The 104,091-nt window shown below is 68.7% G+C and carries 92 protein-coding genes, 1 tRNA gene and 1 riboswitch; of the genes, 47 read left to right on the forward strand and 46 right to left on the reverse strand.

Annotated elements, in window-relative coordinates:
• The 3 genes from ABZV34_RS10555 to dnaA form a co-directional block, all read right to left on the reverse strand.
• Window positions 1-107: NAD(P)-binding domain-containing protein (locus ABZV34_RS10555; protein WP_356273673.1), on the reverse strand; the 107-nt coding region annotated here is incomplete at its 3' end.
• 161 nt (window positions 108-268) lie between these two features.
• Window positions 269-1,399, reverse strand: a complete 1,131-nt coding sequence (dnaN, locus tag ABZV34_RS10560) for a DNA polymerase III subunit beta (RefSeq protein WP_356273316.1) — start codon at window positions 1,397-1,399, stop codon at window positions 269-271.
• A 1,168-nt stretch (window positions 1,400-2,567) separates the two neighbouring features.
• Window positions 2,568-4,628: a chromosomal replication initiator protein DnaA gene (dnaA, locus tag ABZV34_RS10565; protein WP_356273318.1), complete on the reverse strand. Its 2,061-nt coding sequence runs from the start codon at window positions 4,626-4,628 to the stop codon at window positions 2,568-2,570.
• Between the two features lie 395 nt (window positions 4,629-5,023).
• Here dnaA and rpmH point away from each other — a divergent pair, with 395 nt between their 5' ends.
• From rpmH to ABZV34_RS10610, 9 genes are all read left to right on the forward strand, one after another.
• Complete coding sequence (gene rpmH / locus ABZV34_RS10570; RefSeq protein WP_006381191.1) at window positions 5,024-5,161, forward strand: 50S ribosomal protein L34; 138 nt, start codon at window positions 5,024-5,026, stop codon at window positions 5,159-5,161.
• An 18-nt stretch (window positions 5,162-5,179) separates the two neighbouring features.
• A complete protein-coding gene (rnpA, locus tag ABZV34_RS10575; protein ID WP_356273320.1) occupies window positions 5,180-5,551 on the forward strand; it encodes a ribonuclease P protein component in 372 nt (123 codons plus the stop codon).
• Window positions 5,548-5,901, forward strand: a complete 354-nt coding sequence (yidD, locus tag ABZV34_RS10580) for a membrane protein insertion efficiency factor YidD (RefSeq protein ID WP_356273322.1) — start codon at window positions 5,548-5,550, stop codon at window positions 5,899-5,901. Before rnpA ends, yidD begins: the two co-directional genes overlap by 4 nt.
• 3 nt (window positions 5,902-5,904) lie before the next feature.
• Window positions 5,905-7,200 (forward strand): membrane protein insertase YidC, encoded by a 1,296-nt coding sequence (gene yidC, locus ABZV34_RS10585; RefSeq protein WP_356273324.1) that lies wholly within the window; start codon window positions 5,905-5,907, stop codon window positions 7,198-7,200.
• A 15-nt stretch (window positions 7,201-7,215) separates the two neighbouring features.
• Window positions 7,216-7,725, forward strand: a complete 510-nt coding sequence (locus ABZV34_RS10590) for a R3H domain-containing nucleic acid-binding protein (protein ID WP_356273326.1) — start codon at window positions 7,216-7,218, stop codon at window positions 7,723-7,725.
• 118 nt (window positions 7,726-7,843) lie between these two features.
• On the forward strand, window positions 7,844-8,560 hold the full coding sequence (gene rsmG / locus ABZV34_RS10595) for a 16S rRNA (guanine(527)-N(7))-methyltransferase RsmG (protein ID WP_356273328.1): 717 nt from the start codon (window positions 7,844-7,846) through the stop codon (window positions 8,558-8,560).
• A 337-nt stretch (window positions 8,561-8,897) separates the two neighbouring features.
• Window positions 8,898-9,971: a ParA family protein gene (locus tag ABZV34_RS10600; protein WP_356273675.1), complete on the forward strand. Its 1,074-nt coding sequence runs from the start codon at window positions 8,898-8,900 to the stop codon at window positions 9,969-9,971.
• A complete protein-coding gene (locus ABZV34_RS10605; protein ID WP_356273330.1) occupies window positions 9,968-11,074 on the forward strand; it encodes a ParB/RepB/Spo0J family partition protein in 1,107 nt (368 codons plus the stop codon). Before ABZV34_RS10600 ends, ABZV34_RS10605 begins: the two co-directional genes overlap by 4 nt.
• A gap of 323 nt (window positions 11,075-11,397) precedes the next feature.
• A complete protein-coding gene (locus tag ABZV34_RS10610) occupies window positions 11,398-12,015 on the forward strand; it encodes a GNAT family N-acetyltransferase (RefSeq protein ID WP_356273332.1) in 618 nt (205 codons plus the stop codon).
• 140 nt (window positions 12,016-12,155) lie between these two features.
• On the opposite strand, the gene trxA is transcribed toward ABZV34_RS10610, so the two are convergent.
• From trxA to ABZV34_RS10645, 7 genes are all read right to left on the reverse strand, one after another.
• A complete protein-coding gene (trxA, locus tag ABZV34_RS10615) occupies window positions 12,156-12,488 on the reverse strand; it encodes a thioredoxin (protein WP_007383275.1) in 333 nt (110 codons plus the stop codon).
• A 42-nt stretch (window positions 12,489-12,530) separates the two neighbouring features.
• Complete coding sequence (gene trxB, locus ABZV34_RS10620) at window positions 12,531-13,493, reverse strand: thioredoxin-disulfide reductase (RefSeq protein ID WP_356273334.1); 963 nt, start codon at window positions 13,491-13,493, stop codon at window positions 12,531-12,533.
• A 184-nt stretch (window positions 13,494-13,677) separates the two neighbouring features.
• Entirely contained in the window at window positions 13,678-14,184 is a 507-nt protein-coding gene (locus tag ABZV34_RS10625) for a hypothetical protein (protein ID WP_356273336.1), read from the reverse strand.
• A 464-nt stretch (window positions 14,185-14,648) separates the two neighbouring features.
• On the reverse strand, window positions 14,649-15,380 hold the full coding sequence (gene sigM, locus ABZV34_RS10630) for an RNA polymerase sigma factor SigM (protein WP_356273338.1): 732 nt from the start codon (window positions 15,378-15,380) through the stop codon (window positions 14,649-14,651).
• 27 nt (window positions 15,381-15,407) lie between these two features.
• Entirely contained in the window at window positions 15,408-17,120 is a 1,713-nt protein-coding gene (locus tag ABZV34_RS10635) for a protein kinase family protein (RefSeq protein WP_356273340.1), read from the reverse strand.
• Between the two features lie 118 nt (window positions 17,121-17,238).
• Window positions 17,239-19,503, reverse strand: coding sequence for a murein biosynthesis integral membrane protein MurJ (gene murJ, locus ABZV34_RS10640; protein WP_356273341.1), 2,265 nt, complete (start codon window positions 19,501-19,503; stop codon window positions 17,239-17,241).
• 46 nt (window positions 19,504-19,549) lie between these two features.
• On the reverse strand, window positions 19,550-22,018 hold the full coding sequence (locus tag ABZV34_RS10645) for a DUF6049 family protein (RefSeq protein ID WP_356273343.1): 2,469 nt from the start codon (window positions 22,016-22,018) through the stop codon (window positions 19,550-19,552).
• 223 nt (window positions 22,019-22,241) lie between these two features.
• On the opposite strand from ABZV34_RS10645, the gene ABZV34_RS10650 reads away from it, so the two are divergent.
• Complete coding sequence (locus tag ABZV34_RS10650; RefSeq protein ID WP_356273345.1) at window positions 22,242-23,708, forward strand: CCA tRNA nucleotidyltransferase; 1,467 nt, start codon at window positions 22,242-22,244, stop codon at window positions 23,706-23,708.
• A 120-nt stretch (window positions 23,709-23,828) separates the two neighbouring features.
• On the opposite strand, the gene ABZV34_RS10655 is transcribed toward ABZV34_RS10650, so the two are convergent.
• The 4 genes from ABZV34_RS10655 to ABZV34_RS10670 form a co-directional block, all read right to left on the reverse strand.
• A complete protein-coding gene (locus tag ABZV34_RS10655) occupies window positions 23,829-24,308 on the reverse strand; it encodes a hypothetical protein (RefSeq protein ID WP_356273347.1) in 480 nt (159 codons plus the stop codon).
• A gap of 100 nt (window positions 24,309-24,408) precedes the next feature.
• On the reverse strand, window positions 24,409-25,686 hold the full coding sequence (locus ABZV34_RS10660; protein ID WP_356273349.1) for an MFS transporter: 1,278 nt from the start codon (window positions 25,684-25,686) through the stop codon (window positions 24,409-24,411).
• A gap of 170 nt (window positions 25,687-25,856) precedes the next feature.
• Complete coding sequence (locus ABZV34_RS10665; protein ID WP_356273351.1) at window positions 25,857-26,939, reverse strand: inositol-3-phosphate synthase; 1,083 nt, start codon at window positions 26,937-26,939, stop codon at window positions 25,857-25,859.
• A gap of 44 nt (window positions 26,940-26,983) precedes the next feature.
• Window positions 26,984-27,691, reverse strand: coding sequence for a helix-turn-helix transcriptional regulator (locus tag ABZV34_RS10670; RefSeq protein WP_356273353.1), 708 nt, complete (start codon window positions 27,689-27,691; stop codon window positions 26,984-26,986).
• A gap of 374 nt (window positions 27,692-28,065) precedes the next feature.
• On the opposite strand from ABZV34_RS10670, the gene ABZV34_RS10675 reads away from it, so the two are divergent.
• Together ABZV34_RS10675 and ABZV34_RS10680 are read left to right on the forward strand one after the other, a co-directional pair.
• Window positions 28,066-30,759 (forward strand): transglycosylase domain-containing protein, encoded by a 2,694-nt coding sequence (locus tag ABZV34_RS10675; RefSeq protein WP_356273355.1) that lies wholly within the window; start codon window positions 28,066-28,068, stop codon window positions 30,757-30,759.
• Window positions 30,760-30,942: 183 nt separating this feature from the next.
• Window positions 30,943-32,448 carry a glycosyltransferase 87 family protein gene (locus ABZV34_RS10680; RefSeq protein WP_356273357.1) on the forward strand — a complete coding sequence of 502 codons (1,506 nt, stop codon included), beginning with the start codon at window positions 30,943-30,945 and terminating at the stop codon, window positions 32,446-32,448.
• Window positions 32,449-32,566: 118 nt separating this feature from the next.
• On the opposite strand, the gene ABZV34_RS10685 is transcribed toward ABZV34_RS10680, so the two are convergent.
• From ABZV34_RS10685 to ABZV34_RS10695, 3 genes are all read right to left on the reverse strand, one after another.
• Complete coding sequence (locus ABZV34_RS10685; RefSeq protein WP_356273359.1) at window positions 32,567-33,598, reverse strand: alanine racemase; 1,032 nt, start codon at window positions 33,596-33,598, stop codon at window positions 32,567-32,569.
• 142 nt (window positions 33,599-33,740) lie between these two features.
• The gene (locus tag ABZV34_RS10690) at window positions 33,741-34,862 is read right to left on the reverse strand and encodes a peptidoglycan bridge formation glycyltransferase FemA/FemB family protein (RefSeq protein WP_356273361.1); all 1,122 of its coding nucleotides are present in this window, start codon (window positions 34,860-34,862) and stop codon (window positions 33,741-33,743) included.
• Window positions 34,863-35,076: 214 nt separating this feature from the next.
• Complete coding sequence (locus ABZV34_RS10695; protein ID WP_356273363.1) at window positions 35,077-35,391, reverse strand: hypothetical protein; 315 nt, start codon at window positions 35,389-35,391, stop codon at window positions 35,077-35,079.
• Window positions 35,392-35,692: 301 nt separating this feature from the next.
• On the opposite strand from ABZV34_RS10695, the gene rpsF reads away from it, so the two are divergent.
• The 4 genes from rpsF to rplI all read left to right on the forward strand — a co-directional run bounded on the left by rpsF (window position 35,693) and on the right by rplI (window position 37,428).
• On the forward strand, window positions 35,693-35,983 hold the full coding sequence (gene rpsF / locus ABZV34_RS10700; protein ID WP_005482942.1) for a 30S ribosomal protein S6: 291 nt from the start codon (window positions 35,693-35,695) through the stop codon (window positions 35,981-35,983).
• Between the two features lie 77 nt (window positions 35,984-36,060).
• Window positions 36,061-36,669 (forward strand): single-stranded DNA-binding protein, encoded by a 609-nt coding sequence (locus ABZV34_RS10705; protein WP_356273365.1) that lies wholly within the window; start codon window positions 36,061-36,063, stop codon window positions 36,667-36,669.
• 57 nt (window positions 36,670-36,726) lie between these two features.
• Window positions 36,727-36,963, forward strand: coding sequence for a 30S ribosomal protein S18 (gene rpsR, locus ABZV34_RS10710; protein ID WP_003949403.1), 237 nt, complete (start codon window positions 36,727-36,729; stop codon window positions 36,961-36,963).
• Between the two features lie 18 nt (window positions 36,964-36,981).
• Window positions 36,982-37,428: a 50S ribosomal protein L9 gene (rplI, locus tag ABZV34_RS10715; RefSeq protein WP_356273367.1), complete on the forward strand. Its 447-nt coding sequence runs from the start codon at window positions 36,982-36,984 to the stop codon at window positions 37,426-37,428.
• 202 nt (window positions 37,429-37,630) lie between these two features.
• Here the strand turns inward: rplI and ABZV34_RS10720 are convergent, their stop codons facing one another.
• Window positions 37,631-38,968: an MATE family efflux transporter gene (locus tag ABZV34_RS10720; RefSeq protein ID WP_356273369.1), complete on the reverse strand. Its 1,338-nt coding sequence runs from the start codon at window positions 38,966-38,968 to the stop codon at window positions 37,631-37,633.
• 459 nt (window positions 38,969-39,427) lie between these two features.
• Between ABZV34_RS10720 and dnaB the strand changes: the two genes are divergently transcribed.
• Together dnaB and ABZV34_RS10730 are read left to right on the forward strand one after the other, a co-directional pair.
• Complete coding sequence (gene dnaB / locus ABZV34_RS10725; RefSeq protein ID WP_356273371.1) at window positions 39,428-40,903, forward strand: replicative DNA helicase; 1,476 nt, start codon at window positions 39,428-39,430, stop codon at window positions 40,901-40,903.
• An 89-nt stretch (window positions 40,904-40,992) separates the two neighbouring features.
• Window positions 40,993-42,378 (forward strand): serine hydrolase domain-containing protein, encoded by a 1,386-nt coding sequence (locus tag ABZV34_RS10730; RefSeq protein ID WP_356273373.1) that lies wholly within the window; start codon window positions 40,993-40,995, stop codon window positions 42,376-42,378.
• A 90-nt stretch (window positions 42,379-42,468) separates the two neighbouring features.
• Here ABZV34_RS10730 and ABZV34_RS10735 read toward each other — a convergent pair whose 3' ends face one another.
• Window positions 42,469-42,921 (reverse strand): GNAT family N-acetyltransferase, encoded by a 453-nt coding sequence (locus tag ABZV34_RS10735; RefSeq protein WP_356273375.1) that lies wholly within the window; start codon window positions 42,919-42,921, stop codon window positions 42,469-42,471.
• Between the two features lie 42 nt (window positions 42,922-42,963).
• Window positions 42,964-43,422 carry a MarR family transcriptional regulator gene (locus ABZV34_RS10740; RefSeq protein ID WP_356273377.1) on the reverse strand — a complete coding sequence of 153 codons (459 nt, stop codon included), beginning with the start codon at window positions 43,420-43,422 and terminating at the stop codon, window positions 42,964-42,966.
• Between the two features lie 145 nt (window positions 43,423-43,567).
• Between ABZV34_RS10740 and ABZV34_RS10745 the strand changes: the two genes are divergently transcribed.
• Window positions 43,568-44,776 carry an MFS transporter gene (locus tag ABZV34_RS10745; protein WP_356273379.1) on the forward strand — a complete coding sequence of 403 codons (1,209 nt, stop codon included), beginning with the start codon at window positions 43,568-43,570 and terminating at the stop codon, window positions 44,774-44,776.
• Window positions 44,777-44,878: 102 nt separating this feature from the next.
• Window positions 44,879-45,304, forward strand: coding sequence for a heme-binding protein (locus ABZV34_RS10750; RefSeq protein WP_356273381.1), 426 nt, complete (start codon window positions 44,879-44,881; stop codon window positions 45,302-45,304).
• An 83-nt stretch (window positions 45,305-45,387) separates the two neighbouring features.
• On the opposite strand, the gene ABZV34_RS10755 is transcribed toward ABZV34_RS10750, so the two are convergent.
• Window positions 45,388-46,254, reverse strand: coding sequence for a GNAT family N-acetyltransferase (locus ABZV34_RS10755; protein WP_356273383.1), 867 nt, complete (start codon window positions 46,252-46,254; stop codon window positions 45,388-45,390).
• Between the two features lie 152 nt (window positions 46,255-46,406).
• On the opposite strand from ABZV34_RS10755, the gene ABZV34_RS10760 reads away from it, so the two are divergent.
• Together ABZV34_RS10760 and ABZV34_RS10765 are read left to right on the forward strand one after the other, a co-directional pair.
• Window positions 46,407-47,039, forward strand: coding sequence for an HAD-IB family phosphatase (locus tag ABZV34_RS10760; RefSeq protein WP_356273385.1), 633 nt, complete (start codon window positions 46,407-46,409; stop codon window positions 47,037-47,039).
• A gap of 394 nt (window positions 47,040-47,433) precedes the next feature.
• On the forward strand, window positions 47,434-49,056 hold the full coding sequence (locus ABZV34_RS10765; RefSeq protein WP_356273387.1) for a globin domain-containing protein: 1,623 nt from the start codon (window positions 47,434-47,436) through the stop codon (window positions 49,054-49,056).
• Window positions 49,057-49,107: 51 nt separating this feature from the next.
• Here ABZV34_RS10765 and ABZV34_RS10770 read toward each other — a convergent pair whose 3' ends face one another.
• From ABZV34_RS10770 to ABZV34_RS10790, 5 genes are all read right to left on the reverse strand, one after another.
• A complete protein-coding gene (locus tag ABZV34_RS10770) occupies window positions 49,108-49,590 on the reverse strand; it encodes an NUDIX hydrolase (protein WP_356273389.1) in 483 nt (160 codons plus the stop codon).
• A gap of 114 nt (window positions 49,591-49,704) precedes the next feature.
• Window positions 49,705-50,610, reverse strand: a complete 906-nt coding sequence (locus ABZV34_RS10775; protein ID WP_356273391.1) for a LysR family transcriptional regulator — start codon at window positions 50,608-50,610, stop codon at window positions 49,705-49,707.
• A gap of 246 nt (window positions 50,611-50,856) precedes the next feature.
• The gene (locus ABZV34_RS10780; protein ID WP_356273393.1) at window positions 50,857-52,002 is read right to left on the reverse strand and encodes a cystathionine gamma-lyase; all 1,146 of its coding nucleotides are present in this window, start codon (window positions 52,000-52,002) and stop codon (window positions 50,857-50,859) included.
• Window positions 51,999-52,490 (reverse strand): low molecular weight protein-tyrosine-phosphatase, encoded by a 492-nt coding sequence (locus tag ABZV34_RS10785; RefSeq protein WP_356273395.1) that lies wholly within the window; start codon window positions 52,488-52,490, stop codon window positions 51,999-52,001. The genes ABZV34_RS10780 and ABZV34_RS10785 overlap by 4 nt, the downstream gene beginning before the upstream one ends.
• A gap of 9 nt (window positions 52,491-52,499) precedes the next feature.
• Window positions 52,500-52,883, reverse strand: a complete 384-nt coding sequence (locus ABZV34_RS10790) for a phage holin family protein (RefSeq protein ID WP_356273397.1) — start codon at window positions 52,881-52,883, stop codon at window positions 52,500-52,502.
• 79 nt (window positions 52,884-52,962) lie between these two features.
• Between ABZV34_RS10790 and ABZV34_RS10795 the strand changes: the two genes are divergently transcribed.
• The 4 genes from ABZV34_RS10795 to ABZV34_RS10810 all read left to right on the forward strand — a co-directional run bounded on the left by ABZV34_RS10795 (window position 52,963) and on the right by ABZV34_RS10810 (window position 55,335).
• On the forward strand, window positions 52,963-53,280 hold the full coding sequence (locus ABZV34_RS10795) for a cupin domain-containing protein (RefSeq protein ID WP_356273399.1): 318 nt from the start codon (window positions 52,963-52,965) through the stop codon (window positions 53,278-53,280).
• 166 nt (window positions 53,281-53,446) lie between these two features.
• The gene (locus ABZV34_RS10800) at window positions 53,447-53,659 is read left to right on the forward strand and encodes a DUF5326 family protein (RefSeq protein WP_148009254.1); all 213 of its coding nucleotides are present in this window, start codon (window positions 53,447-53,449) and stop codon (window positions 53,657-53,659) included.
• A gap of 341 nt (window positions 53,660-54,000) precedes the next feature.
• Window positions 54,001-54,798: an IclR family transcriptional regulator C-terminal domain-containing protein gene (locus ABZV34_RS10805; RefSeq protein ID WP_356273401.1), complete on the forward strand. Its 798-nt coding sequence runs from the start codon at window positions 54,001-54,003 to the stop codon at window positions 54,796-54,798.
• A 99-nt stretch (window positions 54,799-54,897) separates the two neighbouring features.
• Entirely contained in the window at window positions 54,898-55,335 is a 438-nt protein-coding gene (locus ABZV34_RS10810) for an SsgA family sporulation/cell division regulator (protein WP_168529012.1), read from the forward strand.
• A 60-nt stretch (window positions 55,336-55,395) separates the two neighbouring features.
• Here the strand turns inward: ABZV34_RS10810 and ABZV34_RS10815 are convergent, their stop codons facing one another.
• Window positions 55,396-57,000: a YibE/F family protein gene (locus ABZV34_RS10815; protein WP_356273403.1), complete on the reverse strand. Its 1,605-nt coding sequence runs from the start codon at window positions 56,998-57,000 to the stop codon at window positions 55,396-55,398.
• Between the two features lie 71 nt (window positions 57,001-57,071).
• Window positions 57,072-57,228: riboswitch (TPP riboswitch) on the forward strand.
• Here ABZV34_RS10815 and thiC point away from each other — a divergent pair.
• On the forward strand, window positions 57,221-59,050 hold the full coding sequence (gene thiC, locus ABZV34_RS10820) for a phosphomethylpyrimidine synthase ThiC (protein ID WP_356273405.1): 1,830 nt from the start codon (window positions 57,221-57,223) through the stop codon (window positions 59,048-59,050). It overlaps the preceding riboswitch by 8 nt.
• Before the next feature lie 164 nt (window positions 59,051-59,214).
• Window positions 59,215-60,669 carry a VWA domain-containing protein gene (locus tag ABZV34_RS10825; RefSeq protein ID WP_356273407.1) on the forward strand — a complete coding sequence of 485 codons (1,455 nt, stop codon included), beginning with the start codon at window positions 59,215-59,217 and terminating at the stop codon, window positions 60,667-60,669.
• Between the two features lie 111 nt (window positions 60,670-60,780).
• Here ABZV34_RS10825 and ABZV34_RS10830 read toward each other — a convergent pair whose 3' ends face one another.
• The 3 genes from ABZV34_RS10830 to ABZV34_RS10840 all read right to left on the reverse strand — a co-directional run bounded on the left by ABZV34_RS10830 (window position 60,781) and on the right by ABZV34_RS10840 (window position 64,313).
• Window positions 60,781-61,650: a hypothetical protein gene (locus tag ABZV34_RS10830; RefSeq protein WP_356273409.1), complete on the reverse strand. Its 870-nt coding sequence runs from the start codon at window positions 61,648-61,650 to the stop codon at window positions 60,781-60,783.
• A 181-nt stretch (window positions 61,651-61,831) separates the two neighbouring features.
• Window positions 61,832-62,914, reverse strand: a complete 1,083-nt coding sequence (locus tag ABZV34_RS10835; protein WP_356273411.1) for a metallophosphoesterase — start codon at window positions 62,912-62,914, stop codon at window positions 61,832-61,834.
• A 286-nt stretch (window positions 62,915-63,200) separates the two neighbouring features.
• Window positions 63,201-64,313: a LacI family DNA-binding transcriptional regulator gene (locus ABZV34_RS10840; protein ID WP_153289668.1), complete on the reverse strand. Its 1,113-nt coding sequence runs from the start codon at window positions 64,311-64,313 to the stop codon at window positions 63,201-63,203.
• Window positions 64,314-64,840: 527 nt separating this feature from the next.
• Here ABZV34_RS10840 and hisC point away from each other — a divergent pair.
• From hisC to ABZV34_RS10865, 5 genes are all read left to right on the forward strand, one after another.
• Window positions 64,841-65,917 (forward strand): histidinol-phosphate transaminase, encoded by a 1,077-nt coding sequence (hisC, locus tag ABZV34_RS10845; protein ID WP_356273413.1) that lies wholly within the window; start codon window positions 64,841-64,843, stop codon window positions 65,915-65,917.
• Window positions 65,918-66,130: 213 nt separating this feature from the next.
• Complete coding sequence (locus tag ABZV34_RS10850) at window positions 66,131-67,648, forward strand: cytochrome ubiquinol oxidase subunit I (RefSeq protein ID WP_356273415.1); 1,518 nt, start codon at window positions 66,131-66,133, stop codon at window positions 67,646-67,648.
• Window positions 67,649-67,668: 20 nt separating this feature from the next.
• The gene (gene cydB, locus ABZV34_RS10855; RefSeq protein WP_356273417.1) at window positions 67,669-68,676 is read left to right on the forward strand and encodes a cytochrome d ubiquinol oxidase subunit II; all 1,008 of its coding nucleotides are present in this window, start codon (window positions 67,669-67,671) and stop codon (window positions 68,674-68,676) included.
• 60 nt (window positions 68,677-68,736) lie between these two features.
• Window positions 68,737-72,306, forward strand: a complete 3,570-nt coding sequence (gene cydD / locus ABZV34_RS10860; RefSeq protein ID WP_356273419.1) for a thiol reductant ABC exporter subunit CydD — start codon at window positions 68,737-68,739, stop codon at window positions 72,304-72,306.
• Window positions 72,307-72,332: 26 nt separating this feature from the next.
• Window positions 72,333-74,024 carry a GAF domain-containing protein gene (locus ABZV34_RS10865; RefSeq protein ID WP_356273421.1) on the forward strand — a complete coding sequence of 564 codons (1,692 nt, stop codon included), beginning with the start codon at window positions 72,333-72,335 and terminating at the stop codon, window positions 74,022-74,024.
• Between the two features lie 220 nt (window positions 74,025-74,244).
• Here ABZV34_RS10865 and ABZV34_RS10870 read toward each other — a convergent pair whose 3' ends face one another.
• On the reverse strand, window positions 74,245-75,180 hold the full coding sequence (locus ABZV34_RS10870; RefSeq protein WP_356273423.1) for an HAD hydrolase family protein: 936 nt from the start codon (window positions 75,178-75,180) through the stop codon (window positions 74,245-74,247).
• Between the two features lie 84 nt (window positions 75,181-75,264).
• Window positions 75,265-76,158: an LLM class flavin-dependent oxidoreductase gene (locus ABZV34_RS10875; RefSeq protein WP_356273425.1), complete on the reverse strand. Its 894-nt coding sequence runs from the start codon at window positions 76,156-76,158 to the stop codon at window positions 75,265-75,267.
• A gap of 272 nt (window positions 76,159-76,430) precedes the next feature.
• Between ABZV34_RS10875 and ABZV34_RS10880 the strand changes: the two genes are divergently transcribed.
• From ABZV34_RS10880 to ABZV34_RS10915, 8 genes are all read left to right on the forward strand, one after another.
• Window positions 76,431-76,742, forward strand: a complete 312-nt coding sequence (locus ABZV34_RS10880) for a hypothetical protein (protein WP_356273427.1) — start codon at window positions 76,431-76,433, stop codon at window positions 76,740-76,742.
• 118 nt (window positions 76,743-76,860) lie between these two features.
• Window positions 76,861-77,466 (forward strand): restriction endonuclease subunit S, encoded by a 606-nt coding sequence (locus tag ABZV34_RS10885; RefSeq protein ID WP_356273429.1) that lies wholly within the window; start codon window positions 76,861-76,863, stop codon window positions 77,464-77,466.
• Window positions 77,463-79,466, forward strand: coding sequence for an N-6 DNA methylase (locus ABZV34_RS10890; RefSeq protein ID WP_356273431.1), 2,004 nt, complete (start codon window positions 77,463-77,465; stop codon window positions 79,464-79,466). The genes ABZV34_RS10885 and ABZV34_RS10890 overlap by 4 nt, the downstream gene beginning before the upstream one ends.
• Before the next feature lie 223 nt (window positions 79,467-79,689).
• Window positions 79,690-79,911 carry a hypothetical protein gene (locus tag ABZV34_RS10895; protein ID WP_356273433.1) on the forward strand — a complete coding sequence of 74 codons (222 nt, stop codon included), beginning with the start codon at window positions 79,690-79,692 and terminating at the stop codon, window positions 79,909-79,911.
• Between the two features lie 142 nt (window positions 79,912-80,053).
• Window positions 80,054-81,256 carry a hypothetical protein gene (locus ABZV34_RS10900; protein WP_356273435.1) on the forward strand — a complete coding sequence of 401 codons (1,203 nt, stop codon included), beginning with the start codon at window positions 80,054-80,056 and terminating at the stop codon, window positions 81,254-81,256.
• Between the two features lie 91 nt (window positions 81,257-81,347).
• A complete protein-coding gene (locus tag ABZV34_RS10905) occupies window positions 81,348-82,517 on the forward strand; it encodes a DUF262 domain-containing protein (RefSeq protein ID WP_356273437.1) in 1,170 nt (389 codons plus the stop codon).
• Entirely contained in the window at window positions 82,514-83,635 is a 1,122-nt protein-coding gene (locus ABZV34_RS10910) for a DUF3696 domain-containing protein (RefSeq protein WP_356273439.1), read from the forward strand. The genes ABZV34_RS10905 and ABZV34_RS10910 overlap by 4 nt, the downstream gene beginning before the upstream one ends.
• The gene (locus tag ABZV34_RS10915) at window positions 83,616-84,641 is read left to right on the forward strand and encodes a hypothetical protein (protein WP_356273441.1); all 1,026 of its coding nucleotides are present in this window, start codon (window positions 83,616-83,618) and stop codon (window positions 84,639-84,641) included. The genes ABZV34_RS10910 and ABZV34_RS10915 overlap by 20 nt, the downstream gene beginning before the upstream one ends.
• Window positions 84,642-84,697: 56 nt before the next feature.
• On the opposite strand, the gene ABZV34_RS10920 is transcribed toward ABZV34_RS10915, so the two are convergent.
• The 6 genes from ABZV34_RS10920 to ABZV34_RS10945 all read right to left on the reverse strand — a co-directional run bounded on the left by ABZV34_RS10920 (window position 84,698) and on the right by ABZV34_RS10945 (window position 90,186).
• The gene (locus ABZV34_RS10920) at window positions 84,698-84,952 is read right to left on the reverse strand and encodes an LLM class flavin-dependent oxidoreductase (protein WP_356273443.1); all 255 of its coding nucleotides are present in this window, start codon (window positions 84,950-84,952) and stop codon (window positions 84,698-84,700) included.
• Window positions 84,953-85,018: 66 nt separating this feature from the next.
• A complete protein-coding gene (locus ABZV34_RS10925; RefSeq protein WP_356273445.1) occupies window positions 85,019-85,567 on the reverse strand; it encodes an RNA 2'-phosphotransferase in 549 nt (182 codons plus the stop codon).
• A 145-nt stretch (window positions 85,568-85,712) separates the two neighbouring features.
• Window positions 85,713-86,657 (reverse strand): MerR family transcriptional regulator, encoded by a 945-nt coding sequence (locus ABZV34_RS10930; RefSeq protein WP_356273447.1) that lies wholly within the window; start codon window positions 86,655-86,657, stop codon window positions 85,713-85,715.
• A 30-nt stretch (window positions 86,658-86,687) separates the two neighbouring features.
• The gene (locus ABZV34_RS10935; protein WP_356273449.1) at window positions 86,688-87,590 is read right to left on the reverse strand and encodes a metal-dependent hydrolase; all 903 of its coding nucleotides are present in this window, start codon (window positions 87,588-87,590) and stop codon (window positions 86,688-86,690) included.
• On the reverse strand, window positions 87,587-89,347 hold the full coding sequence (locus ABZV34_RS10940) for an SDR family oxidoreductase (RefSeq protein ID WP_356273451.1): 1,761 nt from the start codon (window positions 89,345-89,347) through the stop codon (window positions 87,587-87,589). Before ABZV34_RS10940 ends, ABZV34_RS10935 begins: the two co-directional genes overlap by 4 nt.
• Window positions 89,344-90,186 (reverse strand): M24 family metallopeptidase, encoded by an 843-nt coding sequence (locus tag ABZV34_RS10945; RefSeq protein ID WP_356273453.1) that lies wholly within the window; start codon window positions 90,184-90,186, stop codon window positions 89,344-89,346. The genes ABZV34_RS10940 and ABZV34_RS10945 overlap by 4 nt, the downstream gene beginning before the upstream one ends.
• 257 nt (window positions 90,187-90,443) lie before the next feature.
• Between ABZV34_RS10945 and ABZV34_RS10950 the strand changes: the two genes are divergently transcribed.
• The 6 genes from ABZV34_RS10950 (at window position 90,444) to ABZV34_RS10975 (ending at window position 94,742) form a co-directional block, all read left to right on the forward strand.
• The gene (locus ABZV34_RS10950; RefSeq protein ID WP_356273677.1) at window positions 90,444-91,418 is read left to right on the forward strand and encodes an ABC transporter ATP-binding protein; all 975 of its coding nucleotides are present in this window, start codon (window positions 90,444-90,446) and stop codon (window positions 91,416-91,418) included.
• Entirely contained in the window at window positions 91,408-92,313 is a 906-nt protein-coding gene (locus ABZV34_RS10955) for an ABC transporter permease (RefSeq protein ID WP_356273455.1), read from the forward strand. The genes ABZV34_RS10950 and ABZV34_RS10955 overlap by 11 nt, the downstream gene beginning before the upstream one ends.
• A complete protein-coding gene (locus ABZV34_RS10960) occupies window positions 92,310-93,221 on the forward strand; it encodes an ABC transporter ATP-binding protein (RefSeq protein WP_356273457.1) in 912 nt (303 codons plus the stop codon). The genes ABZV34_RS10955 and ABZV34_RS10960 overlap by 4 nt, the downstream gene beginning before the upstream one ends.
• Before the next feature lie 10 nt (window positions 93,222-93,231).
• The gene (locus tag ABZV34_RS10965) at window positions 93,232-93,951 is read left to right on the forward strand and encodes an ABC transporter permease subunit (protein ID WP_356273459.1); all 720 of its coding nucleotides are present in this window, start codon (window positions 93,232-93,234) and stop codon (window positions 93,949-93,951) included.
• A gap of 104 nt (window positions 93,952-94,055) precedes the next feature.
• Window positions 94,056-94,319 carry a hypothetical protein gene (locus ABZV34_RS10970; protein WP_356273461.1) on the forward strand — a complete coding sequence of 88 codons (264 nt, stop codon included), beginning with the start codon at window positions 94,056-94,058 and terminating at the stop codon, window positions 94,317-94,319.
• A gap of 335 nt (window positions 94,320-94,654) precedes the next feature.
• Window positions 94,655-94,742, forward strand: a tRNA-Ser gene (locus ABZV34_RS10975).
• A gap of 71 nt (window positions 94,743-94,813) precedes the next feature.
• On the opposite strand, the gene ABZV34_RS10980 is transcribed toward ABZV34_RS10975, so the two are convergent.
• The 8 genes from ABZV34_RS10980 to ABZV34_RS11015 form a co-directional block, all read right to left on the reverse strand.
• A complete protein-coding gene (locus ABZV34_RS10980; RefSeq protein ID WP_356273463.1) occupies window positions 94,814-95,647 on the reverse strand; it encodes an HAD family hydrolase in 834 nt (277 codons plus the stop codon).
• Window positions 95,644-96,921: a serine--tRNA ligase gene (serS, locus tag ABZV34_RS10985; RefSeq protein WP_356273465.1), complete on the reverse strand. Its 1,278-nt coding sequence runs from the start codon at window positions 96,919-96,921 to the stop codon at window positions 95,644-95,646. Before serS ends, ABZV34_RS10980 begins: the two co-directional genes overlap by 4 nt.
• Before the next feature lie 573 nt (window positions 96,922-97,494).
• Complete coding sequence (gene pheA / locus ABZV34_RS10990; RefSeq protein ID WP_356273467.1) at window positions 97,495-98,427, reverse strand: prephenate dehydratase; 933 nt, start codon at window positions 98,425-98,427, stop codon at window positions 97,495-97,497.
• Window positions 98,428-98,495: 68 nt separating this feature from the next.
• Window positions 98,496-99,809 (reverse strand): iron uptake transporter deferrochelatase/peroxidase subunit, encoded by a 1,314-nt coding sequence (gene efeB, locus ABZV34_RS10995; RefSeq protein ID WP_356273469.1) that lies wholly within the window; start codon window positions 99,807-99,809, stop codon window positions 98,496-98,498.
• Between the two features lie 8 nt (window positions 99,810-99,817).
• On the reverse strand, window positions 99,818-101,896 hold the full coding sequence (locus ABZV34_RS11000) for a copper resistance protein CopC (protein ID WP_356273679.1): 2,079 nt from the start codon (window positions 101,894-101,896) through the stop codon (window positions 99,818-99,820).
• An 88-nt stretch (window positions 101,897-101,984) separates the two neighbouring features.
• Window positions 101,985-102,455, reverse strand: a complete 471-nt coding sequence (locus ABZV34_RS11005; protein WP_356273471.1) for a copper chaperone PCu(A)C — start codon at window positions 102,453-102,455, stop codon at window positions 101,985-101,987.
• Entirely contained in the window at window positions 102,452-103,105 is a 654-nt protein-coding gene (locus ABZV34_RS11010) for an SCO family protein (protein ID WP_356273473.1), read from the reverse strand. Before ABZV34_RS11010 ends, ABZV34_RS11005 begins: the two co-directional genes overlap by 4 nt.
• A gap of 106 nt (window positions 103,106-103,211) precedes the next feature.
• Window positions 103,212-103,943, reverse strand: coding sequence for a YcnI family protein (locus tag ABZV34_RS11015; protein WP_356273475.1), 732 nt, complete (start codon window positions 103,941-103,943; stop codon window positions 103,212-103,214).
• Window positions 103,944-104,091 lie beyond the last annotated feature (148 nt).

Here is a 104,091-nt window from a genome sequence, read left to right on the forward strand (position 1 = left end):
GCGAGTTCCGGGTTGCGGTCGTATCCGATGACGGTGTGGCCTGCGCGGCGGATCCGCTCGCGCATGTTGCCGCCCATCTTGCCGAGGCCGACGAGACCGAGCTCCATCAGTTGTTCCTTAGGTTTGCGACGTGGCGTGAGGGCACTTTCGTACCTGCGTCCGAGCCTAAACCCGGACGCTCACGCACACCTGTGGGCATAGCCGCTCAGGCGTTACGCCCCACCTGCGGATCCGCCCGCCGACCGGGTCGGCGGGCGGGCTCAGGGCCTCAGCCGGACAGGCGCACCGGCATGATCAGGTACTTGTAGGCCTCGTCCGGCTCGGCGTCCAGGGCGGGCCTGCCGCTCAGCAGCGCGGGCTTCGTGGACGTCGTGAACGACAGCTGCGCGACCGGGGAGTCGATGGCGCTCAGACCGTCGAGCAGGAACGTCGGGTTGAAGGCGATCGAGACGTCGTCGCCCTCCAGTTGGGCGTCGACCCTTTCCACAGCCTGTGCGTCGTCGCTGGAGCCGGCCTCCAGGATCAGCACACCCTGCTCGAAGCTCAGCCGCACCGGGGTGTTGCGCTCGGCGACCAGGGCCACACGCTTGACGGCCTCCACGAAGGGGGCTGTCTCGATGACGGCGATGGAGTTGAACTCCGTGGGGAACAGCGAGCGGTACTTCGGGAGATCGCCTTCGAGCAGCCGGGTGGTCGTACGCCGCCCTGCGCCCTCGAAGCCGATCAGGCCCTCGCCCGCGCCGGAGCCGGACAGCGCCAGGATCACGCTGTCGCCGCTCGTGAGGGCCTTGGCGGTGTCCAGGAGCGTCTTGGCGGGCACCAGGGCGACCGCGGACGCGTCCGGGTCCTCCGGCTTCCACAGGAACTCGCGGACCGCGAAGCGGTAGCGGTCGGTGGAGGCCAGCGTGACCGTGTCGCCCTCGATCTCGATGCGCACACCGGTGAGGACGGGAAGCGTGTCGTCGCGCCCGGCGGCGATGGCCACCTGCGCGGCGGCCGAGGCGAAGACCTCGCCCGGGACGGTGCCGGTCGCCCCCGGCATCTGCGGCAGCGCCGGGTACTCCTCCACAGGCAGGGTGTGGAGGGTGAACCGGGAGGAGCCGCAGACCACGGTCGCCCGTACACCGTCTGTGGAGATCTCCACCGGCCGGTTGGGGAGGGCCCGGCAGATGTCCGCGAGCAGGCGGCCTGAGACCAGGACGGTGCCCTCCTCCTCGACCTCCGCGTCGACGGAGACACGCGCCGAGACCTCGTAGTCGAAGCTGGAGAGGCTCAGGGCGCCCTCCTCGGCCTTCAGAAGGAGGCCGGCGAGCACAGGCGCCGGCGGACGGGCCGGGAGGCTGCGAGCCGCCCAGGCCACTGCCTCCGCGAGTACGTCGCGTTCCACCCGGATCTTCACCGTTGCCGCCTCCGTCTGTTGCCGGCGCTCTCGCCCTGCTGGCCTTCGTCGTCTGACTCGGTGTCTTTCGACCCTGTGAGGGGAAGGACACCGGGGAACAGTCTGACGCACCGCACTGACAGTCGGTGCCCCTCGGGGTCAAGTCGTGCCGAGCGGCAGTCAGGGCTCCGGGAGCGAGTTGTGCACAGCCCCCACTTCGAAACGGTTCTCAGGCTCTCTCTAGTTGGTCTTAGTAGTAGGCCCTGTGGAAACCGTGGATAACCCTGTTTTCGCAGGTCAGCCTGGATTTTTTGTCCACCGACCCTGTGGGTGGAGGCGGTGGAAAACCGGGGGCATCTGTGGATGGCGAAAAGTTCTGCACACACGATGCACAGCCTCGGGCCACTTCTCCCCAGCGCCGTCCCCAGCTTTACCCACGTTCCCCACAGGCCAACCTGGCACCTCGGTGTGACGCCTTTCACTCGACACGGTGAGAGGGCGCGTCTTGTTGCCGAACAGTGGACAGAGGTGTGGAGAAGCTGGGATTCACTGGGGACAACAGGCGCTGACCTGTGGGTTGCCGGTGGACAACTCCACGCACACCCTGTGGATCATTTCTTTGTCCACAGTCTGTGGAGAACGTTCGTCCACGAATCCACAGGGGGCTGACCTGGACCGATGGTCCTACGACCGCACCCCCTGTGGACACGATCGGGACAACTTCGTGGTCCCCAGGGTGTGGACGTCAGAAAGTCACCGAATCTGTGGAGAGTGGCCGTAACCCTGCGCGTATTCGAACAGACGGTGCCGAGGGCATGACGTCTGAACGACGCCGGGCGGCCGCTGAAAGCGGACGAGGAGTGCCTCGGAGGGGGCCGGAACGGCGTCGCGGAGGGTGCCCGGCGGCGCTCCCGGGGGCGTGGGGCGAAGCCGGAACGCGCGTGGGGCGGAGGCGGCGCGGGTGGCGGAAGCTCTCGAAAGCGCTTGGCAGACCGAGGAGAACGGGACGAACGCGCGGGGAGCGGCGGCCTGGAGACGTGGGGAGCCGAGCCGCGGGGACGCCCGCGGTGACCCCCACGGGGACGGCGGGAGCGGTGGCGCCGGGGACGCCCGGGACGGCGGGGAGAAACGGAAGGCGCCCGCGGGAGCGTGTCCCGGGGGCGCCTCGGCCGGCGTGAGGCCGCGTCCGTCAGCCGTTCTTGATGCGGTTGGTGAGCTCGGTGACCTGGTTGTAGATCGAGCGGCGCTCGGCCATCAGCGCGCGGATCTTGCGGTCGGCGTGCATGACGGTCGTGTGGTCGCGGCCGCCGAACTGGGCACCGATCTTCGGCAGTGACAGGTCGGTCAGTTCACGGCACAGGTACATGGCGATCTGGCGTGCGGTCACCAGGACCCGGCTGCGCGAGGACCCGCACAGGTCGTCCACCGTCAGACCGAAGTAGTCGGCGGTGGCCGCCATGATCGCGGGCGCGGTGATCTCCGGAGCCGAGTCCTCGCCGCCCGGGATGAGGTCCTTCAGGACGATCTCCGTCAGGCCGAGGTCCACCGGCTGCCGGTTGAGCGACGCGAACGCCGTCACCCGGATCAGCGCGCCCTCCAGCTCGCGGATGTTGCGCGAGATCCGCGACGCGATGAACTCCAGGACCTCCGGCGGGGCGTTGAGCTGCTCCTGCACCGCCTTCTTGCGGAGGATCGCGATACGCGTCTCCAGCTCGGGCGGCTGGACGTCCGTGATCAGCCCCCACTCGAAACGGTTCCGCAGCCGGTCCTCCAGCGTCACCAGCTGCTTGGGCGGCCGGTCGCTGGAGAGCACGATCTGCTTGTTCGCGTTGTGGAGCGTGTTGAAGGTGTGGAAGAACTCCTCCTGCGTCGACTCCTTGTCCGCCAGGAACTGGATGTCGTCGACCAGCAGGATGTCCATCTCGCGGTAGCGCTTGCGGAAGCTGTCGCCCTTGCCGTCGCGGATGGAGTTGATGAACTCGTTGGTGAACTCCTCGGAGCTCACGTACCGCACGCGGGTGCCCGGATAGAGGCTGCGGGCGTAGTGCCCGATCGCGTGCAGCAGGTGCGTCTTGCCGAGACCCGACTCCCCGTAGATGAAGAGCGGGTTGTACGCCTTCGCCGGCGCCTCGGCGACGGCGACCGCGGCGGCGTGCGCGAAGCGGTTCGAGGCACCGATCACAAAGGTGTCGAAGAGGTACTTCGGATTGAGGCGCGCGGTGGGCTCACCCGGACCGGAGGCCGGCGCGGGCTTGGCGGCCAGCGGACCCGGGGCACCGCCGGAACCCGGCAGCGAGGGGCCGCCGCGGTGCAGGTGGCCGCCGCCCGAGGACGGGTCCTGGAGGTCGCGGCGGTCGGGACGCTGGTCGTAGTCGGAGCGCGGCTGGTCGTAGTCCTGGCGCTGCTGCTCGTAGGGCGGGCGCTCCAGGGACTGCGGTCGGTAGTCCTGCGACGGCGAGGCGTACGGGTCGCGCTCCGGGAAGCCGAGGCGCTGCTGCTGCCAGCCGTAGTCGTCCTGACTGTGCCGGGGCCAGGCGCCGGGTTCCGGACGCTGGTAGTCCGGGTACGCGGGGCGGGCGGTCGGCAGCTGGTCGGAGCGGCCGGGCGGCAGCTGGTCGCCGGGTGCGCCGGGCAGCTGGTCGGCGCGGCCTCCCCGGTGTTCGCCGCGGTGGTCCTCACGCCGTTCGTCGCGGCGGTCGTCGCGTCGGGCGTCGGCGCGGTGGCGCCCGTACCCCTCGTAACCTTCGCGCCGCTGTGTGTCGTAGGTGTTGCGATCGTCACGGCCCGAGTCGTAGCCGTTGCGGTCGTCGCGCCCCTGGGAGTCATAGCCCGGGCGCTCATCGCGGCCCTGGCCGCCGTAGGGGTTGCGGTCCTCGGCGCCCTGGCCGTCGTACGGGTCGCGGCCCTGGCCCGCGGCCGAGGAGGGGTCGGACTCGTCGTACCGGGGCTGGACGGGAGGCGGCGGGGGCTCGCCGGCCGAGTCGTCGACGGTGATCGCGATACGGATCGGGCGCCCGCATTCACGGCTCAGCGTCTCGCTGACGATCGGCGCGAGGCGTCCTTCCAGTACGCCCTTCGCGAACTCGTTCGGAACGGCGAGCAGGGCGGTGTCCGCGACCAGGGCCAGGGGCTGGCAGCGTTTGATCCAGTGCTCGTCCTTGACCTCGACACCCTGCCCGCGGCCCTCACCGAGGAGTTGTTCCAGTACGCGTGGCCACACTGCGGCAAGATCGGCAGGTACGTCAGCCACAGGGCACGCTCTCTCACGGGTCCCACGAACGTGTGGTTCTGGGAACAGGTTGGGAAGTCAGTCGGGTGGGACGGGGAACAGAACCGCTCGGGCGGGGGGAAGGGAACGAATCGGAGTTCAGCCACGGTAGTCAGGGCGACCGCTGTGGTTCAAGTTGTTGTCCCCAGCCTGTGGACAGTGTCTCTCGCCAGGTGCTGGTTTGACCGAATGGCGCAGCCGCGCGTACCGTAACCAGGTCGAGTTGTCGATGGCTGCTGCCGCCTGCCTCCGATGGGCACAGATCGCGAACAGCGATCGGGAAGCGGTGCACTCGGGCGTAATGCGAGCTACTCGTGGGCGCACGGTGACAGCCAGGACGGCACCCCGCCACCACCGATTCTTTCTGGAGCCCCCGAGTGAGCAAGCGCACCTTCCAGCCGAACAACCGTCGTCGCGCCAAGACCCACGGCTTCCGCCTGCGGATGCGCACCCGTGCCGGCCGCGCGATTCTCGCGAACCGCCGTGGCAAGGGTCGCGCGAGCCTGTCCGCCTGATCAGTTACAGGTCATGACGTGCTGCCTTCCGAGCATCGGCTGAGGCGGCGCGAGGACTTCGCGACCGCGGTACGCCGAGGACGCCGGGCCGGACGCCCGCTCCTCGTCGTCCACCTTCGTAGCGGTGCAACGGACCCGCACGCGCCTGGGGAGAGCGCTCCCCCGACGCGTGCGGGTTTCGTCGTGAGCAAAGCCGTGGGTGGAGCCGTCGTACGCAACGTGGTGAAGCGCAGGCTTCGCCATCTGATGCGTGACCGGGTCGGTCTGCTGGCCCCCGGTAGCCTGGTAGTCGTACGAGCGCTGCCCGGTGCGGGCGACGCCGACCATGAACAGCTGGCCCAAGACCTGGATGCCGCTCTTCAGCGGCTGCTGGGAGGGGGCGCGCGATGAAGTACCCGCTGCTGGCTCTCATCAAGCTCTACCAGTGGACGATCAGCCCGCTGCTGGGGCCGGTGTGCAAGTACTACCCGTCGTGCTCCCACTACGGCTACCAGGCCATCGACCGCCACGGTGCGATCAAGGGAACGGCACTCACCGCCTGGCGCATCCTCCGGTGCAATCCCTGGTCGCTGGGCGGTGTGGACCATGTCCCGCCGCGCAAGCGTCCGCGATGGCACGAGTTGGTGCGCGACGCCTGGCGCGCACGCAAGGGCGGAACCTCCGCCGCCGAACCGGCCACCGGGGAGACCACTGCCCCGGGCCCGGCCGCCGAGACTCCGTCCCATGCTCAAGGAGCTTGATTAGTGGACACGATTGCCGGTTTTTTCAGCTTCATCACGACACCCGTTTCCTGGGTCATCGTCCAGTTCCACTCCGTGTACGGGAAGATCTTCGGTCCCGATACGGGCTGGGCCTGGGGCCTGTCGATCGTGTCCTTGGTGATCCTGATCCGTATCTGCCTGATCCCGCTCTTCGTGAAGCAGATCAAGGCCACTCGGGCCATGCAGACCCTGCAGCCCGAGATGAAGAAGATCCAGGAGCGCTACAAGAACGACAAGCAGCGTCAGTCCGAAGAGATGATGAAGCTGTACAAGGAGTCGGGTACCAACCCGCTCTCCTCGTGCCTTCCCATCCTGGCGCAGTCCCCGTTCTTCTTCGCCCTCTACCACGTGCTCAACGGCATCGCGACGGGCAAGACGATCGGCGTCATCGACGATCAGCTGCTCGCCAGCGCCCGTAACGCGCACATCTTCGGTGCCCCGCTCGCCGCGAAGTTCACCGACAGCGCCGACAAGGTCGCCCAGCTCCACGCCCAGATCACGGACGTCCGTGTCGTCACCGCGATCATGATCGTGCTGATGTCGGGCTCGCAGTTCTACACCCAGCGTCAGCTGATGACGAAGAACGTCGACACCACGGTGAAGACGCCCTTCATGCAGCAGCAGAAGATGCTGATGTACGTCTTCCCGGTCATGTTCGCCGTCTTCGGCATCAACTTCCCGGTCGGTGTCCTCGTCTACTGGCTGACCACCAACGTGTGGACCATGGGCCAGCAGATGTACGTCATCCGCAACAACCCGACTCCGGGCTCCAAGGCCCAGGCCGCGTACCTGGAGCGCCTGCAGAAGCACGTCACGCACCACGGCAAGAGCCGCAACCGGCGCGAGAAGACGATCATCAAGACGATCGTCGGCAAGGGCCGCGACCGGAACGAGTTCGAGCGCAAGTTCATCAACGGCCTGACCAAGGCGGGTCTCGTCGCCGAGCCCGACGGCGCCGTGATGAAGGGCGACAGCGCGGCGGTCGTCGAGAACGAGGACGGCACCACGATCACCACTGGCAGCGGTGCTCCCAAGCGCCAGCAGCCGAAGCGCCAGTCCAAGTCCCAGCGCCAGTCGAGCACGACGACCGGTACGGCGAAGACGGCGGACGAGCCCGAGCCGAAGACCTCGCTGATCAAGTCCGACGAGCCACAGGACGCCCAAGCCGCCCCCAAGCCGGCAGGCGGCGGCAGCAAGCCGGGCGCCGGTGCCCGCAGCAAAGCCCAGTCCGGACAGCGCAAGGGCCCGCAACGGCCCAAGTCCCCGTCCAAGAAGTAAGAAGGAGTCCATCCCGTGACGGAAGGCACCACCTCCGCCGCCGCCGAGGGCGACACCCTGACCAGCCTGGAGCAGGAAGGCGAGATCGCGGCGGACTACCTCGAGGGTCTGCTGGACATCGCCGACCTCGACGGCGACATCGACATGGACGTCGAAGCCGACCGCGCCGCTGTCTCGATCATCAGCGACGTAGCCGGCCGCGATCTGCAGAAGCTCGTCGGCCGTGACGGCGAGGTGCTTGAGGCCCTCCAGGAGCTCACACGCCTGGCCGTCCACCGGGAGACCGGGGACCGCAGCCGGCTGATGCTGGACATCGCGGGCTACCGGGCCAAGAAGCGTGAGGAGCTCTCCGAGCTCGGCGCCAAGGCAGCGGCCGAGGTCAAGAGCTCCGGCGAGCCGGTGAAGATGAAGGCGATGACGCCCTTCGAGCGCAAGGTGGTCCACGACGCGGTGAAGGCCGCGGGTCTGCGCAGCGAGTCCGAGGGCGAGGAGCCGGAGCGCTTCGTCGTCGTACTTCCCGCCTGATCGGTACGTATGTTCCTCCGGCCCCGTCTGTTGAGCAGGCGGGGCCGAACTTTGTCAGCCTGATAGTCCTGGTGGTCAGCGCTCAGTGCGCTTAAGCGGTACGGAAGGACGGTCCCCCGTGACGGAGGCAGCGGAGCTTCCTCCCGCGCCCGAGCAGGCGCGCGAGGTATTCGGTGATCGCTTCGCGGACGCGGTCCGGTACGCGGAGCTCCTGGCGGAGGCCGGAGTGGAGCGGGGTCTGATCGGCCCGCGTGAAGTGCCCCGACTGTGGGAGCGGCACCTGCTGAACTGCGCGGTGCTCTCGGAGGTCGTACCCGAGGGCGTGACGGTGTGCGATGTCGGCTCGGGCGCCGGGCTGCCCGGTATTCCGCTGGCACTCGTCCGCGAGGACATCAAGATCACGCTCCTTGAGCCGCTGTTGCGGCGCACGAACTTCCTGACCGAGGTCGTGGAGCTGCTCGGACTCGACCATGTGACGGTTGTCCGTGGCCGTGCAGAGGAGGTCATGGGCAAGCTTCCCCCCGTGCACGTGGTGACGGCCCGCGCTGTGGCGCCTCTGGACCGTCTGGCGGCGTGGGGGATCCCCCTGCTGCGCCCGTACGGCGAGATGCTCGCGCTGAAGGGTGACACCGCGGAGGAGGAGCTGAAGAGCGCCACAACGGCACTCAGTAAGCTCGGTGCGGTGAAGACCTCCGTCCTTCACGTCGGCGAGGGAGTGGTTGATCCCCTCTCCACCGTCGTGCGTGTCGAGGTCGGGGAGAGTCCGGGCGGTGTGCGCTTCGCGGCCAAGCGAGCCAAGGCGGCGCGCACCGGCCGAACGCGGCGCCGCCGCTGACCCCGCGAGACCGGTCGACCTGGACTCCCGGCTCCGGCGTGCGGAGCCGGGAGTTTTTCGTCACTGCGGCTGATCCGTCCTGACGGCGAGCCGTACTCCACACAAGCTGCCCCACCATGTCCCTCGGAGTGTCGCGCCGTCGTGGCCGTGGCGGCCTTGCATCGTGTTTCACGTGAAACGTCGCTCACTGTTGCACGGCATCATCAGTCGCGGCCGCGCCGCGGCCGAACCCCGCGATCGGCAACCTCTTGGTTCACTCCGAGAGGGGGTGGAGGTGTCCACAGAGGTGGATTTCTCCACAGAAGCACGGGCCTCGCTGGTTCACGACCCCGAAGGCATGGGAGGCTCTGTTCATTGCGAGCCTGAAGTCGAGGAGAGTGAATCCTTGCGGTCCGACGCCAACATCGCGGGACCGATGACCGATCCGGTCCCCGGTCCCCGTACCGAGTCGATGGGGGCGGATGTTTCACGTGAAACACCGCCTCCGATGGACGACACTCCCATCGGTCGTGCTGCCCAATTGGCGGTGGAGGCGCTAGGTCGCGCCGGCGAGGGCCTGCCCCGGCCTGAGCAAACCCGCGTCATGGTGGTCGCCAACCAGAAGGGCGGGGTCGGTAAGACCACCACCACGGTCAATCTTGCCGCCTCGCTGGCCCTGCACGGCGGTCGTGTCCTCGTGATCGACCTCGACCCTCAGGGCAACGCTTCCACCGCGCTGGGTATCGATCACCACGCCGAGGTTCCTTCCATCTACGACGTGCTGATCGACAGCAGACCGCTCTCCGAGGTCGTCCAGCCGGTCCCCGATGTGGAGGGACTCTTCTGCGCCCCGGCCACGATCGATCTCGCCGGTGCGGAGATCGAGCTGGTGTCCCTGGTCGCGCGGGAGAGCCGACTGGAACGAGCGATCCAGGCCTATGAGCAGCCGCTGGACTACATCCTCATCGACTGCCCGCCGTCGCTCGGCCTCCTGACGGTCAACGCGCTGGTCGCGGGTGCGGAGGTCCTCATCCCCATCCAGTGCGAGTACTACGCGCTGGAAGGGCTGGGACAGCTCCTGCGCAACGTCGATCTGGTACGGGGGCACCTCAACCCGAACCTTCATGTATCGACGATCCTGCTCACCATGTACGACGGCAGGACCCGCCTGGCGTCCCAGGTCGCGGACGAGGTACGCAGCCACTTCGGCGAGGAGGTGCTGCGGACGAGCATTCCTCGCTCGGTCCGTATCTCCGAGGCCCCCAGTTACGGACAGACGGTGCTGACCTACGATCCAGGGTCGAGTGGTGCCCTCTCGTATCTTGAGGCCGCACGAGAAATCGCTCTCCGAGGAGTGGGTATGGCCTACGACCCACAGAACGCCCATGTGGGCGGACAGAACAGTCAGAACATTGTGGAGGGGATCCAGTGAGCGAGCGACGACGAGGGCTGGGGCGGGGTCTCGGCGCACTGATCCCTGCGGCTCCGACAGGGGAGAGGGCGGCTTCCTCGCCGGTAGGTGGACTCTCCACCTCACCGACGGGCGCGCCCGTGCTCACCGCGGAACGGGGAGTGGCCGTGGCGAAGGTGGCCACACTGCCATCGGTTTCACAAGAAGCCGACGAGTTTGCCGCGAGCGGAGGCCCGGAGACGCTTCCCGCGCCGGTCGGTGCGCACTTCGCGGAGCTACCGCTCGACTTCATCACCCCCAACCCGCGTCAGCCCCGTGAGGTCTTCGACGAGGACGCCCTGTCCGAGCTCGTCACCTCCATCAAGGAGGTCGGGCTCCTCCAGCCCGTCGTCGTGCGCCAGGTGGGGCCGACGCGCTACGAGCTCATCATGGGCGAGCGGCGTTTCCGGGCCTGCCGTGAAGCCGGGTTGGACGCCATTCCGGCGATCGTGCGCGCCACCGAGGACGAGAAGCTCCTCCTGGACGCACTGCTGGAGAACCTGCACCGCGCCCAGCTGAACCCGCTGGAAGAGGCAGCCGCCTACGACCAGCTGCTCCAGGACTTCAACTGCACGCACGATCAGCTGGCAGACCGTATCGGGCGCTCCCGCCCCCAGGTCTCCAACACCCTGCGTCTGCTGAAGCTCTCGCCGGCGGTCCAGCGTCGCGTGGCTGCCGGAGTTCTCTCCGCGGGTCACGCGCGGGCCCTGCTCTCCGTGGCTGACTCGGAGGAGCAGGACCGGCTGGCCCACCGCATCGTGGCCGAAGGGCTGTCGGTGCGGGCCGTCGAGGAGATCGTCACCCTCATGGGGTCCCGGCCGCAGACCGCTCCGCGGTCCAAGGGGCCCCGGGCGGGCGCTCGGCTCTCCCCGGCGCTCAGTGATCTCGCCACGCGTCTCTCAGACCGCTTCGAGACGCGGGTGAAGGTCGACCTGGGACAGAAGAAGGGAAAGATCACCGTCGAGTTCGCCTCGATGGACGATCTCGAGCGGATCCTCGGGTCTCTGGCCCCGGGCGAAGGACCCGTCCTGCAGAGGAGCCTCCTGGACGGCGACCCGGAGGACTCGGAGAACACGGAGGACTGAGCATCCCGGTCGGGAGATCTCGGATCCACCGACCACAAGAGCGGGTCATGTCCGGTGTGTACCGGAACACGGCCCGCTCTTTGCTTTCTGACGGTATCGATGGAATCGCATCGTGGATACGATGCGATCGGGTACGGCGTATCCACCTGAGGCACCTTCATCGGGGAGGCAGGGGCCATGCACAGCGTGAGCCGTACCGGACTGGTGACCGCGGGTCTGAGCCTGGCGGCGGTCGGCGGGTTCGTCGGTAGCCTGCTCAGGGAGCGAAGCGCTCTGACTGCCGCCCGCGGCGCCGCGGGCGAAGGAAGCGAGGAACATCCTTCATGGGGCGTCGGCTCGTACCGCTCACGCTGGACAACCTTCCAGATCTTCCCCAGCGCTGTCGGGCGTGCGTCTTCTGGGAGCTGGACCCAGTCACGGGGGAAGCCGCGGTAAAGGCGGGAACCTCCGAGCTGGAGAAGGAGTCGTGGATCTCCGCGGTCCTGCTGGAATGGGGCTCCTGTGGCCGCGTGGTGTACGTGGACGACGTGCCGGTGGGCTTCGTCTTGTACGCACCCCCGGCGTATGTTCCCCGCGCCACCGCGTTCCCCACGAGTCCGGTCTCACCGGACGCCGTCCAGCTGATGACCGCCTTCATCCTGCCTGGCTACCAGGGCCAGGGACTGGGCCGGGTGATGGTCCAGACGGTCGCCAAGGATCTGCTGCGCCGGGGCTTCAAGGCGATCGAGGCTTTCGGGGACGCACGCTGGAGGGAACCGGCCTGTCTACTGCCGGCAGACCATCTCCTGGCGGTGGGCTTCAAAACCGTGCGGCCCCACCCCGCCTACCCGCGTCTGAGGCTGGAGCTGCGGACGACGCTCTCCTGGAAGGAAGACGTGGAGATGGCGCTGGACCGTCTCCTCGGGGTCGTACAGAAGGAACCGGCGCTCCGCCCGTTGTAGATAGTGGCGCGGCCCGTGGTCGGGGTTCTGTACCTGTGATCGGTGTCTGGGACGACAAAGCGAATGGGCCAGCCCGGAAAGGACTGGCCCATTCGTGTTTCACGTGAAACACGCGCCGCGTGGGTGCGGCTGCTCGTCTGCTACTCGGCGATGAAGTCCTCGAGGTCCCGCACGATCGCGGCCTTCGGCTTGGCACCGACGATGGTCTTGGCGACCTCGCCACCCTGGTAGACGTTCAGGGTCGGGATGGACATGACGCCGTACTTGGCAGCCGTACCCGGGTTCTCGTCGATGTTGAGCTTGACGATCTCGATCTTGTCGCCGTACTCGGCGGCGATCGCTTCGAGGGACGGCGCGATCTGGCGGCACGGACCGCACCAGGCGGCCCAGAAGTCCACCAGGACAGGCTTGTCGCTCTTGAGGACGTCCTGCTCGAAGGAATCGTCGGTCACGTTCTTGAGGGTGCCGGCCACGGCGGGCTCCTTAGCTGGTTGGTGCGGTGGGGCGGACGGGGGTCAGACTGCGGCAGCCGCGGCGGTCTCGCTGTCCGCGAGGGCGGCGAGGTAGCGCTCGGCGTCGAGGGCGGCGGAGCAGCCGGTGCCGGCCGCGGTGATGGCCTGGCGGTACGTGTGGTCGACGACGTCACCGGCGCCGAAGACTCCGGTGAGGTTTGTGCGGGTCGAGGGCGCCTCGACCTTGAGGTAGCCCTCGTCATCCAGGTTGAGCTGGCCCTTGAAGAGCTCGGTGCGCGGGTCGTGGCCGATCGCGATGAAGAGACCGGTCACCGACAGGTCGGAGATCTCACCGGTCTTCAGGTTCCGCAGTTTCAAGCCGGAGAGCTTGGGGTCGCCCTCGATCTCGGCGACTTCGCTGTCCCAGACGAACTTGATCTTCGGGTCGGCGAAGGCCCGCTCCTGCATGGCCTTGGAGGCACGCAGGCTGTCACGACGGTGGACGATCGTCACGGACTTGGCGAAGCGGGAGAGGAAGGTGGCCTCCTCCATCGCGGTGTCACCGCCGCCGATCACGGCGATGTCCTGGTCCTTGAAGAAGAAGCCGTCGCAGGTGGCACACCAGGAGACGCCGCGTCCGGAGAGGGCGTCCTCCCTGGGCAGGCCCAGCTTGCGGTGCTGCGAGCCCGTGGTGATGATGACGGCCTTGGCGCGGTGCACGGTTCCGGCGGTGTCCGTGACCGTCTTGATCTCGCCCGACAGGTCGACGGCGACGATGTCGTCCGGTACCAGCTCAGCGCCGAAGCGCTCGGCCTGGGCGCGCATGTTGTCCATGAGCTCGGGGCCCATGATGCCGTCCTGGAAGCCGGGGAAGTTCTCCACCTCGGTGGTGTTCATCAGCGCGCCACCCGCGGTGACGGCGCCCTCGAAGACCAGCGGCTTCAGCGACGCGCGCGCGGTGTAGAGCGCTGCCGTGTAGCCGGCAGGCCCGGACCCGATGATGATCACGTTACGGACGTCGCTCACGGCTTCATTCCTCGTCTCTGGAGACTGCTACGTACTGCTGGTGGGAGCCTCTCTCAGAACTCTCACCCCACCCAACGGATCCTAAGGGGCGTGCATTCCCGCTGTGTCCGGGCACACGGAGATGGGGTGCCGTACAGAGATCCCATGGGATTCCGGGGGAAGGGGGGACTCTACGGGCACGCGTTCAGGAGCGGGTGTACGAGTGGGTCAGCAGGAGCTTGCCGGGGGAGGTTCCCCCGGGTTCCTCACAGCCCGCGTCGACGAGGTACGCCGTGACCTTCGTGCTGTCGGAGGTATCCGGCAGCACGACGAGATAGACACTCGTTCCCTTGTACGTGCCTTTTTCCGCGGCGAGAACGGTGCCGGTGCTTCCGGTCCCCTGCTGGATGCAGCCGGGGATCTGCACAGCAGGCGTGATCAAGGTGTCCACTCCGCCGGACCCGTTGTCCGCTCCGTTGGACTCGACTCCCCACGGATGCTTCGAGCCGCCCGAGCGGTCCCGGCCGTTCTTGTTCTTCGCGAGAAGGTCGGTGACCCGGGTCTGCAGCGTTCCCTCGGAATAGGTGTCCTTCGACCTCTGCTGCGTTGCCGTCTGAGGGCTCTTGCCGACGCCGTCATCGCCCAACGTCTGAAAGAGGATCGCGCCCAGCCCCAGGGCGGCGGCGGTGAACGCTGTACCGAGGAGGGCCACCTTGTGGCGTCCTGGACGTCCCCGATGAGAACGGCCCGGGCCAGTGGCCGCGTGGGAGTGTCCCGAGGGACGACTCACGGAAGGGGCAGAGCCGGAGCCGGACTGCGTACCGGAGGCACTCGCGGCCGACGTTTCACGTGAATCCGTGGCTGATGTTTCACGTGAAACAGTGAGGCCCTGATCGCCGTCCTCTGACGTGTGATCCGGCGTCGCGGCACTCAGCAGCGCCTCTGCGGCCAGTGCGGCATCGATCCGGCCGGCTACCTCGTCGGGCATGCGCGTCGGCCCAGGCAGGGTGCCGAGCAGCCCACGGATCTCCTCCAGGGAGTCGTACACATCGGCGCAGAGGGCACAGTCGTCCAGATGCCGTCGAACGTCCGCGGTACGGGAGGGCGGGAGCAGACCTTCGGTGAGGTCGGAGATCTCCGCGACATCCGGGTGCCCGGCCGTATCCGTCGTGGATGTCACGCTCGCCCACCTCCGCCCTTCACAGCAGCTGAATCGCTTGGCCCTGCGTCATGGGGACCCGCGTCGTGCGGTCCCGCTGCCGGTGGGACGGATGCCCCCTGCGTCCGGTTCCTTCCACCCTCCGATTTGTTGCTGCTCTTGCTGCTTCTGTTCTCCGACCGGAGGTGGGTGAGGAGTGGGAGCAGTCTGGCTCTGCCCCGGGCACAGCGGCTCTTCACCGTGCCGACGGGTACGTCGAGGAGGGTGGCCGCCTCTGCGACGGGGTAGCCCTGCATGTCCACGAGGACGAGGGCGGCGCGCTGGTCGGCCGGGAGGGTGCTCAGGGCCGTCACCAGTTCGCGGTGCAGGTCGTTGCGCTCTGCCGGAGCGGAGGCGGACTCGTGGGGCTCTAGGAGCTGTTCCAGACGTTCGGTGTCATCGACGGGGGAGGTCTTCCTGGAGGCGGCCTTGCGGGCGCGGTCCAGGCAGGCGTTCACGGTGATGCGGTGCAGCCAGGTCGTGACGGCCGACTGGCCACGGAAGGTGTGGGCGGCCCGATAGGCGGAGACCAGTGCGTCCTGGACGGCGTCAGCGGCCTCCTCACGGTCTCCCAGCGTGCGCAGGGCCACCGCCCAGAGCCGGTCACGGTGACGCCGCACGATCTCGCCGAAGGCCTCCGGATCGCCGTCCACGTGACGGGCGAGGAGGTCCTGATCGCTTGCATCGGTGTATGCGGCCTCATCGGCCATCGGACCCCCTCCCCCTTTGTGCGAGCGTCAGCCGGTGAACTTCACGTCCGTGATGGCCTGCTTGTAGCCGGCGTTGCTGTACTGGTCACCGGACGCGTAGGGCATCGCCGTGATCCAGAGCAGTACGTACTGACTCTTCACCTTCTTGCTGACCGTGATCTTCGCGGTCGTACCGCTCGTAGTGATGGTCCCGATCTTCGTCATCGAATCCACGGGCGTCGAAGAACCTGTCGAGTCGGTGGCGTACAGGCCGATCGTGGTGTGGTCACCGGGGTACCGGAGCCCTATGGAAGCCGCCGTGACGGTTTGCTGCGAGCCGAGGTCGTAGACGACGCCGACGCCGGGCTTGAAGGCCGGATTCATGTTCGGACCGTCCACGAAGCTCTTGCTCCGCCAGTACGTCGAACTGTTCCCGTCGTACGTCTTGTCGACGTCCCCGGCCGCCTGGGGGGAGCCCTTGGCGACGTACTCCTGGGCGCCCTTGATGGTGATCGGCTTGACGGGCTTGGTCTTCCCGCTGTTCTTGTCGTTGCCGTCCGTCGTGCGCGTCGGCTGGGTGTCGTCGGACTTGCTGCGGTCCATCAGCGCGTCCGCGAGCTGCCAGCTGCCGAGACCTAGGGCGGCGATGAGGAGAGCCGACACCGTCCACTTGAGGGCCTTGCCGGTGCGGCTCTGCAGCGGGGGCGGCGGGGTCGGCGCCGGCTGCGTGGCGTGCGGCACAGGGCGGCCGTAGCTGCCCTGCTGGTACGAGGTGCGCTGGTACTCGGGCGGAGCCGTGAACGCGGGCTCCGGCGGCCGGATGCGGGGCATCTCGGCGATCGCCTTGACCAGCTCCTCCGGCGTCGTGCACGGAGACTCGTGGCGAGAGGCCGTCGCGCCGTCGTTGACGAGCGCGCGCATGGCGAGCTCGGACAGGCCACGGTGGACGCCGGCCCGCACCTGGTCCGGTGCGATCAGGCCGACTCCCTTGGGCAGCCCCGACAGGCCGTACGCGTCGTTCTCGTACGGCCACCGCTGGGTGAGCGAGGCGTACAGGAGCGCGCCGATCGCCTCGGTGTCCGTGCGCTGGGGGGTGTTGGAGCTGATGCCGCGCAGCGCGGCGTTCACCGCGAGCCCACGGATGCGCCACTGGCCGCTCGACGTGCGCAGCACGGCGCTCGGGGTCAGCCGGAGATGTGCGAGGCCCTCACGGTGTGCGGCGGCCATGGCCTGGGAGACCTGCGTGACCATCTGGTAGGCCTCGTGCACCTCCAGCGGGCCCGCGGCCAGGAGCGCCGTCAGCTCCGTGGCGTCCGGCAGCCACTCGTGGACCACATAGACGAGATCGTTCTCCTCGACCGCGTCCAGGACCTGGACGAAGCGGGGGTCGCCCAGCAGGGCGGAGGAACGGGCCGCCGCCAGTACCGAGCGGGCCCGCGGATGATCGGCGGGAAGCAGATGCACGCCGACGGCGCGACGCAGCTTCTCGTCCACCGCACGCCAACTGCTGAAGCCGTCCAGACGGGTGACGCACTCCTCGAGGCGGTACCTCCTGGCCAGCTTGTGGCCGCTGTGCAGTTCTGGTGGTGAGACCTTCCCGGGATTCTCGGTCCCGCCGCTCCCCTGTGCCTCTTCGCTGTCCGTCTCCCGCTCCCGGTTCTGGACCACCCCGTCGGACGTGGACTGGCCCGCCTTGGCGGTCAGCGGCTCATCGCCACTGTTGTCTGCCACGTCGACGGCAGCCGTGCTCCGTTCCGCCACCGTCGTTCCCGCCTCCCCATCCAATGCGCGCTGTCCGACGCAGAAACCAATTGTGCCCATAGTCCGGCGCTATGCACGACACACGGCGACGGACGATGGTTGTGCGCGTACCCCCGCCTCAGCGCCCCAGGCGCCCGCGGACCATTCCGACCATTGAGTTGAGTTCTTCGATGCGCATCTTCCGCGCGGCGACGTAGAAGACGCCGAACAGTACGACGCTGCCGCCGAGCAGGGCGGCGAACGAGCCGCCGACCCCCTGTCCCAGCGTCTGCGCGATCCCGTAGCAGGCGGCGCCGCTCAGCAGTGCCGCCGGAACCGAGGCGATACCGAGCCTGGCGTAGGTGCGCAGGACGCGGGCGCCGTCCAGGTCGCCGCCCAGCCTCTTGCGGAGCCTGTTCCAGGCGACCCCGACGCCGATCGCGTAGGCGAGGCCGTAGGAGGCGGCCATGCCGACGACGGCCCAGCGGGCGGGGAGCACGAAGTAGCACACAGCCGAGGCCACGGCGTTGAAGACCGCCACGATGACCGTGTTGTAGAAGGGGGTCCGGGTGTCCTCGTACGCGTAGAAGGCGCGGAGCACGACGTACTGCACGGAGAACGGGATGAGACCGAGGCCGAAGGCCATCAGCATGTAGCCCATGTTGGTGGCCGGCGCGATGCCCGAGGACCCGAAGATCAGGGTGCACATCGGAATGCCGAGGGAGAGGAAGCCGAAGGCGATCGGCACGATCGCGACGGCCGTCGTCCGCAGCCCCTGGGAGATGTCGTCGCGCACCGCGCCGCTGTCCCCCTCGTGCGCCGACCGGGAGATACGCGGCAGCAGGGCGGCCATCAGGGAGACCGTGATGATCGCCTGCGGCAGACCCCAGATCAGTTGGGCGTTGGCGTAGGCGGCGAAGCCGGTTCCCTTGACCGAATGCTGGCCCGCGGCGGTGGACAGCTGGGTGACGACCATCGCCCCCGCCTGGTTGGCGAGGACGAAGAGCACGGTCCACTTGGCGAGCATCGCGGCCCTGCCGAGGCCGTGACCCTTCCAGTCGAAACGCAGCCGCAGCCTGAACCCGGTCTCACGCAGATACGGGATCATCGCCAAGGCCTGGACTACAAGGCCGAGGAGCACGCCGACGCCCAGGAGCCGCTGGCCCTCCGGCGGGATGTTCTCGACGGACATGTCGGAGTGCGCGGCGGTGCCGTACACCCAGATGAACATGCCGAGCGTCACGATGATGACGATGTTGTTCAGGACCGGGGTCCACATCATCGCGCCGAACTTGCCCCGGGCGTTGAGAACCTGCCCCATCACCACGTGGATGCCCATGAAGAAGATCGAGGGCAGGAAGTAGCGGGTGAAGGTGACGGCCACCTCGTTGGCGGCCGGGTTGCTGGCGACCGGGTTCGACAGCATGCGGACCAGGAGGGGCGCGGCCAGCATCGCGAGCGCGGTCAGCAGGCCGAGCGCCACCATGACCAGGGTCAGGAGGCGGTTGGCGAAGGCCTCGCCGCCGTCGTCGTCGTCCTTCATCGCGCGAACCAGCTGCGGCACGAAGACGGAGTTGAGACCACCGCCCACGGTCAGGATGTAGATCATCGTGGGGAGCTGGTAGGCGACCTGGAAGGAGTCGCCCAGGAAGCCGAGCCCCAGCGCGGAGACGATCAGCGCGGAGCGGATGAAGCCGGTGAGCCGGGACACCAGGGTGCCGGCCGCCATGACGGCGCTCGACTTCAGCAGACCCGACGCACGCCCGCCCTTCTTCGGGGCGGCCGTGGCGGTGGGCGGCGCCGTGGGGGTGAGCTGCATCGTCTGCTCGGACAGCGGGCCTGGAGGCTGCGCCGCCGGGCCCTGACGCACGGACGGCGCCTGTGCCTGCGCCGGGGCGGCCGTTGCCTCCATGGACGGTCGGACGCCGCCCTGCCGCTGGTCACGGAAGAGGTGGGCGAACGCGTCGGTCTCGGGCTGCTGCTCGGCGGCCTGCGTGACTAGATCGTCGACGCCGACGAACTGGGTGGTGCGCGCGTCCTCGCCGTACGGCAGGTGGCGGCTGGGACCCGCCGGCTCCGGCGGAGGCGTCTGGGCCCACACACGAGGGTCGGGGGCGTGCTGCGCGGTGGGCGGCTGGGCGTAGAGCGCCTGCTGCGGGTAGTGCGGTCCCCCGGGCGGCGGAGGGTGCGCCGCCCGGTCGTAGAGCGCCTCGGTCACCGGATCCTGGGCGGCGAGATCCTGCGCCCCGTACGGGTCCTGGTCGTAGGCGTCCTGGAAGTACATGTCCGGGTAGTGCCCCTGGGGCACCTGACCGGGCTCGGCCGGAGATCCCTCCGGGTAGCCCTCGGGGTAGCCCGAGCCGCCCGCGCCCTGACCGCGGTCACCGTCGTACGGCGCGTTCATGGTTACCCCACCTCATCGTCCCCGGGCCCACCGGCCACGACATCGCTCAACGGTCCACTCTCTCACCCGTGCCGGACGGGTCGGTGCTTTCCGGTGCGGTGTCCGGTGCGGGGTCACTCGGCTGCTCCGGGGCGTCCGCCCCGGGCTCCGTCGTGGAATCCCCGTCGGGACCGTCCTTGGAGCGCTCGGTGTCCTCGACAGTGTCTACGGTGCCTGCGGCGTCCTTGTTCACGCCGTTCACGCCGTTCACCCCCTGCACGCTGGTGGCCTCGGTCCCGGTTCCGCCCTCGGCGTCCGGGGCGTTCTCCTGCGCCTCCTCGGCCTGCCGGGCCGCCGCGCGCTTGCGTTGCGTGTACATCCGGAATCCGGCGAGCACGAGGAGCAGCACGCCACCACCGATGACCAGCATGACCGTGGGGGTGATCTCGGTGACCTTCACCTCGAACGGCACGTCGGGACCGTATGCCTGTCCGTCCTCGGTGAACAGCTGGGCCGTCACCGTCACCGGACCGTTGGCCTTCGAGGAGGTGGTGAACTTCACCGACTGGCTGTGCTCGCCCGCGACCTGGATCCGCTGCTCGGAGTAGGCGGCGTTGCCGATCTGGAGACGGGTGGGCTGCTTCGACGTGAGGCGCAGTACCAGGTGGTGGACGCCCTGCACGAGGTTGTTCTGCACCGTCACCGGGATCGTGGCACTGCGGCCCGACAGCTTCGCGTCGGACTTGTCGATCAGCTTGACCAGACCGGTGAGGTTGTTGAGGTACGTGTCCACCCCGTCGCGGAAGGTCTCCCCCTGGGCGGCGCGCCCACGCCAGGACGTCGACATCCCCCGGTCTATGGCCCGACCGAACGGAGTCACCACGCGGGACCTGTCGGTGAGGATGACCTTGAACCTGTCGAGGGTGTGCTGCGTGGTCTGGATCTTCTCGAAGTCCGACCGCTTCAGCTCCTGATTTTTCAGGGCGCGCGGGTACGAGGACACCGGGCGGATGCTTGTCGTGGCGTCCGGATCCGGTTTGGCCTTGGCGGCCGCGGACAGGCCTTGGGCGTCGGACCAGTTTCCGCCCTGGAGCGCCTTCACCGCCGTCGCCATCGCCTGCGCCTGGCTCACGGACGGCATGCGCTGCGGGGCGACGACGATGCTGCGCTGGTGGTTCGGCTCCTGGAGGTTGAGCGCGAGAGCCTGCGCCAGGAACTCCTGCACGGCCAGCGTGGAGCTGTCGGCCTTCGCCATGTCGCCCTGGAACTCGGTCGACAGCCGGTAGTCCGAGACCACCGCCGTCGTGCCGCCGCCGATGGGGCGGGCCGCACTGGGGGTGTACGTCAGATCGCCGGTCTCACGGAGGCTGTCGCTGCGGGCGATCACCTTGTGCGCGCCCGCGGACGTGGCGACCTGGACGATCGACGGGTCGACGGCGCCGTTCACGGGCCACGCGAAGTCGGTCTCCGGCTTCACGTGGATGATCGTGTCCACGGTGTCGGAGGCAACGGCGGTGGCGTCCTTGAGGTGATTCAGGGAGTCGGCGACGTTCTTGCCCCGGTGCGCCAGCGACGCGACGTCGGGGTCGGCGAAGGGGAGCGCGACGACTTCTTTGCCGGAGACCGTCTTCTCGAGCTTGTCGAGCCACGCCTTGGCGACGGACTGGTTCTTGCCTGCCGTCGTGGTGTCGCCGTCCTGGATCCGGTAGCTGCCCGTCATCGCGTCGACGGACGCCAGCAGGTCCGGGTCGAGGACCCAGGTGACGTCGAGATCGCCGCCCAGCGTCAGGAGCTGGTCGAGGCGGCCACCAGGGGCGATCTCCTCCGCCAGTTCGTCGTTCTGGAAGACAGGGGTCTGCTGGGCGTCCGAGCCGGTCTCCGCGCTGAGGTGGACCGTCGAGATCAGCGGCCAGAGATACGCCGTCTTCGTCCTGGTGTCCGCTGCCGCGGGCTGCCAGGGCAGGAACGTCCGCTCGATCCCCAGTACGTGCTCCCACGGTTCAGCGGAGGTCTGACCCGAGAGGGAGACACCCAACTGGTACACCCCGTCGGACCCGAGGTCGAGCTCCTTGACAGGCACCGAGATGCTGAATCGTTGCGAGACGCCGGCGGGGAGCGCGGAGAACTTCTGGACGTACTTGCCACCGACCTCCAGAGGGTCGAGCCCCGGCTGGAACCCGGTGCGCTCGGCGGCGTCGTCGATCGCCACCCGACCGCTGAGGGAGGGGCCCACCCGCAGCCCCACGTGGGCGCCAGTGACCGTCTGCTTGCCCTTGTTGGTGATCGAGCCGGAGACGGTGACCGTGTCGCCGTCCGTGGGGGCGCTGGGGCTCAGGGAGTCCAGGGAGACGTCGACGGTCCGGGAGCCGCTCGCGGCGGCCACAGAGGCCGTTTCCGCGGCGTGTGCGGCCGGAGAGGAGGACAGCTGGAGCAGTCCGGCAAGGAGGGGCGCCCCGGCCAGCAGTGCGCCGGTGCGCCGCAACCACCGGTGGGCAGGTGAGGGACTCGTCCCTTGGAAGTCTGCCGCCTCGGCCACGCGCTCGCCCGTCCCTCGTCGTCGTCAGTGGTCGTCGGAATGTGCGTCCACGCATGGTAACGATGCGCGCCGAGGGGAAGTGCCGCGGAGTGCTCCACAAGATCGGGAGACTGGGGCGACTGTCCCGTATGTGCGTGTATTGAGGCCCGTATAAAGGAGAGGACGCCTGTGCACGTTTTATGGAGGCGCCCCGGGGTGCCCCGGCCACGTACCCTTTTCTGTTGTGCCGAACGCCAACGAAGACAACCCCAGTGCCCTGAGCCAGGTGCAGCACCGCGCGGTGAGTGAACTGCTCCGGGTGTCCCCTGTCGCCGACGAGCTCGCCCTCCGATTCCAGGAGGCGGGGTTCTCCCTCGCTCTCGTCGGCGGCTCGGTCCGGGACGCGCTCCTCGGCCGGCTCGGCAACGACCTGGACTTCACCACTGATGCGCGACCCGAGGACGTACTGAAGATCGTGCGTCCCTGGGCGGACGCCGTCTGGGAGGTCGGGATCGCCTTCGGTACCGTCGGCGCGCACAAGGACGCCCTCGTGGACGGCGTACAGCAGTCCTTCCAGATCGAGATCACGACGTACCGCTCCGAGGCGTACGACCGGACGTCCCGTAAACCCGAGGTGTCCTACGGCGACTCGATCGAGGAAGACCTCGTGCGCCGTGACTTCACCGTGAACGCGATGGCTGTCGCGCTGCCGGAGAAGAAGTTCATCGACCCGCACGGCGGCCGGGACGATCTGGCCGCCCGGGTGCTGCGCACCCCGGGAACGCCCGAACAGTCCTTCTCCGACGATCCCCTGCGGATGATGCGGGCCGCTCGGTTCGCGGCCCAGCTCGACTTCGAGGTGGCCCCGGACGTCGTCGCGGCGATGACGGACATGGCAGGACGTATCGAGATCGTCTCGGCGGAACGGGTACGGGACGAGCTCAACAAGCTCCTTCTCTCCGCGCACCCGCGCAAGGGCCTGACGCTGCTCGTCGACACCGGTCTCTCGGCCCCTGTGCTGCCCGAGCTGCCGGCCCTGCGGCTGGAGCGTGACGAACACCACCGGCACAAGGACGTCTACGACCACTCCCTGATCGTCCTGGAGCAGGCCATGGCGCTGGAGGAGAACGGTCCCGACCTGACCCTGAGGCTGGCCGCGCTGCTGCACGACATCGGCAAGCCGAGGACCCGGCGCTTCGAGGACGACGGGCGGGTCTCCTTCCATCACCACGAGATGGTGGGCGCGAAGATGACCAAGAAGCGGATGTCGGAGCTCAAGTACTCGAACGAGCTCGTGAAGGACGTCTCCCGGCTGGTCGAACTTCACTTGCGGTTCCACGGGTACGGCACCGGCGAGTGGACCGATTCCGCGGTACGTCGCTACGTACGGGACGCGGGACCGCTCCTCGATCGACTTCACAAGCTGACCCGCTCCGACTGCACCACCCGTAACAAGCGCAAGGCGACCGCACTCTCGCACGCGTACGACGGCCTGGAGGAGCGCATCGCCCAGCTCCAGGAGCAGGAGGAGCTGGACGCGATCCGACCTGACCTCGACGGCAACCAGATCATGGAGATCCTGAGCATCGGGCCGGGCCCGGCGATCGGGCAGGCGTACAAGTTCCTGCTGGAGCTGCGGCTGGAGAACGGCCCGATGAAACATGACGCGGCAGTGACGGCGCTCCAGGAGTGGTGGACCGAGCAGGGCTGAGGCTCATGCCTGTGGGGTCATGTTTCACGTGAAACATGACCCCACAGGCATGAGCTGGAAAGTGGTGAGGGGTGATGTTTCACGTGAAACATCACCCCTCACCGCAGACGAACGGTGCCGCTACTTGTTTTCCTTCAGGCACAGCACCACGTCGTGACCGCCGCCCGACTGGATGTAGGCGATCGTCGAGTCCGTGACGTCCTTGCACTTGGCGTCGTCGCTGGTGTTGTCGAACTTCTCGACGACCTTGTACTGAGCGTCCCCCGAGGAGCAGTCGACCGTCTTGAGGTCGGCCTTGGAGTCCGTGCCGCTGTTGTGCATGCAGCTGCCGACCGACGTGGTCTCCGCGTCGCTCTGGCCGAGGTACCACTTCACCCCGTACAGGCCCAGGGCGACGACTATCAGGACGACGATGCGCAGGGCCTTCTTGCCACGACGCTTGGCCGGTGCCGGTGCCGGCGGCGGCACCGGGGCGCCCTGGTCGGGGAACGGCGCGTAGGGCTGCTGCGGGGGAACCCCCGGCTGGACGGGCTGCTGTCCCACGGGAGCGGTGGGCTGCTGGGCGTACGGGTTCTGGCCGTGGGGCGGCGGAGTAGTCATGCGGGGTCCCCCCTGGAACCTAGATGCGCGTGGCGCGAAATAAGACGCACGTAAGTTATCCGGAGCCTGTGACAACGCAGTAGTCGGGAGGGGCTCTGTGTCATTGGTGTGACAGTTGCCGCCGCTCAAAACGGGCCATAGAAACAGCAATTGCCGCGTAGAGCAGGGCCACGGTGACCACGAGCGGAGCCGATCGTCCGTCAGGAGGCAGTATCAGGGCGGCCACCGCGGCCGCGCCGACGAACGCGGTGTTGAACAGGACGTCGTAGACGGAGAAGATCCGGCCACGGTAGCCGTCGTCGACCGAGGACTGGACCACGGTATCGGTGGCGATCTTCGCGCCCTGTGTGGTCAGGCCCAGGAGGAAGGCGGCGGCCAGTACGGGGGGCGGGGCGAAGGACAGTCCGAGCGCGGGCTCCAGGACCGCGGCCGTACCGGCGCACATGACGATCCAGCCCCCGGGGCCCAGTCGCCCCACCGCCCAGGGTGTCACCACGGCCGCGGTGAAGAAGCCCGCCCCCGATATGCCCACGGCCAGCCCCAGCAGGGCGAGTCCGTCGTCCGAGCCGGACGACCAGGCGTACCGGCAGAGCATCAGCATCATGACGGTCAGAGCGCCGTAGCAGAAGCGCATCAAGGTCATGGCCAGGAGCGCGCAGGCGGCTTCCCGCCGCGCGGGCTCGGCGAGATGACGCACGCCCGCCACCAGACCGCGTGCGGTGCCGTTCAGGGCCGTCCGCAGACTCGGCCGTACCCACCGCTGGTCCGGGCCGAGCAGTTCCGGGGAGATGCGCAGGGAGGCGAGCGCCGCGCACAGGTAGAGGGCCGCCCCGACGAGCACGACCGCCGCGTCCGAGTCCGAGGCGACCAGCCGCACGACGAAGGCGAGGCCACCGCCCGCTGTCGCGGCGAGTGTCCCGGCGGTGGGCGAGAGGGAGTTGGCGATCACCAGCCGGTCGGAGTCGACGACGCGGGGCAGGGCGGCCGAGAGACCCGCGAGGACGAATCGGTTGACCGCGGTGACGCACAGCGCGGAGGCGTAGAAGAGCCAGGAGGGGACGTGGTTCAGCATCAGGACGGCCGTCACACAGGCCAGCGCGGCCCGCAGCAGATTGCCGTACAGGAAGACCTGGCGGCGCCGCCAGCGGTCCAGCAGGACGCCCGCGAAGGGGCCGATGAGGGAGTACGGGAGGAGCAGGACGGCCATCGCCGAGGCGATCGAGGCAGCCGAGGTCTGTTTCTCCGGGGAGAAGACGACGTAGGTGGCGAGCGCGATCTGGAAGACCCCGTCGGCGCCCTGGGACAGCAGGCGGATCCCGAGCAGACGTCTGAAGTTCTGGAGGCGCAGGAGGACGCGCAGGTCACGCACGACGGCCATGGGGCACAGCCTCACATACGAGGAAGGTCCCCGGGTGAGTGACCCGGGGACCCTCGACGGGCAGGAGCGAAGAGCCCCTCGACGCTGTGCGCGCGGCGTACCGTCGGCCCGCAGCGCCTTGTCCTATGGGCACTGCGATCGGTGTCGGCCGGCGCTCGGCGTCTGTCTTTCTAGCGCTCGACCTCGCCCTTGATGAACTTCTCGACGTTGGCGTACGCCTCGTCGTCGAAGTACTGGACCGGCGGGGACTTCATGAAGTACGACGACGCCGACAGGATCGGGCCGCCGATGCCGCGGTCCTTGGCGATCTTCGCGGCGCGCAGGGCGTCGATGATGACACCCGCCGAGTTCGGGGAGTCCCAGACCTCGAGCTTGTACTCCAGGTTCAGCGGAACGTCACCGAAGGCACGGCCCTCGAGGCGGACGTACGCCCACTTGCGGTCGTCGAGCCAGGCCACGTAGTCCGAGGGACCGATGTGGACGTTCTTCTCGCCCAGGTCGCGGTCGGGGATCTGCGAGGTGACGGCCTGCGTCTTCGAGATCTTCTTGGACTCGAGGCGGTCGCGCTCCAGCATGTTCTTGAAGTCCATGTTGCCGCCGACGTTGAGCTGCATGGTGCGCTCAAGACGGACACCGCGGTCCTCGAACAGCTTCGCCATCACGCGGTGCGTGATGGTCGCGCCGACCTGCGACTTGATGTCGTCGCCGACGATCGGGACACCGGCCTCGGTGAACTTGTCCGCCCACTCCTTGGTGCCGGCGATGAAGACCGGGAGGGCGTTGACGAAGGCGACCTTGGCGTCGATGGCGCACTGGGCGTAGAACTTCGCCGCGGCCTCGGAACCGACGGGCAGGTAGCAGATGAGGACGTCGACCTGCTTGTCCTTGAGGACCTGGACGATGTCGACCGGCGCCTCGGCGGACTCCTCGATGGTCATGCGGTAGTACTTACCGAGACCGTCCAGGGTGTGACCGCGCTGGACCGTGACGCCCTTGTTCGGGACGTCGCAGATCTTGATGGTGTTGTTCTCGCTGGCACCGATGGCGTCGGAGAGGTCGAGGCCGACCTTCTTCGCGTCGACGTCGAACGCGGCGACGAACTCGACGTCACCGACGTGGTAGTCGCCGAACTTGACGTGCATCAGGCCGGGGACCTTGGTCGCCGGGTCGGCGTCCTTGTAGTACTCGACGCCCTGAACCAGCGAGGCGGCGCAGTTGCCCACGCCGACGATGGCTACGCGAACCGAACCCATTCCGGTTGCTCCCTGTGTGTACGAGGTGAAGCCCCGACTGGACCTCACGTGGTGGTGTCGTCGGACGGATCCGGTCGGGAGTCATCCCGGTGCCGGGGCAGGCCGCCCGTCTCTCCAGATGTGCTGTGGTGCGGAGCGGGACCGTCGAAGGCACCTCGGGAGGTGCCTTCGGTGGCGGAACCCTTGATGTCCCGTCCCGCCCGCTCGCTTTCGATGAGCTCGTTCAGCCAGCGCACTTCGCGCTCCACGGACTCCATTCCGTGGCGCTGGAGCTCAAGGGTGTAGTCGTCGAGGCGCTCCCGGGTGCGTGCCAGAGAGGCGCGCATCTTCTCCAGGCGCTCCTCGAGCCGACTGCGGCGGCCCTCCAGTACGCGCATGCGTACGTCGCGTGACGTCTGCCCGAAGAAGGCGAAACGAGCGGCGAAGTGTTCGTCCTCGTACGCGTCGGGACCCGTCTGCGAGAGCAGCTCCTCGAAGTGTTCCTTACCTTCTGCCGTCAACCGGTAGACGATCTTGGCGCGACGCCCTGCGAGTGGTGCGGCGAGGGCGTCCTCCGGGGTGTTCCCCGACTCCTCGATCAACCAGCCGCTGGCGACCAGCGTCTTGAGGCAGGGGTAGAGCGTCCCGTAGCTGAACGCCCGGAACACACCGAGTGACGTATTGAGTCGTTTGCGCAGCTCATAGCCGTGCATCGGGGACTCGCGGAGCAGACCGAGAACGGCGAACTCGAGGATCCCGGAGCGCCGGCTCATGTCGCCTCCTGTCTGTCGCGGCCTCCTCGGCATGTTCTTTATGCCGAGCTGATGTATCGACTCGATACATCAGCACGATAGAACGGTCATGCGCCTGCGACAAGAGGGGCCACGGTGAACGGCGTCACATCACCGATTCATACGAAGCAAGTTGCCTGATTTGAGGTGAACTTCGGCGCTAGGTGGGTTTTGACGGTGCGTAGTCTGTGCGCCATGCAGAACCACCGGGAACCGAGTGACGCCTGAGGACGTCTTCATCCTCGGTGCAGTACGGGTGAATGTGTGATCGACCGCATCCGTACTTCGGGGGGACCGGAAACCAGCCGCCGTTTCCAGGCGCGCAAGGGTGCGCCTGCCCTAGGAGTAGTCGTTCGATGAGCGAGCACCGTCGCAAACCGCCGCAGCAGCAGGGCGGCGGACGTGCCGCGGCCCGGCGCGGCCAGCCCGGCCCGGCCGCCGACCGCCGCGCGACACCGCGAGGCGCCACCGGGTCACCTTCCGACTCCTATGAGTCACCATCCGGCTCCGGTGGGTCAGGGGGTGAGGAGGAGCGCCCGTACAGTGGCCGCGCCGAGGCCCGGCGCGCGGCACAGAAGAGCAGTGGCGGCGGACGCCGCCGAGGCGCGGAGGCCGCCGGATCCGGTGGCCGCCGAGGCGGTCCCGGAGGCCCGAACGGGCCGGGCCGTGGCCGTCCCTCGGGACCCGTCAAGAAACGCTTCATCGACTACCCGCGCGCGGGGCGGTCGGGAGGTGCGCGCTGGGTGCCGTCATGGAAGCTGGTGTCGGGCCTGTTCATCGGCTTCGTCGGGAGCCTGGTGGCCGTGGCGGGCGTCGGATACGCCATGGTGAGCGTCCCGGACGTGGCGAACACCGCCACAGCCCAGAACAACGTCTACTACTGGGCGGACGGCACCCAGATGGTCGCCACCGGTGGTGAGACGAACCGCCAGATCATCAACTACTCGCAGATCCCCGCGGCGATGCGCTACGCCGTCATCTCGCAGGAGAACAAGACCTTCGAGACCGACAGCGGTGTAGACCCGAAGGGCATCGCCCGCGCCTTCCTGAACATGGCCAGGGGTGGCCGGACGCAGGGTGGCTCCACCATCACCCAGCAGTACGTGAAGAACGCGATGCTGGACGACCAGTCGCAGACGATCTCCCGGAAGTTCAAGGAGATCTTCGTCTCGATCAAGGTGGGCGCCACGGTCAAGAAGGAAAAGATCATGGAGGGCTACCTGAACTCCGCGTACTACGGTCGCGGAGCCTACGGACTTCAGGCAGCCTCGCGCGCGTACTTCGACAAGGACGCCATCAAGCTCGACGCGAGCCAGTGCGCCTTCCTGGCGGCGATGCTCAAGGGCGCGACCTACTACGACCCGGCGGGCGCGACGTCGCTCGACACGGCGGCCACCCCCGATGCCAACACGAGGCGGGCCACGGCCCAGTGGAAGGACACGCTGGACAAGGAGGTCACGTACGGCCACCTGAGCGCTGCGGACCGGGCCAAGTTCACGAAGCTTCCCAAGCCCCAGAACCCACGTTCGAACACCCGGCTCAGCGGTCAGATCGGCTATCTCGTCGACCTCGCCAAGGCGTACGTCGTCCACAACACCAAGATCACGGAGAACCAGTTCCAACAGGGCGGCTTCTCGATCCACACGACCTTCGACAAGTCGAAGGTCCGTGCTCTCGAAAACGCCGTGAAGGAAGTCCGCAGCAAGAAGATCAACCCCAAGGCCCGTCCGAACACGGACAAGTACGTCCAGTTCGGTGGTGCCTCCGTCGATCCGACAACGGGCGCGATCAAGGCCATCTACGGCGGTGAGGACGCGACCAAGCACTTCACCAACAACGCGGACCAGACCGGCGCCCAGGTGGGATCGACGTTCAAGCCGTTCGTGCTCGCGGCCGCCATGCAGTGGGGCGTCAAGGATCCCTCGGGGTCGTCTGAGCGCAAGATCGCCTCTCCGAAGAGCCTGTACAGCGGCAAGAACAAGCTCAAGATCAAGCAGTACGACAACACGGTCTGGACCGACAAGGACGGCAAGGAGTGGCTCCAGACCAACGACGGCGAAAAGTCGTACAACCCGCCGAACTACAAGATCGACCTGCGTGAGGCGATGCGGGAGTCCGTCAACTCCGCCTACGTCCAGCTCGGCATGGACGTAGGCCTGGACAAGGTGGAGGAGGCCGCGCTGAACGCGGGCGTCCTCAAGACCAGCCTGGCGAGCTCCGCCTTCCCCTCGTTCTCCATCGGCACCTCGGACCCCAGCGCGATCCGTATGGCCGGTGCGTACGCCACCTTCGCGGACAGCGGACAGCAGCGCGATCCTTACTCGGTCGAGAAGATCAGCAGCAAGGACGGCGTGGTGTTCGAGCACGCGAAGATCGCCAAGGCGAAGGAGGCCTTCAGCCCTGAGGTCGCGGACAACGTCACCGACGTGCTCAAGACCGTCGTGGACAAGGGAACCGGTACCGCCGCGCGGCTGACCGGCCGCCAGGTGGCCGGCAAGACCGGTACCACCGACGGCAACAAGTCGGCCTGGTTCGTCGGCTACACCCCGCAGCTGTCGACGTCGATCAGCATGTACCGCCTGGACGACGACGCGAGCAGCAAGAACCGTACGTTCCTCGAGATGTACGGCACGGGCGGCGAGAAGAAGATCCACGGCGCCTCGTTCCCGGCCCAGATCTGGCACGACTACATGGAGAACGCGCTCAAGGGCCAGAAGGTGGAGAACTTCCCGACGCCGCAGCCCATCGGTGAGATCCTCAACGACACCCCGAGCCCGTCCGCGACGCCGTCGTCCACCCCGACGCCGTCGTCGAGCCCCACGCCCAGCGACACCCCCAGCCCGACGCTCAGCAACTCCCCGTCGCCCACGACGAGCGAGACCTGCGGCAGGTTCGACTGGACCTGCAACAACAACGGCGGGACGGACGTGGGTGGCAGCGGCAACGGCGGGGCGGACGGAGGAGTCACCACCAGTCCCACGCCCACCAATACCCCCGGCAACGGCGGCGGGAACGGCAACGGTGCCCTCGTCCGAGGTCCGAACGGCTGAGTGAGGGACATTCGGGCCGAGCGACAGACGCGAGCCTGACGAAAGGGGGCCGACGGCACACGCCGTCGGCCCCCTTTCAGGTGGGCGGCATCCGCTGTGTCGTTGATCACAAGCGGGCGGGAGGGGAAGCGGCATCCGTCACCGACCACCGCACTCTCAGGTCCGTACGGCAGGATGTGCGCCATGCCCAGTGCAGAGACGACGCGAGCGAGCGTGCGCGAGCCGGAGCCGGTGCGGCCGACCCATGAGGACGAGGTCGCCGCGGCCGGCAGCGAGCTGATCGGCGGCCCCATCGGACGAAGGGCCCTGCTGGGGACGTCCTGGTGGACACCCGTACGGGTCGTCGCACTTGTCGCGATCGCCATGTTCGCCCTCGGCATGGTCCAGAAACTGCCCTGCTACGACGGCGGCTGGTTCTTCGGGGCCAGCACCCAGTACACGCACGCGTGCTACTCGGACATCCCGCACCTCTACCAGGGGCGCGGTTTCGCCGACGGTCTGGTGCCGTACTTCGACAAGCTCCCCGGCGACATGGACTACCTCGAGTACCCCGTGCTCACCGGTGTGTTCATGGAGGTCGCGGCCTGGCTCACGCCGGGCGGCGGCAGCATCCAGGACCAGGAGCAGATCTACTGGATGGTCAACGCCGGGATGCTCATGGTGTGCGCGGCGGTCATCGCCGTGAGTACCGCGCGCACCCACCGCAGGCGCCCCTGGGACGGCCTCCTGGTCGCCCTCGCGCCCGCCTTCGCGCTCACGGCCACCATCAACTGGGATCTCCTCGCCGTGGCCTTGCTGGCCGCCGCGATGCTCATGTGGTCGCGGGGCCGTGCCCTCGCCTTCGGCATCCTGATCGGACTCGCCACCGCCGCCAAGTTCTACCCGTTCCTGGTGATGGGGCCGCTGCTCGTGCTGTGCTGGCGGGCCGGCAAGTGGCGCGAGTTCGGGGTCGCGCTGATGGGCGCGGTGGGTGCGTGGCTGGTGGTGAACCTTCCGGTCATGTACCTCGCCCCGGAGGGCTGGGCGAAGTTCTACAGCTTCAGCCACGACCGGGGGGTCGACTTCGGTTCGGTCTTCCTGTTCCTCTCGACCTGGCTCAAGATCAGCATCACCTCCGACACGGCGAACGCCTGGGCGCTGGTCCTGATGGTGCTCGTCTGCGTGGGCATGACCGCACTCGCCCTCACCGCCCCGCGCCGCCCCCGCTTCGCCCAGCTCGCGTTCCTGATCGTCGCGGCCTTCGTCCTCACCAACAAGGTCTACTCGCCCCAGTACGTACTGTGGCTCGTTCCCCTCGCCGCGCTGGCCCGGCCGCGCTGGCGGGACTTCCTGATCTGGCAGGCCTGCGAGGTCGCGTACTTCCTGGGTATCTGGATGTACCTCGCCTACACGACCAGCGGGGACGCCCACAAGGGCCTCTCCTCGCAGGGTTACCAGATCGCCATCGCCGTTCACCTCCTGGGCACGCTGTACCTGTGCGCCGTGGTGGTCCGGGACATCTTCATGCCGGAGCGGGACATGGTCCGCAAGGCGGGCGACGACGACCCCTCGGGCGGAGTTCTCGACGGGGCGGAGGACGTCTTCGTCCTCGGGGCCGCGGCCCATCCGCCCCGGCACGCGGCGCACTTCGACGGGCCGGCTGTGGAGTGGGGCAACGGAGGCGCTGCCGTGGAGGACCGTTCGCCCTGAGCGAACATCGCGCCCCAGGGCATGCGAAAAGGCCGTACACGATGATCGTGTACGGCCTTTCGGTTGCTCGCTGCTCCGCTGCCCAGCCGGTTCCGGTGAGGGGGGCGGCGGCCCGGCGTCAGCGCTCGACGACGCGGTCGAACTGCGTGGTCGTGTGGCGCAGATGGGCCACCAGCTCGTCGCCCACCCGCGGCTCCGTGGCGTCGGAGGGCACGAAGAGGATCGAGACCTGCATGTGCGGAGGCTCGGCGAACCAGCGCTGTTTGCCCGCCCAGACGAACGGGGAGAGGTTCCGGTTGACCGTCGCCAGACCGGCCCGGGCGACGCCCTTGGCGCGCGGCATGACGCCGTGCAGCGCCTTCGGGGCCTCCAGCCCCACCCCGTGCGACGTACCGCCCGCCACGACGACGAGCCAGCCGTCCGAGGCCGCCTTCTGCTGCCGGTAGCCGAAACGGTCGCCCTTGGCGACGGACGTGACGTCCAGGACGGCCCCGCGGTACTCGGTCGCCTCGTGGTCGCCCAGCCACAGCCGCGTGCCGATACGGGCGCGGAACCGGGTCTGCGGGAACTGCTGCTGCAGCCGCGCGAGTTCCTGGGCCTTCAGATGGCTGACGAACATCGTGTGCAGCGGCAGGCGGGCCGCACGCAGGCGGTCCATCCAGCCGATGACCTCCTCGACGGCGTCCGAGCCGTCGGTACGGTCCAGCGGCAGGTGGATGGCGAAGCCCTCCAGCCGCACGTTCTCGATGGCGGAGTGCAGATGCGGCAGATCCTGCTCGCTGACACCGTGCCGCTTCATCGAGGACATCACCTCGATGACGACACGGGCGCCCACGAGGCCGTACACGCCGTCGATGGACGACACCGAGCGGATGACACGGTCGGGCAGCGGTACGGGCTCCTCGCCCCGCCTGAACGGCGTCAGAACCAGCAGGTCGCCGCCGAACCAGTCCTTGATCCGGGCGGCTTCGTACGTGGTGCCGACGGCGAGGATGTCGGAGCCGAGGCGGGTGGCCTCGTCCGCGAGCCGTTCGTGGCCGAATCCGTAGCCGTTGCCCTTGCAGACGGGGACGAGCCCCGGGAACTGCTCGGACACCTGCTTGTGGTGTGCCCGCCAGCGCGCGGTGTCGACGTAGAGCGTGAGCGCCATGGCCGGTCCCGGAACCTTTCTCGTGGCTGCGGTGTATCAGAGGTATGGAAGGAAATTGTCGCTGATGCGCCGGACCGACGGACCGACACCGGGCCGGATCAGCGGCTCGGCATGCTGTTCGCGCCGGCTCGGCGGCGTGCCCTCAGCGGCGGGACATGTAGATGTCGAGCGCCTTGTGCAGCAGCTTGTTGAGCGGGAAGTCCCACTCTCCGAGGTACTCGGCCGCCTGGCCGCCCGTGCCCACCTTGAACTGGATCAGACCGAAGAGGTGGTCGGTCTCGTCCAGCGAGTCGGAGATGCCGCGCAGGTCGTACACCGTCGCACCCAGGGCGTACGAGTCACGCAGCATCCGCCACTGCATCGCGTTGGAGGGACGGAACTCACGGCCGATGTTGTCCGAGGCGCCGTACGAGTACCAGACGTGTCCGCCGACCACCAGCATCGTCGCCGCCGACAGGTTCACGCCGCCGCGCCGGGCGAAGTAGAGCCGCATCCGGTTGGGGTCCTCGGTGTTGAGGGCCGTCCACATGCGCTGGAAGTACGACAGCGGTCGAGGTCGGAAGTGGTCGCGGAGCGCCGTGATCTCGTACAGCCGCTGCCACTCCTCGAGGTCGTGGTAGCCGCCCTGGACGACCTCGACGCCCTCCTTCTCGGCTTTCTTGATGTTGCGGCGCCACAGCTGGTTGAAGTTCTTGTGGACCTCTTCCAGGGAGCGGTTGGCCAGCGGCACCTGGAAGACGTAGCGGGGCTGTACGTCGCCGAAGCCGGCGCCGCCGTCCTCGCCCTGCTGCCAGCCCATGCGGCGCAGCTTGTCGGCCACCTCGAAAGCGCGCGGCTCGATGAAGTCGGCCTCGATGTCGCGCAGACGCTTCACGTCCGGGTTCTGGATGCCGCCCTTGATGGAGGTGGCCTCCCAGCGCCGGATGATCACCGGCGGACCCATCTTCACGGAGAAGGCGCCCTGCTGCTTCAGATGCGCGAGCATCGGCTGCAGCCACTCGTCGAGGTTCGGCGCGTACCAGTTGATGACCGGGCCCTCGGGCAGATAGGCGAGATAGCGCTTGATCTTGGGCAGCTGGCGGTACAGCACCAGCCCGGCGCCCACCATCTGGCCGCTCCTGCCGTCGAACCAGCCCAGGCTCTCCGAGCGCCATTCGGCCTTCACGTCGGCCCAGGCCGGGACCTGCATGTGGCTGGCCGAGGGCAGGCTCTGGATGTACGCCAGATGCTGCTCTCGGCTGATGGTCCTCAGGGTCAGGGTCATTCGGGGCGCTCCTCGGGCTGGTGTGTCCCCATGGGTACAAGGGCTCCGGCTCTCGCGCCGAAGCCTACTGCGCCCTGCGAGCGCCCCGTCTGGCCGTATGGAACCTGCGTCCCGACCGATGCCCGGTCGGGACGATATGGGGTGTTGTGTCACCAGTCGGGACCGTGCGGCGGCCCGCGGAGTGGGTCCGGGGCCGCCCCGTCGCTCCGCCCCCTCAGCCGATGATGCCGCCGAAGAGGCCGCCGTGGGCCATGCCCAGGAAGAAGCCGACCGCTGAGGCGCCGAGCCCCAGGATCAACCCGAAGCGCTGCCTGGTCGTCTCCGAGACGAACTGTCCGCTCGCGCCGGTGAAGATGCCGATCAGTCCCGTCCAGGAGCTGATCAGGTGCAGGCTGTCGAACTGTGCCGTGATGAACGCCGTCACTCCGAGCACCAGGGTCACGGCGAGCAGGGTGTCCTGGAGCGGGTGGGGCTTGTGGTCGGTGGCGAGCAGGGATCCGGCGGTGTTGGTTCGCACTGTCTGTGCCATAGGGCACCTCCTGCGGAAGGCGGCGCATCGTAGCGCCATACACACCCGATGTGTACAGATTGACGGTGACCCCGGCCGGATTTCAACCCGAAGCAGGTATGCAGGTACTCTGTACCCTCTGCACCGGTGTCTGCCCAGGCCGCGGCCAAGTCACGACAAGGACTCCCTTCGATCCCGCCGATCACTCGGTATATCGAACGGAGCCCGATTGTCAGTGGCGGCCGATACCGTTGCGTACGCATCACAACCCTCCTGCCACGGAACGACCGTGGCCGTTGAGTCCAAAGGAGGTGGGTTCCACATGCGTCACTACGAAGTGATGGTCATCCTCGACCCCGATCTGGAGGAGCGCGCTGTCGCCCCCCTGATCGAGAACTTCCTCTCCGTCGTCCGTGAGGGCAATGGAAAGGTCGAGAAGGTCGACACCTGGGGCCGTCGTCGTCTCTCGTACGAGATCAAGAAGAAGCCCGAGGGCATCTACTCGGTCATCGACCTGCAGGCCGAGCCTGCGGTCGTCAAGGAGCTCGACCGCCAGATGAACCTGAACGAGTCGGTCCTCCGGACCAAGGTCCTCCGTCCCGAGACCCACTGAGCTCTCCAGCTCAGCTGATCTCGGGCATCGAGTAGCAGCACCAGCAGCCAGCAGCAAACCCGCCGAGAGGTTCCCCCATGGCAGGCGAGACCGTCATCACGGTCGTCGGCAATCTTGTAGACGACCCCGAGCTGCGCTTCACCCCTTCCGGTGCGGCGGTCGCGAAGTTCCGTGTCGCGTCCACCCCCCGCACCTTCGACCGTCAGACCAACGAGTGGAAGGACGGCGAGAGCCTGTTCCTGACCTGCTCGGTCTGGCGTCAGGCGGCGGAGAACGTCGCCGAGTCGCTCCAGCGAGGCATGCGCGTCATCGTGCAGGGCCGGCTGAAGCAGCGGTCCTACGAGGACCGTGAGGGCGTCAAGCGCACGGTCTACGAACTGGACGTGGAGGAAGTCGGCGCCAGCCTGAAGAACGCCACGGCCAAGGTCACCAAGACCACCGGCCGAGGCGGTCAGGGTGGCTACGGCGGCCAGCAGGGCGGCGGCGGCCAGCAGGGCGGCGGCTGGGGCGGAAGCTCCGGCGGCGGCCAGCAGGGCGGCGGTGCCCCCGCGGACGATCCCTGGGCGACCGGCACTCCCGCCGGTGGTGGCAGCCAGGGCGGCGGCGGTGGCGGTGGCGGCTGGGGCGGAAACTCCGGCGGTTCCGGCGGTTCCGGCGGCGGCTACTCGGACGAGCCCCCCTTCTAGGCCATCGGGCCGAGGGTGGGCCGTACCCCCACTTCTTGATCACACAGGAGAAACACCATGGCGAAGCCGCCTGTGCGCAAGCCTAAGAAGAAGGTCTGCGCTTTCTGCAAGGACAAGGTCACGTACGTGGACTACAAGGACACGAACATGCTGCGGAAGTTCATTTCCGACCGCGGCAAGATCCGTGCCCGCCGCGTGACCGGCAACTGCACGCAGCACCAGCGTGACGTCGCCACGGCCGTGAAGAACAGCCGTGAGATGGCGCTGCTGCCCTACACCTCCACTGCGCGATAAGGGAAGGGTGACCGAAACATGAAGATCATCCTCACCCACGAGGTCTCCGGCCTCGGTGCCGCGGGCGACGTCGTCGACGTCAAGGACGGCTACGCTCGCAACTACCTGATCCCGCGGAACTTTGCGATCCGCTGGACCAAGGGCGGCGAGAAGGACGTCGAGCAGATCCGTCGTGCTCGCAAGATCCACGAGATCGCGACCATCGAGCAGGCCAACGAGATCAAGGCCCGCCTCGAGGGCGTCAGGGTCCGTCTGGCCGTTCGCTCCGGCGACGCCGGTCGTCTCTTCGGCTCCGTCACCCCGGCCGACGTCGCTTCGGCGATCAAGGCTTCCGGTGGCCCCGAGGTCGACAAGCGCCGCATCGAGCTGGGCTCGCCCATCAAGACCCTGGGCGCCCACGAGACGTCCGTGCGTCTGCACCCCGAAGTTGCCGCAAAGGTCAACATCGAGGTCGTCGCTGCCTGAGTGCAGCGCTCGGCATAGCCGAGAGAAGGGCCGTACCCCCTTGGGGTCCGGCCCTTCTTCGTTTCACGTGAAACGAGAGGCTTCCCCGGAATCAGGTGTTTCACGTGAAACGCAGGCTTCGTGTGCCGCCCGTTTCACGTGAAACGGGCGGCGGGCCGGACGGGTACACGCATGCGTGCCTTCGAAGTGACCGCTCGCTCGATCAGCGTGTGGCGCCCGTGACGATCCAGAGTCCCGAACGGGAACGTGCCCAGAGGGTGAGCATTCTCAGCGCCATCATCAGGGTCATCGCTCCCCACAGTGCCGTGAGCCCACCGCCGAACGCGGGCACCAGCAGTGCGACGGGTGCGAAGACCGCGAGGATCAGCAGCATGGCCCACGCCAGATACGGTCCGTCGCCCGCGCCCATGAGGACCCCGTCCAGGACGAAGACGATTCCGCTGATGGGTTGCGAGACGGCCACCAGAACCAGTGCGGGGAGCGCGGTGTGCTGGACGGCTGGATCGCTGGTGAACAGGGGGAGGAACAGCGGCCGGGCGGCGAAGACCAGCAGGCCGAGGACGATGCCGGAGGCGACGCCCCACTGGACCATGCGGCGGCACGCCTCGCGGGCGCCCTGAGCGTCGTTCGCACCGAGGTAGCGTCCGATGATGGCCTGCCCGGCGATGGCGATCGCGTCGAGCGCGAAGGCGAGCAGGCTCCACAGGCTCATGATGATCTGGTGGGCGGCGATGTCCGCGTCCCCGAGACGGGCCGCTACGGCAGTAGCGATCATGAGGATCGCCCGCAGGGACAACGTCCGAACCAGCAGGGGGGCACCGGCCTGGGCGCAGGCCCGGATGCCGGCGGCGTCCGGTCTTAGTGAGGCCCCGTGCCGCCGGGCTCCCCGGACGACCACGAACAGGTAGGCCGCGCCCATGCCGAACTGGGCGATGACGGTTCCCCAGGCGGAGCCCGCGATACCCAGTCCGGCGCCGTAGACGAGCCCGGCGTTGAGCACGGCGTTGGCCACGAAGCCGGCGACGGCGACATAGAGCGGAGTCCTCGTATCCTGCAATCCTCGCAGGACGCCGGTGGATGCGAGGACGATGAGCATCGCGGGGATGCCGAGTGAGGAGATGCGCAGATAGGTCGTCGCGTACGGGGCCGCGGTCGGTGAGGCGCCGAAGAGTTCCACCAGGGCGGGGGCCGTGGGCAGGACGGTGACGATGACGACGGTGCCGAGCAGCAGCGCGAGCCAGATGCCGTCCATGCCCTGGCGGATCGCGGCTCGCAGATCACCCGCGCCGACCCGCCGGGCAACGGCGGCGGTGGTGGCGTAAGCGAGGAAGACGAAGACGCTGACGGCCGTCACGAGGAGGGCTGAGGCGATACCGAGACCGGCCAGTTGCGCGGTGCCGAGATGGCCGACGATGGCGCTGTCCGCCATCACGAAAAGAGGCTCGGCCACGAGTGCGCCGAAGGCGGGAACGGCGAGCGCGACGATCTCTCGATCGTGCCGGCGTCGGGCGGCTCTGGGCGCCGGGGGAGCCTGTGTCATGGGCACCAATCTAATCTTCCACAGGTAAGAGATGCAAAGGTTCCGTGACCCTTACTGACCTGGCTGCCGGGCGTGTCGGCGCGCACCGTTTGAAGGGATCTTGGTCTGGCCGGGAAAGTTTTTCTTCTACACAGCCAGTGGACGGTTAAAGGCCAGGTCAGAGGGGTTGATGAGTCCGCGCTGAGGGCTTGTTCACAGGCCTGTCCACCGGGTCGTGCACAGGTTTTGCGGGGTTCTCCACAGCATCTGGGCCGTCGTCCACATGGCCTGTGGATAACCAGATTGGCTGACGGTGCCCGCGGGCCTAACGTAGTGCGGCGCCCGCTCTCTCCTCCGCCCTCGGAATCCTCGCAAAACCGACGCGTCGGAACCGGAGTTGGGCCCCTTATTTGTCAGTGCCGTGCCGTAGAAATATTGGGCACGGCTAGGTCCGCTCGGCGGACGGGAGGAGGTGGCTCGGTGAGTATTTCCGAGCCCTTGGACGACCCGTGGGCCGACAGCGGTCCCAGTGATCGTCTGCCCGCTTCCCGTCAGCGCCGTGACACCGGGCGCGCCCGTGACGAGCAGCATGACCGCGACCGGGACAACGGGCCGTGGGAAGGCGGAGGCTCGGCCTTCGAGCGCGTGCCGCCCCAGGATCTGGACGCCGAACAGTCCGTCCTCGGTGGCATGCTCCTGTCCAAGGACGCGATCGCCGATGTCGTCGAGGTCATCAAGGGCCACGACTTCTACCGGCCCGCCCACGAGACGATCTACACGGCGATCCTCGACCTGTACGCCAAGGGCGAGCCGGCCGACCCGATCACGGTCGCGGCCGAGCTCACCAAACGGGGCGAGATCACCAAGGTCGGCGGCGCGTCCTACCTTCACACCCTCGTCCAGACGGTCCCGACCGCGGCCAACGCCGAGTACTACGCGGAGATCGTCCACGAGCGCGCGGTGCTGCGCCGCCTGGTCGAGGCCGGCACGCGCATCACGCAGATGGGATACGCGGCCGACGGCGACGTCGACGAGATCGTCAACAGCGCCCAGGCCGAGATCTACGCGGTCACCGAGCAGCGCACCACCGAGGACTATCTGCCGCTCGGCGACATCATGGAGGGTGCCCTCGACGAGATCGAGGCGATCGGTTCGCGGTCGGGGGAGATGACCGGTGTGCCGACCGGCTTCACCGACCTCGACTCGCTCACCAACGGGCTGCATCCAGGTCAGATGATCATCATCGCGGCCCGTCCCGCCATGGGTAAGTCGACGCTTGCGCTGGACTTCGCACGGACCTGCTCCATCAAGCACAACATGCCCAGCGTGATCTTCTCCCTCGAAATGGGGCGCAACGAGATCGCGATGCGTCTGCTCTCCGCCGAGGCACGCGTGGCACTGCACCACATGCGGTCCGGCACGATGACCGACGAGGACTGGACCCGGCTCGCGCGCCGGATGCCGGACGTCTCGGCAGCGCCGCTCTACATCGACGACTCTCCGAACCTGTCGATGATGGAGATCCGCGCCAAGTGCCGCCGCCTCAAGCAGCGCAGCGACCTGAAGCTCGTCGTGATCGACTATCTGCAGCTGATGCAGTCGGGCGGCAAGCGGTCCGAGAGCCGGCAACAGGAGGTCTCCGACATGTCGCGAAACCTGAAGCTGCTGGCCAAGGAGCTGGAGCTGCCGGTGATCGCGCTGTCGCAGCTCAACCGTGGCCCCGAGCAGCGCACGGACAAGAAGCCCATGGTCTCCGACCTGCGTGAATCCGGCTCGATCGAGCAGGACGCGGACATGGTGATCCTGTTGCACCGCGAGGACGCGTACGAGAAGGAGTCACCGCGGGCGGGCGAGGCGGACATCATCGTCGGCAAGCACCGTAACGGCCCGACGGCCACGATCACGGTGGCCTTCCAGGGCCACTACTCCCGCTTCGTGGACATGGCACAGACCTGATCCGGTGCTCGGGGCAGCGGTGGAGGACACCTGCCGGCGTCCGGAGAAATGGACTCGACGTGTGGCGCCGGTCCGGGTGGACTGGGGGGATGACAACACCTCAGGAAGAGCTGCTTCCCGCCACACGCCGGTCTCTGTCGCACCGCATCGCCGCCGCTCAGGCCGATGGACGGGCACCGTCGCTGGTCGCCGCGGTGGTCCGGGGTGGGCAGACGGTGTGGCACGGATCGCGGACCTCGGTGGACGGGCACGGACCGGACGAGAACGTGCAGTACCGGATCGGCTCGATCACCAAGACCTTCACAGCCGTGCTGGTGCTGCGGCTGCGCGACGAAGGGCTGCTGGATCTGGGCGACCCACTGGAGAAGCATCTGCCGGGAACGGGTGCGGGGGAGGCGACCATCGCCCAACTCCTCGCGCACACCGCCGGTCTGGCGGCCGAGACACCCGGCCCCTGGTGGGAACGTAGCCCCGCCTCCTTGCGGCCCGAGCTGGCCGATGTCCTCGGCGAGCAGCCCTTCCTCCATCCGGTCGGGCGGCTTCATCACTACTCGAACCCGGGCTACACCCTGCTCGGCGCTCTGGTCGAGGAAGTGCGCGGGGCTGCCTGGGAGGAGGTTCTGCGACGCGAGGTTCTCGAGCCCCTGGGCCTGCACCGCACGAGTGGGCTGCCGCAGGCGCCCCACGCGGGGGGCTGGGCCGTGCACCCGTGGGCGGACGTCATGATGCCGGAGCCCGCGGAGGATCTCGGCCGGATGGCCCCCGCCGGGCAACTGTGGTCCACCACGGACGACCTGGCGCGCTTCGCGGTCTTCCTGGTGGAGGGGGACGACCGGGTGCTCAGCGCGGAGTCCCTCCGGGAGATGCGGACGCCCGCGGCTCCTCTGGAGGCCGAGGAACTGGCGGCGGGCGACACCTACGGTCTGGGACTGCAGGTGGTGCACCGGTCGGGCCGGATTCTCGCGGGCCACTCAGGGTCCCTGCCGGGCTTCATGGCGGCCCTCGTCATCGGTGTACGGGACGACGTGTCGGCCGTGGTCCTGACCAACTGCACCTCCGGCCCGCAACCGCTGGCGGTGGCAGCCGATCTCGTACGTATCGTCGCCGAGGCCGAGCCGCGGATCCCCGAACCCTGGCGTCCGGCAACTGAGATCGATCCATCCGTACTGGAGTTGGCGGGACCCTGGTACTGGGGTACTCAGGGGTGTGCGCTGCGTCTCACCGCCGACGGCGTGATCGAGATGGGCCCGCTGGCAGGTGCCGGCCGCCGTTCACGCTTCAGGCCGAACGACGAGGGAACCTGGACGGGACTCGACGGCTACTACACGGGGGAGCTGCTGAGGGCCGTACGGCGCCCCGACGGGTCCCTGAGTCACCTGGACCTCGGGTCGTTCGTCTTCACGCGTCAGCCGTACGACCAGAGCGCTCCTGTGCCCGGTGGGGTGGACCCCGAGGGCTGGCGCGGCATCGCGTAGGCGTCGATGCGCTGAGAGGTGTCCTGTTTCACGTGAAACAGGGCACCTTGGCGTAGATGGGGATCACCGGGCAGTTGCGGTCGGGTGCGCTCAGAGCGCCAGTTTGAAACCCACGTGCGAGGCGGTGAAGCCGAGCCGCTCGTAGAAGCGGTGGGCGTCGGTGCGACTCGCGTCGGAGGTCAGCTCGACCAACCGGCATTCCTGGCGACGGGATTCATCGACCGCCCACTCGATGATCCGGGTGCCAAGGCCGCTGCCGCGCTCGTCGGTACGCACTCGCACTCCTTCGATGAGGGCGCGGGTCGAGCCTCTGCGGGACAGTCCGGGGATGACGGTGAGTTGCAGGGTGCCGACGACCTGTCCGGCGCGAACGGCGACGACCAGGTGCTGGTTCGGATCCCCGTTGAGCCGTTCCAGCGCGGCCAGGTAGGGGGCCAGATCGTCCGGCGACTCCCGCTGGGCCCCGAGCGCATCGTCGGCGAGCATCGCGACGATGGCGGGAACGTCACCCGCGACGGCCGGCCGGATCTCAAGATCTCCCATGACCGCAGCCTATACAGCGGTGGAAACCCATCTCTGCAGGGCCTATGCGGGCACGCTCGCCGACTCCACGGCACGGACGAGCGGTGCCAGCGCCGGGTTCTCGGCCGCTTCGTCGAGCGCCTCGCGAAGGGCGGCGTCATTGGTGGGCCGTGCCTCGTCGAGCAGCTTGAAGCCCGCCTCGCTGACGTTCGTGTAGATGCCGCGGCGGTCGGTCGGGCAGAGGTAGCGGGACAGTAGCCCGCGGTCCTCGAGTCGGGTGACGAGTCGGGTGGTGGCGCTCTGGCTGAGCACGACCGCGTCCGCGACCTGCTTCATCTGCAGATGACCGCCCTCGCCGTCGTGCTGTCGGCTGAGCACATCGAGCAGGGAGTACTCCCGCACGCTCAGGTCGTGCCCGGCCTGCAGGGCGCGTTCGATGTGGGCCTCGATCCTCCCGTGCAGCAGGGAGAGGGCGCACCACCCTTGTGCGAGGGCGGTGAGTGCGGGGTCCGTGGCAGTCATGGCGTGTTGTTCCTCCGTCCCGGAGCGGCTGACACCAGAGTAGGGCACAGGCACAATAGTCCGCGCTTGCATTTAACCCGCGCCTGCAATTATTGTGAACGCACGCAACGTGCTCCTGCAATCGTTTGGGAAGGTGTATTCCCCCATGCCTCTCGCGCTTCTGGCCCTCGCGATCGGGGCCTTCGGAATCGGAACCACCGAGTTCGTGATCATGGGCGTGCTGCCTGAGGTCGCCGGCGATTTCGGTGTCTCCATCCCCACCGCCGGACTCCTGGTGACCGGCTACGCCCTCGGCGTCGTGATCGGCGCCCCGATCATGACCGCACTCGGCACGAAGGTGTCCCGCAAGCGGATGCTGATGCTGCTGATGGGGCTCTTCGTCCTCGGCAACCTGCTCTCCGCCGTGGCGCCGGACTTCGGACTGATGCTGGTGGGCCGGGTCGTGGCATCGCTCGCCCACGGCGCGTTCTTCGGCATCGGATCGGTCGTCGCCGCCGAACTGGTCGCGCCCGAAAGGAAGGCCGGCGCGATCGCCATGATGTTCAGCGGGCTCACCATCGCCAATGTCGTGGGTGTCCCCCTGGGCACGCTGGTCGGTCAGTCGGCGGGCTGGCGGGTCACCTTCGCGGGTGTGGCCGCACTCGGCGTGATCGGTCTGCTGGGCGTCGCCAAGCTGGTCCCCGAGATGCCGAAGCCCGAAGGCGTCCACCTCCGCCATGAACTCGCCGCCTTCAAGAACGTCCAGGTCCTGTTGGCCATGGCGATGACCGTGCTCGGCTTCGGCGGCGTCTTCGCGGCCATCACCTACATCGCGCCGATGATGACCCATGTGACCGGTTTCGCCGACAGTTCCGTCACCTGGCTGCTGGTCCTCTTCGGCCTCGGCATGGTCGGCGGGAACCTCATCGGCGGCAGGTTCGCCGACCGGGCGTTGATGCCGATGCTGTACACCTCCCTGGGCGGACTGGCCGTCGTCCTCGCACTGTTCACCGTGACGGCCCACAACAAGATCCTCGCGGCGGTCACGATCGCCCTGATCGGCGCGCTGGGGTTCGCGACCGTGCCACCGCTCCAGAAGCGCGTCCTCGACCAGGCACACGGCGCCCCCACGCTCGCCTCGGCCGTGAACATCGGCGCCTTCAACCTCGGCAACGCCCTCTCGGCCTGGCTCGGCGGAATCGTCATCGCAGGGGGGCTGGGCTACACGGCTCCCAACTGGGTCGGCGCCGCGCTGGCCGCGGGCGCCCTGGTCCTCGCGGTTCTCTCGGCCGCTCTGGAGCGCCGGGCCGAGGCCCCGGGCACCGTCGTCACCGAAGGTGTGTCCGTCGAGCAGCGGACCGCTGTCCACCACTGAGCCCACCGGCTCGCCCACGCACCTACCCGACCGTCAGACGGCCCCCGCGACGACCGACCCGGTCCCCCGGCCGAGTACAGCCCCACAAGGAGAAGACCCTTCATGAGCACCACTGCCACCGCTGTCGCCCCGCTGAGCATCCAGGACGCCGAGGTTCTCCTCTCCGCGGCCCGTCAGGCAGCCGAGGCCTCCGGAGTCACGGTCAGCGTCACCGTCCTCGACGCGGGCGGTCATCTGCTCGCCTTCCGGCGAGACGACCGGGCCGTCCTGATCTCCGGTGAGACCAGCACCCGCAAGGCGTACACCGCCCTCCAGCTGGACTCCGCCACCGCCGACCTCGTCGACGCGGTCCAGCCCGGCGGCCCGTTCCATACACTCCCCACCGCGCTCGACCGCCCGTTGCTGTTCATCGCGGGCGGTGTGCCCGTGCACCGTGACGGACGCCTGATCGGGGCCATCGGTGTCGGCGGCGGAGCGCCGGAGCAGGACCACGGCTTCGCCGTCGCCGCTTTGGACGCTCTCGTCTGATCTCCTCCAGCGCGGAAGTGCCGTCCCCAACAGATGCCGGGGACGGCACTTCCGTGCTGGGGAGAACCGGGTCGGGCGGTCCTTCAGCCCGCCGCTACCGTCAGCGGGGCGAAGCGCCGCGTCCAGTCGCCGGGCAGCTCCGGGATCCCGTACGTCATCACGGCATTGAAGCCGACGGATTCCAGGCCGGACTCCTTCACCCAGGACAGCAACTCCTGGTGCCGCACGTCGATGTCCGTGCGCAGCTGACGGTCGGTGCGGGCGGCCAGCGAGATGACGAGTGCTTTCGCGGTCTCCGTGTCGCGGGCGATCAGGGGACCCACGACATGGGTGTCCATGTTGGGCCAGGCGGCCGCGTAACCGATGATCCGGCCGTTCTCCTCGGCCACGCGCAGTTGGTCGGAGAAGGCGGGCAGGCGCGTGATCACATGCGTGCGGTCGAGGCCGAAGACCTCCGCGTCGAGTCCGAGGATCCCGGCGAGATCCTCGGCGCCGGCCGACCGTGTGGAGATCTCGGGTTCCGGCCCGCGGGGGACGAAGTGTCCACTGACCATCTCGGCGCGACCCGTGACCTTGAAGCCGAGTTCCTCGTAGAGCGGCTGCCCATAAGGGGTCGCGTGCAAGGTCAGTGGGGTGGGGCCCATCTCCGCCACGACATGCCGCATCAGCCGTCGGCCGATGCCTTGGCGGGCGTAGCGCTTCGCCACCAGCACCATTCCGATCGCCCCGAGTTCGGGCCGGCCAGGCGTTCCGTACTCGGTCACGACGCACGCGGTGACGAGGCCGCCATCCGGGGCGTCGACGCCGTATCCCTTCCCCGCTGTCAGAAGCAGACCCCATTTGTGTTCTTCGCGGGCCCACCCCCGGTCCTCGGACAGGTCGGCGCACGCGGTGAGATCGCGGAGCGTCAGACGACGGATGGGCAGAGCAAGGGGAGAAGGTGTCGGCACGCAGGTCAGGCTGTCCGACACATCCCCCTGACGTCCACCTGTTTGCCCGGGGACGCATGCGCTTTTGGCCATGCTGTGCCCTCAGTGGCGGGCACGTACAGCCGTTTCACGTGAAACAGCGACGACCACTCATGGCACTAGCCTCGGCTCGTATGGCACGCCTTCATCTCTTCGACCTCGACGGAACGCTGTTGTACGGGAGTTCCGCGCCTCTGGAGATCTCGCGGCAGATCGGTCTGGAGGCCGAAACCATCGCGATCGAGCAAGCAATCTCGGCAGGACGCATCGGCCCGCCGGAATACGCCACTCAGGTGTACGCCTTGTGGGCGCAACTCACGGACGCGCATGTGGCTGCGGCCTTCGAACAAGCGCCCTGGTTGTCGGGTATCGAAGACGTCTGGGCCGAGATCAGAGGCAACGGGGACTACTGCGCCGTCGTCTCGCTCTCGCCTTCCTTCTTCGTCGAGCGGCTGACGAGGTGGGGCGCGCACGCGGCATACGGCTCGCGCTTCCCGGCCCTGCCTTTCGCCGAGCCCGTTGATCTCGCGGGCATTCTCAGCGCCGCGGCGAAGGTGCAGATCGCGAACCGGCTCTGTGAAGAGTTCGGGGTGAGACGGGCCGACTGCGTCGCCTACGGCGACTCGCTCTCGGACAAGGACCTGTTCGAGACCGTGCCGGTGTCCGTGGCCATCAACGCGGACCGGCGCCTGGCCGGCATCGCCACGCACTCCTACATGGGTCGGAGCCTGTGGGAGGCCTATGAATTGGTCCGACCGGCCCTGTAATCAAGGCATTTGATGGGCAGTCCCTCGTTCGATCACTTCGAAGGAAGAGTGGACTTGTCAGTGGGGCGACTGCCGGTATGGTCGACTCCGGTTCGCGTCACCTTGATGTGCGGGCATGTCGTGGGGCGTGAACGCAGGCCAATGCAGCGTAACGGGACGGAGAGATCCAGACCCGAATTTTCCGTTATGCGGACAGGCGTTGACGCGGAGTGGGATGCTGCCGTGAGGGCGATGCGGTCAATGTCACATTCTCGCCTTACTTGTCCGCGCTGAGCGGAAGCCTGGATTGAATGTGGCCGTATGGGTCAGGGGACTGAACGGGGCAGGGGAGCAAGCCGTCTACGGGGGAAAGTAGGCATTTCCCGAACGCGGAAGTGCATAGACCGACCGAAAGATGTTCGAGGCGAGGCACAGTATGGACGCTCCGACCACCACGTCGGCCGACAACGGCACGTCCGGAGGAAATGGCGGGAGCGGCTGGTTCACGCCGCGCCAGGAACCGGTACCGATGCCCGCCGACAGAGAGCGGGAGACCGAAGGGGCCAGCCGGCTGGCCGCGTTGCGCCCCGTGGGCCGCTCCACGGAGGCCGGGACGGCGGAAGGAAGCCCCGTGAGGCCTGGGCGTCCGGTGGGCGAGGAGACGGGCGCGCAGACGCGAATATCCGCTCTTGACGACGCGGTGCGCAGGGCCGCGCCCCAGGAAGGGCCCGAGGCCGTCCAGGACGCTGTTCCGCCCTTCCAGGCACCGCCCTTCCGAACACCGACGATCCAGGCACCGACGATGCCGGAACCGCGGACCATGCCTCCTTCGGATTCCTCCGCGCACCGGACCCCCGTCCGCTCGCCATCGGGACCGATCCGTCCGTCGGTGCCCGCGGGAAGGCCCGCCGCGGTCGCGGAACCGTCCCCTGACGCCGTGCTCATCCGTCGGACCATGGCCGAGGTCGGCCCTGTCGCCGACAAGGTCACCTCGTACTTCTACGCGCTGCTTTTCGTACGGCACCCGGATCTTCGGTCGCTGTTCCCCGCCGCGATGGACACCCAGCGGGACCGGCTGCTCAAGGCACTGCTCACCGCCGCCGAGCACATCGACAACACCCCGGTTCTCGTCGACTATCTGCAGAACCTCGGTCGCGGTCACCGTAAGTACGGCACCCGGCCCGAGCACTATCCGGCCGTCGGCGAGTGCCTCATCGGTTCGCTCAGCCGGTTCGCCTCGGCGATCTGGGAGGCCGACACCGAGGCGGCCTGGGTGCGCGCGTACACGACCATCTCCCAGGTCATGATCGACGCGGCGTCCTCGGACGAGCTGCGTGCCCCCGCCTGGTGGTACGCCGAGGTGGTCGCGCACGATCTCAGGACCCCTGACGTCGCCGTCCTCACCGTCCGACCCGACCAGCCGTATCCTTTCCTCGCCGGGCAGTACACGAGCCTGGAGACGCCGTGGTGGCCCCGGATCTGGCGCCACTACTCGTTCGCCTCCGCGCCCCGGTCCGACGGACTGCTGTCCTTCCACGTCAAGGCGGTTGCGGCGGGGTGGGTGTCCAATGCCCTGGTGCACCGCGCCCGTCCCGGCGACATCATCCGTCTTGGGCCGCCGGCCGGATCGATGACCGTCGACCACAGCAGCGACAGCGGGCTGCTCTGTCTGGGCGGCGGCACCGGCATCGCCCCCATCAAGGCACTGGTCGAGGATGTCGCCGAGCACGGAGAGCGGCGCCCGGTCGAGGTCTTCTACGGTGCGCGCACCGATCACGACCTGTACGACATCGACACGATGCTGCGGCTTCAGCAGAGCCATCCATGGCTCGCCGTCCGTCCGGTCGTCGACCACCAGGCCCATCTCCACCTGCCCGACGCCGTGCGGGAGTACGGGCCGTGGAACGAGTACGACGCCTATCTCTCCGGGCCACCGGGCATGATCCGCAGCGGGATGGACGTGCTGAGGGACGCCGGCATCCCGTCGGACCGCATCCGGCACGACTCGGTCGAGGAGCTCGTCGGGGCCGGGGACTGATCAAGGCTCACACTGCCGGGGCGAGCGCGAGAGCCGTGCGACTGCGGGGCGTCAGCCCAGATCGGGCGCGTGCATGGCCCGTACGCCTTCGATGTTCCCGTCGAGATAGTGGCGCAGGGACAGCGGGACGAGGTGGACGGAGGCGATGCCGACCCGGGTGAAGGGCACCCGGACGATCTCGTACTCGCCGCAGGGCTCGTCCATCTCGGGGCCGTGTCGCAGGGCCGGATCCATGGACTCCAGGTGGCAGACGAAGAAGTGCTGCACTTTCACGCCAGTGGCGCCGCCGTCATCGCCGATGTGCTCGACGGTGTCGACGAAGCAGGGCACCACATCGGTGACCTTGGCGCCGAGTTCCTCGTGGACCTCGCGGTGAAGTGCGTCGACGACAGTCGTGTCCTCCGGTTCGACCCCGCCACCCGGTGTGAGCCAGTAGGGATCGACACCAGGCTTGGTGCGTTTGATCAGAATCAGGTCGTCGCCATCGAGCAGGATGGCACGGGCGGTGCGCTTGACCACGGGTCGGACGGGCATGGGAGAAATGTGGCCCGACAGGTTCCACGTGAAACATCGCGGAGCCCCGAGGACCCCAGGAGGGTTCTCGGAGAAGGCCTCCACGAGTACCCGGGAAGTAGCCCGGGACGGTGTTCAGGTCCAGTCCGCCGCGGCGTGCAGCAGCCATTCGTATGCCCGCGCGATGTGCGGCAGCGCCAGCGTGCCGGTGCGGACCACCAGGAAGTACGTACGCAGGGGAGGCACCACCGGGTCGAGGAGCGCCACGACGTCTCCGCGCTCCAGGGCCTCGGCGCACAGATACCGCGGAAGCACCGCCAGTCCCGCGCCCGTGGCGGCGCAGGCGAGCACGGCGCGCAGGTCGGGGACGACCACCGTGCCCGAGGCGGTCGGCCGGGAGTCGAAGACAGAGGCCCAGTAGCGGGCGACGAGCGGCAGTGACTCGTGGACCTCGACCACGGGGAAGTCGTCCAGGACCGGCGATCCCTTGCGGCGGAGCTTTCCGGGACCGATGCGAGCGGCCCAGCGCGGAGCCGCCACCAGGACGTGCTCCTCGTCGCAGAGCGGGGTCGCGGTGAGCAGGGCGCCGCGCGGACGGGCCGTGGTGATGGCTAGATCATGGTGTCCGGCGGCCAGCCCCTCCAACGTCTCCTCGGCGTTGCCGAACGAGGCGCGCAGCGCGAACCCCTGTCCGTCGTCACCCGTCAGCTCGGTCAGGGCGGGCAGCGCCCGCTCGGCGGTGAACTCCGGCGGCCCGGCGAGATGCAGGGTACGCAGCGACGATTCCTCGTCGAGCCCCGCTTCGGCGATCTCCACCAGGGCGTCGAGATGAGGCGCGGCTTTGTGCGCGAGCTCGTCGCCGATCGTCGTGGGCGTCACCCCGCGGGCCTGACGCAGAAAGAGCGGCCTCCCCAACTGCCGCTCCAAGGTACGGATCTGCGAGGTGACGGCAGGCTGGGAGAGACCGAGCAGCGCGGCGGCGCGAGTGAAGGAACCGGCCCGGTGCACGGTCACGAACGTCCGCAGCAGGGCCAAATCCATGGTGCCCCTCCTCTCCCAGCACCCTGACCGGGCCCCAACTATAAATATGTCGATAGGTCTCTGTCGCTACTGTGATTGGACACTGACGCAGAGTCAACTAGCCTTGTTCGCGCGGTTCTTAGCGCAAAGAACCGGGACGGTCCGAGCCACGAGGGGGGAGGCTCGGACCGTCTGTCGTGCGAAGTGAGTGCCGAGAGGACGGTCGGAAGCGGGGTGCAGCCTACTCACCGACCGCTCAGCAAGAGGTCACTCGGCGGACTCGTCGAGTGCGCGGAGTACGTCCGCCACCAGGTCCTCCGGGTCCTCGGCGCCGGCCGAGAGGCGGATGAAGCCCTCCGGCACCGCGTCGCCGCCCCATCGGCCGCGCCGCTCGGCGGTGGACCGCACCCCTCCGAAACTCGTCGCGTCGTCCACCAGACGCAGCGCGTCGAGGAACCGGTCGGCACGCGCGCGCGTGGACAGCGTGAAGGAGACCACACAGCCGAAGCGCCGCATCTGCTGCGAGGCGATCTTGTGCGAGGGGTCGCCGGGCAGACCCGGATACCGCAGTCCCGTCACCTCGGACCTGCCCCGCAGCGCCTCGGCGATGGCCAGGGCGTTGGCGTTCTGCCGGTCGGCACGCAACTGGAGCGTGGCCAGCGAGCGGTGGGCCAGCCAGGCCTCCATGGGGCCGGGGATCGCCCCGACGATCTTCCGCCAGCGCCGCACGGGCGCCATCGGACCGGCGTCGAGCGCGGTGACGTATCCCAGGAGGATGTCGCCGTGACCGGTGAGCATCTTGGTCCCGCTGGCCACCGAGAAGTCGGCTCCCAGTTCCAGCGGGCGCTGCCCGAGCGGGGTGGCCAGGGTGTTGTCGACGGCGACGAGGGTGCCCTGAGCATGGGCCGCCTCGACGAGCCGCCGTACGTCGCACACGTCGAGCCCCGGATTCGAGGGGGTCTCGATCCACAGCAGCTTCGCGCCGTCGAGGACGTCGAGCTGCGCGTCACCGGCGGTCGGCGCGGTGCGCACCTCGATGCCGTAAGCGGTGAGCTGCTCGCGCACCAGCGGCAGTACCTGGTAGCCGTCGTCGGGCAGGACCGCTACGTCCCCGGCCCGCAGCTGCGAGAAGAGCACCGCCGAGATGGCGGCCATCCCGGAGGGGAAGGCGAGCGTGGTCACGCCCTCCCGCCCCGGTGCCTCCAGTTCGCCGATGGCACGCTCCAGAAGCGTCCAGGTCGGGTTCTCGTCACGGCCATAGGTGTACGGGCCGGTCGGATCGCCCGGCAGATGGAAGTGCGCGGCGAAGACCGGCCCCGGCAGGGTCGGCTCGTGTTTGACGGGTTCGGGCAGCCCCGCCCGTACCGCGCGTGTGCCGTCACCGCTTCCGGTGACGAAATCCCCTGACGTCATGCCGCCCGTCCCTCCAGTTCCCGCTGAACAGCGGCGAGCAGTCCATGGCTCGCCGCCTCCACCATCTCAAGACACTCCTCGAAATCGTCCAGACGTCCGTAATACGGATCGGGGACGTCCGGATCGTCGCCCGCCGCGGGATCGTACGACCGCAGCAGGCGGACCTTGTCCGCGTCCTCGGGAGTGGGCGCGAGACGGCGCAGGTCCCGCAGATGGCCGGAGTCGAGGGCGATGACGAGGTCGAGCCGGGAGAACCACGCGGCGCGGAACCGGCGGGCCGTGTGGTCACTCCCGTAGCCGCCCGCCTCCAGCACGGCGACGGCGCGGGAGTCCGCGCCGTCGCCCTCGTGCCAGCCGCCCGTGCCCGCGCTGTCGACCTCGACCACGCCGTCGAGTCCGGCCTCCTCTATGCGAGCACGGAAGACGGACTCGGCCATGGGGGAGCGGCAGATGTTGCCGGTGCAGACGAAGCAGACGCGATAGGACATAGGGCTCTCTCAGTCGTTGTCGCCGTCGGGGAGGACCACATTGAGCGCCCAGGACACCACCGAGATGATCAGGCCGCCCAGGACGGCCGTCCAGAAGCCCTCGACGTGAAAGCTCAGATCCAGCTTGTCGGCCAGCCACGAGGTGAGCAGCAGCATCAGGGCGTTGACCACGAGGGTGATCAGGCCGAGTGTGAGAATGAACAGCGGGAAGGTCAAAATCTTCACCACTGGCTTGACCAGGAAGTTCACCAGTCCGAAGACCAGTGCGACGAGCAACAGCGTGCCGACCTTCTTACCGGTGCTGTCACCTGTCAGGGTGATCTTGTCGAGTACCCATACGGCCACGGCCAGGGCCCCGGCGTTGGCGATCGTCTTGACTACGAAATTCTTCATGTGTCTGATCGTGGCAGAAGAGATCGACTGGCGAGCAGGGCTGTGCACAGCCTGTGGAGCATGGGAGCGGACGAGGGCGATGAAGGCATTCCGGCTGGACGAACTGGAGGCGGAGCGCGCCGCCAACGACGGCGCCTATCTGCAGTTCCTGCGCGAGCGGAACATGTCGGTCGGCCTGTACGCCCTCGACGCGGGTGAGCGCGACTCCCAGCAGCCCCACCAGCAGGACGAGGTGTACTTCGTGGTGAGCGGCCGGGCCGCGATCACGGTCGGACTGGAGACCACGCAGGTGGCGCGCGGCAGCGTCGTCTACGTCCCCGCGGGCGTCGCCCACAAGTTCCACCACATCACCGAGGACCTGCGGGTGCTGGTGATGTTCTCTCCGCCGGAGAGCTGACCCCGGTCTCAGGGTTCCCTAGGGGAACGGTCAGGGGAGGACAAGGGGTGCGAGAAGCCCGCAGCCCCCCTCCTGGGCCCTAGCATCGAACACAGGACAGTCGGAGAACCCGGAATCGGAGTCCCGGACTTGGGACGACGGGCGAAGAGAGGCGAGGACAAGGGCAATGCGAGAGATCTTCAACGGGATGCCGTGGTGGGTGAAGTGGATCGCGGTGCCGGTCATCGCCCTGGTCGTGTTCGGCACGGTGATAGTCAGTGTGCTCACCGTGGTGATCGGCCTGCTCTTCAAGGCGCTGGTCTTCGTCGCGCTCGTCGGCGGCCTGATCTACGTGGTGCGCAAGTTCACGTCGAGTTCGTCCTCCCGCGGCGACTGGTGACGCACTACCGGGTGAGTCGCGGGTAACGGGCAGGTGGGCAAAGGGAACCTCAGGTTCCCTCGGCCGAGGGAAGTTTTCCGGCGGGACCCTCTGCGAGCGGTGGCAGGCGGTTAAAGTCCGGAATTCGACGCGGGGCCGACTCCCCGCGGGCAGCGCACAGCCCCCTCCCGTGTCCCCCCGCACGGGCGGTTCCCCTCGCGCTTCGGGAGTGCCCCTTGGCCACGGTTGACATCGCACCCACAGAATCACTCACTCCACCCCTCCAGCGGTCCAGTGCCTCCGCTGCGTCCTACGTCCCGCCGGCCCAGCCGCGTTCCTCACCCGCGGAGATCTGTGCCCCCGTGCCGGCCGCGCGCACCGACCGGCTGGGGACCGGGCCCCCGGAGCCTCACCCGACCACCCTGATCGGCTCCGTGCAACGGGCGATGCGGCTCTTGGAGGCCGTCGCCGCGCGCGAGCACGGGGCCCCCGCGAAACAGCTTGCCCGGGAGGCGGGGCTCGCGTTGCCCACGGCCTACCACCTGCTGCGCACCCTGGTGCACGAGGGCTATCTGTGCCGGGAGAAGGGCCTGTTCTTCCTCGGTGAGGCCGCCGAGCGGCTGAGCAGCAGCGGAGCCCAGCAGAAACGTCGCAGCACGGTGAGCGACGCGTTGGCCCGGTGGCGCGACTCGATCGGTGCGCCCGTGTACTACGCGGTCTACCGCGACGGTGAGATCGAGGTCATGTGCGTCGCGGACACCCCCGGGAATCCGGCGGTGGAGGAGTGGGCCGACTTCAGGGAGACCGGGCACGCCCACGCGATCGGCAAATGTCTGCTGTCGCAGCTCGACGAGAGGGCCCGCCGGGATCACCTCGACCGCTATCCCGTGCGGTCGCTCACTCCGTACACGGTGCGCGACAACGCCGGCCTGCTGCGGCGTCTGGAGCGGACGGGACGGATGGAACCCGTCACCGAGCGGCAGGAGTACGCGCTGGGAACGGTGTGTGCCGCACTGCCCATCACCGCGGGGGCGACCGCCGCGACAATGGCCATTTCTCTCCCTGTCCACCAGGCCGACCGACTGCTAGCAGCGGCACGACAATTGCAAGGTGAGATCGGCAGACTACTGGGGACACTCGCGATCTCTATCAGCATCTGAAAACTCACTCCTTGTGATCTCTTGTGTACGTTGAGCAAGATTCCAGCAGTGTCAGGGGGACGATTCCTGGCCAGTCGACGGCAAACGACGGGGTAGGCGATGCGCGAGTCGGTACAGGCAGAGGTCATGATGAGCTTCCTCGTGTCGGAGGAGCTGTCCTTCCGCATCCCGGTGGAGCTGCGCTACGAGACCTGTGATCCGTACGCCGTGCGGCTGACCTTCCACTTGCCCGGAGACGCGCCCGTGACCTGGGCCTTCGGGCGGGAGCTGCTGATCGACGGCGTGGGCAGGCCGTGCGGCGACGGCGATGTGCACATCGCGCCCGCCGATCCGGACGCGTTCGGTGAGGTACTGATCCGGCTTCAGGTGGGCGGCGACCACGCTCTGTTCCGGTCCGGCGCGGCACCGCTGGTGGCCTTCCTCGACCGCACCGACAAGCTCGTACCGCTGGGGCAGGAGCGTTCCCTCGCGGATTTCGACACGCATCTCGACGAGGCGCTGGACCGCATCCTGGCGGAGGAGCAGAGCGCGGGCTGAACGTTTCCGCCCCTTCGTGGAGGAACGCTTCTGCGCGCTCGGGGCGGGCGCGCGGTGGCCTCAGTGCTTGCGGCGACGGCCTTTGCCGCCACGGACCGGCCCCCGGGCCCCGACGGGCTCCTGTACGGGCGCCACGGGCCCTGTGGCCGCCGTGGGGGCGCCCGGAGTCCCGGTACGGTCGGCGGAGACCACCAGGGCCGCCAGCGCGGTGGTGACCGGCACCGAGGCGACCAGGCCGATCGAGCCGACCAGGGTGCGCACGATCTCCTCGGCGACCAGCTCACTGTTGGCGACCGCGCCGACGCTGCTCTGCGCGATCGAGAAGAGCAACAGCAGCGGCAGCGCGGCTCCCGCGTACGCCAGGACGAGGGTGTTGACGACCGACGCGATGTGGTCGCGGCCGATCCGGATGCCCGCGCGGTACAGGCCCCGCCAGCCCATGGTGGGATTGGCCTCGTGCAGCTCCCAGACCGCCGAGGTCTGCGTCACCGTCACATCGTCGAGCACACCGAGCGAACCGATGATCACGCCCGCGAGCAGCAGACCACTCATGTCGATGGAGGGGTACAGGCCGTGGATCAGACCGGTGTTGTCGTCGGTGTTGCCGGTCAGGGCCGCCCAGCCGATGAACACCGAGCCGAGCACACCGATCAGGACCAGCGAGAGCAGTGTGCCGAGTACGGCCACCGAGGTACGGGCCGACAGGCCGTGGCACATGTAGAGCGCGATCAGCATGATGGCGCTCGCCCCGACCACCGCCACGACCAGTGGATTCGCCCCCTCCAGGATGGCGGGCAGGATGAAGAACGTCAGGATGAGGAAGCTGACGGCCAACGCGATCAGCGCCATGAGACCACGCATCCGGCCGACCACCACGACGGCCAGTGCGAAGATCCCGGCGAGGAGCGCCATCGGGAACTTCCGGTTCACGTCGGTGACCGAGTACTGCAGATCCTTGGGCGCCGAGGGCTCGTACGCGACCACGACCTTCTCGCCCTGGTGCAACTGCCGTGACTGGTCGGGCTGGACGATCTCCGTGAACGTACGGTCCTTGTCCTTGCCGGTGTCCACCCGGATCGTCGCCTTCTTGCACGCGCCCGTCGCCTGCCGCTGGGCGGAGGACCCCTCCGCGGTGGGGGTGTCGCCGGTCGGGGCGTCCCCCGAGGCGTTCACCGACTTGCAGTCCACCTGGACGACCTGGGTGACCGAGGCCTGCTGGCTCTGCCGGTCGAAGCCGACACCGGTGCGTTCGTGCGACGGGGCGCCGCCGGGCCAGAGCACCACGAGACCCGCAACGACCGCCGCGGCGAAGGGAATCAGCACGGCCGCGATGACCTTGCGCAGATGCTTGGAGACGGGCGCGGCGGGGCCATGACTGTGGCTGTGCGAGTGCCCCGGCCCGGGAAGGGCGTCCGGCCCAGGCGCGTGCCCCTCCCCCGATCCGTTGCCGCCACTCGGTTCGTGCCCGCCGCGGCCCGGTTCGTGCCCGCCGCCCCACGTTCCGTGCCCGCCGTCTCGCCCGTCGCCACCACTCGGCCCGTGCCCATGGCCGTTTACGGAAACCTGTCCAGGGCCCATCCCATGGCCATGGACAGGGCCCTCGCCGGGACCGGAGCCGCGCCGCGACTCGGGCGGCGGGAACGGGGGCTGCTGCATCGTGGTCACCGACCGATCATCGCAAGAACGGCGAGGGCCCTCTGTTCACCGCGCCAGACATGACGCTAGCGTGAAGGCACCTTTGCACACGCGGGAGCTCGGAGCACCGGGCTGAGAGGGCGCTGACCTTCGTCTCAGCGATGTTTCACATGAAACATCGACAGACGGAAGCCGCTGCGTCGACCGCTGAACCTGTTACCGGGTAATGCCGGCGTAGGGAGTAGGTCTCATGACCAACAAGGACGTACGCACGCCTGCCTCCAGCCAGACGGACGAGCCGTCGGCCGTGTCACTGGGCGAAGAGCCCCGGGAGGCCGGGCAGTCCGTCGGGTGGCACAAGGCATACGTTGGGGGTTCGCGCCCCGACCTGCGGGTGCCGGTCCGTCAGGTGCACCTCACCAACGGGCAGTCCGTCACGCTGTACGACACCTCCGGCCCGTACACCGATCCGACCGTCGACACGGACGTACGCAGGGGACTCGCTCCGCTGCGTGAGCACTGGATCGTCGCGAGGGGCGACACCGAGGAGTACGCGGGCCGACCGGTCCGCCCCGAGGACGACGGGATCAAGCACACCTCGCCGCGCGGGGGCCTCCGCAACCTCGACGCGGTCTTCCCGGGCCGGCCGCGTCAGCCGCGTCGGGGCCGCCCCGGAGAGGCGGTCACCCAGCTCGGCTACGCCCGCCGCGGTGAGATCACACCCGAGATGGAGTTCGTGGCGGTCCGCGAGAACGTCGACCCCGAGGTCGTCCGCGAGGAGCTCGCCGCCGGCCGCGCGGTGCTGCCCGCGAACGTCAACCACCCGGAGACCGAGCCGATGATCATCGGTAAACGGTTCCTGGTGAAGGTCAACGCCAACATCGGCAACTCCGCGGTGACCTCCTCGATCGAGGAGGAGGTCGAGAAGATGACCTGGGCGACCCGCTGGGGCGCCGACACGGTCATGGACCTGTCCACCGGCCGCAACATCCACACCACGCGGGAATGGGTCCTGCGCAACTCCCCCGTTCCCATCGGCACGGTCCCCCTCTACCAGGCGCTGGAGAAGGTCGACGGCCGTGCCGAGGAGCTGACCTGGGAGATCTACAAGGACACGGTCATCGAACAGGCCGAGCAGGGCGTGGACTACATGACGGTCCACGCGGGCGTGCGGCTGTCATACGTACCGCTCACCGCGAACCGCAAGACCGGCATCGTCTCGCGCGGCGGTTCGATCATGGCGGCCTGGTGCCTGGCACACCACAGGGAGTCGTTCCTCTACGAGAACTTCGAGGAGCTCTGCGAGATCCTCGCCGCGTACGACGTCACGTACTCGCTCGGCGACGGGCTGCGGCCCGGTTCGATCGCAGACGCCAATGACGCAGCTCAGTTCGCCGAGTTGAGGACGCTCGGGGAACTCAACACGATCGCGAAGCGTTTCCACGTACAGACGATGATCGAGGGCCCGGGACATGTCCCGATGCACAAGATCAAGGAGAACATCGACCTTCAGCAGGAGATCTGCGATGAAGCTCCGTTCTATACGCTCGGCCCGCTGACGACGGACGTCGCGCCGGCGTACGACCACATCACCTCCGGCATCGGTGCCGCGATGATCGCCTGGTGGGGCACGGCGATGCTCTGCTACGTCACGCCCAAGGAGCACCTGGGCCTGCCCAACCGTGACGACGTCAAGACCGGCGTCATCACCTACAAGATCGCCGCCCACGCGGCCGACCTGGCCAAGGGGCACCCAGGCGCGCAGGAATGGGACGACGCGCTGTCCGACGCCCGCTTCGAATTCCGCTGGGAGGACCAGTTCAACCTGGCCCTCGACCCCGACACGGCTCGCGAGTTCCACGACGAGACACTGCCGGCCGAGCCCGCCAAGACAGCGCATTTCTGCTCCATGTGCGGCCCGAAGTTCTGCAGTATGAAGATCAGCCAGAGCATTGCGGAGCAGTTCGGTGGCTCCGCGGCCGAGGGCGCTTCGCCCGAGGAGATCGCCGAGGGGATGCTCCAGAAGTCGAAGGAGTTCGCGGCGAGCGGGAACCGGGTGTATCTGCCGCTGGCGGACTGACGCACCGACGCTCCGGGAACGTGGTGCTCAGGGTCTGGAGCACCCTGAGCACCACGTCCCCGAAGACCCTGAAGACCCCGGAGGACACGGCACCAAGTGTCGGGCCGGCATGTCACGGGAGTTCTCCCCTGCGGACGGCCGGGTTCCGTCGGCAGACTGAGCCCATGACATCGACATCCATGAGCAAGGGCGCCAACCTTCCGGTGGCCGTCGGGGCCGTACGGGCCGTGCTCGGCTGGACGGGAGGACCCGGCGCGCCGGACGCGGACGCCTCGGCCCTGCTGCTCGGTGCGGACGGCCGGGTGCGGGACGACGGGGACTTCGTCTTCTACAACCAGCCGCGGCACGTCTCCGGTGCCGTACGTCACCTGGGAAAACGCCAGGACGCCGGTGTCACGACGGACACGGTCGAAGTGGACCTGCGCTCCCTGGAACCGGAGATCGAGCGGGTCGTGCTGGGCGCCTCGGCCGACGGCGGCACCTTCGGTCAGCTGTCCGGGCTGACACTGCGGCTGCTCGACGCCGGGACGCAGCGGGAGTTCGCGCGCTTCGAGATGGAGGCCACGACGGAGACGGCGTTCATCGGCGGCGAGTTGTACCGGCGCGGCGGACAGTGGAAGTTCCGGGCGATCGGACAGGGGTACGCGTCCGGACTCGCGGGACTCGCCACCGACTTCGGCATCAGCGTGGACGAGGAGCCCGGCCTCCCCGCCTCCGCGCCGGTGCCGCCGCCCCTGGTCCTGCCCGGCGCCGTGCCCGCCCCTCCGGCCCCTCAGGCTCCCCCGGCACCCTGGACTTCCCCAGCGCCTCCGGCATCCCCGGCACCACAGGCGCGCCCGGCCCCCGCGTCGCATGTGAGCAAGGGCGAGGAGCGGCTGCCCGTGGACATGCGCAAGCGGCTCTCGCTGCGCAAGGAGCAGGTGGCGGTCAGCCTGCGGAAGCACGGAGCGGAGGGTGTCACGGCGCGTGTGGTGCTGATCCTGGACGCCTCCGGGTCCATGTCCTTCCTCTACGCGAAGGGCGTCGTGGCCGACGTGGTGGAGCGGATGGCCGCCGTGGCCGCGCAGTTGGACGACGACGGCGTGATGCAGGCGTGGACGTTCGCCTCCCATGCGGCCCGGCTGCCGGACCTGGCCCTCGGCGAGTTGCCCGAGTGGCTCAGGCTCCACGTCCGAGTCGGTGAGCTGAGCCTTTTCCGGCGGAGCAAGAAGCCGCGGAAAGGGCTGCTGGCCGGGCAGGTGGACATGCGGACGGTCGGCATCCAGAACGAGGAGCAGAAGGCGATCGCCGAAGTGCGTACGTATGTCAGGGAGCATCCGGCCGCCGATCCCACCCTGGTGCTGTTCTTCTCCGACGGTGGTGTCTATCGCGACAACGAGATCGAGCGGGAACTGCGGGAAGCGGTGGACGAGCCGATCTTCTGGCAGTTCGTGGGCCTGGGCCGGTCCCATTACGGCGTGCTGGAGCGGTTCGACACCCTGCCGGGCCGACGCGTCGACAATGTCGGTTTCTTCGCCGTGGACGACATCGGCGGCCTTCCGGACCCGGAGCTGTACGACCGGCTGCTCTCCGAGTTTCCCTCCTGGATCACGGCGGCCCGGCGGCAGGGCATCCTCTGATCCCGCCGCCCGCGCCGGCATGCCCGCACGCGGGCATGCCGGACACCGATCGGGGCTCGCGCTTCGGCAGCGCGGGCCCGGCTCCTCCTGCTACCCCGTCGCCCCGCCGGGTTACTCGGGCTGGTGCTCGGGCCCCCCGAAGTCGGGGCTCGTGAAGTCCGGGCTGGAGAAGCTCGGCCGGGGGCCCGCCGCGGGCCCACCGTCGGGGCTGCTGAACCCCGGCCGGTTGTAACCGAGATGCGGCATGCGGCCGGTGGTGGGTGTCGGTGACGGACGGTCCAGTGCCGCCGAGCCGGGATCGGCGAGTGCGTGCCGGAGGAACGGCATGATGCCGCGCTCCAGCAGGGCCTCTCGCCAGGCTTCCCTGGCCCGGTCCAGCTCCTCGTCGAGCTCGCCGCGCGCTCCTGCCTGGAGTGAGGACGAGCCGTTGCGCAGTGCGGTCAGCAGCAGCCCGACCGCGGCGACCAATATCGCGGCCGCCGTGACCGCGCCGAAGACCCAGCCGGTGGTCAGCAGAGTCTGGGCGAACGTCTGTTCGGGATCGAGTACCTTCAGCAGGTAGCCGACGAGCAGGAAGATCACCGCGGCTGTTCCGGCGAGAACGGGAGCGAGCACCGCGATGACGGCGATGGCTCCGGCTCCGGCGGTCTCGGTGACCTCTCCCATGGTGGTGGCGAGCCCCACCGCGGCGGCGCCCGGCTCCGCGGAGCCGATCTCCTCGCTGACGGCTGGGGTGGACGGCGCCGGATGGCGCAGTTCCTCGCGGACCTTCACGTAGTGCGCGTACTCGGTCGTCGCGGCCGCCGTGATGAGCGCGGTGGCGTTGAGCGCCATGGTGCGCAGTTGCTCGGGGTTGAGCCGCTGGCCGACAGCGGCGAGTTCCGGGCGGTACGGGGCGGAGCGCAGCGCCTCATCGAGGATCCGCTCGTATTCCTGGCGGTCCTCACTGAGCAGGTGCTGCGGAACGCTGTTCATCTGCATCCCCCGATGCTCCGTAGGGCTGATGGCTCGCACGCTGACGAGCCGTTGGGCAGAAACGGAGGGGAGCCTGCTACGGATAAGCCGATGGTAGAGCGGTGACGGCACGCCGTGACAGGGGGTTTCAAGAAATTGCCCCCTGGCCGGCGTGGTCCTTTGTGGCGGACGCCTGCCCGGTGAGCGCTCAGCCACCCAGGGGCAGTTGCTGGACCAGCAGCTTTCCGGCCATGGTCACCCCGCCGTCCATCGCGAGGGCCAGTCCGTCGGCGTAAAGATGGGGTTCTTCGACCACGGGGCTCGGGCTGTCCTCGCCCTCCTCCGAGCCGACCTCGCCCAGCAGATACGGAATGGGGCTGTGCCCATGGACGATCCGGGTGCCGCCGTAGGTGTCCAGCAGGGAGAGCACGGCTTCCGCGCCGCCGTCGTCACGGAAGGCGAAGCGCCTGGTCAGCTTCCGGAAGAGGTCCCAGCACTCGTCGGCGTCGTTGCGGGTGAGGGTTTCGCGGATGGTGTCGTTGACCGCTTCGATGGAGTCGCCGTAGTCGAGATAGGCGGTGGTGTCGGAGTGCATCAGGAGGTGGCCGTCGACCTCCTCCATGGCGTCGAGGCGGGCCATCCACTGCAGGTGATGGTCCTGGAGCCGGTCCATATCGGTCTTCTGGCCGCCGTTGAGCAGCCAGGCGGCCTGGAAGGTGGCCGTCCCCGCGCCGGAGTTCACCGGCGTGTCGCCGAACCGCTTGGCGCCGAGCAGCAGCAGCTCGTGGTTGCCCATCAGCGCCTTGCAGTAGCCGCCGACCGCCGCTGCCTCGGCGGACAGCCGCATCACGAGGTCGATCACACCGATGCCGTCCGGGCCGCGGTCGGTGAAGTCGCCGAGGAACCACAGGCGGGCGGTCCCGGCCGACCAGTTGCCCGCCTCGTCGACGAGGCCCTGCTCCTGGAGCGCGGCGATCAGCTGGTCGAGATAGCCGTGTACGTCGCCGACGACGTACAGCGGCCCCGGGCCCTCGGCCGGCTGCGGAGCCGACCCGGCCTCGGGGCCGACGGCGACCTGAACCGTGTCACCCCGGTTGATGATGGGCAGGTCGCGCTGTGTCGGCGTATAGCCGTCGGGTTCCTCGGCGAGTCCGTCGACCGCGCCGAGAGGCTCGCCCGGAGGCGTGCTCGGCACGTACGGACCGGTCTCGTGGACGTACGCGGGCACCCGGAAGTCGCGCAACGTCTCCGTCCGCAGCACCTCGGGTCCCTGACCGGCCCCCTGAGTCATCGACCCCTCCACCACCATCGCGCCGCATCTGCACCGGATCGGACTGCCTGGTCGCAGCGGCCCGCGGTGTCGTGGGCCCATCATAGGAATGCGGATCCCGCCATGTGATGACCCAGGGGTGGTGAATCGGAGCAGGAGCCCTGTTCGCCACGGTTTTCGCCCGAATTGGGCAGGGCTTTCGCAGGTGGACGCGCCGTGGCGCGCCCACCGGGCGTCAACACCGGCGAACGCCGGGTTACCCCCCGCGTGCCGACGCCGCACTCGACTTCTCGCGCCGGCGCCGGGCTCACCCCTGTTCGGGCGACCGGGGTGGGCTGACCGTCGTGCGGGGCGACCGCCGCTCGGAGGACGTCCGCACGATCAGCTCCGTCGGTATCACCTGCTCGACCGGCTGGTCCGAGTCGACCCCTTCGATGGCGTCGATGAGGAGCTGGACCACGGCGGTGCCGATCCGGCGCGGTTTGAGCGAGAGCGTGGTGATGGGCGGTTCGGTGCTGGCGTAGACGGTGGACTCGCTGCAGCAGACCAGCAGCAGGTCCTCCGGTACCCGCAGGCCGTAGCGCCGGGCCGCGGCCAGCAGGTCGGTGCCGTTCGGGTCGAAGAGGCCGTAGACGGCGTCGGGCCGGTCGGGACGGGCCAGTAGGCGGTCCGCCGCGACGGCCCCCGCACACGGGTCATGGGCGGGGTAGGCCTCGTACACGGGATCCTGTCCGACCCGCTCGCACCAGCGCAGATAGGCGGTGGTGGAGAGGTGGGTGTAGGTGTCCGTGGAGGTGCCGGTCAGGAGGCCGATCCGGCGGGCGCCGGCGTCCGCGAGGTGGTCGAGGATGCCGAGGACCGCGGCCTCGTGGTCGTTGTCCACCCAGGCGGTGACCGGGAGTGTGCCCGCCGGGCGGCCGTCGGAGACGACCGGTAAGCCCTGGCGGACGAGCTCACTGACGACCGGGTCCTGGTCGGAGGGGTCGATGACGACGGTTCCGTCCAGGGCGACGTTCGACCACACGTCGTGGCGCGAGGTCGCCGGGAGGATGACCAGGGCGTAGCCCCGGGCGAGCGCGGCCGAGGTGGCGGCTCTGGCCATCTCCGCGAAGTAGGCGAACTCCGTGAAGGTGAAAGGTTCGTCCCCGTATGTCGTCACCGTCAGGCCGATGAGGCCCGACTTTCCGGTACGGAGGGTTCGGGCCGCGGCCGATGGGCGATATCCCAGTCGGTCGGCGACCTCGCGGACGTGGCGTCGGGTGGCGTCCGGGAGCCGGCCCTTGCCGTTGAGGGCATCGGACACGGTCGTGATCGAGACCCCTGCGGCCGCGGCCACGTCTCTGATACCCGCTCGGCCCGGTCGACCGCCTCGGCGGGTGGTCTCCGCCCGGCTCACCTGGTGCTTCCCTGCTGCTGTCATGGCGAGCCGATAGTAGGGCTCATGCGGTGGGGTAGTGCGGACGCATATGCACGCGTTGACAGGCACGTTTCTGCATGATCAAAACAGCCCAAGTGCCTAAGAAACAAAGGAAGTTGAACGATACAATGGCGGTACGTGACTTGTCGGCGCGCATGGGCCTGCCAAGTGGGCCATGTTTCGAAGAGGTCTCAACTCACCTTCATGGGTGATGCGCGCCACGGCGTGAGCCACCAGCGCACGCGGTTCTGAAGAGAGCGCCCCCCAATTCGTACGCCTTCGTACGAAGATGACCGCCGGGTGTGTGTGACGCTCGTCGCACACCACGGGGTGATCACATCGGGGCATCTCGGAGTGGTCATCGGGGCGTACGAGGATGATCGCCGGGGTGTACGTGCGCGGACCTGGACCGTGTGGGGCGTACGAGGTTGTCCACAGCCCATTCGCAGTGGCGCCGAATCCTCATAAGGTGAGAAGTATTGGTAGCCGGTGGTGGTCATGAACCAGCGGTGGTCGCGAGGAGGACTGCGGTGAGCGAGACGAGCCCCAAGCTGCGTGCCGAGCTGGAGGGTATCCCCACCTACAAGCCCGGCAAGCCCGCCGCGGCCGGTGCGGTGGCGTACAAGCTGTCCTCGAACGAGAATCCCTACCCGCCACTCCCCGGCGTCATCGAGAGCGTGACCGCGGCGGCGGCCTCGTTCAACCGCTACCCCGACATGGCGTGCACGGGCCTGATGAACGAGCTGTCGGAACGCTTCGCGGTCCCGCTCGCGCACCTGGCCACCGGCACCGGCTCGGTCGGGGTCGCCCAGCAGTTGCTGCAGGCGACCTGTGGTCCCGGCGACGAGGTCATCTACGCCTGGCGGTCCTTCGAGGCGTATCCGATCATCACGCAGGTCAGCGGAGCCACCTCGGTGCGTGTGCCGCTGACGCCGGACGAGGTCCACGACCTGGACGCCATGGCCGACGCGATCACCGACAGGACCCGGCTGATCTTCGTCTGCAACCCGAACAACCCGACCGGCACCGTGGTGCGCCGGGCCGAACTGGAGCGGTTCCTCGACCGGGTGCCCAGTGACGTGCTGGTGGTCCTGGACGAGGCCTACCGCGAGTTCATCCGTGACGTCGAGGTGCCGGACGGTGTGGCGGTCTACCGTGACCGGCCGAATGTCTGCGTGCTGCGTACTTTCTCCAAGGCGTACGGGCTTGCGGGCCTCCGGGTCGGCTTCGCGATCGCCCATGAGCCGGTGGCGGCGGCGCTGCGCAAGACGGCGGTGCCCTTCGGTGTGAGTCAGCTCGCCCAGGACGCGGCGGTCGCCTCGCTGCGCGCCGAGGACGAGCTGCTCGGCCGGGTCGGCTCGCTGGTGTGCGAGCGGGTCCGGGTGGTCGAGGCGCTCCGGGACCAGGGCTGGACGGTGCCCGAGACCCAGGCCAACTTCGTCTGGCTCCGGCTGGGGGAGCGCACGCTCGACTTCGCGGCCGTCTGTGAGCAGGCCGGAGTCGTCGTGCGGCCCTTCGCCGGCGAAGGGGTGCGCGTGACGATCGGCGAGACCGAGGCGAACGACATCTTCCTGAAGGTGACCGAGGGCTTCCACAAGGAGCTCTAGCCCGTTCCGATCAAGGTTCCGACCGGCTCCCGCACCGAGGGAGCCGGTCGGTCCTCGTTTAGGGACCCCCCACCTGTCCTGTCTCGAACAGCCATGCGTCATACTTGCTTGTGAATGTGAACGCGTTCACAAGCGTGTCCCGGTTGCCCCGTGATGCGTGCGACAAAAGGGGCAGACTGCCGCTGTAGCATGCGGCGTTAGGAGACTGACGACGTGGAGTTGGCTTTGGCGCCGGAGACTCTGGCGCGATGGCAGTTCGGCATCACCACCGTCTACCACTTCCTCTTCGTCCCTCTGACGATCTCGCTCGCCGCTCTCACGGCGATCCTGGAGACCGCCTGGGTGCGGACGGGCAAGGAGCACTATCTCAGGGCGACCAAGTTCTGGGGAAAGCTGTTTCTGATCAATATCGCCATGGGTGTCGTCACCGGCATCGTGCAGGAGTTCCAGTTCGGGATGAACTGGTCGGACTACTCGCGCTTCGTCGGTGACGTCTTCGGTGCCCCGCTCGCCTTCGAGGCCCTGATCGCCTTCTTCTTCGAGTCCACCTTCATCGGGCTGTGGATCTTCGGCTGGGACAAGCTGCCGAAGAGGATCCACCTCGCCTGTATCTGGGTGGTCTCCATAGGCACCGTCCTGTCGGCGTACTTCATCATGGCCGCCAACTCCTTCATGCAGCATCCGGTCGGCTACCGGCTCGTGAAGAAGGCGGACGGTTCGATGCGGGCCGAGCTCACGGACTTCCCCAAGGTGCTCTTCCAGGAGACGGCACTCGTCAACTTCTGGCACGTGATCAGCGCCTCCATCCTGGTCGGCGGCGTCTTCATGACCGGTATCGCGGTCTTCCACCTCCGCAAGAAGCGGCACATCCGCATCATGCGGATGTCGCTGCGGCTCGGTCTGGTCACCGCTCTCGTCGGCACGCTCCTCACCGTCGTCAGCGCCGACACCCTCGGCAAGGTGATGTACGAGCAGCAGCCGATGAAGATGTCGGCCGCCGAGGCACTCTGGGACTCGCAGCAGCCCGCGCCCTTCTCGCTCTTCGCGTACGGCGACGTCGCCAAGGGGCACAACACGGTCGCCATCGAGATACCCGGGGTCCTTTCCTTCCTCGCGAAGAACGACCTCAACGCCAAGATCCCCGGCATCAACGACATCAACAAGGCCGAGCAGGAGAAGTTCGGACCCGGTGACTACCGCCCCAACATCCCCACCGCCTACTGGGCGTACCGCTGGATGATCGGCTTCGGCGGGGTCTCGATGGCCCTGTGCACGGCCGGCCTCTGGCTGACCAGGCGGAAGCTCTGGCTGGTGCCGGAGCACCGCACCGGGGACGAGGAGGTGCCGAAGCTCATGCTCACGAAGAGCACGGAGCTGACTCCGAGGCTGGGCGTCTGGTGGTGGCGGCTGTCCCAGTGGACGCTGATCTTCCCGCTCATCGGTATCTCCTGGGGCTGGATCTTCACCGAGACGGGGCGTCAGCCGTGGGTCGTCTACGGCCTCCTGCGGACCAGGGACGCGGTCTCGCCGGGAGTCTCCCAGGGTGAGGTGCTGACCTCGCTGATCGTGTTCGCCCTCATCTACGCGGTCCTCGCCGTCATCGAGGTGAAGCTGATGCTCAAGTACGTCAGGCAGGGGCCGCCCGAACTCACCGAGGCCGACCTCAACCCGCCCACCAGGATCGGCGGCGACTCCCATGACGCCGACAAGCCGATGGCCTTCTCCTACTAGGCCCAGGGAGCTGCTGAGTCATGGAACTTCACGACGTCTGGTTCGTCCTCATCGCGGTCCTGTGGACCGGCTACTTCTTCCTGGAGGGCTTCGACTTCGGGGTCGGCGTCCTCACCGGACTGCTGGCCCGCGACCGCACCGAGAAGCGCGTCCTCATCAACACCATCGGCCCCGTCTGGGACGGCAACGAGGTGTGGCTGCTCTCCGCGGGCGGCGCGACCTTCGCCGCCTTCCCCGAGTGGTACGCCACGCTCTTCTCCGGCTTCTATCTGCCGCTGCTGCTCATCCTGGTCTGTCTGATCGTGCGCGGTGTCGCCTTCGAGTACCGCGCGAAGCGGCCCGAGGAGAACTGGCAGCGCAACTGGGAGACGGCGATCTTCTGGACCTCGCTGATCCCCGCGTTCGTCTGGGGCGTGGCCTTCGGCAACATCGTCCATGGAGTGAAGATCGACAGGAGCTTCGAGTACGTGGGCACTCTCGGTGACCTGTTCAACCCGTACGCGATCCTCGGTGGTCTCGTCACCCTGTCGCTGTTCACCTTCCACGGGACCGTCTTCGTCGGGCTCAAGACCGTGGGGGACATCCGGGAGCGGGCGCGAGGGCTCTCCCTCCAGGTCGGCCCGGTCACCGCGGTGCTGGCGCTCGCCTTCCTGGGCTGGACCCAGGCGGACAACGGTGACGGCAAGTCCCTGGCCGCGATGATCGTGGCCGTGGTCGCTCTGGTCGGCGCCCTGGTGGCGGCGCGCGCGGGGCGTGAGGGCTGGGCGTTCGCCCTGTCGGGGCTCACCATCGTGGCCGCCGTCGCGATGCTCTTCCTGACGCTCTTCCCGAACGTCATGCCGTCCTCGCTCAATGAGGACTGGAGCCTGACGGTCACGAACGCCTCGTCGAGCCCGTACACCTTGAAGATCATGACCTGGTGTGCCGGGATCGCCACGCCGGTCGTCCTGCTCTATCAGGGCTGGACCTACTGGGTGTTCCGCAAGCGGATCGGTACACATCACATCGCTGCGGATATCACGCACTGAATCCGACGTAAGGGCATGTTTCACGTGAAACATGCCGGATGAGCCAAGGGTGTGTTTCACGTGAAACCAATCGATCCGCGTCTGCTGCGGTACGCCCGCGCCACCCGCGTCTTCCTGTTGACGGTCGTGGGGCTGGGCGCGGTCGGAGCGGCGCTGGTCGTTGGCCAGGCGATGCTCATCGCCGAAGTCGTGGTCGGTGCTTTCCAGCACGGTCACACGGCTTCGGAGCTCCGCACCCCGCTGCTCCTGCTGGTCGCGGTCGCCCTGGGGCGGGCACTCGTCGCATGGCTCACCGAACTCGCCGCGCACCGGGCAAGCGCCGAGGTCAAGTCGGAACTGCGGGGACGGTTGCTGGAGCGGACCGCCGCGCTCGGTCCCGGATGGCTGGGCGGACAGCGCACCGGGTCGCTGGTCTCCCTCGCCACGCGGGGAGTGGACGCGCTCGACGACTACTTCTCGCGCTACCTCCCGCAGCTGGGCCTCGCGGTCGTGGTGCCCGTGGCGGTGCTCGCGCGGATCGTCACCGAGGACTGGGTATCGGCGGCGATCATCGTCGTCACCCTTCCGCTCATCCCTCTCTTCATGGTCCTGATCGGATGGGCCACCAGGTCGCGAATGGACCGTCAGTGGCGGATGCTGTCACGGCTTTCGGGGCATTTCCTGGACGTGGTCGCCGGACTGCCCACCCTCAAGGTCTTCGGCAGGGCCAAGGCCCAGGCCGAGTCGATCCGCCGGATCACCGGCGAGTACCGCCAGGCGACCATGCGGACCCTGCAGATCGCCTTCCTGTCCTCCTTCGCGCTGGAACTGCTCGCCACGATCTCGGTCGCGCTGGTCGCCGTGACCATCGGGATGCGGCTCGTCCACGGCGACATGGATCTGTACGTGGGGATCGTCATCCTCGTCCTCGCGCCCGAGGCCTATCTGCCGCTGCGCCAGGTAGGGGCGCAGTACCACGCCGCCGCCGAGGGGCTCGCCGCGGCCGAGGAGATCTTCTCGGTGCTGGAGACCCCGTTGCCGGCCGGCGGCTCGCTTCCCGTGCCGGAAGGCGGGATCACCTTCGACGGGGTGACGGTCCGCTATCCCGGGCGCTCCGGGGACGCGGTCTCCGATGTCTCCTTCGTGGTCGCGCAGGGCGAGACGGTGGCACTCGTCGGACCGAGCGGCGTGGGCAAGTCGACCCTGCTGGACGTCCTGCTGGGGTTCGTGGAACCCACCGTGGGCCGGGTACGGGTCGGGGGAGCCGATCTCGCGGGATGCGATGTGGCGGAGTGGCGCTCACGGGTGGCCTGGGTACCGCAGCGGCCGCACCTCTTCGCCGGTTCGATCGCGGAGAACGTGCGGCTGGCACGCCCCGGCGCCGACGACGCGGCTGTACGGCGGGCGCTGGCCGACGCGGGGGCGCTGGAGTTCGTGGACGCGCTGCCCGACGGAGCCCGCACGACGCTCGGGGAGGACGGCAGGGGCCTCTCCGCCGGGCAGCGCCAACGCCTCGCCCTGGCCCGGGCGTTCCTCGCGGACCGGCCGGTGCTGCTTCTCGACGAGCCGACGGCCTCGCTCGACGGCACGACGGAGGCGGAGGTCGTGGCGGCGGTGCGCAGGCTTGCCGTCGGGCGGACGGTCCTGCTGATCGTGCACCGGCCCGCGCTGCTGGGAGTGGCGGACCGGGTGGTGCGCCTTGAGCCCGGGGCACCGGTCACGGCGGCTGGTCCCGCACACGCCGACACCCCGGCTCGGCCCCGGCCGGCCGAGCCGGATGGGGTGTCCGCTGTCGCCCCGGAAGAATCCCTCGGGATATCCAGGGGACGCGGCGACGTCCTCGCCCGGATCCGTGCCATGGCCGGTCCCCGTAGCGGCCGCTTCGCGCTGGCGCTCCTCCTCGGCAGCCTCGCGCTCGCCAGCGCCGTCGGCCTGATGGCCACCTCGGGATGGCTCATCTCGCGGGCGTCCCAGCAGCCGCCGGTCATGTATCTGATGCTGGCGGTGACGGCCACGCGGGCGTTCGGGATCGGCCGTGCCGTTTTCCGCTACGCCGAGCGGCTCGTGTCGCACGACGCGGTGCTGCGGATGCTGGCTGACACCCGCGTCGCCGTCTACCGGCGCCTGGAGCGTCTCGCGCCGGCAGGACTGCGCACCACCCGGCGGGGGGATCTGCTCTCGCGGCTCGTCGCCGACGTGGACGCGCTGCAGGACTACTGGCTGCGGTGGCTGCTGCCCGCCGGAGCGGCGGTCCTGGTGTCCAGCGCTTCCGTCGCCTTCACCGCCTGGCTGCTGCCCGAGGCCGGAGCCGCCCTCGCGGCCGGGCTGCTGGCGGCCGGGGTCGGCGTGCCGCTCGTGACCGGAGCCGTCGCGCGCCGCGCGCAGCGGCGGCTGGCCCCCGCCCGCGGCGTCCTGGCGACCCGCGTCACCGATCTGCTCACCGGCACGGCCGAGTTGACAGTCGCGGGAGCGCTGGCAGCCCGCACCGCCGAGGCCCGGCGGGCCGACACCGTGCTGACCCGCATCGCCTCCCGGTCCGCCGCCGCGACCGCGCTCGGCGACGGACTCACCGTACTGGCGACCGGCCTGACCGTCGCCACGACGGCTTTCGTGGGGGCCCAGGCGGTCGCGAGCGGGCGACTGAGCGGCGTGGCCATGGCCGTGGTCGTCCTCACCCCGCTGGCCGCGTTCGAGGCCGTTCTGGGGCTGCCGCTCGCCGTCCAGCACCGGCAGCGGGCGAGGGAGAGCGCGGGACGCGTGTACGAGATCCTGGACGCCCCCGACCCCGTACGCGAACCGGAGCGGCCGCTCCCTGTGCCCGTTTCGCCCTTCCCCCTGCGGGTGCGCGGACTCACGGCCCGTCACCCCGGACAGGACCGGGACGCGCTCACCGGCCTCGACCTGACCCTCGACCAGGGCCGCAGGATCGCCGTCGTGGGCTCCTCCGGCTCCGGCAAGACCACGCTGGCACAGGTACTGCTGCGTTTCCTGGACGCGGACGCGGGGACGTACACGCTGGCCGGCGCCGACGCGTACGGCATGGACGGGGACGACGTACGCCGTCTGGTCGGGCTCTGCGCCCAGGACGCGCATCTCTTCGACAGCAGTGTGCGGGAGAACCTGCTGCTGGCCAGGAAGGACGCCACGGAGACCGAGCTGCGCGACGCGCTCGCCCGAGCCCGGCTCCTGGAGTGGACGGACGAGCTGCCCGAGGGACTCGACACACTGATCGGCGAGCACGGGGCGCGGCTGTCCGGCGGTCAGCGCCAGCGGCTGGCACTCGCACGGGCGCTGCTCGCCGACTTCCCCGTCCTCGTCCTGGACGAGCCGGCGGAACATCTCGATCTGCCGACCGCCGACGCGCTCACCGCGGACCTGCTGGCCGCGACCGAGGGCCGTACTACGTTGCTGATCACCCACCGTCTGGCCGGGCTGGAAGCGGTGGACGAGGTGATCGTGCTGACACGCGGCCGGGTGGCGCAGCGGGGTGCGTACGCCGCGTTGTCGGTGGTGGAGGGTCCGCTGAGGGAGATGGCGGAGCGGGAGGCGGCGGGGGATCTGCTCGCCGGAACGGTGGCGAGCCCGGCCGGGTCCGGCCCCGGGCCCGTGGGTACGCGCGATGCCGTGGGCTCCGTATCCGACTTTCGGTAGTAAAAGCGACTAACTACGCTCAAGGCATGTCAGTGGCTTCCGAGGGTTCCGCCTCACCCGACCCGGACGGTGGTCCGGACGTGCCGCGTCTCCTGGAAGCGATGCGGGCGGTCGGGGCGGAGCTGGAGCTGCACGCGACGCTGGACCGGATCTGCGAGACCGCGGCAGGGCTGACGGACGCGCGCTATGCGGCGATCGGGGTCGTGGAGGAGGGCGGCGAGGGGCTCGCGGACTTCGCCTACCACGGGATCGACGCGGAGACCGCCCAGCGGATCGGGCGGCTGCCCGACGGGCACCGAGGGCTGCTCGGGGCGCTCATCCACGATCCGGGGCCGGTACGGCTCACGCACCTGGGCGAGGACGGGCGCTCGTGCGGGTTCCCCGATCACCACCCGCCGATGCGCGGTTTCCTGGGGGTTCCCGTCCGCGTGCGGGGCGAGATCTTCGGGAACCTCTATCTGGCCGAGAAACGAGACGGCGGCCCGTTCGGCGACAGCGATCTCGACATGGTCCGTGTGCTGGCCGCGGAGGCGGGCATCGCGATCGGCAACGCCCGGTTGTACGAGGCGGCCCAGCAGCGCGAGCGCTGCATCGACGGCTCGGTGGCCGTCACCACGGCGCTGCTGGCGGGCGGCGACGCCGAGGACGCGCTCCAGGTCGTCGCCGAACAGGCGCGTCGGCTCTCCCGCGCGGCGGCCGGGATCGTGCTGCTGCCCGCCGACGAGGGCGGCCTGGAGATCACCGCGGTCGCGAAGGACCGCCCGTCCCAGGCGCTCGGTGTCGTCATCCCCCCGGAGAGCGAGCTGGTCGCCGAACTCCTCGGCGGCAAGGCCGTGTTCCTCGCCGACGCGGCCACCGATCCGCGCGTCCTCACCGATTTCGGCCGCGAGTACGGTCCGATGATGATGCTCCCCCTGCAGAGCGGGAGCCGCCTGCTGGGAGCCCTCGTCACTCCCCGGGAACGAGGCGCCCGCCCGTTCACCGAGGCCGAGCACACCCTGGCCGCGCAATTCGCCTCGCAGGCCGCGCTCGCACTGGTGATGGCCGAGACACAGCGCGACCGGGAGCGGCTCGCGGTCTACGAGGACCGCGATCGGATCGCCCGTGACCTGCACGACCTTGTCATCCAACGGCTTTTCGCGACCGGGATGATGCTGGAGAGCGCCCAGCGGTGCTCGGGCCTGCCCGAGGTACGGAAGGGCGTCGGCAAGGCGGTCGACGAGCTCGACGTCACCATCCAGGAGATCCGTACCGCCATCTTCGCGCTCCAACAGGGCCCCGCCGAGGTTCCGTCCGGACTGCGTACCCGTGTACTGCGCGAGATCAACATGGCCGCTGTGCCCCTCGGCTTCAAGCCCGTGCACCACTTCGCCGGTCCCGTCGACACGGCTGTCGGCGAGCTGACGTCCAAGAACCTCATCGCCGCTCTGCGGGAGGCCCTCTCCAACGCCTTCCGGCATTCCGGGTCCTCCCGCATCGATGTCGTCGTCGACGCGACCGTCACCCTGCGGAACGGGCGGTGCGGGGTGCGTCTGAGTGTCGCGGACGACGGTGTCGGCATCCCCGACAGTGGCCGGCGCAGCGGTCTGACGAATCTCAGGAGGCGGGCCGAGGCGCTGGGCGGCGAGAGCTGGTACGGGCCGGGACTCGGCGAGGAGGGCGGCGGTACGACGGTGGTGTGGCAGGCGCCGTACGATCCGCGGGCCGGCTCGCTGTAGAAGGACGCCGTTCGAGCGCGTCCTCCGGGGGCGGACGACGTGAACGATCTCCGTGGGGTTCGGCAGCGGCGGCGGGCGCTGGGCCCGCCGCCGTACCGGGCAGGACGTCGCGGTACCCGCGACCGGGCTCGGCCGTCGGTCCGGTGCGGTGGCCCGCCTGGTGCGGGATCGCGGTCCGGTAGAGCGTGATGCCTGCTCGAATCGTTTCTGCGTCTCTTGGTTACAGCCGGTCGGCGATGATCCGCTCGATGACGACCGCCACGCCGTCGTCGTTGTTGGCGACCGTACGGCCGGAGGCCGCGGCGATCACGTCGGGGTGGGCGTTGCCCATCGCGTACGACGTGCCCGCCCAGGTGAGCATCTCGACGTCGTTCGGCATGTCCCCGAAGGCGACGACCTCCTCCGGCGCGATACCGCGCTCGGCGCAGCACAGCGCGAGCGTGCTGGCCTTGGAGACGTCCGGGCCACTGATCTCCAGCAGCGCACTGGGGCTGGAGCGGGTGACGGTGGCCCGGTCGCCGACCGCGCGGCGCGCCACGGTGAGGAAGGCGTCGGGTTCGAGCTCGTGATGGAAGGCGAGGATCTTGAGCACCGGCTCACCGGCGCCGGGAGCGTCCGGTGCCAGCAGCTTCTCGGCGGGGCCGAGGGCGTCCGGAAGTTCCAGGTGCATCTTGGGGTACGCGGGCTCCTGGTAGAAGCCGTACGTCTGTTCCACGGCGAACACCGTGCCCGGCGCCGCCTCCCGTACCAGCCGCACGGCGTCGAGCGCGTTCTCCCGTGCGAGTTCCCGCACCTTGACGAACCGGTGGGCACCGGGGCCGCCGTGCAGGTCGACCACGGCGGCGCCGTTGCCGCAGATCGCCAGGCCGTGACCGTGCACGTGGTCGCTGACGACGTCCATCCAGCGCGCCGGGCGCCCGGTGACGAAGAAGACCTCGATGCCGGCCTCCTCGGCGGCGGCGAGGGCGGCGACCGTGCGCTCGGACACCGACTTGTCGTCGCGCAGCAGGGTGCCGTCGAGGTCGGTGGCGATCAGGCGGGGCGGCACGATGGGGGTACCTCCTTGTTCGAGCGCGGTCGAGACCGTGCGGGAGGCGCGGGGGGCTGGTGGCTCGGGCTGTCGGGTCGCTGGGGTCACCGCGCCATTCTGGCGCATATGCCCGCACGGTCGTGCGGGGGTCCGCACAGGTGAGTGATTACCGCGCTCACCAGTACCGTCACAGTCCGCAGCCGCGGTTTGTCAGCGCAACTGCGCCGGGGCCTCCATGGCGATGCGTTCGAAGACCTTGTGGTCGGCCGCGAAATCCGAGTCGGGGATCGGCCAGTGGATCACGATGTCGGTGAAGCCCAGCTCGGCGTGGCGGCCCGCGAAGTCGACGAACGCGTCGAGGGACTCCAGCGGCCGGCCACGGTCGGGGGTGAAGCCGGTGAGCAGGACCTTGTCGAGCTCTGCCGCGTCACGGCCGATCGCGTCGCAGGCGTCCGCCAGCTTGCCGACCTGTCCGCGAATGGCTTGAACCGACTGTTCGGAGGTCCCCGTTTCGTACAGTTTCGGGTCTCCGGTCGTCACCCAGGCCTGTCCGTACCGGGCGGCGAGCCGCAGCCCGCGCGGGCCGGTGGCGGCCACCGCGAAGGGCAGCCGGGGGCGCTGGACGCAGCCAGGGATGTTGCGGGCCTCGTGCGCGGAGTAGAAGGTGCCGTCGGACGTGACGGAGTCCTCGGTGAGGAGGCGGTCGAGCAGCGGTACGAACTCGGCGAGACGGTCGGCGCGCTCGCGCGGGGTCCAGGGCTCCTGGCCGAGCGCGGTGGCGTCGAAGCCGGTGCCGCCCGCGCCGATGCCCAGGGTGACCCGTCCGTTCGAGATGTCGTCGAGGGAGATCAGTTCCTTGGCGAGGGTGACCGGGTGCCGGAAGTTCGGCGAGGTCACGAGTGTGCCCAGCCGCATACTCTGCGTAGCCGTCGCTGCTGCGGTCAATGTGGGCACAGCCCCGAACCACGGCCCGTCCCGGAAGGTGCGCCAGGAGAGGTGGTCGTAGGTGTAAGAGGCGTGAAAGCCGAGGTCTTCGGCGCGCTGCCAGATTTTCTGTCCCTCGCTCCACCTGTGGATGGGAAGGATCACGGTGCTCAGTCGCATGCATACGACCCTATGCGCCGGTGACTGCCAGTATCGGACAACCTTGGCCGGGATTGCCTTCAGCCCTCGCGGTATCGCGAAGGCGCGGGCACCCTTCTGCTCTCAGATCCGCGCTGCCACACAGGCCCGGATTGTGGGGAGTGCGCATCAACTCTTCTGCCTCTTCCGGGCAGTTGAAGCGAACGATGCTTTGCGAAGCTAGCTTCGATGTGTACTGTCTTCAGTGTCATCAAGGATCGGGAGCGGCCCGGACCTGGTGTGTGGTGCCGTACGTGAAGCGCCGCACCACCCTGCATGGTTTGGACGCCCGGCAGGGTGGCGCGGCTCACCATCCCCGCACAGAGTGCGAAGACAGAAAGGACATCCTCGTGAGGATTGCCGAAACCCATCATGCATGGTCCCTTCCGCCTCGGGCCATCAAGGCCGGGGTGCCGCTTGTGCTGATCATCGTCTTGGCCGTGGTCGGCGCTCTTGCCCTGGGGCACGGTGCGGCGGCGCTGACCGTGGGCGTTATGGCCCTGCTGGCCGCTGCCATGGAGGAACTGGTGCGCGGTGCCATGCGGTACTGGACGCGGGTCGCCTGACCGGGGGCGGTGGGGTGTTGGCGTGGGTACGCACCAACACCCCACCGCCCAGCGAGGAAAGAAAGATCCGCAGTATGGGGAAGAGGACGAAGGAACCGTGAAAGGAGACGACGTTTCCATGAGCTGGGACCATGAGATCCCGCTCGGGAACCTCTGTGAGGTGAAGGCCGGCCCGTCCGGGTCCTTGCTGGACAACCTCCATGATGGCCCCGACGGGGTGCCGGTGATCTCGCCGCCAGATATCACTGACGACCACCGAGTGGACACACGGAGGCTACGGCGGGTCCCGTGGGAAGAGGGGAAACGCCTCTCCCGGTTCTCGCTGCGGGAGGGTGACATCCTCGTCGTGCGGCAGGGGACGCTCGGCCGTCTGGCACTGGTCGAGGCGAAACATGACACCTGGTTCTATGGCTCGTCCTGTCTGCGCATCAGGCCCCGGCGGGAGCGCGTCCTGCCCGAGTACCTCGTGTCATATCTGTCGTATCCGCCTGTGCAACGGTTCATGCTGGGCCAGTCCATCCCGGGTACGGTGCCCTCGCTCAACTCGGCGATGCTGAACGAGTTGCCGGTCAACGTGCCGTCCCTGGACCGGCAGCACGCTGTCGTCGAAGCCCTGGCGGATGTCGACGCCCGGATCAGGATCCAGCGACAGATGGCTGATCGCCTGGAGGCACTGAGGCCGGCCATCTTCGGAGAGTTGGTCAAGGGAGTGAGGCGCACGTGAGTCTGTTTACCCTCGGCCAACTCGAACGGGCTCTGTTCGACGCCGGCGACATCCTGCGCGGAAGGATGGACGCATCGCAGTACCGTGAGGTCATCTCCGCGATGCTCCTTCTCAAGCGGGTCTCGGATCAGCCCGGCATCCTTCGGGTGCCTGACCGTGCGCGTTGGTCCCAGATCGTCGACTACGAGGGCAAGGCGCCGGGGCGCGTACTCAACGAGGCTCTGTGGGCACTTGAGCAGAGCAACTCCGAAGTCCTGAGGGGCGTTTTCGAGGCTGTCGACTTCGATGTAAGACTGAGTCGCACCGAGTTGAAGGCGCTGGTCGATCACTTCGACCGAATTCCGTTGAGCGACGACGACCTGGAATTCGGCGATGTGGTCGGCCGCGCCTACGACCACCTCCTCGGTGCGTTCGCTGACAGTGGCGGGAAAAGGGGCGGGGAGTTCTTCACGCCCCGTTCTGTGGTCCGCCTGATGGTGCGCCTGGTCCGGCCGCGGGAGGGACAGTCGGTCTACGATCCGTTCGCCGGTTCAGGAGGCATGCTCGTCCAGGCCGCGCAGTACGTCGACGAGCATGGCGGGGAGGACACAGACCTCGCCCTCTTCGGGCAGGAGATGAACGCCGCGACGTGCTCCACGGCCCGGTTGAACCTTCTACTGCACGGCCTTATGGACAGTTCGGTGCTCTGTGGGGACACCCTGGCTGATCCACTCCACTCACTAGAGGACGGGCACCTCAGGCGTTTCGATCGTGTGCTGACCAATCCTCCCTTCTCGATGAACTACTCCGAGAAGGAGATGAGGCATGCGGAGCGGATGAAGTACGGCTGGACACCCGGGCAGGGTAAGAAGGCCGATCTGATGAACGTCCAGCACGTGCTGGCCACACTCCTTCCGGACGGGATCGGAGCGGTTGTCACCCCGCACGGTGTGCTGTTCCGGGGTGGGGCGGAGGAGCAGATCCGCCGTGGAATCGTCGAGGACGGCCGGCTCGAAGCGGTGATCGGTATCGGACCGAACGTCTTCTACGGCACAGCCATTCCCGCCTGCATCCTGGTGCTGCGGGGCACTGACGGAACGCTGGCAGATCAGCGCGGTCGAATTCTGTTCGTCAACGCCGAGCGCGAAGTGGTCACGGGACGGTCGCAGAACCGCCTGGAGCCGCAGAACGTGGAAAAGATCGTGGACGCCTTCCACGAGTGGGCGGACATTCCTGGCTTCTCGCGAGTGGTCTCTCTGGATGAGATCGAGGCCAACGACTTCAACCTCAACATCCGACGTTATGTCGACGCGGGTCCGCCTGCCGAGCCATCGCTGGACGTCCGCGCCGCGCTGTTCGGCGGGGTGCCGAGAAACGAGGTCGTCGCGGAGATGAGGAGGTTCCAGGTCTTCGGTATCGGCCTCGCAGACCTGTTCACGACGAAAGGCTCCGGTTACCTCGATTTTCCGGGCAGCGGTTGCGAGGCGATCGCGGCGCGTATCCCGGACCTGGCCGCTGCCCGAGAGCGGGACTTCGTCGACCACTGCCGATCTTGGTGGCAGACAACTGAATCACGTATTGCCGAACTCGCGGGCACCGGAGGGCTGTCGACGTTGGGTTCCCGGCTCATGGCCTCTTTCCGTGATGAGCTCCTGCCGGCCGGGATCTTGGACAGGCACCAGTTGACCGGTACCTTCGCGGCATGGTGGGCTCTTCGGCATGACGACCTCAGAAGCCTGGACCTCCGGGGCTTTTCTGGGGTGATCGACCGGTGGGCGGCAGCCGACGGCCGACCTTCGTATCTCCCTGACAGCCTGGCACGTGAGCGAGTGCTTGATGTCCTTGGCAACGACCTTTGCTCTCGCGTGGAGAGGCTCACTGCCGCGGAGCGACAGGGAATAGTTGACGTCTACCGCTCATGGGGTGACCGGTACGAGACTTCATTCACGGACTTGGAGAGGCAGAGCAAGGAGGCTGCGGTCCGGCTCAGAGTCCGTTTGGAGGATCTCGGTTACACATGACCCGCCCGTTCTAGCTGGTCCGCTCGCACCCGGCGCCGCCGTCCAGGGGCGGAACCGCTGTCCCCGTCACCCCCTGGTGGGCTGCTGGATCGAGGTGCGCGCCGCGACCGGATGGATGTCGGCCGGTGCCGCGGGCCACCATCCGTCCTCGTCATCCCGGAGGTGGGATACCGACAGAGTTATGGCCGCCAGGCGTCAGCCCGAGGGTCGCTAGTGTTGCCCCATGGGTGTGTTGGACACGGCCGAGCTTGAGGCCGTGATCGAAGAGGCGACTCTCGGCGCCTACAACGAGGACGAGCAGCTCACCGGTCTGTTCACCATGCTTGAGGAACACCTCGATCTGCCTTTCACCACCGCAGTTTTCGGCGTTGAAGTGACCGTGGACGGCATCGATCTCACGCTGGACGGGCGGATCGTCGTCCTGTGCTCTCGTGGCGGTATGTGACAGTCGCTCGGAATCCTGGAGCTGCCGTTGCCCGGCCCGGTGCCCGAGGGCGCGGAGTGGATCGAGGCGTACCGTCACTGGGCCGGTTGAGGTCGGGCACCTCACACCCCACGTGGGACCGGTTTGTCTGGGAGGGCTGAACGTGGCTGATGTCGTTCAGGGCACGCAGCATGGCAGTGGCGAGCCGTCGCTCACCGATCTCATCGAGCACAGTGCCGAGTTGAAAGGGCAGCTGGTCACCTTCGGGCAGAGTGCCCGCTTCGACCAGTGGTTGACGCCCCTCCTGCTCGAGGCCGCAGGGCCTGAACGGCAGTTGGACGAGGGCGAAATGATCCGGATCATCGACCACTTCATCTTGCGGTACCGCCTGCCGGACGGCTCGACCGTGGTGGACCGGTTCGTGGCGGGACGAAAGCACTTGACTGCGAGCGACCGGGAGATGCTGCTCGGCTGGCGTGATCCGGTCGAGGGCATCTTCGAGGTCCGGCGCAAGGAGAAGGATGCCGTCGTCCTCCTGAACCTGGTCGACGACCTGGAGTACCGCACGTACTCCAATGCGGGGTGGGCGGCGTTCCGTGGAGTGTCCAGGGGGAGCTTCCTGCTCACCTGCCTGGTACCCGCTCACTCGACCGGCGGGGCGTGGCTGGTGTCCGGAACGATGTCGAGTTACCCCAGGTCTAGCTCCACTGAGATCGCCCAGGCCGCTCTCCAGCTGGTCACCAGCCGGCCCGAACTGGTCTTCCGTAACCCCGTGAAGATCGAGCAGGGCTGGCAGCAGATGCGGCAGGACCGGGCCGCGTTCGTCGAGTTCTGCGGCAGCGACGAACTGGTCCTTCCGCCTGCCGAAGCCGACGACCTCCTCAACGCCTACTACCGCCACCGTCAGGAGGCCGCCGCCCGACAGCCCGACCGTGCCCGAGGCAGGCGGCTACCCGGCCTGGAACTGCCCTTCTTCGAGCTGCCGCAAGAACTGGCGGACTCGGACAGCATCGGTGTCATCTACGACGAGGTCGACGGGCTCAACTTCTACGCGGACTACGGAATGCTGCGGGAGCTCTTCGCGAACCCAGCCCTCGAGGGCCGCAGACAGCACCAGGACCTGTTGCGCACGTACCTGCGCGAGGAGTCGATCGCGCCACTCCCGATCCGCCGACTGACCGCCGCGTACCCGGAGACAGCCGACGTGGTCTTTCGGAAGTTGCTGCGGAAGCCAGCATTCACCTGGACTGAGCACGGCGAGGCGCTGCTGCGCCGACGCAAGCCGTGGTTTTACGCGAACGAGCCCCGCCCCGGTGTTTCCGTGATCGGCGACCACCTCAGCGCGTTCCTCACCGGCCGTCGGTAGTCACCCTTCAGGGCCACGTCCCACCCGGGGAAAGCGCAGGAGATCGGCAGACGCCCTCCTGCCTGGGCAACCGGCCCCTAGGATTGCCCGCATGGCTATGGACGGCACGCAGACGACTCCGGACGTGGTGGAGGACGTGTTCGACGGACGCGCCACGGGCATCGAGGTCGAGGACCCCGGCGACGACGCGACCCGCATCCAGCGACCGTGGAACCCGGACCAGATCCGGGTGAACACCAGCCAGTTCTCCCTGCGCAACATTCTCGACCAGATCGATGAGGGCTCCATCGAGCTTGCTCCGGATTTCCAGCGGTTGCAGGTCTGGCGGACCGACCAGAAGTCCCTCCTGGTCGAGTCGCTGCTGCTGCAGATTCCCCTGCCCGCGTTCTACTTCGCGGAGGACGTGGACGGATCGTTCCGCGTGGTCGACGGCCTACAACGGCTGTCCACGCTCCACGCATTCGTCCGGGGTGGAGAGCAGGGCTTCGCCCTCGGAAAGCTGGAACACCTGAACGATCTGAAGGACCTGCGTTTCAGTGATCTCCCTGTGCCGTCCCAGCGGCGGATCAACAACACCCAGCTGATCGTCAACGTGATCGACCCGACGACACCGCGCGGAGTGACGTACGAGATCTTCAAGCGGATCAACACCGGAGGAACCCCGCTCAACGCCCAGGAGATCCGGCACTGCATGAGCAGCCCGCGCAGCCGGGACATCCTGCACCGGATGACTCACACGGACGCCTTCGGCAGGTCCACTGGGGGTCGTCTCACGGACCACATCCGGATGAACGACCGGGAGATGGCCCTGCGGTTCGCCGCGTTCTGGCTGAAGGGGATTGAGGCGTACCAGGAGCGGCCCATCATGGAGCAGTTCCTGATGGACGCCACCGAGATGCTGGACGATCCGAAGCAGGTACCGGACGAGCAGGTGGCGGCGCTGGAGGCCGCCTTCGAGCGGGCGATGACTCACGCCTACCTTGTCTTCGGCGAGCACGCTTTTCGTAAGTGGCCGGAGGGCGACGAATACCGCCGTCCGATCAACCGCGCCATGTTCGAGAGCTGGTCCATGGCTCTGGCGGACCCCGGCCACAAGACCGCCGACCTGCGTAGGCGTCGCACGGCAATTGTGAAGGCGGCCCGTGAACGGATGACTGTCGACGTCTCCTACCTCAACGCCATCACCTCCTCCACCGCCGACCGGTTCCGGGTGGACTACCGCTTCAAGGCCGCCGTGGCGGACGCGGGAGCCGGTCTGTGATCACTTCCCTGGAGATTCGGGGCTTCAAGCGGTTCGAGTCGGAGTCATTCGGCTTGCGCCCTTTCACGATCCTGACCGGAGTCAACGGCGGCGGCAAGAGCACCGTGATCCAGTCCCTGCTACTGGCGAGGCTGGCAGGCACCTCGGGCGCAACCGCAGGAGGCACGGTCCGGTTGAACGGCCCGCTCGGGCTGGCCCTCGGCGAGGCCCGGGACGTGCTGAACTGGACCACCGACGCGCGGGAGATCACCGTACGGCTGGGCGGCCCGGACGGCGAGTCATGGGTGTACGGCTTCGGGCTGCCCGACGCCGAGCAGGCGCTACACCTCGATGTGCGGCGGCTACCGGTGGCGCACGTGCCCGGTATCGGACCTGCCGTCGCCGACCCCGCTTTCACCTACCTGTGCGCCGAACGTCTGGGCCCCCGCGATACGTTGTCGGTGTCCGCCGAGGAACCCGATCGAATCGGAGTCGGAGTGCGCGGTGAGTTCACCGCGCAGGTTTTGGCGCTGCGTGAGTCACGTGCGGTAAGCACTCGAAGGGCTGTCCGAGATGCGTTGCACCACCCAGAGGCCGCCGGACCGCAACTGAGGGTCCAGGCCGAGGCATGGGCCTCGGAGATCATTCGTCCGCTGCGGATCACCGCACGGATGGCTGTGGGAATCATGGCCACGACGATCCGGTTCGGCGATACCGGCCTGAGCGGCGAGGAGATCCGCCCGACCAACACCGGTTTCGGCATCTCCTACGCTTTGCCGGTCATCGTTGCGGGACTGCTCACCGAGCCGGGCGACCTGCTGATCGTGGAGAACCCCGAGGCGCATCTGCACCCAGCGGGACAGTCCCGGTTGGGCCGGTTTCTCGCACGGGTGGCGGGTAGCGGTGTCCAGGTCGTGGTGGAGACGCACAGCGACCACGTCCTCAACGGAGCCCGGCTCTCCGTCGCCCAGGATTGCTCTCTCCCGGCGGCGGACATGATCACCCACTACTTCGATCACGACCGAGCCTTGCCCATTGACATCAACGACAAGGGTGAGCTCAGCCAGTGGCCCAGCGGTTTCTTCGACCAGATCGAGACCGACCTCGGGAGGCTGGCCCGTGCCCAACGCGGAAGGTAGGAACGGACAGGAGTTATCCGGTGCATCCGTGGCCTTTGATGCCGACGACTACCGTGTCGTAGTCGCCGAGGAATGCTTCGATTGGCGGGAGCTCACGGACTCCAGCTTGCGGGACGCCCTCGACACCCTGGCGAAGATGCTTCAGCCGCTTGCCGATGGGCGTAGAGCGGCGATCATGGAGCCCGCGTATGACGTCGAGTGCCGGCCCTCGGTGCCATTGATCGATGCCCTGTACTCCCCGGACGGCGGGTTGCCCCGTGACCAGCGGGCTCTTCTGCAGCAACTGGTGAGTAAGTGCCGGTGTGTAAAACCGGACGAGGCGGATCTGCCCCAGCCGGTCCGGGTAGCCGACGGCCCCTGGCAAGAGCCGTCCTGGGGCATAGCCCACGCTCTGGCACGGGCGGCGGCGGGCCGTGCCATGTCCTGTCTCCTGGTGCCGTATGCCACAGAACCTGACTGGCCGTCCGGATGGCTCACCGTTACGCGGACGACGGAGGTCGGCCAGGACGGGGTGAAGATGCATGTCCTACGGCGCCCCGACGACATACCGGTCTTCTGGCGCGGTCTCCTCACCCACGAGAACGTTCCAGCCGAGCGCTTCTTCACCTTCACAGCGGATGCCTTCCCGCAGCTGCTCTTTGCTGACTCTCTGCGCCTGCACCACTTCAAGGGTGCCTACGCCGAAGTCCTGCCCTGGCTTGTGAAGCTACTGGGCGCACTCGACGACCACTTCACCCGGACACTGGCCCAATGCAGCGGCGACCAGACACAGGTTGTCCGGAGGTTCGGTGCGCTTGGTCTGGACATCTCACCCGAGAGCCCTAACACGAAGAAGAACGCGAAGGCGTGGGAACAGCGCAACGTCGGCTACGGCGACGGCACCTACCGGTGCGAGTGGCACGGCAAGCGACTCTGGGACCGCGACAGGGTCCACTTCTCCCTGCCGATCGCCACGTACGACGACCGGATTCTCATCGGGATCTTCGTGGGGCACCTGGCGACCTGAACCAACGGGACCGTATGGCGTGAACGTCGACGCTCCCTTACATACGGAAGGCCAGATCAGCCGGTGATGGGTGAACGAGACTTGACCGAGGTCACGAGTGTGCCCAGCCGGAGGCGGTCGGTGGCGGCCGCCGCGGCGGTGAGTGTGGGCAAGGCTCCGAACCAGGGGCCGTCGCGGAACGTCCGCCAGGAGAGGTGGTCGTAGGTGAACGCCGTGTGGAAGCCGAGCTGCTCCGCACGCTGCCAGGTGGAACGCCCGCCCTCGTGCCAGCGGAGGTACGGCAGGATCACGGTGCTCAGACGCAGACTCATGCGTCGAGCGTAAGCCGAGCCGCGGGATGGTCGCGGCCATCGCGTGATCACCGCGGCCGCCCCCGGTCAGTGCGGGCCGGGGTATCGCAGATACGCCGGGGGTACGGCCTCGGTGAGCCACACTCCGTTCGCGCTGACCCGGAAGACGTGGCCGTCGCGGTGCATGGCGCCGGCGTCCACGCCGAGCACGACCGGTCGCCCGCGGCGGGCGCCGACCCGGGTGGCGGTCTCCCGGTCCGGCGACAGGTGGACGTCGTGGCGGTTCATGGGCCGCAGGCCCTCGGTGCGGATCGCGTCCAGGTTGTGCGCCACGGTCCCGTGGTAGAGGTGCGACGGCGGGGTCGCGGCGGGCAGCCCCAGGTCGACCTCGACGGAGTGGCCCTGGCTGGCGCGGATGCGGGTGCCCTCCACGGCGAAGCGCCGTTTGTCGTTCGTGGCCACCACGTGGTCGAGCTCCGCGCGTGTGAACCGGAATCCGTGCGACGCGGCCGCCGTGATCAGGGTGTCGATCTCGACCCAGCCTCCCTCGCCGAGCGTGAGCCCGATGCGCTCGGGCTGATGCCGCAGATGCTTCGAGAGGTACTTCGACACCTTCACGGTGCGTCTTTCATCCATTCCTACCGTCATCTCTTCATTCATCCGACCAGGGTGCCTGCGAGACGCTGATCACGCATTTGATTTTGGTTCGGAGGTTTGATCCACAGCCAAGTGTGGTTATCCACAGGGGAATTGACGAATCTGTGGACAACTGGACGTCGATCTAAGGAGTTTTGTCAATAATGCGGCTTGCGGCATGCTTTGTGGTGAGGTGGTCCAAAGTCCTTGCCCGAAGCTCGCGTTCGACCGCCGCCGTGACGAAAGCCGCGACCTGTTCCCCGCCAACCAGGCTCTCCACAGCCCGTGTTGTGGCGGACGGCAGCTGCACTGAGCACGTCTCCTCGGGCTGCTGCCGGGGCCGCTCCGGACCCAAGTGCGCACGCAGTTGCCGGGTGGCGAACAGGCGCATGGCCCGCGCCAGTTCGGCGTCCACGGTCTGCTGCGCGAGCGGCCGCAGCCGTCGTACGAGCGAGGCCGCCTCGGCCGCTTCGGCATCGGTCGGCGGATGCTCACCGAGATAGCGCGCGAAGACGTGCTCGGTCGTGAACTCCAGGAAGCGCGAGGCGATGTGCTCGACCTTGACCCTCAACTCCCGCAGATGACCGGAGATCGCGGACAGTGGGACTCCCGCCGCGTACAACTCGACCGCCACGGACAGTTCTTGGGGGCTCGGGACGAGGAACGAGTCCTCGCTGCCGGGCACCCGCTCCAGAACACCCAGCTCCACGGCGTCCGCCACCGCCGCGTCGTCGGGCCTCCCCCCGAAGCGCTCGTCCAGCTCGGCCCGGGAGATCCGCACCGCCCGCTCGTCGGTCCACGGTCCGTCGACCTCCGCGACCAGTCCGAGGATCCCGCCCAGACCCCGGCCGGTGTCCCACGCCTCCAGGAGCTCCTTGATGGACGCCAGGGTGTAGCCGCGGTCCAGGAGGTCGGCGATCTGCCGCAGCCGGGCCAGATGCGCGTCCGCGTACACGTTGGCGCGGCCCCGACGCTCGGGGCGGGGGAGCAGCCCGCGGTCCTGGTAGGCGCGGATCGTCCGGACCGTGGCGCCGCTGTGGTGCGCCAGGTCCTCGATGCGGTACACGGCACCGACCGGTTCGTCGCTCACCGCTCCCTGCCTTCCCGGCCTTCCCGGCCGTTACGAGACGGCCGCGCGCCCGATCGCCCCCGCCGCCGCCCGTGCCGCGGGCGATCGCGCCAGATACTCGACGGCAGCGCGCAGCGAGCCCTCCCGCGAGGGATGGTACGACCGCCGCAGATAGCGCGGTACGGCCGCGCCGAGCTCCTTCCAGGTGGGCAACAGGCCCTTGCGCACCGCCCTGTTGTGGGCCGCGAGCGAGTACCGCGTGTGCCCGGCGAGCCGGGGGTCGTGACGCACGAGATATGCCGCGCCCCATGCCCAGAGGTAGAGCATCATCGGCGCCGTGACCGCCATGCCCGCGACCCGGCGCGCATACCGGGGCAGGCCCTCGCCGCCGCAGTGCTGGTACATGTCGAAGGCGACCGCGCGGTGCTCGACCTCCTCCGCGCCGTGCCAGCGCAGCAGGTCGAGCATGACCTCGTCGGACCCGGCACGGTCCAGGCCCTCGGCGGTGAGCACCCAGTCACCGAGCACCGCCGTGAACTGTTCGATCGCGGCGACCACCGACAGCCGGAAGCGCAGCCACTCCCGGTCGGGCAGCGGTACGCCGAGGGGAGGGCGCTCACCGAGCACCTTCTCGAAGAGGAAGTCGACGTGCCGGGTGAAGTCCCCCGTGTCGAGGTGCTGGGCCGCCAGGTGGTCGAGGACGTACGCGTGCTGCACGCTGTGCGTAGCCTCCTGCCCCATGAACCCCTTCACGTCCCGCAGGAGTTCGGGATCCCCGATCAGCGGCAGCCCCTCCTTGAGCACCTTCACGAACCACCGCTCCCCGGCCGGCAGCAGCAGGTGCAGCACGTTGATGACGTGGGTGGCGGTCGGCTCGTCCGGTATCCAGTGCAGCGGGGTCCGCGCCCAGTCGAAGGAGACCCGGCGCGGGGTGATCGGGTGCTGCTCGCTCACAGCGGCGGCTCCATTCGCGCGACCGCGCGCAGCGCCCTCGGCGTGAACCGCGCCATCAGGCGGGCGCCGCGCGCCTCCGGGGTGACGGGAACGACCGCCTGGTTGCGGACCACCGCCCGCAGGATCGCGTCGGCCACCTTCTCCGGCGGGTAGTTGCGCAGTCCGTAGAGCCGCGCCGCCCTCTTCTGCCGGCGTTTCTCCTCCGTGGCGTCGACCCCGGCGAAGTGAGCGGTCGAGGTGATGTTCGTGTTGACGAAGCCGGGGCAGATCGCGGAGACCCCGATGCCCTGCCCGGCCAGCTCCGCGCGCAGGCACTCGCTGAGCATCAGGACGGCCGCCTTGGAGGTGCTGTAGGCGGGCAGTGCCTTCGAGGGCTGGTACGCCGCCGCCGACGCGGTGTTGACGATGTGACCGCCCTGGCCGCGCTCGGCCATCTGCTTCCCGAAGAGCCGGCAGCCGTGGATGACGCCCCACAGGTTGGCGTCGAGGACCTTCTTCCAGTCCTCCGGGGTCGTGTCGAAGAAGGACCCCGACAGTCCGATCCCCGCGTTGTTCACCAGTACGTCCACCACGCCGTACTCCGCGGCGACCTTTTCGGCGAGCTTCTCCATCGCCTGCTCGTCCGAGACGTCGACCGTCTCGGCCCAGGCGTCCGGGGAGCCGATCAGCCGGGACATCTCGGCCGTGCGCGCGGCGCTTTCGGCATCCCGGTCGACGGCCACCACGCGTGCGCCGGCCTCGGCGAACGCGAACGCGGTGGCCCGGCCGATGCCGCTGCCCGCACCGGTGACCAGCACCAGCTGCCCGCCGAAGCGTTCCGCGTACCTGCCGGTGGCCACGGTGTCCCGGACGGGCACCCCGTCCTCGTTGGTGTGCACGAACTCCGTGATCCAGGCGGCCACCTGATCGGGCCGGGTGCGCGGAATCCAGTGTTTGGCCGGGAGCGTGCGGCGCACCAGCTCCGGGGCCCACCGCTCCAGCTCGTCGTAGAGCCGCTCGGAGAGGAACGCGTCCCCCAGCGGCGTGATGAGCTGCACCGGCACATGCGCGTAGGCGTCCGGGCGCGGCCGGCCCAGCCGGGCCCGGACGTTGTCGCGGTACAGCCAGGCGCCGTGCGCCGCGTCCGTCGGCAGCGACGGGGTCGGGTAGTCGCCCGGGGGCACCCGCTCGATCCGCCGCAGGATCTCCGGCCACCGCCTGCCGAGGGGGCCGCGCCAGGCGAGCTCGGGCAGCGCGGGGGTGTGCAGCAGGTACACGTACCAGGACTTCGCGCCCTGGCCGAGGAGCTGGCCCACCCCGCGCGGAGTGGGGCGCCTGACCCGCCGCTTGATCCAGTGACCGAAATGGTCAAGGGACGGCCCCGACATCGAGGTGAAGGAGGCGATCCGGCCCTCTGTGCGCGCGACCGTGACGAACTCCCAGGACTGCACCGAACCCCAGTCGTGCCCCACCAGGTGCACCGGCCGGTCCGGGCTGACCGCGTCCACGACCGCCAGGAAGTCGTCCGTCAGCTTCTCCAGGGTGAACCCGCCCCGCAGCGGCCGCGGGGCCGTCGACGCGCCGTGTCCGCGGACGTCGTACAGCACGACGTGAAAGCGGGCGGCGAGGCGCGACGCGACCTCGGACCACACCTCCTTGGAGTCCGGATAGCCGTGCACGAGCACCACCGTGGGCTGTGCCGGGTCGCCCAGCTCGGCGACGCACAGCTCGATTCCGCCCGTCCGCACCCGGCGCTCGCGCGCTCCGTCGAGACTCACTTCTCCTCCGCCCAGCGCCGCACGTGCGGCAGATCGTCGTCCAGCCAGAAGGCGCTCTGTTCCGGATCCCTGGAGTCGGTGACGACCAGGATCTCCTCGAACTTCGCACCCGTACCCCGGAATCCGAGATGCGGTTCGACCGCCCACAGCCCCGGCCGTGGCGGATGGTCGGAGAACCGGTACGGCGACCACAGCGGCGACCAGCCGTCGCGGTGTCCGTGGAGCGCGTCGGCCGCGAGCCCCTTCAGGGACTGCGTGCCGAATCCGAACAGCCGGGGCGACCAAGAGCGCTCCTTCACCCGGCCGACCTTGTGCGCGATCACCCCGAACGGGTACGCGCGGTGCCGGTTCGCGTATCCCTGGCGGACCATGAGCCGGTCCACGTCCTGGTAGATCTCGCGCAGCGGTCTGCGCTCGCGGACCTCGCGCAGGATCAGCTCGCGGTGCGCCTCCAGGTCGGCGAGCAGCCTGTCCTGCACGGGGTTGAGACCCAGCGAGCCGGAGTATCCGATGTCCGCCGTGAAACCCCCGTGGACCGGGGCCAGATCGAGGATGAACGGCATCCCCGGCTCCAGACGCCGGCCGGTGGGGAAGAACTGCAGCGGGACGCGGAAGCCCACGAACGCCGTGCGGTCCCCGAACCAGGCGAAGGGCAGATGGAACCAGTCACGCACTCCGCGCTCGCGCAGCCAGTCGCGCTGCATGCGCGCCGCCTCGCGCTCGGTCACGCCCGGCCTCAGCTGCGCGGCGACCGCTTCCGCGCAGTCGTAAGCGAGACGCTGGACCTTCCGGAACCCCCGCAGTTCCGCCGAGAGTCCGCCCGCCACTGCCGTCGTCATGCCACCGTCCCACCTTGTCCCCATCGACTGCGGTACGTGCCCGTAACTTGACACTGGTGAATGTGACAGTTGTTAGAGGCTGGGTCAATAGGACCGTCCGACCCCTGTGGACGACCGGCCTGATGTGGACAACACCCCCACCGGTTGTTCGACCTCAGGGGGACCCTTACGGGCTCGTACGACCCGAGAGGGAGCCGATACAGCTCCACGGGTTGACGACCCCTGTGGTGCGCGCCACTACCTTCGACCACGTGACTGTGATCGCGACCGAAAGCCTGAGCAAGCGGTACCCACGGGTGACCGCTCTTGACCGGCTCTCCGTGGACGTCGGACCCGGTGTGACCGGACTCGTCGGAGCCAACGGAGCCGGCAAGTCCACACTGATCAAGATCCTCCTGGGTCTCTCCCCCGCCACCGAGGGCCGCGCCCGGGTGCTCGGCCTGGACGTCGCCACCGAGGGCGGCGCCATCCGTGAGCGGGTCGGGTACATGCCGGAGCACGACTGCCTGCCCCCCGACGTCTCGGCCACCGAGTTCGTCGTGCACATGGCGCGCATGTCCGGGCTTCCGCCCGCCGCCGCCCGCGAACGCACCGCGGACACCCTGCGCCACGTCGGCCTCTACGAGGAGCGCTACCGCCCCATCGGTGGCTACTCGACGGGCATGAAGCAGCGCGTCAAGCTCGCGCAGGCCCTCGTCCATGACCCGCAGCTGGTCTTCCTCGACGAGCCGACCAACGGCCTCGACCCGGTCGGCCGCGACGAGATGCTCGGCCTGATCCGCCGTATCCACACCGACTTCGGTATCTCGGTCCTGGTCACCTCGCATCTGCTGGGCGAACTGGAGCGCACCTGCGACCACGTCGTGGTCGTCGACGGCGGCAAGCTGCTGCGGTCCAGCTCCACCACGGACTTCACCCAGAACACGACGACCCTCGCCATCGAGGTCACCGACACCGACGAGCACCCGGACGGCACCCGCGCGGTGCGCGAGGTGCTCCGGGAGCGCGGGGTGGAGACCCACGACGGCAGCGGGCTCCCGGGCGCGGGACACGTCCTGCTGCTGACCGCCGAGGGAGAGGACACCTACGACCTCGTCCGCGACGTCGTCGCCGACCTCGGCCTCGGCCTGGTCCGCATGGAGCAGCGCAGGCACCAGATCGCCGAGGTCTTCCAGGACAGCGGCACCGAGCGCGACGAGCAGCGGAAGGAGGCGGTCGGCCATGGCGGTTGAGCAGCCCCTCGCCCAGAACGGCGAGCAGACCCGGATCCACAACATCGGCTACCGCCACTACGACGGCCCCCGCCTGGGCCGCGCGTACGCCCGCCGCTCCCTGTACTCGCAGTCGCTGCGCGGCTCCTACGGACTCGGCCGCTCGGTCAAGTCCAAGGTGCTGCCGATGCTGCTCTTCGTGGTGATGTGCGTGCCCGCACTCATCATGGTGGCGGTCGCGGTCGCCACCAAGGCGAAGGACCTGCCCGTCGACTACACCCGCTACGCGATCATCATGCAGGCCGTCATCGGCCTGTACGTCGCCTCCCAGGGACCGCAGTCCGTCTCGCGCGACCTGCGCTTCAAGACCGTACCGCTGTACTTCTCGCGCCCCATCGAAACCGTCGACTACGTACGCGCCAAGTACGCGGCGCTCGCCTCGGCGCTGTTCGTGCTCACCGCCGCGCCGCTGATCGTGCTCTACGTAGGGGCGCTGCTGGCGAAGCTCGACTTCGCCGACCAGTCCAAGGGCTTCGGACAGGGACTCGTCTCGGTCGCGCTGCTCTCGGTGCTCTTCGCCGGCATCGGCCTGGTCATCTCGGCGATCACTCCGCGCCGCGGCTTCGGCATCGCGGCCGTCATCGCCGCCCTGACCATCTCCTACGGGGCGGTCTCCACCGTCCAGGCGATCGCCTTCAACCAGTCCAGCACGGGAGCGGTCCCGTGGCTCGGTCTCTTCTCGCCGATCACCCTCATCGACGGGGTGCAGACGGCCTTCCTCGGCGCCACCTCCGCCTTCCCCGGCGGGGAGGGCCCCTCGTCCGGACAAGGCGTCGTCTACCTCGTCGTCCTCCTGGGCCTCATCGCCGGCTGCTACGGCCTCCTGATGCGCCGCTACCGAAAGGTCGGGCTGTGACCACGCTCAACATCGACCACGTCTCCCGCTGGTTCGGCAACGTGGTGGCGGTCAACGACATCACGATGACGATCGGCCCCGGGGTCACCGGCCTGCTCGGCCCGAACGGCGCCGGGAAGTCCACCCTCATCAACATGATGGGCGGCTTCCTCGCCCCCTCCACGGGCACCGTCACCCTCGACGGCCGACAGGTCTGGCGCAACGAGGACATCTACCGGCACATCGGCATCGTCCCCGAGCGCGAGGCGATGTACGACTTCCTCACCGGCCGCGAGTTCGTCGTCGCCAACGCCGAACTGCACGGCCTCGGCGCGAAGGCCGCCGGGCGGGCCCTCGCCACCGTCGAGATGGAGTACGCGCAGGACCGCAAGATCTCGACGTACTCCAAGGGCATGCGGCAGCGCGTGAAGATGGCCTCCGCCCTCGTCCACGAACCGTCCCTGCTGCTGCTCGACGAACCCTTCAACGGCATGGACCCACGCCAGCGCATGCAGCTCATGGACCTGCTGCGCCGCATGGGGGACGAGGGCCGCACGGTGCTGTTCTCGTCCCACATCCTCGAAGAGGTCGAGCAGCTCGCCGCCCACATCGAGGTGATCGTCGCCGGCCGGCACGCGGCGAGCGGTGACTTCCGGCGCATCCGCCGGCTGATGACCGACCGCCCGCACCGCTACCTCGTCCGCTCCAGCGACGACCGGACGCTGGCCGCCGCGCTGATCGCCGACCCGTCGACATCGGGCATCGAAGTGGACCTCGCCGAGGGCGCGCTGCGTGTCCAGGCGGTCGACTTCGGCCGGTTCACCACCCTGCTGCCGCGCGTCGCATGCGAACACGGCATCCGACTGCTCACGGTCTCGCCGTCCGACGAGTCCCTCGAGTCCGTCTTCTCGTATCTCGTCGCGGCGTAGGAGGCCGAACATGTACGACCCCACAGTCGCCCGACTCACCTACCGGGGCCTGCTCGGCCGCCGCCGGGCCCTCATCCTCTGCGTGCTGCCCGCCCTGCTCATCGTGATCTCGGTGGCCGTACGCAGCTTCTCCGGAGCCGACGACCAGGTGGCATCGGACCTGCTCGGCGGGTTCGCGCTGGCCACCATGGTCCCGATCATCGGCGTCATCGCGGGAACGGGCGCGATCGGGCCCGAGATCGACGACGGCTCGGTGGTGTATCTGCTGGCCAAGCCCCTCAAGCGGCCGACGATCATCTTCACCAAGCTGATCGTCGCGGTCGCCGTCACCATGGCGTTCTCGGCGGTGCCGACCTTCATCGCCGGCATGATCCTGAACGGCAACGGCCAGCAGATCGCCGTCGCCTACACCGTGGCCGCGCTGGTCGCCTCGATCGCGTACGCGGCGCTGTTCCTGCTGCTGGGGACGGTGACCCGGCACGCGGTCGTCTTCGGACTCGTCTACGCGCTGGTCTGGGAGGCCCTCTTCGGGTCGCTGGTGTCCGGCGCGCGCACGCTCAGCGTCCAGCAGTGGGCGCTCGCGGTGGCCCACAAGGTCACCGGCGGGGACCTCGTCACCTCGGACGTGGGACTGACCACGGCGACGGTGCTGCTGGTCGCCGTCACCGTTCTCGCCACCTGGTACGCCGGACAGCGGCTGCGGTCGCTGACACTGGCCGGCGAGGAGTGAGCCGGGGCTCCACGCGCGCGTGGAGCCCCGTTTTTCTTGACATCCACTTCACCTCTGTCCGGGCACACTGGGCAAAAGGGGACGCGCGGCCAGGAGGAACGGGGATGGCGGAACCGCAGGATGAGGGAGAGCGGGGCGAAGGGCGGCGGGGTGAGCGACAGCAGGGGGCCGGGGACCTCTGGGACGACGTCGTACTCGACGAGGACTTCATACGGTCCGCGGAGACGGCCGAGCCGTCCGCCCGCTCCCGTATGCTCGCCGCCCGCTGGCGCGACGGAGGACCGGATCCACAGCCCTGGCGCTCCGACGAGCCGCCCGCGGGGTGGTTCTTCAGCAAGGCCCGCCGCCGCAGGTGGCGCCGCAAGTAGCCACGGCTTCGCCCGTGGTTTTCGCCCGTGGTTTTCGCCCGTGGTTTTCGCCCGGGGTCTTCGACCGCCGCCACCTCGGCCCCCGCACGGTCCTAAATCAGTGGCGCCCAAAGCGGCGTACGGGCACAGTAGTTGTGTCCACGCCGCCACAGCGGACCGGCGCCACATTCTGGGAGAGGAGCGCGACGATGCCTATCAGGAGCAGTTCGTCGAGCTCCCGACAGGGCAGCCCGCGGCGGGTTCCGGAGTAGTCACCCCTCCGTCGAACCCGCTCCGCACGGGGGGCTGCCCGGGGCGGCCGCTTCGAGCGCGCATCTCGCGCGGGCCGCCCACCCGGAGGATTGGCCGAGTGGAAAGGCACCGGCTTGCTAAGCCGTGGTCGGGGCTGAATACCCCGCGCGCGTTCGATCCGCGCATCCTCCGCCGGACACCGTGACCGGACTTGCGAACCGCGGGCCCTTCGGGCCGGGTCCGACATGTCCGGCCCGGACCGCCTAGCCCAGCAACCGTTCCAGCACCACCGCGATGCCGTCCTCGTCGTTCGCGGACGTCACCTCGTCCGCGACCGCCTTGAGTTCCTCGTGGGCGCCCGCCATCGCCACTCCGTGCGCCGCCCAGGCGAACATCGGGATGTCGTTGGGCATGTCGCCGAAGGCGATGGTGTCCGCGGCCCGCACGCCCAGGCGCCGGGCGGCGAGGGACAGCCCTGTCGCCTTGGAGAGGCCGAGGGGGAGAAGCTCCACGATGCCCGCGCCCGCCATCGTGACGCCGACCAGACCACCGGCGACCTGCGCGGCCACCGCGGCGAGCGCGTCGTCGGAGAGCGTCGGGTGCTGGACGTACACCTTGTTCAGGGGAGCCGCCCAGAGGTCCGCCGCGTCCTTGATCGGCACGACCGGGAGCGGACCGTCGTGCGTCCGGTAGCCGGGGCCGACCAGGACGTCTCCGTCGAGCCCGTCACGACTCGCCGCGAGCAGCAGCGGGCCGACCTCCGCCTCGATCTTGGCGACCGCCAGACCGGCCAGCTGCCGGTCCAGCGTCACCGAGGTCAGCAGCCGGTGCTCCCCCGCGTGGTAGACCTGCGCCCCCTGGCCGCACACCGCGAGCCCCTCGTAGCCGAGGTCGTCGAGGATGTGCCGGGTCCAGGGCACCGCGCGCCCGGTGACGACGATGTGGGCCGCACCCGCCGCGGTGGCCGCGGCGAGCGCCTCGCGCGTTCGCGCGGAGACTGTCCCGTCGGAGCGCAACAGCGTCCCGTCGAGGTCGGTCGCGACGAGCCGGTAGGGGAACGCCCCGGCCGCCCCGGTCGATCCGGTGGTGCCGGTCACTTGGAGATCGGCTCCAGGACCTCACGGCCGCCCAGGTAGGGGCGCAGTACCTCGGGCACCCGCACGGAGCCGTCGGGCAGCTGGTGGTTCTCCAGGATCGCCACGATCGTGCGCGGTACGGCGCACAGGGTGCCGTTCAGTGTGGAGAGCGGCTGCACCTTCTTGCCGTCGCGCATACGGACGGACAGGCGGCGGGCCTGGAAGCCGTCGCAGTTCGAGGCCGAGGTCAGCTCGCGGTACTTGCCCTGGGTCGGGATCCACGCCTCGCAGTCGAACTTGCGGGAGGCGGAGGAGCCGAGGTCGCCCGAGGCCACGTCGATCACCTGGAAGGGCAGTTCGAGGCCGGTCAGCCACTGCTTCTCCCACTCCAGGAGCCGCTGGTGCTCGTTCTCCGCGTCCTCGGGAGCCACGTACGAGAACATCTCGACCTTGTCGAACTGGTGCACGCGGAAGATGCCGCGGGTGTCCTTGCCGTAGGTGCCGGCCTCGCGGCGGAAGCACGGCGAGAAGCCGGCGTAGCGCATGGGCAGTTGGTCGGCGTCGAGGATCTCGTCCATGTGGTACGCCGCGAGCGGGACCTCGGAGGTGCCGACCAGGTAGTAGTCGTCCTTCTCCAGGTGGTACACGTTCTCCGCGGCCTGGCCGAGGAAGCCGGTGCCCTCCATGGCGCGCGGGCGGACCAGCGCGGGGGTCAGCATCGGGACGAAGCCGGCCTCGGTGGCCTGCGCGATCGCCGCGTTGACGAGAGCGAGCTCCAGGAGGGCGCCGACGCCCGTCAGGTAGTAGAAGCGGGAGCCGGACACCTTGGCGCCCCGCTCCACGTCGATGGCGCCGAGCGCCTCGCCGAGCTCCAGGTGGTCCTTGGGCTCGAATCCCTCGGCGCCGAAGTCACGGATCGTGCCGTGCGTCTCGAGGACGACGAAGTCCTCCTCGCCGCCGACCGGGACGTCCGGATGGACCAGGTTGCCGAGCTGGAGGAGGAGCCGCTTGGTCTCCTCGTCCGTCTCGTGCTGCTCGGCGTCGGCGGCCTTGACCGCGGCGGCGAGTTCGCCGGCCTTCTTCAGTAGCTCGGCCTTCTCGTCGCCGGAGGCCTTGGGGATCAGCTTGCCGAGGGCCTTCTGCTCGGAACGGAGTTCGTCGAAGCGGACGCCGGACGACCTGCGCCGTTCGTCGGCGGAGAGGAGGGAGTCGACGAGCGCGACGTCCTCTCCACGGGCGCGCTGCGACGCACGCACACGGTCGGGGTCCTCACGGAGCAGGCGAAGGTCAATCACCCCGTAAGGCTACCGGTGCGCGCTTCCGGCCATCGACTCGATATTCCACTCCGTTACGTGTGTCACGGTATGAGTGAAATGCCGGACCGAATCCCTTGATCATCCATTGCCGTCAATAAAAAGGACTCTACTCCCTGAAACGGGGCAGACGGCGGCGCGCCGGTTGACCTGACTCCCTTGCGGGGGCCGGGATTTGAGACGGGGTTGTCCACAGGCAACCACTCCCCGCGAAGTTATCCACAGGCTGTGTGGAAGATCTGTGGACTGCGGAGTTGATCGTTCCGAAAGCCGCAAGCCGGGCGGGGAATTCCCGGGTCAAACCACCTCTACACCCACGTTCGAGTGGAAATGCTTCGCCCCAAAGGATTGATCAAGGGAAAAGAGTGGACGAGGGGTGACGTGTGGGTCTGTGGACGAAGTGAGGGCCTGTAGACCGATTTGTCGACGATGTAGCACTTCGTTGTCGACTTGTCCCCAGGTCGAGAAGCGCACCTGTGGATAACATCTGTGGATGACGAAAATCTGCAGGTAGGACTGGCCAGGAAAGGCCGTGCCGACGGCCTGTCGAGCGGCTTAGAACCGGCCGTCCTGGCAGCGCGCCAGCCAGTCCGACGCGGCGGAGAACTCGCTGTCCGACGTGCCCGCCCGGGGCGCGCGCACATCCTTGGGGTCCACTTCCGCACGCGGGTACGAACCGAGGAACCGGACCTCCGGACAGACCCGCTTGAGCCCCATGAGTGCCTCGCCCACCCGGCGGTCCGAGATGTGCCCCTCGGCGTCGATGGCGAAGCAGTAGTTGCCGATGCCCTCCCCGGTCGGCCGGGACTGCAGCAGCATCAGGTTGACCCCGCGCACCGCGAACTCCTGGAGCAGTTCGAGGAGGGCACCCGGGTGGTCGTCGCGCTGCCAGATGACCACCGACGTCTTGTCCGCTCCGGTCGGCGCCGCGGGCCGGGCCGGCCGGCCCACCAGCACGAAGCGCGTCTGCGCGTTCTCCGCGTCGTGGATCTCGGTCTCCAGCGCCACGAGGCCGTATGTGGCCGCCGCGAACTCACCCGCGAAGGCGGCGTCGTAACGGCCCTCCTGCACGAGACGCGCGCCGTCCGCGTTCGAGGCCGCGGATTCCCAGAGGACGTTCGGCAGGTTGTTCCTCAGCCAGTTGCGCACCTGCGGCTGCGCGGCGGGGTGCGCGGTCACCGTCTTGATCTCCGACAGCTTGGTGCCGGGCCTGACCAGCAGGGCGAAGGTGATCGACAGCAGCACCTCGCGATAGATCATCAGGGGCCTGCCCGCGACCAGCTCGTCGAGGGTCGTGGTGATGCCGCCCTCCACCGAGTTCTCGATCGGGACGAAGGCGGCCTCCGCGTCGCCGTTGCGCACCGCGTCCAGCGCGGCGGGGACCGACACCATCGGGACGAGCTCGCGGGTGGCGGTCTCCGGGAGAGTGCGCAGGGCGACTTCGGTGAAGGTGCCTTCAGGACCGAGATACGCATAACTGGCTGGCATGACCTCACCCTAATGGGCCTTGTGCGACCCGGCTCGCGGCTGCGGAAACAGCACCCGAAGGGGGCCCCTCAGCCCTCCAGCAGCCGCTGCCCCACGTACTCCCCGGGTGCCGCCCCGCCCGGCACCGCGAACAGTCCGCTCGCCTCGTGGCGGATGAACGCGGACAGGGCGTCGCCGCGGTCGAGCTTGCGCTGCACCGGGACGAAGCCGCGCAGCGGATCGGCCTGCCAGCAGACGAACAGCAGACCCGCGTCGGGCACACCGTCCGGGTCGAAGCCGTCGTGGAAGGAGAACGGGCGGCGCAACAGCGCGGCGCCACCGTTCTGGTCGGGCCGGGTGATGCGGGCGTGCGCGTTGATCGGGACGGCCAGGTCACCGGCGGTGTCGGTCTTCTCCAGGTCCATCGCGGTGGTCTCGGAGCCGCCGGACAGCGGCGCGCCGGTCGCCTTCTTCCGTCCGATGACGTTCTCCTGGGCTGCGACGGAGAGCTTCTCCCAGTCGTCGAGGAGCATGCGGATCCGGCGTACGACGGCGTACGAGCCGTCGGCCATCCATGCCGGGTCACCGGAGGGGGGCACGAAGACGCGCCGGCCGAAGTCGGGCTCGGACGGTTTCGGATTGCGTGTGCCGTCGATCTGGCCCATCAGATTGCGGGCCGTCATGGGCCGGGAGGTGGCTCCGGGCGAGCGGTTGAAGCCGTTCATCTGCCAGCGCACGCGGGCCGCGCCGCCCGCGTCCTTCTGGACCGCGCGCAGGGCGTGGAAGGCGACCAGGGCGTCGTCCGAACCGATCTGCACCCACAGGTCGCCGTTGCTGCGTGTCTTGTCGAGGTGGTCGGAGGAGAAGTCGGGCAGCGGGTCGAGGGCGACCGGGCGCTGCTTCTCCAGACCCGTGCGCGCGAAGAAACCGTGGCCGAAGCCGAAGGTGACCGTCAGGGACGACGGGCCGGCGTCACGGGCGACATCCGTGTCGTCGTGCGCCGCCGCCTCGCCCGCCATCAGCCGCTGGGCCGTCGTCGACCAGCGGCGCAACAGCGCGGCGGCCTCCTTGCGGCCCGCGCCCGGGGCCAGGTCGAAGGCGACGAGATGGCCCCGGGCCTGTAGCGGCGTGGTGATGCCGGGCTGATGTTTCCCGTGAAACATCACCGTGTCCGAGCCCAGCGAGGTCAGGGGCGCGGACTTGTCGGCCGCGGGCGCCACCGCGTATCCGGCGGCGCCGCCTGCCGCGCCCAGCGCGAGACCGCCGGCACCGGCGGTGCCGAGCAGCCGGCGCCGGGAGAAGGCACCCTTTCCGCCCTGGGGAGGGGAGTGAGGGGATTCCTCGGCGGTGTCCCGCCGGGCGGGGGTGCCCTCCTCGGCAGAGGCCCTGGACTGGTCAGCCATGATGTGGTTCAGCCGATCTTCGCGTTCTTGTTCACGGTCGCCTGGTCGATGTCGGAGGTGCGCACGGTCACCGCGATCTTCCAGTCGCCCGCCATGGGAATCTGCACACCGATCGCCGACCAGTGGCCGGTGGCGATGCGATCGGGGGTCACGGGCAGCGGGCCGATCTTCTTCGCCTCCAGGGTGAAGGCGACCTTGACCTCGGGGACGTCGAAGGCCTTGCCGTTCGGCCGGACCACGAAGACGTGCATCTCGTTGCCGCCGACGCGGGCCGGGTCGAGGGTGACCTCCACGGTGCCCTTGCCGTCCTGCCCGCCGGTGTCGAACGGGAGCTTCAGGGAAAGGGGACCGGACCGCTGGGAGGCGGCCGCGGTGGCCCCCTTGGCTTCCTCCTCCGTACGTCCCGGCTCGGTGGACGTCAGCACGGTCGTCACCGCCAGCAGGACGATGGCGACGCCCGCCTCGGCGAGCACCGAGCGGCGCAGGCCCGTACGGACCGGGTCGGCGTCACGGACGCGCTTCTCCTGTGTGGTGGCCACGGCGGCCCGCTGCCGGGCGAGTTGCGCGGCGCGCCGCGCGTCCCCGGAGCCGGCGGCCACCACGGCGGGCTCCTTCTCCGCCGTGCGCTGCTCCACCAGCCGTGCCACCCCGGCCGGCGCCTCGGACAGCTGTGCCGTCCAGCGCCGCGAGATCCAGGCGATGCCGACGAGTACCGCCACCAGCGCGACCTTGACGAGCAGCAGCTGTCCGTACGAGGTGCCGGTGAGCGCCGACCAGGATCCGACCTGGCGCCACGACTGGTAGACGCCGGTCGCGGCCAGCACGCTCACGCCGCCGAACGCGACACGGGAGAAGCGGCGTACGGCCGCCGCCTCGATCTGTTCCCCGGCGGGCGCCCTGAACAGGGCCACGAGCAGCGTCGACAGCCCGCCCAGCCAGACGGCGACCGCCAGCAGGTGCAGGACGTCGACGGGCATCGCGAGTCCCGCCTGGATGCCGGTCGAGGCGTGCTCGGCCATCGCCCAGGTCGCGGCCAGGCCCGCCGCGACGACGGTGCCGCCGATCGCGAGCCCGAAGGTGAGGTCCCTCTTTTCGGCACGCGCGACACCCTCGGCACGCGCGACACCCTCGGTGCGGCCGGCCCCCACGGAACGGCCCGCGCCGTCGGCACGATCGCCGGTGTCGGCGCCGCCGTCGGTCCCCGCGCCGTCGTCCGCGCTGCCGCCGACGGAGACCCGGTCCTCGTCGGACGTGTCACCCGTGGCGTCCTGGGCTGTGTCGTCGATGCCCGCGTCGATGTCTGTGCCGATGCCTTCGGCCTCGTCGTCCCGCCGCGCGTACGCGCCGAAGAGCACCGCGATGAAGAGCGCCGCCGCGGCGAGCAGCAGCAGTCGGGAGACCAGCGCCGCGCCCGACTTCGTCTGCAGCACTTCGGCGAGCAGCGACAGGTCGAAGATGTCGCCGATCCTGCCGGAGCCGACGTAGGAGCCGCGCAGGAGCAGCAGCGCGAGCGTGGCACCGGTCAGCGCGAGCCACCCGGAGATCACGAGCCGCTGGACCGCGCGGACCCCGGCGCCCCGCTGCCAGCAGGCGAGTACGAAGGCCGCGCCGCCGACCAGAAGGATGAAACCGGCGTACGAGACATAACGTCCGATGCCGTAGAGCGTTCCGACGACTCCGCCGCCGACCGCCGTGTCGGACAGGGCCACGGAGGTCCGCGAGGGTGCGCCGATGGAGAAGGTGAACGCGCCCGACACGGGATGGCTGTCGGCCGAGACCACCTGGTAGGTGACGGTGAACGTCCCGTCGGGCAGTCCCGCGTGCAGCTTCACGCCGTACGTGGTGCCGCCCGTCTCGAACGCCCTGCCGGTGTCGACGCGCTTGCCCTTGGGGTCGAGCACGCGCACGGCGCCGTCGGACATCGCCACCTTCTCGGAGAAGGTGAGCGAGACCTGGTCGGGTGTCTGCGTGACCACCGCTCCCTGCTGCGGGTTGCTTCCGGTCAGCGCGGCGTGCGCGGAGACCGGGGCGGCGCCTGCGAGGACCGCGCCGGTGACGGCGAGGAACAGCAGCAGCAGTGTCCGTATGCGGAAAGCGGCGGTGCCGGCGCCGCGGACCGAGCCACGGACGACGGCACGGCGGGGAACGGTGGTCTGCGTCACGGTGATCCCTCCCTCAGTGCCCGGTCGTCGGGTTGTACGTCGCGGACTTCACGGGCATGGAGACCTTCACCGTGCCGGTCCTGGTGAAGTGGAGCGTCAGCGACACCTTCTCGCCCTCCCGGGGTCTGTGGGTGAGCTTTTCGAACATGAGGTGGTTGCCGCCGCTCGCGAAGGCGAGTGTGCCGTCCGCGGGTATGGCGAACGACTTCTCCTCCTCCATCGCGCCGCCCTTGGTGGAGTGCAGCGTGACGTCGGCGGAGAGATCGCTGCTGACCGAGGTGAGCGTGTCGGTGCCGCCGGAGTTGGTGACGGTGAAGAATCCTGCCGCCATGGTGTCCGTCACGGGGGCGGGCATGTAGACCCCGGTGACCTTCAGTTCGGGCTTGGAGGACGCGGAGGACGCAGAGTCGTCCGAGCCGCAGCCCGCCAGTGCCATTGCCAGTGCCGCGGCCGTCACCGCCGCGGCTCCGATGGGGCGCCTCACGGGTTCTCCCCCTTGATCAGCTTGGGGAGGTCCTTGGTGTAGTCGTCGACCGTGGCGGCCTCGCTGTACAGCACATAGCCCGCGTCGGTCTTCGGTGAGAACGCGATGACCTGGGTGCCGTGCACGGAGACGAGCTTGCCGTTCTTGTCCTTCGTGGTCGGCTCGACGGAGATGCCGAGGGCCCGGGCACCGGCCTGGACGGTGGCGAAGTCGCCGGTCAGGCCGATGAAGGCCGGGTCGATTCCCTTGAGCCACTCGCCGAGCGCGGCGGGGGTGTCGCGTCCCGGGTCGGTGGTGACGAACACGACGCGGAGCTTGTCCTGCTCGGCCTTGGGCAGCTGCTTCCGGGCGACGGCGAGGTTGCTCATCGTCGTGGGGCAGACGTCGGGGCAGTGGGTGTAGCCGAAGTAGACCAGCGTCGGGCGGCCCTTGGTCTCCGCGAGCAGGTCGTACTTCTTGCCGTGGGTGTCGGTGAGCACGAGATCCGGCTTCTCGAACGGCTGGTCGAGGACCGTCGCGGCCCGGCCCGAGCCGGCCTCGGCGGACACGTCGGCGATCGGCTTGTTGCCGTCGTCACCGCTGCCGCAGGCGGAAAGGCTCAGTGCGGCGGCGGCGAACAGGGCGGCGGCGGCATACGTCTTCTTGCGCATAGAAAAATGTCCCAGATGTGAGGGCTCCGGCGTGCACCGGGGTCGTACGAAGCCGTTGACGGGCTCGTACGACCTGCCGGTGCACGACGGAGGGGTGCTGTGGGCCTCAGGCGTCGACGCGCCGGCGGCCGGCCAGAACGCCGTACGCCACGCCGGCAGCGCCGACGACGATGCCCACGATGCCCAGGACGCGGGCCGTGGTGTCCGTGTCGGAGGGTGAGGCGGCGGAGGTGGTGTCCTTGGCGGCCGGGGTGGAGGTGTCGGAGGCGTCCTCGGCGGCCGAACCGTGGTGGCCGTCCGCGGACGTGGCGGAGAGCGCGAGGACCGGAGCCGGGTTCTCGGGCTCCTCCGTACCCTCCTTCTGCGGCTCGATCCAGCGCACGACCTCCTTGTTGTCGTACGTCTGGATCGCCTTGAACACCAACTCGTCGGCGTCCTCGGGCAGCTGGCCGACGGAGAGCGGGAACTTCTGGAAGAAGCCCGGCTCGATGCCCTTGCCGGTGGCGGTCCAGGTCACCTTGGAGACGGCCTCGGAGATCTTCTCTCCGTGCATCGTGAGCGGCTTGGCCAGCTTGCTCTTGGTGACCTCCACGGACCAGCCGTCGAGAGGCTGCGGCATGACGGACGCGAGCGGGTGGTCGGTGGGGAGGTTCACCTCGACCTTGGTGGTCGCGGAGTCGTCACGTTCGTTGGGGACCTTGAAGTCGACGACGGCGTACCCGCCCTTGGCGGCCGGGCCTTCCGGCTGGACGCTGACGTGCGCGAAGGCGGGGACGGACAGGGCGAGAACGGCCGAGGCGGCGACGGCGCCGGCGGCGGCGATACGGGAAGCGTTCATGGAAGAGGACACTCCACTTTCAGTCCGATGAGGAAGGGGTGTGCGTGCCGACAGCCGCGGAGCGGTGCCCCGTGCGAGGCGTGGGGGGGGGGCGGGGGCGGGGGGCAGTGGCGCGGGGGGGGGTGGTGGTGGGTAGGGGGGGGGTGGT

The organism is Streptomyces sp. NPDC005195 (assembly GCF_040608315.1).
In the GTDB taxonomy this organism is placed as follows: domain Bacteria; phylum Actinomycetota; class Actinomycetes; order Streptomycetales; family Streptomycetaceae; genus Streptomyces; species Streptomyces kaempferi.

What these genes read in the sequence shown, in the direction of transcription:
- yidD (WP_356273322.1), top strand. Translation starts at nt 5,548, where the DNA reads ATGAAGTACCCGCTGCTGGCTCTCATCAAGCTCTACCAGTGGACGATC.
- ABZV34_RS10600 (WP_356273675.1), top strand. Translation starts at nt 8,898, where the DNA reads ATGGGAGGCTCTGTTCATTGCGAGCCTGAAGTCGAGGAGAGTGAATCC.
- ABZV34_RS10610 (WP_356273332.1), top strand. Translation starts at nt 11,398, where the DNA reads ATGGGGCGTCGGCTCGTACCGCTCACGCTGGACAACCTTCCAGATCTT.
- sigM (WP_356273338.1), bottom strand. Translation starts at nt 15,380, where the DNA reads ATGGCCGATGAGGCCGCATACACCGATGCAAGCGATCAGGACCTCCTC.
- murJ (WP_356273341.1), bottom strand. Translation starts at nt 19,503, where the DNA reads ATGAACGCGCCGTACGACGGTGACCGCGGTCAGGGCGCGGGCGGCTCG.
- ABZV34_RS10655 (WP_356273347.1), bottom strand. Translation starts at nt 24,308, where the DNA reads ATGACTACTCCGCCGCCCCACGGCCAGAACCCGTACGCCCAGCAGCCC.
- ABZV34_RS10660 (WP_356273349.1), bottom strand. Translation starts at nt 25,686, where the DNA reads ATGGCCGTCGTGCGTGACCTGCGCGTCCTCCTGCGCCTCCAGAACTTC.
- ABZV34_RS10665 (WP_356273351.1), bottom strand. Translation starts at nt 26,939, where the DNA reads ATGGGTTCGGTTCGCGTAGCCATCGTCGGCGTGGGCAACTGCGCCGCC.
- ABZV34_RS10670 (WP_356273353.1), bottom strand. Translation starts at nt 27,691, where the DNA reads ATGAGCCGGCGCTCCGGGATCCTCGAGTTCGCCGTTCTCGGTCTGCTC.
- ABZV34_RS10675 (WP_356273355.1), top strand. Translation starts at nt 28,066, where the DNA reads ATGAGCGAGCACCGTCGCAAACCGCCGCAGCAGCAGGGCGGCGGACGT.
- ABZV34_RS10680 (WP_356273357.1), top strand. Translation starts at nt 30,943, where the DNA reads ATGCCCAGTGCAGAGACGACGCGAGCGAGCGTGCGCGAGCCGGAGCCG.
- ABZV34_RS10685 (WP_356273359.1), bottom strand. Translation starts at nt 33,598, where the DNA reads ATGGCGCTCACGCTCTACGTCGACACCGCGCGCTGGCGGGCACACCAC.
- ABZV34_RS10690 (WP_356273361.1), bottom strand. Translation starts at nt 34,862, where the DNA reads ATGACCCTGACCCTGAGGACCATCAGCCGAGAGCAGCATCTGGCGTAC.
- ABZV34_RS10695 (WP_356273363.1), bottom strand. Translation starts at nt 35,391, where the DNA reads ATGGCACAGACAGTGCGAACCAACACCGCCGGATCCCTGCTCGCCACC.
- rpsF (WP_005482942.1), top strand. Translation starts at nt 35,693, where the DNA reads ATGCGTCACTACGAAGTGATGGTCATCCTCGACCCCGATCTGGAGGAG.
- ABZV34_RS10705 (WP_356273365.1), top strand. Translation starts at nt 36,061, where the DNA reads ATGGCAGGCGAGACCGTCATCACGGTCGTCGGCAATCTTGTAGACGAC.
- rpsR (WP_003949403.1), top strand. Translation starts at nt 36,727, where the DNA reads ATGGCGAAGCCGCCTGTGCGCAAGCCTAAGAAGAAGGTCTGCGCTTTC.
- rplI (WP_356273367.1), top strand. Translation starts at nt 36,982, where the DNA reads ATGAAGATCATCCTCACCCACGAGGTCTCCGGCCTCGGTGCCGCGGGC.
- ABZV34_RS10720 (WP_356273369.1), bottom strand. Translation starts at nt 38,968, where the DNA reads ATGACACAGGCTCCCCCGGCGCCCAGAGCCGCCCGACGCCGGCACGAT.
- ABZV34_RS10730 (WP_356273373.1), top strand. Translation starts at nt 40,993, where the DNA reads ATGACAACACCTCAGGAAGAGCTGCTTCCCGCCACACGCCGGTCTCTG.
- ABZV34_RS10735 (WP_356273375.1), bottom strand. Translation starts at nt 42,921, where the DNA reads ATGGGAGATCTTGAGATCCGGCCGGCCGTCGCGGGTGACGTTCCCGCC.
- ABZV34_RS10740 (WP_356273377.1), bottom strand. Translation starts at nt 43,422, where the DNA reads ATGACTGCCACGGACCCCGCACTCACCGCCCTCGCACAAGGGTGGTGC.
- ABZV34_RS10745 (WP_356273379.1), top strand. Translation starts at nt 43,568, where the DNA reads ATGCCTCTCGCGCTTCTGGCCCTCGCGATCGGGGCCTTCGGAATCGGA.
- ABZV34_RS10750 (WP_356273381.1), top strand. Translation starts at nt 44,879, where the DNA reads ATGAGCACCACTGCCACCGCTGTCGCCCCGCTGAGCATCCAGGACGCC.
- ABZV34_RS10760 (WP_356273385.1), top strand. Translation starts at nt 46,407, where the DNA reads ATGGCACGCCTTCATCTCTTCGACCTCGACGGAACGCTGTTGTACGGG.
- ABZV34_RS10765 (WP_356273387.1), top strand. Translation starts at nt 47,434, where the DNA reads ATGTTCGAGGCGAGGCACAGTATGGACGCTCCGACCACCACGTCGGCC.
- ABZV34_RS10770 (WP_356273389.1), bottom strand. Translation starts at nt 49,590, where the DNA reads ATGCCCGTCCGACCCGTGGTCAAGCGCACCGCCCGTGCCATCCTGCTC.
- ABZV34_RS10775 (WP_356273391.1), bottom strand. Translation starts at nt 50,610, where the DNA reads ATGGATTTGGCCCTGCTGCGGACGTTCGTGACCGTGCACCGGGCCGGT.
- ABZV34_RS10780 (WP_356273393.1), bottom strand. Translation starts at nt 52,002, where the DNA reads ATGACGTCAGGGGATTTCGTCACCGGAAGCGGTGACGGCACACGCGCG.
- ABZV34_RS10785 (WP_356273395.1), bottom strand. Translation starts at nt 52,490, where the DNA reads ATGTCCTATCGCGTCTGCTTCGTCTGCACCGGCAACATCTGCCGCTCC.
- ABZV34_RS10790 (WP_356273397.1), bottom strand. Translation starts at nt 52,883, where the DNA reads ATGAAGAATTTCGTAGTCAAGACGATCGCCAACGCCGGGGCCCTGGCC.
- ABZV34_RS10795 (WP_356273399.1), top strand. Translation starts at nt 52,963, where the DNA reads ATGAAGGCATTCCGGCTGGACGAACTGGAGGCGGAGCGCGCCGCCAAC.
- ABZV34_RS10800 (WP_148009254.1), top strand. Translation starts at nt 53,447, where the DNA reads ATGCGAGAGATCTTCAACGGGATGCCGTGGTGGGTGAAGTGGATCGCG.
- ABZV34_RS10810 (WP_168529012.1), top strand. Translation starts at nt 54,898, where the DNA reads ATGCGCGAGTCGGTACAGGCAGAGGTCATGATGAGCTTCCTCGTGTCG.
- thiC (WP_356273405.1), top strand. Translation starts at nt 57,221, where the DNA reads ATGACCAACAAGGACGTACGCACGCCTGCCTCCAGCCAGACGGACGAG.
- ABZV34_RS10825 (WP_356273407.1), top strand. Translation starts at nt 59,215, where the DNA reads ATGACATCGACATCCATGAGCAAGGGCGCCAACCTTCCGGTGGCCGTC.
- ABZV34_RS10830 (WP_356273409.1), bottom strand. Translation starts at nt 61,650, where the DNA reads ATGCAGATGAACAGCGTTCCGCAGCACCTGCTCAGTGAGGACCGCCAG.
- ABZV34_RS10835 (WP_356273411.1), bottom strand. Translation starts at nt 62,914, where the DNA reads ATGACTCAGGGGGCCGGTCAGGGACCCGAGGTGCTGCGGACGGAGACG.
- ABZV34_RS10840 (WP_153289668.1), bottom strand. Translation starts at nt 64,313, where the DNA reads ATGACAGCAGCAGGGAAGCACCAGGTGAGCCGGGCGGAGACCACCCGC.
- cydB (WP_356273417.1), top strand. Translation starts at nt 67,669, where the DNA reads ATGGAACTTCACGACGTCTGGTTCGTCCTCATCGCGGTCCTGTGGACC.
- ABZV34_RS10865 (WP_356273421.1), top strand. Translation starts at nt 72,333, where the DNA reads ATGTCAGTGGCTTCCGAGGGTTCCGCCTCACCCGACCCGGACGGTGGT.
- ABZV34_RS10870 (WP_356273423.1), bottom strand. Translation starts at nt 75,180, where the DNA reads ATGCGCCAGAATGGCGCGGTGACCCCAGCGACCCGACAGCCCGAGCCA.
- ABZV34_RS10875 (WP_356273425.1), bottom strand. Translation starts at nt 76,158, where the DNA reads ATGCGACTGAGCACCGTGATCCTTCCCATCCACAGGTGGAGCGAGGGA.
- ABZV34_RS10885 (WP_356273429.1), top strand. Translation starts at nt 76,861, where the DNA reads ATGAGCTGGGACCATGAGATCCCGCTCGGGAACCTCTGTGAGGTGAAG.
- ABZV34_RS10895 (WP_356273433.1), top strand. Translation starts at nt 79,690, where the DNA reads ATGGGTGTGTTGGACACGGCCGAGCTTGAGGCCGTGATCGAAGAGGCG.
- ABZV34_RS10905 (WP_356273437.1), top strand. Translation starts at nt 81,348, where the DNA reads ATGGCTATGGACGGCACGCAGACGACTCCGGACGTGGTGGAGGACGTG.
- ABZV34_RS10920 (WP_356273443.1), bottom strand. Translation starts at nt 84,952, where the DNA reads ATGAGTCTGCGTCTGAGCACCGTGATCCTGCCGTACCTCCGCTGGCAC.
- ABZV34_RS10925 (WP_356273445.1), bottom strand. Translation starts at nt 85,567, where the DNA reads ATGGATGAAAGACGCACCGTGAAGGTGTCGAAGTACCTCTCGAAGCAT.
- ABZV34_RS10945 (WP_356273453.1), bottom strand. Translation starts at nt 90,186, where the DNA reads ATGACGACGGCAGTGGCGGGCGGACTCTCGGCGGAACTGCGGGGGTTC.
- ABZV34_RS10955 (WP_356273455.1), top strand. Translation starts at nt 91,408, where the DNA reads ATGGCGGTTGAGCAGCCCCTCGCCCAGAACGGCGAGCAGACCCGGATC.
- ABZV34_RS10965 (WP_356273459.1), top strand. Translation starts at nt 93,232, where the DNA reads ATGTACGACCCCACAGTCGCCCGACTCACCTACCGGGGCCTGCTCGGC.
- ABZV34_RS10970 (WP_356273461.1), top strand. Translation starts at nt 94,056, where the DNA reads ATGGCGGAACCGCAGGATGAGGGAGAGCGGGGCGAAGGGCGGCGGGGT.
- pheA (WP_356273467.1), bottom strand. Translation starts at nt 98,427, where the DNA reads ATGCCAGCCAGTTATGCGTATCTCGGTCCTGAAGGCACCTTCACCGAA.
- efeB (WP_356273469.1), bottom strand. Translation starts at nt 99,809, where the DNA reads ATGGCTGACCAGTCCAGGGCCTCTGCCGAGGAGGGCACCCCCGCCCGG.
- ABZV34_RS11010 (WP_356273473.1), bottom strand. Translation starts at nt 103,105, where the DNA reads ATGCGCAAGAAGACGTATGCCGCCGCCGCCCTGTTCGCCGCCGCCGCA.
- ABZV34_RS11015 (WP_356273475.1), bottom strand. Translation starts at nt 103,943, where the DNA reads ATGAACGCTTCCCGTATCGCCGCCGCCGGCGCCGTCGCCGCCTCGGCC.